Below are 115343 nucleotides of genomic sequence, written 5' to 3' on the forward strand. Positions count from 1 at the left end.
TACGGCGCTGAACAGGCGCTTGCGCTTTTGTTCATAGGTAAGGTCGTTTGAAAACCAAACGTCTGATTTTTTGGAACCTTTTGTAATTATAACCGTATTACTTTAGTAAGAACGTCGTGATTGGCGGGTGAAGGTTATAGTTCGTCTTGGAGTTATCTTATTTCGCTGTGGTGTTGTTCTTGTTGGGATTTCCATTTTAACATTTTTGTTATCTTATACCGTTGATTTTTTTGCGATTAACATTTGGTATAATACTATCTTTTTGATTAGCTCTATTGTGATTGGAATGACAGGTGTTCTGGTAGTGATCATCGGAGTTATAAGAGACAGAATTAAAGACAAGAAGGAGGAAGATCAACGTGATGTTAGTAAATACTGAAACTATTCCCGGGTATGAAATTACAGATGTGAAGGGAATGGTTAAGGGGAATGTTGTACGTGCGAAACATATTGGGAAGGATTTTGTTGCGGGTTTCAGAAATATAGTTGGCGGTGAAGTGAAAGAGTATACAGAAATGTTAACAGAATCCAGACAAAGGGCTACAGAGCGCATGGTCAAGGAAGCGGAGAATTCAGGTGCTGATGCGGTTGTAAATGTTCGCTTTGTAACATCCCAGATTGCCAATGGTGCTGCAGAACTTTTGGTGTATGGAACGGCCGTTAGTATTCAAAAAAAGTAAATGGATCTGGAAATTATGCCGCATCTTCAGTTGAAGAACGCGGCTTTTTCTAAGTGATTGAACTTGAAATAGAAAGCTATGAGTTGTTATATTGCTGTGATATTTCTTTTTCCGCAAAGTATTCATTGGCTACTTCAAGTTCCTTATGTTCATCAACAGAATCTCCTGCAAAATTGTCTTCTTCGGCAAAAGGATGCTTAGCATCTATTCCATCTTGAATACTTACATCACCGTCTGAATTTGCCTCCGTCGGAATGGGAAAATCCTTTTTGCGTTGTTTTTTCATTTTTTCACCTCAGTAATAAATTCTGTTTCGCAACTATTTTTATACAGAGTATTTCTAGTTTTTTGCAATTGATATAAACTGCGACATAATCTGGAATAAGACTTGCATTTCTTTGTGAAAAATCCATTTAATGAAATGTGATTTCTAAACAAAACTAGATATTTATCCTGGTATAAAGTTGTTCTGTTAAGCCTAATTTCACACTTTCTACGGCGAGAGATTAGGCTTTAATACAATTCCTTTGCTATGTTTTGTATTACATTTGACTGAGAGCGCAGATTGCTCCAGCCGGATATTCAATTACCGCAAAACTGCCGCATCCGGATCCTCCTGGTTCCCGCAAAACTTTTCCACCGAGCTTTCGGCATGTTTCCAAACTATCGTTCAGGTCGCTTACTTGGAAGTAGACCATCCATACGGGCGGCAACCCTTCATTGCTACCTACTTGGTGACAAACGCCGGCAACAGGTGTCCCATCCTTAGTGGTCATAATGTAATCGTTGTAACTTCCCATATTGACCTCGCTGTGCTCCCAACCTATCACGTTCTCATAAAAGTTGCGTACCTGTTCAGCCTCATGAACGGTCAAATCGGCGGAAATAATTTTTCCTTCCTGTTCCATGCTATCCATTCTCCTTTTTGTTTGACTTCATTTTGAGTATATCGTAAAGAGCCATCTTTAATTTCTTCAGGATTGCGGTTTTATTCGAATTCTGTTGAAGGTATTTTTTCATTAACAGTGGAAGCGAAACCAAGGTAGGAGGGTCTGTACTCTGTCTTGGTTGTATTGTAAGATCGATTCCTTCTCTGAAATGAAAGGTTTGTTCCTTACCATTAGATTGGATCGCAGTTTATAAGATTCATTGCTTAGTAATAGCAACAATCATCCATTATTAAATCAATATAAACCTTATTTATTGACACTAAGGTTTATCAGTATTATATTTATCTTGAATTAAAAATAAATATAACTGATTGAAGATGGAATTACAGCCACAAATATAGGAGGAATTTTAAATGAATGGTTTGAAAGGTATGCATCATGTCACTGCCATAACAAGCAGTGCAGAAAAGAACTATGAATTTTTCACATATGTGTTGGGAATGCGTTTGGTGAAAAAGACCGTTAACCAGGACGATATCAAAACATATCATTTATTTTTTGCGGATGATAAGGGAAGTGCAGGTACGGATATGACTTTCTTTGATTTCCCTGGCATTCCAAAAGGGTCACATGGAACAAATGAGATTTCTAAGACATCATTTCGTGTACCAAGTGATGCGGCACTGGATTATTGGGTGAAACGTTTTGACCGGCTGGAAGTAAAACACTCCGGAATTAAAGAGCAATTTGGTAAAAAGATACTTCCTTTTGTTGATTTTGATGATCAAAATTACCAACTGATTTCAGATGAAAATGATAATGATAATGGAGTTGCTGCAGGTACTCCTTGGCAAAAAGGTCCAATCCCATTAGATTATGCTATAACTGGGTTAGGGCCAATCTTTGTTCGTATTGCTAATTTTGATTACTTCAAAGAATTGATGGAAAAAGCCCTTCTATTTAAAGAAATAGATCATGAAGGTTCTTTTCATTTATTTGAAGTAGGCGAAGGAGGAAATGGTGCACAGGTTGTCGTAGAGTATAATACAGTTCTACCGCAGGCAAGACAAGGTTTTGGGACGGTTCATCATGCTGCATTCCGTGTTGAAGATCGTTCAGTGTTAGATGAATGGGATAAACGAATGAGAAGCATAGGATTCCAGACATCAGGCTTTGTTGATCGATTCTTCTTCGGGTCACTGTATATCAACGTGGCGCCACAGATTTTATTTGAATTTGCCACAGAGGGTCCAGGTTTCATGGGTGATGAGCCTTATGAAACGCTTGGAGAAAAACTATCGTTACCTCCAATGCTGGAACCAAAACGTGAAGAAATCGAAAAAATGGTTCGCCCAATTGATACGGTAAGAAGTACAAAAGAATTTACGAAAGAATAATTAAAAGCATTAAAAAGCCCTGTCATGGAATCAATCCATAACAGGGCTTCTTTACTCTTTAGGAAACTATAAAATTTAAGTGCTGTGTATAACTGGAATCCCGAATCAGCCACGTCCAGCTCCGACGTACTAGTGCCGGTGACGCCACAGGACGTGGCGTTCTCACCGGCCAGCGCCTAGCGCCTAGTGGACTTCCCTCCCCGTGTCTACGATTAAGAAATAAAGGATGTTCGACTAAAACCACCACATCCTGTGGCAACGTCGAACTACCCCACGTCCTGTGGGGCAGCTTACGCTCTTCGTGTATCCTTTATCTCAGGGAAAAGGAAGATCGACTAAGACCGCCGCTTTGCGCGGCAACGTCGACCTACCCGCGATACGCGGGCACAGTCCATACGGCGCTGAACAGGCGCTTGCGCTTTTGTGCCTCTCACTGCCAGTTGTTAATAAGCTCATCAGCAGCGTTATTCAAGTCTTCCTTTGCATCTATTGTAATAAATTTATTCATTGCTTTGTTATTCAAATGCTTTAAGAATCCTTCTGCTTTTTTAATCGCCTGTTTTTGATGATCTTTATCCAATTGGTGTTCCGCTTGTTTCAGTTTATTCGTTAGCTGAACGGCCAATGGATGGTCGATTTCACCTGCTTGTTTCAAGTCCGCAACGTTCTGCTGGATAGATGAAAGCGTTACGGGCTTAGATAAGTCAATGGTATATTTGGCAAAACCATTTGTTCCTTCACCGGAGTAGCTAATATTCCCGTCTGGCTTAGTGAATTGCTGTGCATCCGGTGATGACTGGAATGTCAGCTTCGGATTGCCATCAATTGGTGCAAATGACCAATTCCCGTCAGCTGAAGGATCAATTGTTCCGTTTTCCTGAATATACTGGATAACCGCCTGACGGTTTTGTACCTGTGGAGATAGGACAATTTGACTTCCATCTAAGTTAGGGAAGTTACCGCCTCCACCAGCACGATAGTTATTCGTTGCAACAAGAAACTCCTGCCCGTCATTTACTAGTTCACCATTAAATTGCAGATTTACAATCCGTTGTGCATCCGGGTTAATCAGCTCACCGTCATTGTTATAACGGGATGGTTCAGTCACATCGACTTCATAAGTGACGCCATCAATTATATCAAAATTATACGTTGAAAAATCAAGATCAACTAATGACTGCTGTTCTGAGGCAGCTGGATCAACCTGATTAAATTGCCCGGCAGACATTTCGAGCCATTGACGAATTTGCTCCCCGTTTAGTTTGACTACTTTCAAGGTGTTCGGATAAACGTAAAGGTCAGCCACGTTTTTAATAGCAATTGGACCTTCTGGTATATACGTGTAATAGTTAGCTCCACTTCTGCCACCTGCTTTAAATGGTGCAGCTGCTGACAGGACTGGTAACCCTTCATATTCCGTTCCTTCTACTGCGTTTTCCGTATACCATTTCTGTGCATTGGATACGATTTGTACGGATGGATCGTCCTTAACAAGCGCGAAATAGCTGTGAATCGGTGCAGTTGTTTCACCTACTTCAGAACGTACATAATCTAACGTTGCCTGATGTTCTTCTGAAACAGCATCAATGATTTCCTGATCTGGCTCGACAAGCGCTTCACCTGTTTCTTCGTCGTAAATGGACCGGACTTCCGCACTGGAATCAATCACATCCCAGTCTTCTCCATTTTTTTCGAGTTTCAGATCAATGAATCCCATGTGGTTCCCCCAAAAGCCTGCTTCTACAGATGGAACACCGTTAATTGTCCCCTTTTCCAGGTTCACACCGGGAATTCCTGCAAATGACTCGCTTGGAAAAGCTTCATGAGCATGGCCGAACAGAATCGCATCAATGCCCTCTACTTCCGTTAGATTGTAAGTAGCATTTTCTTCTCCTTTTTGCAGTTCAACTGAGCCAAGTCCAGAGTGAGGGATTGCTACAATGATATCGGCGCCTTGTTCCTTCATCTCCGGTATAAACTTTTGAGCTGTTTCATAAATTCCCTTGGTAATTACTTTTCCTTCCAGGTTAGTGCTATCCCATTGCATGATTTGTGGTGGAACAAAGCCAATTACCCCAACGTCAACGGTTTGGGTATTGCCATTTTCATCTTCCACTTGCTTGTCTATAACTTTGTATGGCTGGAAAAAGTTTTCGTCGTTAGTTGGGTCGCTGTCACCATCATCATAGTAGACGTTTGCATTTATATAGGGGAAGTTAGCATCGTCAATGGATTCCTTTAAGTAGTCGATACCATAGTTAAATTCATGGTTCCCAATATTTGCGGTGTCATAATCTAAGAGGTTCATTGCTTTGTAGACAGGATGGACTTCTCCCTCTTCAAGACCGTTTCTAGCAACGTAGTCTCCAAGTGGGTTGCCCTGAATTAGGTCGCCGTTGTCAAACAACATATGGTTCTTCGCTTCACTACGAGCCTGTTTAATAAGTGTTGCTGTCATAGCCAGACCAAATTCATTAGTTGGCTTGTCCTGATAATAGTTGTAGTTAACAAGATTAACATGGATGTCCGTTGTTTCCATAAGTCTCATGTTGACTATACTGTTATCAGTTGTTGCCGCATGAGAAGAATTATTTTCACCTAGCGGATTAAACAGAATTAACGCTGTTAAAAATATAAAAGAGAACTTTACTATTTTTTTATTACCCAAAATTGTAACCCCTTTCAATATATTGTTACTTATTAGATTAAAGGAATGTTACATTTTTTAAAATAGTCTGATTGTTGGGGGTCGAATGAATCAGCTGGCCATATTTGAAACTAATCATCTTTTAAGCTATTTTTAGTTATAAAGGCGTAAAAAAGGAGGGATTGATTTGAGTAAAACACTTACTTTTACTATTGTCACGAAAGCTAAACAGTCGTTTACCGAGTTGGATCGTTATTTGGACGAAGCGCTAACTGAAAGTGGTATTCAAGATGGAATAATGATTGTCTACTGCCCACATACGACTGCAGCGATTACGATTAATGAAAATGCGGACCCAGATGTGAAGACTGATTTAAAACTGGGGCTTGATGAAACATTTCCAAATAAATCTGCGTATGTGCATATGGAAGGGAATTCAGATGGACATATGAAGTCTTCTGTTGTTGGGGCGAATGAAACATTAATTATTTCAGAGGGTAGGCTAATTTTAGGGACCTGGCAAAGTGTCTATTTTTGCGAATTTGACGGTCCAAGGACAAGGACATTTCATGTTAAGATGATAGAAGGATAGCTGAATTCAATTACTAGTTAATACCCCATTCATCAAGTACAATGACACTAGTTGTAATTTATAACAATATGGAGGAATCACGATGATTGAATTAAAAGAACTGCAATCCAACGAAGAATTGGAACAAGTATGGGAGATTTCTCAGCAAAATCCCGTTCTCTTGTTTAAGCATAGCACGACATGCCCAATCAGTGCTGGCGCCTTTAAGCAATATCAATCGTTTTTGGAAGCATCCGATGAAAATCTTGATGGATATATCGTAAAGGTGATTGAAAGCAAAGATATCTCCAATCAGATTGCGGCCGAAACAAATGTAAAACATGAATCACCGCAGATTTTTTTGATAAAAAACAAAGAAGTATTATGGCATACCGCCCATTCAAAAATAACAGCTGACTCTATAAGCAGAGAGCTTAAGAATGCAGAATAGAATCGATGTTAACTGCTGCAGTATTGATAAAAAACTGTGGCAGTATGCATCGAGCTAACAATGATACAATAACCAATTTATCCACTCTATTATCATCATTCATCCTCGAGATTATTAAACTCGCTATCTTTTGAAATCATTTCTAGAATCCGTATCTGGGAATATAAGTATTATAGGAGTAATGTAGAACAGTATAATTTAATCTTGCTATGTGGTGTATCATCATAAACAAGGAAATAATGTGAATATCAGGGGGACACAACTTTGGATACTAAAGGAAGTATTAGTGAAGAACAAAAAGAAAAATGGAAAAAGCGTTTGAATTGGATTGGCTACATATTAGTTGGTATTATTTTGATTATCATTGTAGGTTTAATAGCTAATCAATGGATTATAGATTATATCTGGATGGGCTCGCTTGGATTTGAAAATGTGTTTACTACCATACTGGGAAGCAAAGTATTGCTTGGCATAGTAGGGTTTCTATTATTTGCGGCGGGCACCTTCTTCACGTTGTTTTGGATAAGGCGATCGTACATTAATCAATTTGATAGCAGTCAATTGTCACAGGTAATAGTTGATCGCAAAAAGAGCTTATTGATCATCGTTGGAATATCCATTCTGATAGGTCTGTTTGGCAGTAGTATTACACAAGGGTTTGGCTGGGAACGTACACTTAAATATTTAGAGCATGTTTCTTTCGGACAAACGGATCCCTATTTTAATCTAGATATTTCATTCTATATGTTTGTTTTACCATTTCTAAGATTCATTGTTTATCTCTTGTTGGGATTAGGTGTTTTTTTCTTAGTGGCAGAAGTTGGGGCTTATTCAGTTTACAACATGTATCGGTTAAACCGCTCTGCTCAATTGCAACTTGGATTGACCCTTGGTTTTATAGGACTGCTGTTAGCAGGTATTCACCTTTTGGCTCCGTATGGGACGCTTTTGACAAATCAAGTGAATTTATTTCAGGAAAGCGTTGTGTACGGTTTAAGCTACACGGACGATATTATCAACATTCCTAAGTCATACGTGTTGGCTGCCGCTGCAGTTATTGCAACAGTATGGATGATTGTAGCTCTTGTTCGGGGAAGGCTAAGTTCAATCGTAGTTCCAATCGTTGCATATATTGGATTAGTAATTGTAGGGCAGCTGACATCTATTGTTGTTCAGAACTTTATTGTGTCCCCGAGTGAGTTTTCAAAAGAAAGTCCTTACTTGGAGCATAATCTGTCCTTCACAAGAGCTGCCTATGACTTGGATGAAATGAATGAAAAGCAACACCCGGGAAATGAATCATTAAGTGAGGCGATGGTAGAACGAAATAAGAAAACGGTAGACAACATACGAATGAATGACTCAAGGCCACTGCTAGACGTTTATAACCAAAAGCAAACATTTCGTACTTACTATGAGTACAATGATGTCGATATTGACCGTTATATGATAGACGGAGAGTACCAGCAAGTATTCTTAGGAGCAAGGGAATTAAATACAGATGATCTTCCATCACAAGCAAAAACTTGGGTCAACCAAAACTTAAGGTATACACATGGTTATGGAATTGCGATGAGTCACGTTAATAAAGTGACACAACAAGGTCAGCCGGAGTTTATTGTAAATAATCTTCCGCCAAAAGGTGAGTTGGATGTAAGCCGTCCGCAAATCTATTTTGGAGAAGAGCCTTATCAGAATGTCATTGTTAATAGCGGAGTTGATGAATTTGATTACCCTTCAGGAAGTGAGAATGTCGATACTCGCTTTGATGCAGATTCGGGAATTCCTTTAGGTGGAATCAACCGATTTTTATTTGCATTAAACGAAGGCTCATTTCGCATGTTTGTATCCGACCAAGTAACAAAGGACAGTCAATTGCTGGATACACGAAATATTATGGAACGTGTCAATCGAATCGCGCCATTTTTTAATTATGACGAAGATCCTTACATTGTTGTCCGCGATGATGGAAGTCTTGTATGGATTATTGATGCATATTTAACGGCAGAGCGTTACCCTTACTCTGAGTCATATCAGGGAAATGTTAATTATATAAGAAATTCTGTCAAAGCAGTTGTTGATGCATATACAGGTGAAGTGAATTTTTATGTAACAGAACCAGATAACCCTTTATTACAAACGTATGTAAACATGTTTCCTGAGCTATTTACTAGTGAAGCTCCTGAAGATATTAAAGCTCATTTTCGATATCCTGAAAACTTGTTTTCTATTCAGGCTTCTATGTATGGCACATACCATATGACAAATTTAGAAGTATTTTATAATCGTGAGGATTTCTGGCAGTTTCCAACGGAGAAATATTTTAATGAAGACACTGAAATGGAACCTTACTATATTACTATGAAATTGCCTGATCAAAATGAGGAAGAATTTATTCTGATGTTACCGTACACGCCGAAAAACAGGCAAAACATGATTTCCTGGATAGGCGTTCGTAATGACGGAGAACATTACGGTGAGATGTTTGTATATCGTTTTCCAAAACAAAAAAACGTATATGGTCCTCAACAAATTGAAAACCGAATCAATCAGGATAGTGATATTTCGCAGCAATTGAACTTATGGTCACAAGGTGGGTCACAGGTAATACGAGGGAATTTGCTGGCTCTTCCAATTGAAGATACTATTCTTTATGTCGAACCAATTTACATTGAATCTTCCAATGCAACATCTCTTCCTGAAGTGAAGCGAATTGTAATGGCATATGGTGACAATATTGTAATGGAGCGAACTTTTGATGAAGCGCTCGACGAGATGTTGAATAAAATTAACCCGGAACGTCAAAATGAAGACCAAGCAGAAGAAGAGGACGAAGGAACAGAGGAAGTGGATGAAAATACAGATGACCCTTCACAGGAGATAAATGAAGCAGAAGAAAAACTGCGACAGTTTGGTGACTTATTTAATGCCTATCAAAAGGCAATGTCTGAAGGGAACTGGGAAGAAGCGGGAAGGATTATGACTGAAATTGAGAACCAGTTAGCGGAACAAGAATAGCTTGATAAAAAGGATCTCCAGCGCGGAGATCCTTTTTTAGCAGTTAAGAAAGTACTGTATAAGTGCAACTAAGGTCGATAAGCCATGTTTTATAATGTATTAACTTAGTTATTAATCGCTGGATTATTAGCTTCGTTCAAGATTTTTTCTGCCAGCTTCACCTGTTGTTGAACCTTGCTAAATCCTGTTTGATCTTCCTTGAGCCTTTTCCACAGCAAGTTTCGCATTATTTATATATCCCATAACTGTCCTCCTGACTTTATTAACTAATTTTCCATATAGGAAATTTTTATTCGTCAAGGAAATTCATCCTAAGATGTAAAAGGCAGAAAAAATTAGGTATCCTGCTACAACAATTAGTGAAGGTGCAATATATGTCATTGTATTCCGTGTATTATCACGCTTTAAAATGCTAATTACAATTAATGTCAGTATGAATCCTGCGGCCGCAGTAGAGATGTGCTGTCTGGATGCATCGGCCCACAAGCTGTCACTTCGATAGAAAATATCGGCAATTGGAATGACAAAAACATTGAAAATGTTTCCCCCAAGTATAGTGCCGATTGCCAGGTTAACATTTGCAACCCGAAGCGCGACTAAAACACTAACTGCGTCTGGTAATGAAGTTGTAGCCGCTATTAGTATACTACCTATCGCACTTGCGCTAACACCACTTGACTGTGCAATAAAATCGCCTGATATTGATAAGGAACTCCCTGCTGCAAAAACAATTAATGAAAATAATATGAATCGAATAATGGTCTTCTTTATAGAAACAGCAGTTTTTTCTGTCTCCTGAGGAGCTGTTTCCTCTTCATGGATCTCTTGTTGGTGTTTTAACGATATAAGCCAAAGTCCACCTAAATAAACAACTGCAATTGCGATGCTTGGCAGTCCAATACTGATAAATTCCTGGTTTAAGTTAAAATAAAGTGACAGGATAATAATCGTGCATAAAGTCAATCCTAAAAGTCCTGTGTAAAAGTGGTTATTTGACACCTTTAGAAATAAACGCTTCTTACGAAAATATATATCAAAAAGGAATAAGGCAAATATGTTAAATGTAATGCTTCCTAGACCGTTTCCTACTGCGATGTCGGCATTATCGATGACTGCTGCTGAAATTGTGGCGGTTAATTCAGGGAGTGATGTTGCGACAGCAAGCAATACTGTACCTACAACAAGCCCACCAGCCTTTGTTTCTCTACTAATTATATCGGCATAAGTTGCCAAGCGAATAGCTGCAAGTACAGATACCGCCGCTGCAATACTAAATATAATGGTTGATGTAAGTAGCAAAAAGTAGCTCCTTTCATATTGCTTAATCATATATACCCACTAAATAAAGCACATAATCATAACATGAAAAAGGATCTCCAGCACGGAGATCCTTTTTTAGCAGTTAAGAAAGCAATATGGCTGCCGAGTGCGCAGCCACCATCTATCATGAAAATTTGAGATTTTTGCGGACACCAAGGACCTTATTTGTTACAAATCCCCTCTATTAACCATGATATATGTGAAATAAGGGCTTCTGTGTCCGGATAACTTCGAAAAGGTGACTTTTTTATCGAAATAGCGTCTCCTATGTCCGCTAAAAAATAAAAGGTTTAGAAAAAATTTATTTCAGAAAACCTCCGTGGCTCCGCAATGCGCAGCAACCAACTTTTATGAAAATGAATTTGTAATAGAGCTAGAGGGGTGTATTTATACAAAAGTAGAAAAAATTTCTTACTGCATAAGTGCAACTAAGGCATTCCCAATTATGGTTTGCACTCCAAAGTATAAACGGTTTTTAAAAAGCAAAGTACGCTTTCATAAGAATCCCTTTCACGAATGCCAAGCTTTTTGATTTCATAAGGAAGTTATGGAAGTTCATTTCCTGCTGCACGATAAATTTCATACCATTCCTCTCTTGTTAGGTCGATATCAGATGCCTCGGCTATTCCTGTTAAACGTTCTGGGTTCATAGTACCGACAATTGGCTGGATATTTGCAGGATGCCTTAGAATCCATGCTATAGCAATAGCGGAGTCAGTCACCCCTTTTTCATATGCTAACTCTTGAAGTTTTGCATTTATTTCCGGGAATTCATCATTTCCAATAAATGCGCCTTCAATCATTCCATATTGGAAGGGTGACCAAGCCTGAATCGTCATATTGTTCAGGCGACTGTATTCCAGAATACTGCTGTCTCTTACTGTTGCTGAGTTATTTTTCATATTTACATTCAGCCCTGCATCAATCATGCCAGTATGCATGATACTGAATTGAAGCTGGTTTACAATTAAGTCTTGCTTTAGGTATTTCTTAAGCAGTTCAATTTGCATTGTATTCTGGTTGCTCACACCAAATCGGCGTACTTTACCACTTTCTTTTAATCGTGTGAATGCCTCGGCAACTTCTTCTGGTTCAACCAATGCGTCAGGTCGATGTAGCAGTAAAATATCGATAAAATCGGTGCCTAGTCGTTGCAGACTATCATCAGCAGATTTTAGTATATGTTCTTTGGAGAAATCAAAATAACCGCTGCGAATTCCGCATTTTGTTTGTAATACCATTTCCTCGCGATTAGCAGGCGATAATTTAAGTGCCTCAGCAAAGACTTCCTCAGATTTTCCATCACCATAGATATCTGCATGGTCAAAGAAGTTAATTCCTAAATCTAAAGCATTATTGATTACGTGTTTTGCTTTCATTGGGGTAAGATCATTCATGCGCATACAACCTAATCCTATTGTGGATACTTCTAAGTCACTGTTGCCTAATGTGATTTTTTTCAAAAAAGCACCTCTTTTCTTTTATTAAGTCTATTTTAACATTCTTAAATGATTGACAGGGAAGATAGTGCTTTATCTAATTCGAGTTTCATCCTAGAGGCGTAAATTCGCTACTTTGATAGCAGGGGTTATTTGTGTCTAATTATCATCCCATGTACCGATGACTGAAAGCTAGTTCTAAAGGTATGATTAATACAGAAAATAACACAAACAGGGAGGCATAAATAATGGATTTCAACGTAAATGTTCTCGAGTATGAGATTAATAATTATAAAGCACAGACAGAAAAAGTCGCAAATGCAAATTGCAGATTTGATAATTCACCAAGTACTTATCAAGTAAAACCAAAAAGAAGACGATCGCTCAATTCTTTTGTTCGGCAGTTAAGAAAATATAAATCCTTCCTTACTGCATAAGTGCATCTAAGGCTTATCTATATGATAAGCAAAGCTTTCTAATATCGCAGCCAAGTAAGCAATGCTGTTAACTTCATCTAGAAAAACCTCCAACGCTCATTACTTCGAAAAAAGAAAGGTTTATCCATCAATGATTACTTCTAATAAAGAATAAAAATACCTGCTCATCCAGTTAAGGAGGTCAGTTAAACACTAATATCAATGTAAATAACAAACCAATCAGCATATCTTTCGACAGCATATTAGCACTATAAGCAGCAAGAAAAAAAGCTCAGAATTTATTCTGAGCTTTGCATATTGACCTTACTTCAGCTAAGGATACCCGCTAGCATTCTGGTGCTTATTCGCTAGACAGGCTGGTGTTCACGGATTTGGCGGAGCCTCATTCCGTTATTTCCTTAAAAACGCCTATTTTGATCGTGTTATGTAATCCTCATTCCGCTATTCACCCTAATTAGCCACTTTTTTCATTGTTATTGGATAAATAACGGAACCAGGAACCGTTTCAACCTTCTAGAACAGCTTTCTTACCAATTTAGCGGAACCACGATTCACTTCATTGGTTTGTGGATTCATATTCTGCTCGCTTAAACCCCTCATTCCTGTATCATTCAAAATAACAATTATATATCAACAAAAAAATAAGTGCGATGGAGACTTAATAATCGCTGGGAAGACTGAATCCGAGCCTTCCCTAGCTAATACGGTCAGCGCACCTCACAGCACTCAATTAATACGGGTCAGCATCATGTGATTTTTTGACAGCTTCTTCAGGTGCTTTCTCACTATCTTTATTTCCAAGCGGGTTTTTACTTGTCCCCCCTGTCGTCATTTTGCTTGTCTCGGCTAATCCTTCTCGAAGACGGCGACCGTATTCTTCATCTGCATCTTCTGCAAGTGCTACCATTTTATCCTGGATTCGCTGGTCACATTCTGAAATATCACCGACAAGGTTAGCTATTAACTCATCTCTTTCCCAATCTTTGAACATACGATATGTTTCACCAGCTTGTTTTGTATTACTTTGGCGGTCAATTGGTTCTCGAACGAGGTTTCCTTCAACTTTTGGTGTATATTCCTTTCCAATCTGCTTTGCTTCTTTTAATCCGCCAAGCGTTGATGGTTCGTAATTAACGTGCGGATTTTTCCCTGATGAATTTTCTGGTTCATAGCGCATTTGTCCGCCTTCATGGTTTGTAGCCACTCTTTTTTTAGCAGCATTAATTGGTAATTGTAAATAGTTAGCTCCGACACGATATCGTTGCGTATCTGAATAAGAGAATGTCCGGCCTTGCAGCATTTTATCATCTGAGAAATCAAGACCATCTACAAGAACTCCTGTGCCAAATGCAGCCTGTTCTACCTCAGTAAAATAATTCTCCGGGTTTTTATTTAATACCATTTTTCCAACAGGTAACCATGGGAATTGGTCTTCGGGCCAGAGTTTTGTATCATCAAGCGGATCAAAGTCTAATTCAGGGTGCTCATCATCGCTCATAATTTGTACGTAAAGCTCCCATTCAGGGTAATCACCATTTTCAATTGCATCATATAAATCCTGGGTTGCATGGTTGAAGTTTGTGGCCTGGATCTCGTTTGCTTCTTTAACTGTCAGGTTTTTGATGCCCTGTGTCGGTTCCCAATGATACTTAACAAGAACAGCTTCTCCGTCGTTGTTCACCCATTTATACGTATTGACGCCAGACCCTTGCATTAACCGATAATTAGCTGGAATTCCCCATGGTGAATAAACAAACGTAACCATATGGAATGATTCAGGGGAGTTCGAGCAAAAATCGAAGAACCGTTCGCTATCTTGAATGTTTGTTACTGGGTCTGGTTTAAATGCATGAATCATATCTGGAAACTTGATTGCATCACGAATAAAAAAAATTTTTAAGTTATTACCAACAAGATCCCAGTTACCATCTTCCGTATAAAATTTAACAGCGAACCCTCGTGGATCACGTAATGTTTCCGGGGAATGTCCCCCGTGAACAACTGACGAAAAGCGTACAAAGACAGGTGTTTGCTTTCCTTTTTCCTGAAATAATTTAGCCCTCGTATATTTCGATACGGGGTCATCTCCAGCTGTTCCATATGTCTCAAAATAACCATGCGCACCTGCTCCCCGTGCGTGAACAATACGCTCTGGAACTTCTTCTCTATCGAAGTGGCTTATCTTTTCAATGTAATCGTAGTTCTCCAATGTAGAAGGACCGCGATTTCCTACTGTTCTTATGTCCTGATTGTTTGTAACAGGATGTCCTTGTCTGTTCGTTAATGTATCTTCGTTTTCAATATTTGTTTGATTCTTATGTTTATCATTCATTCGTTATCTTCCTCCATTCAAATTCACTACAGTTACGTTGTCCATAATTATCCTATTTATGAGTTTTTTAAGTACTAAAGAGTATAAAAGTTGGCAGTTATATATTTAGGTTACACAGCTCCTAGCGCCTAGTGGACTTCCCTCCCCGTGTTTACGATTAAGAAATAAAGGATGTTCGACTAAAACCACCACATCCTGTGGCAACGTCGAACTACCCCACGTCCTGTGGTGCAGCTTACGCTCTTCGTGTATCCTTTATCTCACACGGGAAAAGGAAGATCGACTAACACCGCCGCTTTGCGCGGTAACGTCGACCCACCCGCAGCGCTGAGCACAGTCCATACGGCGCTGAACAGGCGCTTACGCTTTTGTTCAAAAATTGATTTGCATCAAGGTAATCGATGGTATAACAGCTTATAATGAAGATATAAACAAGGAGGGAGTAATTAAAATGAAAACAATTAAATTTCAATTAGAACCATTAACATGTCCATCATGCATCAAAAAGATTGAAGGTAAAGCAGGAAAAATGGAGGGAGTTGAAGAAGCAAAAGTCATGTTCAACTCCAGTAAAGTTAAGGCAACATTTGATCAGGATAAGGTGACTTCAGAAGACTTGAAAACAACCATTGAGAAACTAGGCTACCCGGTTGTGTCTTAATAATTCAGGACTGCTCTTTATTTAACGTCCTCTGTTATAATGTAGTTAGAGAAATTATTTTGAATTGTTGCGGAGGCGGAAAAAATGAAGGGCGATAGTTTTGAACATAATGAGTCTGCCAAAAAACTTTGTGTTTCATTGGTGCCGATTTTTAACCATCTTGATCATTCAGAGCAGGTTGATGTGGCCAAAACAAGCAGAAGTAAAACATATGAAAAAAAGGAAATTATTTTTCAGGCTGGAGATCCGTCCGAATATTTATATATTGTGCATCGGGGAAAAGTTAAAATTTATAACCTATCCGAGTCGGGGAAAGAACAATTGATCCGAATATTAAATCCGGGAGATTTTATGGGAGAATTATCTGTCTTTACGGATGAATTGCTGACTAGTTACGCAGAAACCGTCGAACGGACAGAGATTTGTGCTATTCATAAAAATGATTTACAGGAATTTCTTGTCGAAAAGCCGACAATCTCCTTTAAAATTCTTGCAGAAAGCAGCAAGCGGCTGAAGGATGCTGAAAAGTCAATTGAACGGTTAAGCTCGCAGGATGTTGAGAAGCGGCTGGCATCTTATTTAATGGAACAGGTAGAGAAAAAGACGAATTCAGGGGCTGCATCTGAAATTATTTTGCCAATGAGTAAGAAGGACCTCGCTTCTTATATAGGAAGTACACAGGAAACGCTTAGTCGCCGATTAACCAGTTTTGAAGAAAAAGGCTGGATTAAGCAAACGGGTCAGCGAAAAATTAAACTCATTGATATGGAAGCGTTGCAGGACATTGTTGAATAATGGCATAGATTGCCCATCAGATTATATTACAAAATAAAAGTTAGCGGATATATAGGTGTCCGCTAACGATGTTATTTATTTAATTTCCCTTTACTGCTTGAGCGGAAGAACGTTCTATCCAACAATTAAAATAAGGAATATCGAGATTGTGATAATTGAAATCAGAGTGGTAGCGAGTATGTATAACGGTACTTGCTTAACCAAAGTATTATATTTTTCTGCAAAGACGTATACAATTGCCCCAGTTGGTAAAGCCGAAAGAATAATAATCGTAGTTGCCCATAAATTGTCGTCGATTGGAAAAACAATATAAACGAAAAAAATAGCCAGTAAAGGCAAAAATATTAATTTCAAGCTTAATAGCGTGATAAATTCAGATACATTGTACTCTTTATTTTTTAATATGCTTCGTTCACCTGACAGACCCAGACCCAGAGCAAATAAAGCAGTGGGACCTGCAGCAGGACCAAGTACCTCTGTGAATACATAGAAAGATTCAGGCAGTGGGATTTCTAAAAAGGCTACGATAATCCCAAATACTAATGAGGCGTTAATTGGATTTAACAGAATAGGCTTTACGATAGACCCAAACATAGGAACGATTTTCACCTTTCTACCATTCTTGGTATTTATCGCTTTTGCTGCTTCAAAGAAAACGATAATAAGTGTAATAACTGTTAGGTCGTATATAAATGTTGCGATTGCGGCTGGTATTGCAGCTTCTTGTCCAAACGCAGCAATTAATAAAGGGATACCGAGAAATCCTGTGTTTCCGTAAGTGGTAATCATGCCATACATCGTCACCTCAGGGAACTTCTTTTTAAAGATAAATTTAAATATAGCTACGGTCACGACAAAGCAAATTAAAGTAATAACTAAATTTATAATAATAAAATTTGTATTCGTGATTTGCTCAATGGGTGCAGTAGATAACGAGAAAAATAGTAACGCTGGGAGTGCAAAGTAATACACGAAATAGTTCAAAGATGATGTACCATGAGTTGGTAATAAGGAAAGCCTTCCAGCTAAGAATCCACATAAAATGATAGCAAAAATCGGTATGACTACCTGAAACATCGTCCCCATCAGTTCCCCCCTAATGCTAGAATACATAGCATTTTCCATCGTAACATAAATGATTAGTATGCCGTTATCTATAATCTTCAATTTTGTCAGAATTTTATTGACCAAGGTGGTCTAACGTGTTAATCTGAAGTCGACCGACATGGTCTATTTTGTATGAATTAGGAATAAACTAACGCAAAGGAGGGGGTTGGATATTACGAAAAAATTTGAAAACCTCGATAATGATAAACAACAACGAATTATCAATGCTGCACTAAAAGAATTTGCTGAGAATGGATATGAAAAGGCCTCAACAAACCGAATAGTAAATAGCGCCGGAATTGGTAAGGGAATGCTATTTTATTATTTTAAAAATAAAAAAGCACTATATCACTATTTGACAGATTACACATTAGACATTGTAAAAAATGAATATCTAACCCTCATTGATACAACTGAACCTGATTTTATTGAACGAATGAAGCAGGCAGCCCGAGTTAAAACAAAAGCTCGATCTGATAATCCCGATACCTTTAATTTTCTGGGGACTCTGCTGTTAACCAGTGAAGGAGAAGTATCAGCTGACCAGTTAAAGAAGATTCAGGAGTTACAAAAACTGGGAAACTCAAAGATCTATGACAACATTGATAATACGTTATTCCGGGATGATATTGATGTTGATAAAGCGTTCAAGCTAGTTCGCTGGTCAATTGAGGGCTACCAGAACGAAATATCAGCCCAACTTGCTGGACGAAAAATGTCTTCAATTAATTTAGATCCATACTGGGATGAGTTTTATGAATATCTGGATATTTTAAAAACAAGTTTTTATAAATAGAGGGGGATTTTATATGAGCTTATTGAAAGTAACTAATCTAACAAAAAAGTTTGGCAAATTCACAGCATTGGATGGCATTAACATTGACGTAAATGAAGGAGAAGTTTACGGCTTTATTGGTCCAAACGGTTCGGGGAAGTCAACCACCATTCGCGTATTGCTAGGTATTTTAAAGGCAACGGAAGGCGAGGCTAAGGTCTTTGGCAAGGATGCATGGGCAGACGCTGTTGAAATTCATAAACGTATTGCGTATGTTCCGGGCGATGTGAACTTGTGGCCGAACTTAACAGGCGGAGAAGTTATCGATCTTTTTGTGAAATTGCGTGGCGGTAATAATAAGAGTAAACGCGAAGAACTGATCAAAAAGTTCGACTTAGATCCATCAAAGAAATGCAGAACATACTCAAAAGGAAACCGTCAAAAGGTTGCATTAGTTGCTGCATTTTCGTCAGAAGCGGATCTTTATATTCTGGATGAGCCGACATCAGGACTTGATCCATTGATGGAACAGGTTTTTCAGGAATGTGTAATGGATATTAAAAAAGAAGGCAAGAGTGTCCTGCTTTCGAGTCATATTTTATCTGAAGTGGAAAAGTTATGTGACAGGGTTGGCATCATTCGTCAGGGTAAGATTATTGAAACGGGCTCACTAAGTGAGTTACGTCATTTAACACGCACGAATTTACTTGTCGAAACGAAGCAACCAATAACATTGTTAAACGATTTAAAAGGTGTTCATGATATTGAAGAAAAAGATGAAGCTTTTTCATTCCAGGTAGATTCGGAAGAGTTAGATGCTGTAATTAAGCATGTCAGTCAATTTGGCGTTGTGAGACTGGAAAGTGCACCACCAACATTAGAAGATTTGTTTATGCGTCATTATGAGGGAGAGGGGCAAACAGAGACGGGAGCAGGTGGTGTATCCTAATGGCTGGTAATCTGTATAATAAAACCGGGCGACTTTCGCAGTTAATTGTAAGGCTGGATCGCTTCCGTATACCTTTATGGCTAATCGGAATATCTTTTTTTACACTAATCGTACCGCCGGCTTTCGCTAGTTTATACCCTTCTCAAGAGGATAGAGATGTTATGGCCGAAACAATGATGAATCCTGCGATGACAGCGATGGTAGGTCCTGGTAACTTAGTGAACTATACACTTGGGGCCATGAATACACACCAGATGCTGCTTATGACGGCATTAGTTGTTGGGCTTATGAGTATCCTGCTTGTAACCCGCCATACCCGAGCCAATGAAGAAGATGGACGTATTGAAATGATTCGTTCCCTGCCAGTTGGACGTCTTTCTAATTTAAATGCAACGTTGCTTGTTTTAAGTGTAACGAATGTTGTGTTGGCTTTAATAACTGGATTGGGACTGTACGCGCTAGGTATAGAAAGTATGGGGTTAGAGGGATCTTTACTATATGGTGCTGCATTAGGTGCAACCGGTATTTTCTTTGCAGGAGTTACGGGTTTGTTCGCACAGCTTTCGGAAAGTTCTCGTGGGACAATTGGATTTTCAATAACAGTGCTGATAATTGCCTATCTTGTGCGTGCTATTGGTGATGTGAGCAACGAAACGTTGTCAGGCTTCTCACCTTTAGGATGGGTCACTTCGACTGAGGCATACTCCTCGAATAATTGGTGGCCGATTCTGTTGTTGATTGGAACATCTATCATTCTATTTATTCTAGCAAACTATTTAAATGCTATCCGTGATTTAGAAGCTGGCTTTTTGCCATCGAGGCCTGGCAGAAAATATGCTGTGACGCTTCTGCAAAGTCCTATAGGTCATGCCTTTAGACTGCAGCGAACTGGAACAATTTCCTGGGCGATTGGCATGCTCTTAATGGGCCTTTCTTATGGATCTATTTTCGGCGATTTGGAATCATTTTTTGAAGGAAATGAGATGCTGGAAAAAATGTTAGCCACTAAGGAGGGCTTTTCTGTAACGGAACAGTTTATACCCAAGCTAATGATTATTATGGCACTGCTGTCAACGGTTCCTCCTGTGATGGCAATGAATAAGCTTTATGGTGAAGAAAAGAAAGGCCGTATTGAGCACTTACTTGGCAGGGCCGTTTCACGAACACGACTTATGGCTAGTTATTTGGTCATTTCAGTTGTGAATGCATTTGTTATGATTTCTCTTTCTGCACTAGGTCTCTGGGGTGCTGGAAAAGCTGTTATGGAGGAAGGGCTTAGCTTAGGGATGGTTTACGGAGCAGCTATCGTATATTTCCCGGCGATGTTAGTAGTAATAGGTATTGCGATGTTACTTATTGGCTTTGCACCAAAGTGGATTAGTTTCATTTGGTTATACGTATTTTATTCATTTATCGTTCTTTATTTAGGAGGGATATTCCAATTCCCGGAGTGGGTCGGAAATCTTTCTCCATTTGGTCATATTCCGCAACTTCCGATAGAAGATATGAGCATTATGCCGGTTATCATCCTGACTATAATCGCCATCAGTCTGTTAATTGTTGGGTTTATTGGATACAATAAGCGAGATATTGAGAGTTGATTTATATAATTTAATAGTGACTAGTATCGGTAATAATGATACACTTGAATTTGCGATGAGCTGATTTGTGTAAGACGAAGGACAACGCAATTCATGTGGATGTGAACACATGGTCTTTCGCCACAAATTTCGTAAAAGCGCCTGTACAGTAAATGTATAGGCGCTTTCTTATTTATCTTTTGTTTTATAAAAAGGTCATGAGAGTAATGAGAACCCGAAATCTGTTCAAACAGCGAGAAAAGGTCACTCATGAGGGTTATGAGGACTCGAAATTAGTTCAAATGCCATGAAAAGGGCACTCATCAGGGTTATGAGGACTCAAATTTAGTTCCAATGCCATGAAAAGGTCACTCATCAATCGAGTATTTCTCCGCAGCATGGATTAGCATTCATCTAATCAAATATCAAAGAAAATCACGATAATGTCGCATCGGTGCTTGTATCAATAGGAACAAACTTTTTAGAAAACAGCCTTTTTCAGAACTTCAAAGGAAATGGTAATAATAAGGGGATACCACGTTTATTTGTGGGAATGAGCTTCATATCCGCAATTAGATGACTGATATAACCTAAAACACAAACAATAAATATATTTTCAACAGGTACACTTAACGAAAATAAATGAGCGATATAGCTGAAAAAGGAAAGACCTATTAAAGAATGTGTATATGAACGATGAGGTAATAAAGAAGCTGCAGCGACATAGGTACCGCTAAGCGTTATCCACAATGTGCTGAGCATAATTCCCAATGAAACTGCACCTAGACCAGTTAATAAAAGCATCATTTTTTGCGAAACCATTTTGGAAATCATAATTACGGTAAAGCCAATCCCAACACCAATTAGCTTCTCAACTCCTATACCATTAACCCAAGAATAGATCATCATTATAATGCCAGTTAAGATCATTACGTTCTGTAATAGTTTATGCGAAAATGAGATCTTTTTGGCTAAATTCCCCCCTGTATCCAGGTCTGGCACAAGTGCAGCTACAACGCCAGCTAATGTTAAGGATCCTATTGTTACATAGTCAGCGCTTGAGAAAATCCCTACTGCAAGGCCGATTCCACTTCCAATTGTAGCGTGACTAATTCCATTCATTATTTCTCTCTCCTTTGATTAATTGGGAAGCAACCTTAATATCATAACGTAAATTAATTTCGTATTAAAAGTAAATTAGAAAAATGTAGACCTTTTTCCTATAGGGGATCACATATACTGAATCCTTTTCATCAAAAAAACGTATACTTTACTATAGGTTGAATAAGGAAGGTTTTGAAAATGACAGACTATGAATTGAAGGTTTATGAAGATCTGCAAACGTGGCGGAAAAAAGTCTTGAAACAGTCAGGTCTGATAAATCAACTATCAAAAAAAGCACAAACAAAAGTTAATGGGTTGATCCCAGAGCGGGCCCATAAAATCATAACAGATAGTATTAAAAATATGGTTAAGGCAACCTTAGTCGGTTCAAATATTACAACAAAGAAAAAACAGCCAGCTGGAATGAGTCTTTATAAGAGGGATGAGATCCTTCAGGAAAAGCTCACCTCTTATCGAAAAACAGCGGTTATTGAGGGGGCAGGAACAGGTGCAGGTGGCATTTTTCTGGGACTTGCTGATTTCCCATTACTTTTATCGATTAAAATGAAGTTCTTGTTTGAAGCTGCTGCTGTTTATGGTTACGATACAGATGAATACGAGGAGCGTTTGTTCATACTTCATGTTTTCCAGCTTGCCTTTTCAAGTGATGATAAACGAAAAGAAACTTTACATATTATCGAGAATTGGGAAGCAGAAAAGGGAAAGCTAGCTGATATGGACTGGCGGGTTTTCCAGCAGGAATATCGGGATTATATTGATTTAGTCAAAATGCTTCAACTGGTCCCGGGGTTTGGTGCAATAGTTGGGGCTTACGCCAATCACAACCTGCTTGATACCCTAGGGGAGACTTCAATGAATGCATATCGGCTGCGATATTTAACACACCAACCACAAGATTACTAGTGGTTGGTTATTTAATACTTCGATGAATGGAAAGCTGCTATGTTATTATAGGAATGGTAAAGGAGGCGGGGTTTTGTTATGACATGGTCTTGGGAACTGTTTTTTTCATATGAAGTAGTAGAAGATATTGCAATCTCAATTGGTATTATTTTATTGTTTTTAATCTTTAGGAAGATTTTCGCAAAGTATGTATTCAAGCTTCTTTTAAAGTTGAGTAAGAAAGCACCGAATGATTTCTTTTCATACATATTTATAGCGTTTGAAAAGCCGGTTCGATGGTTGTTTATTATTATAGGGATATATGTAGCCGTTGATTACTTTCCTTATTTGGAACAGGCGAATCCATTATTCCAGAACATCATAAGGTCTTTTGTTATCTTCATGGTAAGTTGGGGGTTGTATAATCTCTCCGCTTCATCATCGCTGCTTTTTTTCAAGATTGAAGAGAGATTTGATATTGATATTGACGATATACTGATTCCGTTTCTATCGAAGGCGCTGCGGTTTATTATTGTAGCAATCAGCATTAGTGTGATTGCTCAGGAGTTTGGGTATAATGTAAGTGGTTTCGTTGCTGGACTTGGTTTAGGAGGACTAGCCTTTGCCCTGGCAGCAAAGGATGCTATCAGCAATTTATTTGGCGGAATTGTTATTATTACAGAAAAGCCCTTTACAATCGGACATTGGATTAAGACAGATAGTGTTGAAGGTGTCGTTGAAGATATTACATTCCGCAGCACATTAGTAAGGACCTTTGCTGATGCACTTGTCACAGTTCCTAACGCAACATTAGCAAATGAATCAATTACGAACTGGAGTCAAATGAATAAACGGCAAATAATGTTTTATTTAAGGGTGACTTACGATAATCCTCGCGAAAAAATTGAGACAGTTGTCAATCAAATTGAGGATTTACTTAAAAAACACTCCGAAATTCATCAGGAAACTATTTTTGTTTCCCTTGATCAATATAAAGAATATGGATTAGATATTTTGTTATATTTCTTTACAAAAACTACTGACTGGGGAAACTATTTAAACGTACGAGAAGAATTAAACTTTAAAATACTGGAGATTCTTGAGAACGAAGGAGTTACCATTGCTATACCAAGCAGAAGATTGTATATGGACTCGGAAAGTGATGGTCAGAGTCCGGCTAGACAGGAATCTGAGTGATTATAAAGGAGCTGTTCTGGCAGCTCCTTTACTAATTCGTATCACGTACTAACTTAACATTAACCTGTTGGGTGGGTGCCTCGTGATAACTTTCAATTAATCCTTTTTTTGAGATGGAGTTCTTGTTGACGACTTCTTGCTGTAACGTAATCGTTAATGGCCTGTCAAAAAGAAGTTTATCCGTTAAAATGGTATTCTCATCCACCCAGCGAAAGTTTAATTTTTCGCGGTTAAACACGTCAATAGAGGAGGAAACAGGAATTCCTTTCTGAAAAAAAGGATGTTCTTTTTCTTTTGGAGTACCAGGTTCATTCAAGCAAATATATAAAGACAAATTATCACAAAGCTGAAGCAAGCCATAATGGAAGTTAAATGCATCCTGATCAAAATCTGTTAAGGATTGGATAATCCGCTTCTGGCGTTCTTCTTCTTGTTGTACAAAAACTTGAGCTTCTTTGGAAGTATCATCAAGGAGAAAACGGGAATAATGTTTACTGCATAAAAGTCCTGCATAGCTATCAACCTTTTCAACTTCCTCAATACCATGCTTATAAAATACAGTCTTAGGCAGAACAGGAAAATCGACAAATGTAAACGGTGCTTGTTTTTGGTCATTCCAAAAAGGCTGTTTGTCTAACAACTTCCAGCCATCATCATGTTTATAAATAGCATATTCAACAGACTCCCTGAATTCTTTTTCAGGAATCAGTGATTCTTTAAGGTTTGCAGCAATTTCACCTGATAGGTAGGCATGATGCTCCTGTTCAATCATGACAAATTCATTTCTATGTTCTCTTACAATCATAGACCCTCACCCTTTTCAGTTCAGTTGGGATTTGCTTATTAAAAGTATACGAAAAATGAATAGAGGGATAAAGTGTTATGCGTTTAACGTCAATAGTTAAAGGCGAGGTTGACATAAACGGATTTATTATATATAATCACTTACATAAAGTAACTTAGTGTTTAATAGTAATTATAAAACGTAATGGAAAGGAACAAATAATATGGAAAAGAAATTCTTCGAGGAGCCAACCATATATGTTGGTGAGGTTAATATAAATGTTACAAATCTGGAAAAAGCACTTACTTTTTATCAAAATATTATCGGATTCAATGTACTAGATCAAACAGAAAGTAAAGCGGTGTTAACAGCAGATGGAAAAACGCCTTTGTTAACATTAGAACAGCCAGCTGACGTTGTGCCAAAAGAGGATAGGAAAACTGGATTATTTCACTTTGCGATTCTTTTACCAAGTCGCGCGGATCTTTCTTCGTTCTTAAATCATATCGTTCAGACAGGAACACGCCTGGGGGCCTCTGATCATTATGTTAGTGAAGCACTTTATCTTAATGATCCAGACGGAAATGGTATTGAAGTATATCGTGATCGGCCTTCATCTGAATGGAGTTGGTCAGATGGGAAGGTTGCGATGGCTACCGAACCTTTAGATGGGGAAAGTCTGCTTGCAGAAAGTAAGAAAGAGTGGAATGGTTTGCCTAATGAAACCGTAATGGGGCATATTCACTTGCATGTAGCTAATTTGGCTGAAACAGAGAAATTTTACAAGAATGGCCTTGGATTCGATATTGTTACAACTTATCCTGGTGCACTTTTTACATCGACCGGTGATTACCATCACCATATTGGATTAAATGTATGGAACGGGGAAGGTGCTAAAGCTCCATCCAGGAACAGTGCAGGAATGAATTGGTTTACACTTGTTTATCCAAATGAAAAAGTCAGGGAAGAAACAATTAGCCAATTAAAGCAGGTTGGAGCTGATGTGAAGCAAGAATCAGATCATTATATAACACAAGATCCATCTGGGAATACAATACAATTGATCCTAAATTAATAAGGCTGTTTTCTTAAATTAACGGATTCAGTTTTGAAGTAGTAGATGCTAATAACAATAGAAGTATCATACGAATTAGCATATATTTCAGCAAGATAATAACAGTTTAATTAGCAAACAAAAGAGGCTGGGACAAAACTAAAATTCTCTACATTAAAGACGAATAATAACAGGGTAGGTTGTTTAGAACGTTCATTATCAATAGGTGAATCTAACACGTAATTGATATAAACTGCGAACTAACTGCTGGAATAACCTCTATAAACTCTCGTCTCGCCATCCGGATTCGCTACGGGCGGAAAGCGAAATGTATAAACCTAAGAATAGAGCCATTAAAAAACCGTTCTGCCATATACGTGCAGAACGGTTTCTTTTTTATATATTTTGATACCATTTACTTGCTGCTTCTACTTCACTGTATGCTAACTGGTGACCATTTTTTTCCCAATGGAGTTCAACACTTGCACCGGCATTTTCAAATAATGACTTAAGGTCCTCTGACTCCTGTGCCGGACAGATTGGATCATTTGTCCCTGCGCCGATAAATACATTTTTTCCAGAAAGATCTGGCAAGTCAATTCCTCGTCTTGGAACCATTGGATGATGAAGAATAGCGCTTTTTAACGAATCCTGATAATGGAATAATAAGCTTGCTGCAATATTTGCGCCATTTGAATATCCAATCGCGATTATATTGTTTCGGTCAAAATCATTTTCTTCTGCTGCTTCATCGAGAAATTCATTTAATTCTTTTGTACGAGCGATTAAGTCCTCTTCATCAAATACACCTTCAGCCAATCTTTTAAAGAAGCGTGGCATACCATTTTCAGAAACATTTCCGCGTACACTTAACACATTGGCATCCTTGTCAACCTCTCCTGCTAGCGGAAGCAGGTCCTGTTCAGTCCCTCCAGTGCCATGCAGTAGTAGTAGTGTTGGTTTCGATTGGTCATTTCCTTTTTGGAATATATGTTTCATTATATTTCTCCTTTCGATTTCAGCTTATTTTTTCTTCACACTTTCTAAGCCTATTCTTTTTAGAATATCGATAACTGATTCCAGTTCTTCAGGACTTACATCTTCAAAAACCTTCTCTATTACCTTCTCATGTTGTGGGAAGATATCATCCATCAGTTTTTTTCCCTGATTCGTTATTCGAACATGAATAACTCTTCTGTCTTCTTCACTGGTAATCCGTTCCAACAGACCTCGCTGCTGTAGCTTGTCAATTACGTAAGTCATGGAACCACTATTTATCAGTACTGCATCACAAATCTGATTTACAGTTAGGTCACCTTTATGATACAAAGCTTCCAAAATTGTAAATTCAGTGATGCTGACACCATAACTTTTTATATCTTTCTTAATACGCTCCTCAACTGATTTTGAAGCCCGCATCAATACTACAAAAGCGTTTAATGATAAATTCCTATTCATAATACCATCTCTCTCCGGTAGTTTATTCTGAATTAAAGATAATTATAAAGTATATAACATAAAGAAGTCAAGAATCGGAGCCTGTCACTACCCAGTATTTGTCGAATTATCCTCAAGTTGATTTATCCTAGCTAATTAGATACCTTGGAAGGAGAGTCAATATAATTCGAACGGAGGGTGATTTAAGTGGGAGTATGTAATATCGATCATTCACAGGAATCTGTTGTAAAGAAGCTGAAGAATCAAGAAGAATTCCTGCCAGAGGATTTAACCGAAAAATTGTATCACTTTTTGGATGAGGACCGTTCGCAGGAAACACTAAACGAATTATTCCATCTTTTTAAAAAGTATGATTTGGCTTCAAAAAGTGAACAGGAAGAGAGAGATGGCCAATTAACCGCACTTATAAGCTAAAATTTAGATTAAGAACTGCCATCCATATTTTTGAATTGGATGGTAGTTTTTTAGGCGATAGAATCTGATCCCGGCTTGGTATAATCAGCAAGTTTCCCTTGATATACTAACTGAAAGGCAGGTTCCTTCTGCAAATCATGGGGGGTTATTAAGGATAGTGGTTTCTCGAAATTAAAGTTGTCAGATTCCATTAACACGGAAGCGACAAACTCCGAGCAAAAGAAGGCATTTTCTCTGTTAAACTTCTTATTTAGCATAATGGCAACTAACCCTAACAGGTTGTAACGATAGATTTCTTTTTGAGATTCTATTTTTTGTATATAGGCATTCATTTTATTGATCTGATAGTCATTGACTGTACAGCAATAAATGGCACACTTGGCATTCGTGAACAACTCCTCCGAAATATTTTCTTTAACAAACCCACCGAAAAAAGGGTTTCTTCGACTTGTTCTTCCAAAACTATAGACTCCCATCAGATTCTCATCTAAAGCTATTGATGCATGATTAAATGGTTTCTTTGTGTATAGCTTTATCATTCTTGTAAATAGTGTGCCAGTGTCTGTTAATAGCATATAGATCTTTTTATTATTTATCATGAAATACTCCTCATCGTTTTATATAAGGTAATTTTAAAGATTAGGTTCAACCATGATAAGCGTCCTGAGTAATATTTTATAATAAGCCCTAAGGCGTATTTGAAAAAAATAACCTGTTCGCCTTTACAAATAAAGATTAATTTTATATAGTATAGATACCTAATAATTCTAGGTAGGTGAAAAGACATGTTTAATCGTGAGCTTGTGAAAGGGAGTACGTCCCTGCTTGTTCTGCAATTGTTGAATGAACGAGACATGTATGGTTATGAGCTGGTTAAAGAGATGGCCATGCGAAGTGACCATCATTTCCAAATAAAAGAGGGAACGTTATATCCTGCGCTTCATAAGTTGGAGAAGCAGGAATACATTGATTATTACTGGGAAAATCGGGAAAAGGGCCCGGCCCGTAAATATTATTGTATTACGTCCCAAGGCAAGGAAATTCTTGATGAACGAACGAATGAATGGCACCGTTACGTTCAGGTAATGAACAACCTGATTCGGAGAAATGAATCGTGACGTTAAAAGATCAAAGGTTCTTCCTGGAGTTATCTGAGGAAATCGGGAATCACCCCGATAAGCAGGAGATCCTGGCAGATTATGAAATGCATGTATTTGAAATGCTGCAGGAAGAGTCCATTGATGATCAAAATCTATATAGTGAATTGGTTAAAAGGTTGGGGACACCTCAGGAAATAGCTCAAATATGGAAGCAAGAGACAATAATTACGCCCAAAAGAACACAATGGTTATTTGTCATCATTAATGCTGGGATATTTATTGGCGGGGCTCTGCTCACTCTCAGCTACAATATTTTTCATTGGAACTGGGCGGAATTAATTTGGGAAAACCTGATAAATATACCTTTTATTATTATGCTGTTATACATAATGTTCTGGGGACTTATAGGCTATGAAATAGGAAAAGAATTTGGTCATGGTGGATACAGATTAATGCAAAAAACGTTTCTTTTTTCAATTGTGCCAAACATATTACTGATGTACTTAATCATTTTTAAAATTATTCCGTACACATGGTTTCAGCCGCTTTTAAGTTTTCGGTTTATTGTAGTGTGTATTGTTTTTACTGCATTTCTTTATCCCGTCAGTATGGTTGGTTATCGGTGGGGAAAGAAAGTATCTGTATAAATGGGCTGATGGTCTTTTGTGGAGTCAGTCCTGATAAGATATATATTTTTTTACCTATGTACATAGAATTTCGATGTATATAGAATAACATTGTATTGGTGGGGTATTATGGATATTAAAGTTCAACAAAAAGATTGGTTGTTTTTGCTTGTTTGCTTAGGGTTGGGGATTCTGGCGGAGCTTAGTTTTTTTCATGGAAGTATAGGGGTTTCCTATCTGGTGTTTATCGCTGGATTATATGCTGTTGTGTTTCTTCGCTTTCGTCTTACATTTACCCATCGAAGGATTGGCCTGCTTGTCATGGTGGCTATCTGGCTGTTGGCTGCAAGTTATCTGTTGTACGATAATTTCCTTTTCTATAGCCTTAATAGTTTTATTATACCGGTGTTAGTCTTTTTCCATATTGTCTTAATAACAAGCCCAAATAAATTGAGGTGGAGTACACCAGTATTCGTGACTTTACTGACAAATAAACTTGGTGAGGGGATCAAATACAGCTCATCTTTTTGCAATAAAGGGTTTAGAAGAGTGTTTAAGAATATGGATGAACAAACAGCACAAACGGTGAAGCGGATTTTAATCGGGGTAATAATTGGGCTTCCGCTGCTTTTGCTTATAACGGGGCTGTTAATGTCGGCTGATGCTGTGTTTCAGGATATCGTGTTACGCTTCCCGCGCTATATCGTACAGCTTAATTTTCTGGAAGGAGCCTTTCGTTTTGTAATTGTAATCGTTTTGACCTTTGTATTCTTTGGTGTCTTTCAGGTTCTGCAGGGACGGCCGAATCCAAAAGCATCTGATTATGATACAGAAGAATGGAATGTACGATGGAACAGTGTTACAGCAATAACTATTCTGGTTCTACTTAATTCTGTGTACGTTCTATTTGCAGCGATTCAATTTAAGTACTTTTTCAGTAATGGGTTACAGGAGGGCTTAACATTTGCCGAATATGCAAGGCGAGGGTTTTTTGAGCTGATGATTGTTACTTTAATTAACTGGACGATATTAATAAGTTGTTTAAAACTAATAGATGAAAAACGTAAATCATTGAAGATAACCATTAAAATTATGTATTCACTGCTAATCGGAGTAAGCTGTGTTATGCTTGCCTCCGCGTACCAACGTTTAAGTATGTATGAAGCGGCATATGGATTTACATTGGACCGGATTCTTGCACATGCATTTATGGTATTTTTGATCGTAATTTTTGCTTACACGCTAATTAAAGTGTGGGTCGAACGCTTATCATTACTTCATTTTTACTTAATTGTAGGGTTATTGTTTTATACAGGGTTAAATGTTATCCATATTGAAAAAATCATTGTCGATAACAACCTGGAACGCTATGAACGTACTGAAAAAATAGATATACACTATTTGAATTCGTTATCCTACACTGGTGTGAATGGGTTAATTGAATTATATGAAAAAAATCCAGAATATCCGCAATTGGAAAATGTTCTGGCTAACCGAATAGAGTGGGCAGAGAGACGGTCTGAAGGCTCATGGCAATCCTTCAACTTCATGAAGCAAGAGGTAACACAAAAGCTGCAGGAACTTGAACTTAAGGAGGAGAGCAGATGAATTCATATGTACCAAAACATGTCGCCATTATGATGGATGGTAATGGCCGGTGGGGTAAAGCAAGAGGGCTCAGCCGGAGTGAAGGTCATTTTGCAGGTGCAAAGACAATGGAAAAAATTATTGATGCCAGCATAGAATTAAATATTAAAATACTTACATTGTATGCATTCTCTTCTGAAAACTGGTCACGGCCAAAGCATGAAGTTAGCTACTTAATGCACTTACCGGTAAAATTTTTTAATCAAAAGTTGCCTGAATTTATGAAAAGAAATATAAAGATACTAATTTCCGGAAACATGGCAGATCTACCAGAACTAACGAGGAAGGCACTTGTAAAGGCAGTCGAAGAAACAAAAAATAATGATGGGCTTATCGTGAACTTCGCGTTTAATTATGGAGGTAGAGCGGATATCCTCCAGGCGGTCAGAAAAGTAATTCAAGAGGTCCAAAACGAGCATACAGCATGGGATAATGTGAGTGAAGAAATGATTCAGCAATATTTATACACAAAGGATCTGCCAGACCCGGAACTTGTAATTCGCACTGGAGGAGAGAAAAGAGTAAGTAATTTTCTGTTATGGCAATCCTCCATGTCAGAACTGTACTTTTCAGATGCTTATTTTCCTGATTTTAATAAGGAGCTACTTTGTGAAGCAATTAATGAATTACAGAGGAAGAATTCAGTTCCGAACTATAGTTAATAAAGCTAAAGCTGCCATCAGATGTGGAATCTGGTGGCAGTTTTATTGGTTCTTAGGAAACCTAATATTGAGCGCTGTGGATAACTGGACTACAGAATCAGCTACAGCTAATGACAACCAATGAAATATACCATCCGTGACATAGTATTTGGAATCAAAAATGTTATACTTGTGGTACAAATTTGATTGATTTTCAATAAGATTAGTCTTCAGCAATAGGGCCATTTAATTGAATAAGATTACATAAAAAGTCGATTTCCCTACGTAAAGGAAAGCGACTTTTTTAGATTAAATTTTTGCCTATTTTAAAGGTTTTACTTTAAGTTCCTTCGATGAACTTAAAAAATGCTGTTGACTATTCAGTTGAACTGTATTACATTATTATTAAGTTAAACTATATAGTTAAACTGAGTAAAGGATGAGATTATGAAACATAAATTATTGCCGTTGTCTGAAACCATGCATTATATTTTATTAGCTCTACGTGAGCCACTCCACGGCTATGCCGTAATGCAGAAGGTAGAAAAAATAAGTAATGGTACCGTTATTTTAGCGGCTGGTACATTATACGGTGCGATTGAAAACTTGAATAAACATGGTTGGATTGAACCTGTTGGAAATTCAGGTCGGAGAAAAATTTATATGATAACTACAGAAGGAAGCGCCATTTTGAAAATGGAACAGGAAAGGCTATTGCATATTTTATCCTTGTATGAAGGAAGTGAATCAAATGAAGATATTTAAGGTATTTTTTGATATTGAAAAAGAAGAGCAATGGCTAAACGAGCAACTGCAAAAGGGCTATCGCTGTACAAATATTAGTGGATTGGGGGTATACACTTTCAAAAAAACGGACAATAGATATGTTATGCGACTTGATTATCAAGATTATTTACCAAAGAAAAAGTTCAAGGAATACCAAGCGATATATGAAGATTTTGGTTGGACCCATATAGTGGGGTACCGGCTGGGTGGAAAACAGTATTGGCAAAAAGAAGAAGATGATCAAATTGAAATCTTCTCGGACCGCCAATCAAAGGGTAATTATTATAAAAGATTAATGGGGTATTCATTTTGGTTGGGTATGCTGTGTTTGTTTTTTTCTTATTCGATTTACAAGGATTCGGGATTATATTTAACTGAAGGTCTTTGGAGTATGAAAGGTTCATTGTTTTGGAAGGCACTGTTATTTGAAACTCCATTTGTCCTTTTGAGGTCTCTTCCCGTACTTATGGTTGTTTTCTTTGGCAGCAGTTTCTATCGGGCTTATCGAAAGTATTCAATGTTAAATGAAAAATAATATGCTTGGTGTATGAACTTTTTTAATGCTATTGTTGAATAGCGAAAGGCTAATTTATCAGTTAAACAATGATAATTTAGCATGCCTTTATCTTCCAAAGCGTTATGCCATTGGTAAATGCGGTAGCAACAAGTGGTAAATTCTGTGGTAGTCGATGGTAAAAAACATGACAGTAGTAGTACATTCTTCTGGCCGTGATCAACAGCCAGCTCCGATGTATAGGACATACTAGTGCCGGTGACAACACAGGACGTGGGTTCTCACCGGCCAGGCCTTTGTTTAATTAGATTATTTCTGTTTCGTTGCCTGAGTCATCTGGTGCCAAATGGACCCTTTGGCTTCTTCCCCGTCTTCAATCCGGGCTAGAGCCATCTTAACTTGCATACGCACTTCAAATTCCGGGTCCTCCAGAGCTTGCTTTAATGCAGGTATGGCAGTTTCGTCACCAACTTCATATAAATACATAGCTGCACGCCAACGGACAATGCGGCTTTTATCAGTTAGTGATTTGATCATTTCAGGGATTGCATCTTTGAATCCTAAGTCTGACAAACAATCACCTGCAGTGCGTCGTACGTTTACTGCTTTATCTTGGAGTGCTTTATACAAATATGGAAGTACTTCACGTTCTTCAATCATACCCAAATATGCTGTTGCAAGACGACGAACAGATGCCTTCTCATCATCAAGTGCTTTATCTAATACAGGAAGATCATCAACAATGGGATCCATCCTGTCCAGTGCGGCATAACGATCCTTCCAGTTTGGCTTATCAAGCATGTTAAGCGTAACCTTCTTGCGTGGAGCTGACTTCTGATCACTGGCTGTTTCATCTGCTTTTGCGAGTTTAACTAGCTCTGCTACACGCTCAGGGTCATAGCTTGCTTCTATTTCATCAACAACCTCTTGACCAATTTCCTCCACATCGCCATAACGCGGGCTTTGTTCTACCCATTTTCTTTCCATTAACATATTTTCAGATGCAACAGATGCTTCCATTGTGGCGTTCATAAACCGTTCAGGAAGTCCGAAGCGGTGCTCATTATCCCCTTCTTCCAGTTTCACTTGCATAGGGATATACCGGAATTTTTGGATAAAAACTTTTACTTCCCCAAAATTTTCATCACTTGAAGCAGCTTCGTTTGTTAAACTATCTGAATTCTCTTCAGATGATCCTAATACGGTACGAACTTCCGGCAAAATTTCCTCCCATGGAACGCGTGGATTGCGTTCAAGTGCGATAAAATCGATGACACGGTAAAGGCCTTTGACCCCGTTTACAGTAAACAGTTCCTGTACATAATCAGGAGCATGGGTAACGTCGTCATTTAGTTTATAATTTTCTGTTTGTCCATCAGTTAACTGTTCGTCCACGTTTATTTTCATAGAATAAGGGCTTGGTGTTGGTTCAATTGATACAATCTTCATTATGATTCCCCCTCGACAGATTATCCTATGCTGATTCTAACAAAGATCAATTGGATTATCCATTTAATTGAAAAGGCTGTGGGGTAAATTAAAATCAAAATTAGTCGATGTGGATCCTCATTCCGCCGATTCAGTAAACCGGATCCTCATTCCGTTAAATCATGCAAATCCCACATGATAGGTGTTCATTTTACTAATTTGAGCTATCTTTAACGGGTTCAGCTGATTTATCTTTTTCAAACAAAACAAGTAATCCTGGCATTAATACACCTCGTATCAAGAAAGTATCGAGTAGAATTCCTACGGCCACGATAAACCCGAACACAAATAATAATTGGATCGGCTGTGTCATCAGCACGGCAAAAGTGGCTGCTAAGATTAGCCCGGCAGATGAAATAACGCCACCTGTATTGGCAACAGCAATTTCTACCGCTTTTTTGACAGGATGATGTTTTCTTTCCTCCATGAATCGCGAAACAAGAATAATATTATAATCAATTCCCAATGCGACTAGGAACACAAAGGAATAGAGTGGAACCCTGTTGCTGATTGTACCTATATCAAAGAATAAACTGCTTAGAAAGACACCTAAACCTAACGCTGCAACAAACGATACTAAGATAGTTCCCATCATGTAAATAGGCATCTTAATTGATCTCGTTAAGAAGATTAACATGATAAAGATCAGAAGTGTTTCTAACAGAACAATTACGAGCAGGTCTCGGTTGTTGATGGAACGATCATCTACAGACGAAGCAGTTTCACCTGCAAAATACAGCTCGCCGCTAAGATTGCTTTCATCCAGAATTTGCTCTGAATCATTTCGGATTTCTTCTAATGCATCCATTGTTTCTACTGAATATGGATTTTTTGCAAACGTCATGCTGTAGGAAATAACTGACTCATTGTCAGCGGAACCGTTGACTCGAACATTATTCACGAGTGGCTGATCTGTCAGGTCTTCTGCTAATTCTCTCCTGCTGTCCTCGGAAATAGTGTTCTCTGTTTCAAATAGAACAGTCGTTGGTGCCAAGTCACCTGGCTGAAACTTTTCTTCGAGAATCTCATAACCTTCTCTGGAAGGCATATCTTCAGGGAAAGACTTTAATGTATTAAACTCATATTCTATATTAAAAATATTACCTGCTGAAACAAGCAGAATGATACTAATAGCTGTGACTGAAATAATTGGCTTTCTTGTAACAAACCGACCAACCTTGCTCCAAAGGGAACTTGATTTTACTTGTGAATCTCCAACTCGTGGAATTACTGGCCAGAAAGACTTTCTTCCAAAAATAGCAAACAATGCTGGAACAAGTGTGACAGAAGCAAGCATGACAATAAAGATTGTTGTACCAAAGGTTGGTGCAAAGTTTTTATAATCACCAAACTCAGCGAAGAAAAGGATTAGCATGGCGGCTAAAACGGTAGCCCCAGAGTAAAACACAGGTATACCTGTACCTCGCATTGCCAGTTTCATTGCTTCTTGTTTATTCTCATAACTCTTCAGTTCCTCTCGGTATCGTGAGAAAACAAATAACGAATAATCGATAACCGCTGCAAATAAGAGAATTGTCATTATCGAAAGGGACTGAGAAGTCATGATTAATCCAGATTTCCCCATTAGACCTAATGTTTGCATGACGACTTCATAGACAAATGCTGTTGCTAATAATGGAATTAATGCAAGCAATGGTGAACGATAAATTACAACCAATAATACTAAAATAATTCCAACAGTTGATAAAATAAGAACAATATCCGCTCTGGAAAATAAGTCATTTGTATCTGTGGCAATTCCTGCCGGCCCTGTTACATATAAACTCATATCCGTATTCTGCTCTGTTAACGTATAGATCGTATCTAATGATGATTTAATTTCCGTAGTTTCCAAGGAGCCATCAAAAGTCAGCGGTATTAATGCAGTAGTTCCATCATCAGAAAAGAAACTTTCAGCTGCCTGAGGCGGTAATTTAGTTAGTGGAACGATTTCCTTTACGCCTTTAATGTCTTCTTCCTTGATAGTTGATAAAAACTCTCCAAGCTCAGATTGTTTCACTTCACCTTCACTTGCCTGAAAGACCAGTAAGGCAGGCGTGCCGTCACTGTCTTCAAAGTATTTATCAACCTTTTCTTTGGCAATAATAGATTGCGCGTCGTCAGGTAGCGTTTGAATACTTGATACCTCATAATCCTTTGCGCTGGGTGCAAACACCGCTAATAACATGGATAAAATGAGCCAAACTCCAACAGTAATCCACATTCCTTTTTTGGTGCTAACACGATCTGTAATATAGTGTATAAATGTTTTCATGCTTTATTTCTCCTTTTTTAAAAAAAGAATAAAGTAACGCTTGTGTCACTTTTGGTAATAAAAAAAACGATAGCGAAGTACTCTTATTATTAATCAATAAGACATGAACGTCAATTACTTATCTGTGAACATTCCATGACTTATTAATTCTTTAACAGATCTAACCCACTCCGTTTGAGGAATTTCGGAATGATTAGGGATATCAACCGATTGAAAAATAAAACCTAAAAGTAATTCATCTTTTATGGATGGATTTAACAATTGTTCTTTTCGACCTTGCTGGATAAAGCTCTGAAGAACGGAATACATTTCCAGATGAAGTTTTTCTAAATGTACTTTCTTTACTTTTATATTTTTACTGATGGTTGCAGTGATCTGGTATGAAAACCCAAGTACCTGATGTATTTTATTGTGTTTAAACATAAGTCTAATCAAAAAATCAAATTGTGAATCGAACCGATCATAATTGTCGATCTCTTTCAATTCAGCTAAAAATCGATTCATTTCAAAAATCATGTAATCCATAATTAGCTCTTCTTTATTCTCATAATACTTATATAATGCACCTCTGGACACCTTCAACTTATCTGCTAACAGACTAAAGGTGAACCCTTCATAGCCATTATTCAAAAGTATATGCTTTGCAGCATTATATAATGTCTTGTCGGAAAATTTACGTTCGCGCGCCATATGATCACCTCAAATTTAATTATACCTTAAAAATTACAAAGTGAATAAATTTTATAATTTAAAGAAAAATAGCATCTATAGGTACGACTAAGTTAAGGGAGGAGAAAGGCTGATGGCAATTCCACGTGAAAAAGGCTTGGATAATAGCTTGGACCTATTATTAGAAGGGTATAGATATATTATAAATAGACGGATCAGATTCCAATCAGATATTTTTGAGACACGTTTGATGGGGGGCAAAAAAGTAATTTGTATAGGTGGAAAAGAGGGGGCAGAGGTATTCTATGATAATGAAAAATTCCGGCGACAAGGGGCAGCGCCAAAGCGAATCCAAAAAACATTGCTTGGAGAAAACGGTGTGCAAACACTAGATGGAGTGGGACATAAACATCGGAAAAAGTTATTTATGTCATTAATGACACCAGAGCGCATAGATGATTTTATCGAAATAACTAGTAAACAGTGGCAAATCGCTATTGAAAACTGGGAGCAAAAAAAAGAAGTGGTGCTGTTCGATGCTACCAGGGAAATTATGTGTCGCATCGCTTGTGAATGGGCTGGCGTACCATTGTGGGCAAAAGAATTACAACAGCGGACTACTGACCTTTCAGCAATGATAGATGCTTTTGGAGCCTTTGGACCCAGACATTGGCGAGGGAGACAAGCACGTAACAGGTCTGAGAAATGGATTCGAGGGGTTATTCAACAGGTTCGTCAAGGTCAGTTAATGCCCCATGAGGATACAGCTTTATATGCAATGGCATGGCACAGTAATTTAGATGGAAAACTGATGGACATACAAATGGCAGCGGTAGAATTACTCAACATTATAAGGCCAATAGTAGCGATAGCTCGTTATGTAACATTTAGTGCATTAGCATTGTATAATCACCCCGAGTCAAAAGCCAAATTGCAGACAGATAGTGAGGAATACAGCCACATGTTTGTACAGGAGGTCCGCCGCTTTTATCCATTTGGTCCATTTTTAGGCGCGAAAGTACGAAGTGATTTTAATTGGAATGGGTATAATTTTACGAATGGAACCCTTGTGTTACTTGATATTTATGGAACGAATTATGACCAGGACTTATGGGAACTGCCTGAAAAATTCAGACCAGAGCGATTCAGGGGTTGGCAAGGCAGTCCGTTTAATTTTATTCCACAAGGTGGAGGGGAATACGATATTGGACATCGCTGTGCCGGTGAGTGGATAACGATTGAAGGTATGAAAGTAAGCTTGGATTTTTTAGCGAACCGAATTGATTATCAGGTTCCGAAGCAAAATTTAAACTTTAGTTTGGTGAGAATGCCGCCAATGCCTAAGAGCAGGTTTGTAATTCGAAAGGTTAAACAAAAGTAATCACTATGTTAATCATGAAAATGCTTAGTTTTCGCTCCAGTTTGTTACTAGGACAATCATCTGATGAATACGATGATATGTAGTAATGCAAACAAATTGGGGGAGAGCAAATGCAAATTCATGTGGTTGAACGTGGTGATTCACTTTGGCAGATAGCCCGTAGCTATGGTTCGGAAATAAATCAAATTGAATTACTTAATCAATTGGATAATCCTAATACACTTGTAGTAGGGCAGTCACTTATTATCCCTGATCCGAACCGTGAATACGTTATTAATGCTGGTGACAATTTATGGGCGATTGCAAATATGTTTGATGTGTCCGTTCAGGAACTGGCGAAGGTTAATTATATCACGAATCCTTCACTAATTTATGTTGGCCAAATGCTGGAGCTTCCTTATTTTCCTCACATCGTAAAAGCTGGTGAATACATCTGGTCGATTGCCGAACGCTATGATGTAACTGCTGAGGAAATCATTCAAACAAATAATTTGGGAGATCCGGGGTTAATTTTTCCTGGTCAAACGTTACGTATTCCGACCGCTGATAAGCCGGTAGCTGAAGTGAACGCTTATACTACTCAGTTAAATGAACAGGGCGGACAGGAAGCTCTAGCCTTAGGAAGATACTTTACCTATCTTTCACCATTCACCTACAGTATTACAGCTGATGGAACACTCACAGAATTACAGGATCAAATAGTTTTGGAGGCGGCAAGAGCGACTAATGTGGCCCAGCTTTTAGTACTGACAAACATTACAGGTGATGGATTTGATTCAGATGTGGTAGCCAATGTCCTTCGTAATCCAGGTTTGCAAGATACATTGATTACTAATCTGTTAGATTTAATGGAATTAAAGGGCTATAGAGGAGTAAATTTTGATTTCGAATATGTTTATCCAGAAGACCGGGAGAATTATAATAACTTTTTACGACGTGTAGTGTTACGGTTACATCCAGCAGGGTATCTGGTCTCCACAGCATTGGCACCAAAGGATACAGCTGATCAAGAGGGATTGCTTTATGAAGCTCACGATTATGCTGCCCATGGGGAAATTGTCGATTTTGTCATTGTAATGACCTATGAATGGGGATGGGCCGGTGGCAGACCATGGGCGATTGCCCCAATTAATGAAGTGCGTGAGGTGCTGGATTATGCGGTAACGGTAATTCCTCGTGAAAAAATTCTAATGGGAGTTCCCTTATATGGACGTGATTGGGAGATTCCGTGGGTGGAAGGAACGATTGCCACAACAGTAAGTCCAAAAGAAGCAGTTCAGTTGGCAGAAGAATATGGTGTGGCCATTCAATATGATGAAACATATCAATCTCCTTTTTTTACCTATGTTGACGAGACTGGACAAAAACACGAAGTATGGTTTGAGGATGCACGTAGTGTTCAGGCTAAATACGATACGATTAAGGAATATGGACTTAGGGGACCCAGTTATTGGGTGCTTGGAAGCGAATTCCCACAAAATTGGGCAGTTTTGCAGGATAACTTTGCTGTTAGGAAGTTGTAGATATATAGTTTAAGAAAAACCTTTGAATGGGAGGATCACTTTTCAAGGGTTTTTTGGCAAAAATCTCTTTAACGATAAATTTTCTAAATAACTTATAGAAGGAATTTGCTAAAATTTGTTGAATAGATAATAGGGATATTAACTTATTTATCAGGAGGAATGTAAATGAACGGGAGTCTAATGAGAGTCGGGACATCATATATTCCAGTACAGGATATTGAATTGGCAGCCGAATGGTATGTAAACATTGGTGCAGTACTTAATTATCAAGATAAGAAAAAGGCGATACTAGATTTAGCTAATCAAAGCATCTTCCTAGTTAAGTCTAGCGAAAAACAAAGTGCTAACTTTTACGATATTGGTGGCAAGGAACATTTCTCACTTACATTTGAAGTAAATGGAATGAATACACTAACATCATTACATAGGGAATTTAAGGAAAAAGGAATAACAGTAGGTGAAATAGAAGACAGAGGTCATGCTGGTAAAAACTTTGTTTTTCAAGACTTGGACGGAAATATGTTTGATGTATGGAGTGAATTAAGTCCCGTATTTAAAGAAAAATATAGGATTAATTAGAAAACTTGGCATTCGTTAAAGGGATTCTTATGAAAGCGTACTTGTTTTCTTAGAACCCCTTGTACTTTGGAGTGCAAGCCTTTAGGCGAATTGCCTTAGTTGCACCTATGCAGTAAGAAGGAATTTATACTTTTGTATGAAAATACCTCTCTAACTTGATTTTAGCGGACACGGGAGACGCTATTTCTATATAAAAGTAACCTTCTCGAAGTTATCCGGACACAAAAGCCCTTATTTCATATATCATGGTTATTTGACTGTATTTGTGTGAAATAAGGTCCCTGGTGTCCGCAAAACCTCAAATTTGCTATATGGAAAAATAAAATTCATGGTAGATGGTGGCTGCGCATTCGGCAGCCATGTTGGTTTCTTAACTGCCTAAAAGGGAGGGACTTTAATGAAAAGTCCAATAAAAAACAAGATTAATCTAGTATTTATACCAGTAAGGGATATTGAAAAAGCGAAGGACTGGTATTCAAAAATGTTAGGAATTGAAGATGGTGAAGTGATGTTTGAGCATCTATTTGTAGCCAAAATGGATGGAGCTGGGATGATCTTGGATACGATGCCAATGTGGCGGGATGAAAATGGGGAAATTGCTGCATTAAATGTCCCTGTTATTCAGTTTGGTACAGATGATATTCATGCATCGTATCAGTTTATGAAGGATAATGATGTCGAGCTAGTCACAGAAATTGAGCATGATCACTTCTTTGTGTTTAAGGATCCCGATGGTAATAAATTAATGGTATGTCAGGATTGAGTAATAGTATCGGTCAGAATTAAATCGATTCTGGTCGAATATGTTTCCTCTCCTTTAAACCCTTCGTGTATCTGTGAATTCACCAGTGGAATTCGACAAATTCAGATACGAACTATGGGAACTGATAGAAACCTTATGCTAAACTAGAAAACAAGAAAATAAATCAGACAATCATCGAGAAAGGACAGGCATTATATGGATACTATGAAAAAAGAGGATTGGGAACATGTTCGGGATATTTTTATAGAGGGTATTAACACGGGCAATGCGACGTTTGAAACGAAGGCACCAACGTGGGAAGAATGGGATAGAGGCCATTTTTCAGTGTCCAGACTTGTTGCCAGGGACGGAAAAGATGTAATCGGGTGGGCTGCATTAAGTCCAATTTCTACAAGAGAAGCGCATTCAGGTGTTGGTGAAGTTAGTATTTATATAAGTGAGCGCAGCATCGGTAAAGGGATTGGAACTAAGCTCATGGAAGAATTAATTGTCTTAAGTGAAACGAACGGTTTTTGGACATTACAAACAAATATTTTTCCTGAAAATGAAACAAGTATTAAGTTACATAAAAAATTTGGGTTTACCGAGGTGGGAGTTCGAAAACGTCTTGGAAAATTAAATGGTGTATGGCGGGATGTGGTGCTCCTTGAACGACGCAGCAATGTGGTCGGGAACGACTGACATACTAATTAAGTAGCAAAATGAATTCGACAAATATTGATAAAAAAAGACAAAAAACGGGAAGTGACAGGCACCCTCCCCATCCTATTCAAGCTTCTTCCGGAGCAGCTGGCTGAATTTTTTTTCGTCTTCGGTGGTGTATGCTTTGGGGCCTTTTGTTCGTTTGCCGCTTTTGCGGGCCATGGCGCTTGCATAACGTGTTTGCAATAACTGATCGATATTGTCATCTGAGTATTCAAATCCCTTGTGGTGAAGGACAGTACATCCTTTTGCAAGACCAAGCGATGCTAGTCCATAATCTTGTGTAATGATCATATCATTCTTTTGTGCTAGCCTCATAATTCGGTAATCCGCAGCTTCTGCGCCAGTATCAACATATATTGTTTTAACGCCTGGCTGTTCATCATTATGTGAAAAGTGAGCAAAGCTTTTCACAAGAATCACTTCTATATTATGATCTGAAGCAATTGATATAATGGTTTCTTTGACCGGACAAGCATCCGCATCAACGTATATTTTCATCGAATTCTCTCCTAAACGTTTTATGTTCGCAGTTACGAATAAGTACAATTATAAAACTTGGACTAAAGAGCATAAGGGGTTCTAAGAAACAAAATACTTATTCACAAGAATCCTTTAACGATTGCCAAGTTTTTTAAGAATTGATAGTGATGATAATAACAGCATAGCAGTTTGTCAAATTATTAACCACTTTGCGCGAGGTGGTTTTATATTAGTAGAAGGAAATTAGCCCAAAGTTACCGTGGAGTTAATAATTATTTAATTGGACATAAGTTTTATGGTTTATATATATTTGGGTTTATTGAAGATGTTATCATTTTCAATTGTGGTGGGCTATGAGGGTTATTTTTACTATACAATTTATTTTCGATCCCACTGATTCCTCGATTATGTTGGCGATTTTATCATCTCATTGGTCACAGTAATTCCTCAAGGATTTGCTTGAGATACGATTGTATTTATTTGTATTGTATTCGACGTCATCGATTTAACTGATCGCATGAATGTTCCACGTATAACTTTCTCATCAGACAATATGACAGTAACTGAACCGAAGTCTGTTGAGATAAAATACACAGAATAGGGGATAGGCCGCTAGGATTGAATCAGCAATTATTATACATGCAAATTCCTGATGATTTTGATTTGCACTATGGTCCGGGTGTTTTTGTTAAGTTTGTTGGTGAAGGAGAAGATTAACAGCTCTCAGTTTATATAATAGTCCTGTATTACCTAAATCGAATTTTTCATTAAAGAGATATCGAATTTGGTATATTATAGGGTTTAGAAGGGTTGCAAGATAAACTTTCATAGTTAGATAGTACTTCCTGCTATTTTCCAGTATAATAGGGTAAAGATAACTATTGGGACATAGAATATTTGTAAAATGAAAAATTCACTAAGGTGGTTTTTGTTATGGCAGAGAATAGTATCCAGCAAGAAGTAAGGTTCATCGGAATGAAAATAGATGAGTTAAAGTATGATATTGCTAAAAAGATGGCTAGGGATGGAAATGTAGATGAACAAGCGATGAATGTACGGTTGGAATTTCTGCAAATGGTTGTTGATGCATTTAAGTCGCAGGAAGATGTAATGGATCAAGTTACAACCTATGGGAGAAAAACAGGAGAGCTGGCGATTAAATATGGTGCCAAGATGGAGGAGTCATTAAAGGCTACTTCTCATATGAGGGCAACCATATGGAATTCCATTAAAGGTATCCTATTAGATAAGGACTTCTCTCTAGAAACGGCATTTGAAGTAGCGGATATCGTCAATCCGTTACTCGATCAGGCTGTTTATGCGTTTAGCACAGCCTATATTGAGTCATATAGGGAACGCATTGAAAAAGCACATGAAGACTTTATGAAACTTTCTGCACCAGTTGTGCCACTGATTGATAGTGTGGCGGTACTTCCGATCATAGGCGGAGTTAGCACGGAGCGAGCGGAACAATTGATGAATAAAGCATTAAGTGAATCAAATAAAATGGATCTTTCACATTTATTTATCGATCTTTCGGGAGTTCCCCTTGTTGATACAACGGTTGCTTATAATATTTACAAAATTTTTCAGTCACTCGAAATGGTTGGCGTTGAAACAGTTATAGCTGGAATTCGCCCCGAGGTAGCACACACAATGGTTAGCTTAGGTATTGATTTTCGGAAGATTGAAACGTACAGTTCTTTACAGCAAGCCTTATCAAGGCATAAAGTTTTCTCAGCAGTTAAGAAAGCATAAACACTTTCTTTTGAAAGTTTAACTAAGGCATATCTATATTAATGTTATGTATAAGGATTCTTAGAAAGCAAAATACGCTTACATAAGAATCCTTTTAACGATGTCGGTTATCTAACCTTAATGGTTCGTTTTTTCTGAATAATAATCATAGGTATCCATAGCTAAGGTTACACCTTGAGAAAAAGCGGCTCCCCCGCCTAATGCAGCGCTAATTGCTATGGTCTCCATTATTTCATCTTCGGAACATCCGTGTTGAACTGCACCTTTTGTATGATACATAATACAGTATTCATCCTGTGCATAGATACTAATTCCGAGTGCCATCAATTGTTTTTCTTTTTTTTCAATTGCCCCTTCTTCAAAACATGATTCTGTGAAATCAAAGTATCCTTGTGTCATTTTTGGTAATTTTTTTTGAAGGCGGCTACTTCCTTGTTTGTAATCCAAAATAGATTGATCAAAATAATTAGCAAAGTCATCTTCTGAATGTATATCCATGATATTTCACTCCATTACTGTATTTAGGTCCATTAAGTATTTTTTATTAAGACTGGGGAAACATACATGGTATTAGTTGGTACTAATCATTCATTATTTGTTCAATAAATAGTTGACGAATTATCCAGGCAAAACTATAATACAAAACTATGTAAGATAAAATTTTGAGCAAGCTGATGGTTGTAAGGTAGTATAAATGATTTTGCAACAGGTGATCACTTTCCATCCATCGGTCTGTAATGACTAGGTTATGTTTTTGCAGTTAAAAAAGTATCAATACTTTCTTACTGCATAACTGCAGGCTTTCGACACTAAGGCTTGGCGATAAACCAAGATTTCTAATGATGTTATAGACACTTGCTCCTAAAAAATTAGGAGGAGAAGCGTGCAAGAAAACAAGAAAGTTAAAACAGATTGGACAGTATTTGCAGTAAGTGGCGGATTCTTAATTTTATTTATTATTTTATCCTTCATTGATAGTGAGATGGTTGGAAACTGGATAAATAAATTATTTGGTTACTCCGCAGACTTTTTTGGTGCTTATTGGCAGCTATTATTATTTGGTAATTTTATAATTGGGATATTTTTAGCTTTCTCAAGATATGGAAAGGTTCGATTGGGTAATCTTGATAAGCCGAAATATAGTTATTACCGCTGGGTTGCCATGATTTTAGTTACATTGCTGGCAAGTGGTGGTATTTTCTGGGCTGCAGCCGAACCAATGTATCATTATATGGCAGAACCTCCATTATTTGGAGGTGGTGAATTTTCTAATATTCCGGGCGCTTTTGCACAAGCATTTTTCCATTGGGGATTTGCTGCCTGGGCAATTCTTGGGACACTGGCTACTATTGTAATGATGTATGTTCATTACACTAGAGGTTTTCCAATGCGTCCAAGGTCACTGCTGTTTCCCATTTTTGGAGAAAAAATATTCCACAAAAGTATTCTTGGGTCAACAGCTGATATTGTTTCAATTATAGCGACCGCAGCAGGAACATTAGGCCCGCTTGGGTTCCTTGGTTTACAAATTTCATATGGGCTTAATCATTTGTTTGATGTTCCAAATACAGTAACAACGAGTATTATGGTTGTAGTTGTTCTGGTTATAATTGCAGCAATTTCTGCGGCTACCGGGGTAGATAGAGGAATTCTTTTACTAAGCCGCTTAAATGTTGGAATGACAATTGTGCTAGGAACTATTGTACTTGTTATTGGACCAACATTGTTTATAATTGATGCGTTCGTTGGCGGAATGGGCTTTCAATTGCAAAACTTCTTTACGATGAGTTTCTATCGCGGTGACGATGCATGGCTTGGGTTATGGACTATATTTTTCTGGGGCTGGTTTATCGGCTATGGTCCAATGCTTATTATATTTATTAGTCGCATTTCTCGTGGAAGGACAATACGGGACTTAATTATTGCAGTGTCCATTGTTGCCCCGCTTGTTACGAATTTCTGGTTCTCGGTTGTTGGTGGAACAGGAGTATTTTTCGAAATAGAGAATCCCGGATCGGTCTCCGGCGCTTTAAATGAAGCGGGTATGCCTGCTGCAGTAATGGCGATAATGGACCAACTGCCGATGGGGACCGTCATGGCAGTCATGTTTTTAATAATATCGGTCATATTTGTTGCAACTACAACAGATACGATGTCATATACAATAGCTGTAACCTTAACAGGAAATGACCATCCTCAACGTTGGCTGCGGGTTTTCTGGGCTTTAATTTTTGGTGGTACGACAATGATGATTTTGACAATAGGAGAAGGAAGTATAACGGCTATTCAAAATTCAATTGTTATAACTGCCGTGCCAGTGTCGATTTTATTACTACCGCCACTGTGGACAGCTCCGAGAATAGCCAGGAAAATGGCGCTTAAACAGGGGCTTATTTGGGAAAGACCCAGAAGGAAGTCAAACTAAATAAATAATTGGAAATGGAGTACTTAATCGGTACTCCATTTTTTGGTTATAAAAGTAAATTTATATAAATAACATCTGTTTTTTGTTATACTTGGATTATCAAGGGAGGCGTCACGGGTGAGTGAATCGAGGAAGTTACAAAAAGAAGCAATGCACATGCTAAAGCTAACGAGTAGAACTTTTTACATACCAATTAGTTTGCTCAAACCGAACCTGAAGAAAACTGTTGCTTCCGCATATTTATGTATGCGTGCGATTGACGAAATAGAGGATCATGAAGAATTGGATTCGGAAACAAAGCAACGGTTACTTCGGTCTACCAGTGAACTTTTGAAGAGTGATTTTGATCAAAAAGCATACCGTGAGTTGTTAAAAGCCTATGAATCGCTTCTGCCTGAAGTGACGTTGCGTTTAGGTGATTGGATATCTATTTGTCCACCTGATATTGTGGAAGAAGTAAAAAAATCTACAGGTATTATGGCAGATGGAATGGCAAAATGGGCAGAAAAGGATTGGCATATAAAGACTAAAGAGGATCTGGATGATTATACGTATTACGTGGCTGGATTAGTTGGTGTCATGCTTTCTGATATATGGAGATGGTATGATGGTACCGAAACAGATTATGAATTGGCTATAGGGTATGGTCGTGGCTTGCAAGCAGTGAATATTTTGCGAAACCAGGGTGAGGACAGTGAACGTGGTGTTAATTTTGTTCCGGATGGCTGGAATAGAGATGACATGTTTCAATATACCGAAAACAATCTCGCCAAGGCTGATGAATATATGAAAGATATTCATACACGGAATATCCAGCTGTTTTGTCAAATCCCATTAGCATTAGCCAAAAGAACTGTTAAAGCTTTAAAAGAAGGACGGGAGAAAATATCCCGAAATGAAGTGGAAACTATTGTAGAAGATATTAGAAATGATTAAATGGAGGTCACTATTCTAAGGAATGGTGACTTTTTTCTTGGTTTACCAGTGATCTATCTGAAAAGCAGATGAAAGTAAGGGACCGTTTGAATAACGGGTTCTATTTGGGAGAGAAAAATGCTAATAACATTAGAAGGTAAGCATACATTTCCCCCTAATGTTGAAGAACCCAATTTTTAACGGAATGAGGATCCGGTTTACTGTTTTGGCGGATCCTCATTCCGTTATTTCCTTGAGAAACCTTGTTTTAGGCTTGGGTTCGGATCCTCATTCCGCTATTTTTCATTTCTGCCTCAAATTTGGCTGAATTTCTGCTTTTAACGGAACGAGGATCCGTCTCACCCTTCCGAGAGCATCTTTTCTGCCATTTAGCGGAATGAGGATCCACTTCGACTGTTTGGCGGATCCTCATCGTTACTGTTCAAACGGCCTCTTTTTTACTTATCGAGCAAGGTCTTGACTCCCAGATATAGGATGGCAAGAGAAAAAACAATTACCGCAATTCCTCCTATTATTTGAAAGAAAGTGGCTATACCTGCAGTAATTACTGAAGATGTCGGTACGTTCGCAAGTGCAAAGCCAGCTAAAATACATGCCAAATATAGCAATACTGTTTGATGCATTAAAAATCCTCCCTTCGCTTACTGTATTTGAGCAAGGAAAGGCTCATTCGGTAATAAATGACAAAAAACGAGGTGCGACAGGTACTAATAACACTGGAATGATTGAATTCTATCTAAGTCTACGCCGTAGTAAACCCATCTGTTTCTATACCATCTGAATCCAGCGATTGAGTTTCTTCCTACAAAGACTGGGAAAAACCAAAAGGCATCTCGTCTTAGCCAGATATACGTGAACTGGAAAAGACAACGTCGAATTGCTCCTGGATCGATTGCATAAACGCCGAACTGCTGGGATTGCAAGGTTTGCGGTTGTGAAGGTGTGAATGATGGTGGTGGGCTACTAGGTGGACCGGCAGATGGTTGCCCACCCTGAAACCCGGGCGGCCCACCGCCAGTCTGTCCCGGAGGTCCGCCGAATGGTGGTCCTCCACCTGGGGGGCCAAATTGTTGTCCGCCACCAGGAAACCCGGAAAATAAACCGTCCAGCATACCTTGAAAATTAAATTGCCTTTCATCTTCATATGGTGGTTGATTATGATTCATGATTTAATGTCCTCCTCTAAAAAGTCCTTCCTTTTACTATATGGGGATACGTCCAATTTTGTATGGGCAGCTGACAATGTTTAATAGTATTAAATAGTTGTGGATATTCAGTAAAATGTGCCCTTGTTAATAAGGTATAGTAGTGGTAAAATTATCCTGTTATTTTCGAATAAGTAGGTTGGAGAGTGGTTTTCTTCCTCTTTTCAATTTGGTAAATATCTCTGTACTTCTTACGCAAGCTAATAACCAATGCTTGTGTTTTATTTTTTCAAAGGAGATTTTTTGTATGGATAAGGATAATCAATCAACCAAATATGAGTATTTAGCTGAAGATCCCAATGTGAAAGTCATGCCTATTATGCTTTCTTTAATCATTGGGGCATTCTTTGCGATTTTAAATGAGACATTACTTAATATTGCTCTGTCAACATTAATGGATGAGTTCGGTATTTCTGTAACTACTGTCCAATGGATGGCAACAGGGTTTTTGTTAGTAATGGGAGTTGTCACACCAGCATCGGCAGTATTATTGCAATGGTTTTCGACAAGGCAGTTATTTTTGGGAACGATGGTGATATTTTCGATTGGAACGGCGATTTGTGCTGCCGCTCCTACGTTTCCTGTTCTATTGGCGGGCAGGTTAATTCAAGCGATTGGAACTGGGCTGCTTATACCCATCATTTTTAATGTCTTTTTATTAATATTCCCGCCAGCACGTCGTGGGAAAGTAATGGGTTTTGTCGGCCTTGTCATAATGTTCGCTCCTGCAATTGGACCAACACTGTCAGGAGTAATTGTTGATCATTTGGGGTGGCGTTTTTTATTTATCACAGTAATTCCATTTGCATTATTTTCTATAGCGTTTGCCTATAAATATTTGATTAATGTATCAGAAGTTACCAAGCCAAAAATAGATGTTTTATCCCTAATTTTTTCTACTGTTGGATTTGGTGGTATCGTGTTCGGTTTCAGTTCAGCAGGTGAAGGTGAGTCAGGATTTCTAAACCCTGTTGTGTTTGTTCCAATTGTCTCGGGAGTCGTGGCGCTGATATTCTTTTCAATAAGACAATTTAAACTAGAAGATCCGTTACTGAATCTACGGGTGTTTAGGTTCCCTATGTATTCACATGCAATTATCCTATTTCTAATTATAATTATGGCGATGTTTTCTTCTGAGATTATCCTGCCAATGTATATGCAAGGACCGTTGGGAGTCACTCCAGCCACGGCTGGTTTAATCCTGCTGCCTGGAGCAATTCTGAATGGATTGATGTCACCTGTTATGGGGCATTTATTTGATAAGTTTGGCCCCAGATTATTGCTAATACCCGCTTCAGCAGTGTTATGCGGAACGATGTTTATGATGAGCAGGCTGGATATGAATACACCGATATGGATGATTATTGTTGGGTATATCTTACTAATGCTTTCTGTCTCGGCTATGATGATGCCGGCTGAAACAAATGGCTTAAATCAGCTCCCTAAACATTTGTATCCGCATGGTACTGCGGTAATGACGACATTACAGCCTGTTGCAGGCGCGGTCGGAGTATCTGTATTCATCAGTATTATGAGTGCAAGACAAAACAGTTATCTAACACATGCTGCTGATCCAGGAAATCCTGTTACAATAAGTGAGTCTATGGTTGCGGGTGTTGAACTTGTATACTTTATAGCATTTGTGTTAGCTATCGTCGCCTTTATTATGGCGTTGTTTGTATATCGCGCGCAGCCGACGGAATTGGAAGATCTACCATCAAAAAGTAAATAATCAAAATCCGCTGTTCATTCGAATGGCGGCTTTGTATGTTTTTAAAAGGTTCTTTTAGTATAGTTTGGCAGCTATTGATATAAACTGTGACACCTACCAAGGATCACCAATTCGTAGTATTTAGTGTGTCTCTTCGACCTCGCAGATGGAATATACTAGCTTTCCGTAGGCTCACCACGAGCTCGCATATTCCAACTGTTGATTTAAATGGCTATAAATCCTTTTAGGACAAAGTGAGGAAAAATTAGCGAAGTGTATTTCCGCAGCGGTGTCATAGCACTCAAGTATTCTTCTACATTATGCGCAGTCCTATATCAACTACTTGTTAAGATTCATTGCTTGGAAAAAGCACAATTTTAGAAAGACATTAAACAACCATAAAAAACTAAAAGCTTTTAAAAATTAATGTTGACTCTAACGTTGCGTGATACTTTATAGTGATGATTGAAGGGAGGTTACACTGATGAAAGTTAAGGAAGTTGCTGATTTGGTTGGAATTAGTGTGCGCACACTACACTATTATGATGCTATAGGATTATTATCCCCAGAGGAAACAACCCAATCTGGCTATCGTATTTATTCAAACAGTGATCTTGAAGTTCTACAGCAAATTCTATTTTTTAAAGAACTAGGCTTCCCTTTGAAAAAAATAAAAGAAATTATCAACAGTCCGTCGTTTGATCGAGAAGAAGCGCTTGAATTGCACCGTAAAATGCTTCTTGAGAAACGCAGCAGAATCGATAAAATGATTACGACGATTGATAAAACCACGCAACACTCGAAAGGAGAAATTAATATGAGTAATAAAGAAAAGTTTGCAGGCTTCGATTTCAGTCATAACCCATACGAACAAGAGGCACGTGATCGTTGGGGTGAAAAGACTGTCGATGAATCCAATGCGAAAATAGATAGGATGTCAAAAGATGAACAAAAATTAATGGGTGAAGAATTTGATAGAATCTATCAAAAGCTTGCAGCGCTCCGTCATAAATCGCTTGAATCGGATGAAGCACAAGCAGGTATTAAGGTATGGTATGACTATTTGAACAAAATCGGAAACTATTCACTTGATGCATTCAAAGGACTTGGGCAAATGTATGTCGATGATGAACGCTTTACCAAGAACATCGATAAGTATGGTCAAGGTTTGTCAGTCTTCATGTGTGATGCCATGGCGGTATACGCTGACAGAAATAAAAAGTAGGTCGGTTCTATTACTATAATCGAACCTCATCATCAAAAGGTGGCATGAAATATTTATTTATTTTATGCCACCCTTTGTATGTGGGAAACGATAGTATATATGAAGGTAAGGTTTTACAACCTTTGAACAGCTGTTGTTATATCATTTGCTTGGGTCACAGCTGAAATAACCGCTACACCGTCAGCCCCGGCATTTATTACAGAAGCTGCATTTTGGGTGGTTATTCCACCAATTCCTACAATAGGAATGCTTGGAAATTGGTTTCTTAATGTTGTAATCCATTCCACACCGACTGCTGACTTTGCGTCGGGTTTTGTAGATGTATTAAAAATTGGACCAGCACCAAGGTAATTGGCCATTTGAATCGGACTATTAGATACTTCGGTTGGATTCGATACAGAAAGGCCAATGATTTTTTTAGGAAATCGTGCGCGTAGTTTTTCAACTGAAACATCATCCTGTCCAACATGGATTCCATCGGCTCCTAGAGGTTCAGCAAGGTCGATATCATCATTGACGAAAAATGCTATTTTATGATGCGCGCAAATGTTTCTTAATTTATATCCTAACTCTAATTTATCATTTCCTTTTAATGACCCAGCTCCTTTTTCGCGAAATTGGAATGCTGTAATACCAGCTTTTATCGCTAGTTCTAAAATAAAAGCTGGATCACGATCACAATTTTGACTGCCCATTATCAAATATTTTCTTAGATTCATTAATTAAGCTTCTCCAGTTTATCGACTTCAAATGATAATGCATCAATAAAATGAGGGAGAAAAGTCCCGGGTCCACTTACTTCTGAGTAGTCGGCAGCATATTCCGCAACCAGTCCATAAAACTCAACTGCAGTTAACACCTGCTGCTCGATTGGTTCATTTGTGGTTAAACATGCAGTTAGGATGGAACCGAGCAGACAGCCAGCACCAGTTATTTTCTCAAGAATCGGATGCCCGGAATTGTTCGAAAGATATTCATTTTCTGAGCAGATAACATCCGTTTCTCCTGTGACAACGGCAGTAGTTTGATAAGTCTCAGCAGCTTTCAAAGCTATCTCCACAGAATTTCCATCGCCTATTGATTCTACGCCTTTTGTTTCCCAGGGAATTTCTACGAGGTGTGCAATTTCGCCAGCATTTCCCTTGATGACGGTTGGCTGCACTGTATTCAGTATTTCTTTTACAACCGATGTCCGAAATGGTGTTGCCGCGACACCAACAGGATCAAGAACCACTGGTATTCCTTTTTCATTAGCTGTTTTCCCTGCTGTGATCATTGCGGGGAGCTCCTGTGCTGTTATGGTTCCGATGTTTAAAAGTATGCCATCCGCAATGGACGCCATGTCCTTCGCTTCCTCTTCAGCTTTAGCCATGATTGGGGTTCCGCCAAAGGATAGCAAGCCATTTGCTGTAAAGTTCATCACAACTTGATTTGTCAGATGGTGAATCAACGGACTTTGATCTCTTACTTTTTGAATAATATCTTTGTTCATTTACCTCACCCTTTCCATGTGTTGTGCCCAATGATTTGTCGGCCCACTTCCATGACCGAGTGAAAATGAATGACGGATTGCAGCAGTGACGTAATCTTTTGCTTTTTTAACGGCCACTGGTAAAGAATCTCCTTGGCTTAAGTAGGCAGTAATGGCTGCTGAATAAGTACAGCCAGTTCCGTGCGTATTTTTTGTATCAATTCGTTTGGTTGAAAAAGTGTGTATCGAACTTCCGTCATATAAAAAATCGATTGCTTCACCTTGCAAATGGCCACCTTTAACCAAAGATGCACCTGCTCCAAATTCGTGAACTATTTGGTTCGCAGCCTTTTTCATGTCGTCCAGTGTTTCAATTTTTTCACCCGTAATATCTTCTGCTTCAGGGATATTTGGCGTTACTAACGATGTCATTGGTAATAGTTTCTTACGTAAATAATCCCTGGCATCTCTGGCGATTAATGGATCTCCACTTGTTGCGACCATCACCGGGTCCATAACATAAGTGATGTTTAAACCGTTAATCTTTTGAGCAATAGCCTGCATCATGTCAACGTTGGCGATCATTCCAGTCTTAAATGCCTGAAAGGGGATATCGGTCATAACAGAATCCAATTGTTGTTCAATCATTTCAACAGGGAGATGGTGCACATTCTGGACACCTGTTGTATTTTGGGCAACAACGGATGTAATGACAGACATACCGTAAGTCTTCAGTTCCTGGAAGGTTTTTAAGTCTGCTTGTATTCCGGCTCCACCACTGGGGTCAGTGCCAGCGATTGTAAGTGCGCATGGAATGCTTTTCATCGGCCAATCACCAACTCTTTCATTGGCCAATCTTCACAAGTATAGGCCATTTCCCAAAAAGCCAGCTCTAATTGGCAGCTTTTACGGAATGCTTCTTTTATCTTTTTTTGTTCATCCCGTGAAGTATTTTCAGCAAATTCATCCAAGCGGTTTCGCATTTCCATCACTATTTTGCCAAATCGTTCATCAGCATAAAAGCTGATCCATGGATAAAATGGATGATCCTTTTCTGGTTTATATTTGTTCATTAACGCATAGCCTATTTCCAAATATGTCCACGGGCAAGGGAGCAGTGCACCAATGGTTTCAGCTAAACTGCCAATTTGCGCGTGATACATCATATGCTTAATGTAATGATCAGCAGTTGGTGGAAGCGGGTGACCTTGGAGCTCCTCGTAGCCAACCCCTATATAGTCGCAAAAGTTATGATGTGGGTGGCTTTCACTATTTAAAACAAATTGGATTTGTTCCCCAAAGAAGCGGATGTCCTCGCGCTTATTGGATTTGGAGAGAGCAATTCCATAAATTCGCATAAATGCATTCAAATACTCAAAATCTGCTTTAATATAATGCGCAATTGATTCGTTGGGAACATCTTTTTTTCCAATACCATCGACAAATGGGTGATTAAATATTGCTTGAAAAATATCTTGGTTCTCATCTCTTAATTGTTGTGTGAATGACATAACAAAGCCTCCAATGATTTAGGAAGCTACTAGGGGATAAAAGTAGATTACTAGAGGTACAGAATGCGGCCCTCAACCACTTCCCTGCGCAGGCATTATCCAGATCAGGTTCCAAGGGACAAGGAATATTTCCGTTTCTCAGCCAGTACAGCGCCCCTAGTAGTTTTTCCTATATTTTATTTTGAACTAGTCTTTCCTGATTAACACGTGAAATAACAAACCAGCCTATCAATGCTCCAGTAACACTGCTAATAAGAAACGACGGTATAAAGAACAAAGCACCAGCTGAACTACCCATCAATAGCTTTGCAAATGGAACAGCAAAAAGTGCTCCGATGATTCCGGTACCAATTGCCTCTCCCACAGCAGCTATGGCTTTTTTATGAGTCTTCTGAAACAAGTATCCAGCTAGAAATGCTCCAATCATGCCGCCGGGAAACGCCAGTAATGTACCAAGTCCAAGCATGTTACGGAGCAGTCCAATCATAAATGCAATACCGACTGCTGGACCAGGCCCAAGTGTTACTGCGGCCATGACATTGACGGCATGCTGGACAGGATAGGCTTTTGCCACGCCTACTGGAAACCAAAGTAACTGTGCACCCAATGTACCTATTGCCACAAAAACTGCCATTGTCGTAAGTAATCGAGTTCGGTTCAATCAAATCCTCCTTTCCGTGAAAGGGGCGGGTACGAAAAAAGCCAGATCCATTAATGGACCTGGCTTGAAATAGCTGATATAAATAAGTATATCGTCAGTCTACTTCCCTCCGCTGGTATTAACCAGATCAGGTCCGTAAGAGTCAGAAAGCTTATACGTGCTTTCCTCTCAGCCCTCGATTTTGGGCACCCCTAGTAGTAATTATTAAAATATTAAGTTTTCAATTTAAGGATAACAAAAGAAATCACTTTTGTCATGGTTTATTTCAGGTTCATGAAGATAGTAAAGAAAAGTCATGTTTCCATTTCAATGGCTTCCTGAATTAAAGCAGAAAATTTTCTGGGTTGTATATCATCGAGTTGCTTAACTCTGATATGACGCATTTTTTTGCCAGTTCCTTCAAGCAGGTTATCCTTATCCTTAAGTGAGGCACCGAAGTAGAAACCGAGATTAACATGATTCTGTGCAGTCTGAAGATAGCATACAAGACCATTCTCTAGATAACATGGCTTTCCCCATTTCATTTCTTCAGTTATATTGGGAGACGTTTGAAAAATAACCTCCCGCAGTCTTACGGTAATTTCCTTTGTATGCTCATTTAAATTTTCAATGAATTGATCTACTTCTTTAGTTTGGATTGGTTCCATGCTTTTTGACTCTCCTTTTATATTATTGTTCTTCATAACTGTAGTAAGCGGACACAGGGTAAGCTATTTCTGCAAAAAAGTGCTTTTTCTGTAATATGCGATCACCGGATACCTTATATCACACATATCTAAGGAAAAAGTGCTGTTTTTGTCAAATAAGGGCTCTGGTGTCCGCTGTGTAATTTTAGACAGTATAACCTGGTATCATGATGATCCTCGTCCTTTATATATTTTTCACCAAAATGATATCAAATCCCTTTAATTTCAGAGTAATTATATTAAAATTATATCTATATTAAGAATCGAGGTGGATTTTTTTGGAACAAAATAACGAATATTTGTCGAATCGGATTGTTGAATGGGTAAAAGATAATGTCGATTCGAATGCAAAGGTTGAATCGGTTAGTCGGCTGAAAGGAAGTACCTCATCCACGTTACATAGCATCACACTGCTAGTGGATCAGTCAGTAAAGCAATATGTCATCAGGCAGTTTGATAATAAGGAATGGCTTGATGAAGAACCGGATTTGGTTTTGCATGAAGTTGAAAGTTTACGTATGGCTACAAACACAGGTATTACTACTCCAGAAGTTGTTGCCTGCGATGAAACTGGGGAAAAATGTGGAATTCCAGCGATTCTCATGACAAAGCTTAAAGGTGCTGTAGAATTGAAACCTGCCAATATGGATGAGTGGCTAACTGGCTTGGCGAGGGGACTTGTGAAAATTCATGAAGTTGAAGCGAGGGGCTTTCCATATCAGCATTATAGCTACAATGACATATCAACGTTTGAGATGCCAAGCTGGTCAAAGGAGCCGAAAACATGGGGAAGTGCTATTAATATCTTAACAGGACCTCGACCAAAAACGACAGATTGCTTCATACACCGAGACTATCATCCAGCCAATGTTTTATGGGATGAAGGCTTAGTTAGCGGAGTGGTAGATTGGGTAAATGGCTGCAGAGGCCCCCGCGGAGTTGATGTCGGGCATTGCAGAGTGAACCTGGCCATGCTATATGGTGTTGAAACAGCAGATGGTTTTCTGAAGGCATATCAGCAACAGGCAGGTTCTTGTTTTACCTATAATCGGTATTGGGATTTGCTATCTTTGACTGATATGCTTGTTGGACCTCCTGAGGTATATCCTGGGTGGGAAGCATTCGGTGTATCAGGATTAACAAATGAAATGATGAAGGAACGATTGGATAAATACGTTTTGAGTCTATTAAATCAAGATAGTTGAGGCATCCGAACATTTTTCGCCAAAGTTTGTATAAAAGAAACTTTTGTCCATTTCATTCTAGCTATTTTTCATATTATATAAATGTAGTACCAAAATTAATAATCAATGGTTACGAACATGTTGAAGTGGAGATGAGCCGTACTAGTGATACCTTTAAAAGTTTAGCCCAGCGGACAAATGATGCTAATGCTTAGGGTGTCGACTATTATTTATCTATTCACTGTAATGCATTTAATGGTACTGCTCAGGGGTATGAGGACTATATTCACAGTAGCTTATCCGACTCATCCACAACAGCAGGTTACCAGGATATTATCCATGCAGAAGTTATTAAAGTTAATCAACTGCGAGACCGTGGGCAGAAAAAAGCAAACTTCCACGTATTGCGTGAAACGACTATGTCAGCACTCTTAACGGAAAATGGGTTTATCGATAACGCACAGGATGGAGCCTTGATAAAAGAATCATCATGGCGTGAAAAGGTTGCCCAAGACATGTGAATGGATTGGCAAGAGCGTTTAATCCTCAGCCAAAATAAGATGATTCTGGAACAATTTACAAGGTAATTGCTGGTTCGTTTAAATCAAAAGAAAATGTGGAAGGAAGATCGGAATATCTTCAATCAAACGGCATTGAAGCTTTTGTTTACTCCACCACTATTTCCAATGAACTCTGGTATCGTGTTCAGGCGGGTGCTTTTTCAAGTAGAGAAAATGCAGAAAAGCGTTTAGAGGAAGTCAAAAATGCAGGAATTGACGATGCCTATATTATTTCGGAAAGCACCGATTCCAATCAGGATGATACTACTGGATATTCCATATTAGGTCAGACATTTCAATCACCACAACACATGAATATGTATGTTAATGAAATAAATCCTGACGCAATCGAGTTAGGTAATTATTATTTAACCTTTGGAGAGTATTATGGAGTCAGAGGAGACGTTGCTTTTGCCCAAGCTATGCATGAAACAGATTTTCTCCGATTTATTGGGGTCGTACAACCTGATCAGAACAACTTTTGTGGACTAGGGGCAACAGGGCCAGATAATCCTGGTGCAAGTTTTGATACGCCTATGCATCGACCAACACTTTTCCGGGTGAGTATCCACTAGTTGATCCTCGTTTTGATTTAGTAGATAGGGGATCTGCTTCAACATGGGTTGCTTTAAATGGGAAGTGGGCTGTGCCAGGTGACAATTATGGGCAATCTATTTTAGATCTATATGAAAGGATGCTAGATAGTACGATGCAAAGTTTGGAAGAAATCCAGCGAAATGTAGAAGGTTAACTTCACAATTCGCTGGTTATTTGCCTTTTTCACCATTTTCTGTACCTATTCATTATTAGCTCTCTTACTATTTACGTATTATATCGTGTCACGTAAATAGTAAGAGAGGATGAATCTATTATGCTAGGTTTTTCTATAGTTCAAATGGTTCGGCGAATGGGACATAAATTTGATAAAGATTTACGGCGACAACTAATTCAATTTTATCACCCTTTTCGTTCAGTTCCATGTTTCTTACACCGACCCTTAGAATATATTAGAAAAAAGGCAAAAAGGTTGCCTGTAATTATTGAGTTTGAGACAAATACGTTTGAGGCTGGCATTCACGATGTAAAAAGTGCTAAGTGTCCCCATCTTCAACAATTTCCTTCCATATCATGTTGCTCCACCAAGATATCAATTGAAAAAATAGAGTATTTAACCGAAAACTGTAATCACATTAAAAAGTTTTATCATGATAAAAAAGTTACCACGTTGCTAGATAAAGCCACACCGGCTATTAATTCTGATCAGTTGAAGCAGTCTGGCTTAACGGGAAAAGGTGTCAACATTGCTGTTATCGATACGGGAATATACCCACACAATGATTTAGAAGGAAGAATTATTGCCTTTAAGGACTTTGTTAAAAACAATACAGACCCATATGATGATAATGGACATGGTACCCATTGTGCAGGAGATGCGGCTGGTAACGGGTTATTATCTGATGGAACATATCAAGGACCAGCACCAGATTCTAACTTAATTGGCGTAAAAGTATTAAATAAAATGGGGTCTGGTTCACTTTCTACAGTCATAGCAGGAATTGATTGGTGTATTCAAAATAAATCGCAATTTAATATTGATGTACTTTCGTTATCTCTTGGCTCACCTGCAGAACAATCCGCTGAAGAGGATCCTGTTGTAAAAGCAGTTGAAGTGGCGTGGGATAATGGTATGGTTGTTTGTGTAGCCGCTGGAAACTCAGGACCTTCTGCGGAATCAATCGGGAGCCCGGGAATTAGCCCTAAAGTAATTACAGTAGGTGCTGCCAACGATAATAATACAGTTAATCGATCTGATGATGTGGTAGCAGATTTCTCAAGACGAGGACCCACAATTGATGGTTTGATGAAGCCGGATTTATTAACGCCCGGCGTAACTATTATCTCGCTGCGATCACCCAGATCTTTTCTCGATAAAATAAATTCAGAATCACGTGTCGGTACTAACTACTTTTCTTTATCAGGAACCTCAATGGCTACTCCTATATGTGCAGGTATAGTTGCACAATTACTCCAAAGAGAACCGAATCTATCCCCGGATCTAGTTAAGGAGCGGCTTATAAATGCCTGCGATGATTTAGGACAATCTCCCAATGTTCAAGGTCATGGCTATCTGAACGCTGCTAATTTAATAGAATAGTCACTGAAGCATACAAGCCAACTTTCGATTGTTGGCTTATTTTTGGCAGATAAGAAAGTATAAATTCTTTCTTACTGCATAAGTGCAACTAAAGATTTCGCCATTAAGGCTTGGCGATAATCCAAGTTTTCTAAATTTGCTTTAGAGTTTGTCGAATACTAGCAGATAAATGTTATGATAAAAGTTAGAATGTATAATGTTATATGGTAAGGTAGTACATGAAACAGGTAATTAGAATATTTCATTCAAATTACCGCATAGAATAAGTAAAGTTAAAAATGGGGAGGGTTTGTAATGAATCGGACAGGAGAAATTGTATTAACGATTGTAGGAGCATTAATCTATATGCTGTTTGCTGGATTAGGTATATTTGCAGCATGGCTATTTAACAATGAGCAAGTCTTAAATGAGGCTTCGGATGAAATGATGCAACAACCTGGAATGGGAACGGGTGATATGCAGGCTATGCTGGAAGTCCTTCAAGGTGGAGGATTAGTACTAGCGATTGTTTCAATCATTGCGTTGGTATTAGGTATTATTTCAATCATATTGGTAAAAGGCGATAAGAAACCGAAAGCAGCGGGGATTATTTTGATTGTAACGTCTGTACTTGCAGCAATTATCACAGTGGGCGCCGGAATCTTTAGCGGAATATTTTACTTAATCGCTGGAATTATGTGTCTGGCACGTAAAGAACAACAAACAATTACAATGGAATAGAAAGTAGTAAAGAGTAGCCATTAAGGTTACTCTTTTTCAACCCAGAAGATTAATTTTTCAGCCTTACTTGTTCATCCAATTCAACTTGTCATTTCCTTTATCGTGTATAATTATTTTATAAGGTTCTTCCTTAAGCAGTGATAATTCTTCTCTTTTTATATCGATTATTCCATGTACGTACATTTTGATTTGCTTTGCCTTTATATTCGACGTCCATCCTTTTGATAAAGAGGTTTTAATTGTTATCTGTAAGGGAGTGGTGTTGAAAGAATGAGCAAAACCGGTAACTTTATCAAAATTTTTGTTTGTTTCTTCCCGTATTGATCCCAGAATAGGATACCATTTCTCTTCTGTTAACTGTGCTTCGGTTCTTTTATCGACTTTTACCTTATAATCCACTTTTTTCTTTGAATAGATAGTATTATGGATAAGTTTTTCGATAGCTTTTTTGTTTTTGCTAAAGTTTTCCTCTGATTCATCAATTGTTATTTCAATGGTCGGATTGGGCGTAGTCATAATGCTCACCCCGTTGTGATTGTAACCTTTTTCTTGTAATATTTCGCTGGTAATTTCAAATATATCATGCGAGAGTTGTCTCTTTTCTTTGGCTTCTTCACTTATCTCTTCTTCTTTTATTCTCTGTACTTTTACTGTAACTTCCACCTTGCCCAGTTTGTTGGATTTAGCAATATCTTTAATAATCTGTTTCATTTCTTTGCTAGAATCACTTTTGTTCTTTACATGAAGCGTTAGTTGTTTTGGTTTAGAAGAAAAGAGGGAAACCCTTGGAATTGAAACATTACCATCATATCCCTCTTCTCTAAACTTTTCATGAACCTGCATATGGAATTTCTGAATCGTTTCCTTTTGTTTTTCTGTTTCCTTCATACTTTTTTTAATGCTATCTCGCAAGCTTTCAGCAATCACCTTTTCATTATTGGCATTATAATTGACTGTAAAGGTAAAAATGATGAGTATTAATATTACTCCTGCTCCTATAATTCCCTTTCTTTTCATTTGTCGTCCTCCATTTAGTTTTTAACTAATCACTGCTAAAATAGTAAGAGTTTACTATAAATTTACAAATACTTAATTGTTTCCTTCCTTTAATAATGCCATATTAAAAGTGTACCAGAGTCATAATTTTGTCACAATATCTTACTAATGGAGGGTACCAATGAAAAATTCTGCTAATATGCCGAATTCGTAAATACCTTTTCCATACTTTGAATGAACATATAAATAAATGATTCAGGTATATTCTGTAAACAATGATAGGAAGGGCTGTGTGCGGTAAGCACGGATCTGTGAGGAGATGAGGAGCACGCCCACAAAATTTGGGGTGCGCTCCCGCGTACTCGACTGGGAACCGGATAAAGCCGGTGACGTCCTGTTCGTCATAGCACTCATTTTATAATAGATGGATGCAAAGCTACGTTGCAGTTTAACTCAACTACGCATTAGTTCCAGCCATTGAAAATGAATCCCTTTTAAACATCCTAGCCTGTTATTATTCGTCTATATAGTGGGAAGTTTTAATTATGTCCCTGCATCTTGTTTAATGCTTATGACGTCCACTCACCATGAACGATCGCGACTAGTTTTCTGCTGCCATCCACTTCTTCAAATACGAGTGTTAAGCTTTCCCAAGCTAATTCTTCTTTTCCATTTTGGTAAAATTCGACCATTTGTGCATTCGGAAAAACTTCACGAATGTTATTTAACATAGTTCCGCGATTTTTCAGATTGTCTACATTAACTTCATCTGCATTAGAAAAGAAAGATGCGTTAACATATTCATCAAAGTATTCGCCCGGTGTCAGTTCAATTGGTTTTCCGCTACCATCCTGGCTGCCCCATTCATAAACGCTGTTATCTTCAAGTAATTTAGAAATCTCATCCTGTGAAAATGTTACAGCATTTGATTTAATGTATACATAAGGAGAGAACAGTAATCCTTTTTCAGGATGGACCTGATTTGCTAGTGCCTCCATATTCTCATTCGTCAATAGAGTGAGAACCTTATTTGCCTGTTCTTTTAGACTTGGTTTCTTTTCGGTATTTGTTTTAAATTTTTCGGTAAAGAATTGACTAGTAAATTGGTTCAATTGATTTTCATTGATTTTATATTGTTTACCGTCTATGGAAACAATATTTTTACCTGTAAAAGTCATGGTAGTTACTTTTTCATTATTATCATTATAAAGCGTGATGGTTTTTTCAAAAACTGAGCTTTCTTGGGTTGTTTTCTTATAATTCATGGCCCCTATAGTCTCGTGGAAACTTTCGATTATTTTTTGATCCGATGATGAATACAAATTATCTTCAGTTGCACCGTTAATGGCTGAAATCTCACCTTTGACGATATCGTTATACGTATGCATTGCCGCTTGCTGGTTATTAGTATTCATGGATGAGAAAATCAGCAGGAAGAATAAGAAACCAGCAGCAACTGCCCCAAATATAGCTGCAAATTTTTTGATTGGGAATGACTTATTTGAATTCATAATGGCATGGTGGATTTCATTCCGTTTTTGTTTGCTCACATCAGGTTTTGGCATGTCCTTAAGAAGATCTTTTAATTCATTATGATCTTGTTTCTTCATTGTCGTTACACCTCCTTAAAGCTTCATGAAGAGCTATTCTTGCACGATGTTGTGTAGAACGGACTTTGCTTTTGCTCCATTTAAGTACATCGGCTGTTTCTGCTATGGATAGTTCTTTGATTCCTCTGAGAATAATCACATCCTGGTAGTTTGACTTTAAGAGTTTAATGGCCCGGTAAATGGTCTGGTGCTCCTCTTCATGGTCAAGAATAGATTGTGGTGAAATAGTTGTTTCTGGTTCATTTGTTTTCTCTAAAGGAATGTGGCTCATCCACTTTCTGACCTTACGTTTCCTAACCTCATCGACAGCTACATTTCTGGCTATACTGAAGAGCCATGTTTTTGGGTTTGATTTTTCCTGATAACTGTTAAATCCTCTCAATGCTTTTATGAAGACCTCCTGAAGTAAGTCTTCAGCATCAGTTGGACCTATACGATAAATTAAAAAATGATAGATATCATTGCCATATTGCTCAAACCAATCCGAGATTTTCTTATTGTTGTCCAAGACTCCTCACCTCCGCGACTCTATTTATTAGACGAATTATAATTTATTCCATCGCATTTTTTACAAGAAAAATTTTTAAATCGAGTAATTTGCATGCTATTAGACATGTTTTTCGAGTGGGTATTTTTAACTGTTTTTAGCTAATCACTGCTTAAATAGTAAGAATTTACTATAAATTTACAAAAATTTAATTGTATCCTCTTATTTAATATGCCATATTAAAAGTGTGCCACAGTCACAATTGTGTCACAATATCATATTAATGGAGGGTACCAATGAAAAATTCGACTGTGAAGAAGATGCTGAATTTGCTTCTTGTTTTCACGCTAGTGTTCATGAATTATTCTTCGATTCTAGTGAAGGCAGAGAGTAATGAAGTAGTAGCAGAGGACTTATTCATCTCAGAGTATATTGAAGGAAGTTCGTATAACAAGGCAATCGAGATTTATAATGGTACAGGTGATCCAGTAGATTTATCAAATTACGAATTGGAATTGTATAGTAATGGTGCTGCCGAAGCAAGTCAGTCGGTACAGCTATCAGGTACTTTGGAACATAATGATGTATTTGTTGTTGCCCATTCAAGTGCTGATGCAGAAGTTTTGTCCCAGACGGACTTAGAAAGCTCTGCGGTAGCTAATTTTAATGGTGACGATGCATTTGTGTTAAAAAAGAATGATAGTGCAATGGATGTATTAGGTAACATTGGAACTGATAGTGATTATGCAAAAGACATCACATTAGTAAGAGATGCATCTGTTACACAGGCAAGTTCATCATACAATGAAGCAGATTGGTCAGATTATGCGAAAGATACATTTGCATATCTGGGGAGTCACACAATGGACGGTGCCGGTGGGGAAGACCCGCCTACAGATCCAAGTGATCCTGGTGAGGAATATTCTATTGCTGATGCTCGTGAGCTAAGTGATGGAACAGCAGTAACAGTAGAAGGAATAGTAACGGTTAATAATAATGCAATCAGTAATGGCGCACAATTTTCAACATACATACAAGACGAGACAGGCGGCATTAATCTTTTTGCATTCGAACAAGGTGAAATTCCTGATCTTGCTAAAGGGGATCGAGTCCGGGTTTCTGGTGAACTAGATTCATATAATGGCTTAAAAGAAGTTATCCCGACTTCAATTGAAGTAGTAGAGAGCGGACAGGAATTACCGCAAGCACAATCTGTTACATTAGCTGATCTTCAGGATTCTGCTGTTGCCGAGTCCTATGAAGGGGAATTAGTTCAGCTTACAGGATTTATTAATGATATCCCTGATAGTCCTGCAGGTGGCGGATATAATGTTTCGTTGATTGATTCGGACTTCAATGGAACAACGCTCAGGGTGATGGAGAATGCCCTGGATATTTCATTAGTAGAGGATGATAGGTGGTATAACGTTACGGCGATTGTCAGCCAGTATAATTCGTATCAGTTAATTCCAACTGAACAAGCGGACATTCAATTGGCAGATGAACAACCGGAACCACCATCAGCAGCAGGAGTTTATGAATCTACTGTTGAAAGTGTTGTAGATGGCGATACGATTCATTTGCAAACACCAGTCCTTGGTGGGACAAAGGTGCGTTTTCTGAATATGGACACAGCTGAAACATATACAGCTCATAATGATGACCCTGCCAGAGATGAGATAAACGCAAATCAGAAAGCTTTTGGTGAAGAAGCGAAAGCATATATGAATGAACTTATTCAGCCAGGTGATAAGGTTCTTGTGAAAATAGGTGAGGAACCAACTGATGATTATGGCAGATTGCTGGCAGAAGTTATTCGTCAGGAAGATGGTATGAATATCAACCTGGAGATGGTACGAGAAGGGTTAGCATCAACCTATTTTATCGCGCCATTTAATGAAGAAGTATATCCGACATATCAGGATGCGGTGAAAGAAGCGAAAGATGCTGGTCTTGGCATTTGGAATCCGGAAGATCCATTACTGGAATTACCATTTGAATTCCGGGCAAATGATGATCAAAAAGGATTTTTAAGATATGTTGGTAATTCCGATACAAAGGAGTACGTTATGCCTGATAATTGGGCCGATGTTCCAGTGGAAAAAAGAGTATTCTTTGCAAGTGAAGAAGAGGCAGAATCGTATGGCTATACATTTGTCGGTAACGATGATGGCTCAACTGAACATTTATCCGTTCAGTTATTAAGCATGAATGACCTACATGGAAAAATTGATCAGGAATATGAGCTTGACCCAGACGGGGATGGAACATTTAGTACTTACGGTAAAATGGATTATACCGCTGCAGCTATTGGAGCGCGAGAGCAAACAAATCCAAATACGCTGATTGTTCATGCGGGTGATATGATTGGTGGTAGTTCACCAGTATCAGGTTTGCTTCAGGATGAACCAACCGTCGAGATTATGGAAGAAATCGGATTTGATGTTGGTACAGTAGGAAATCATGAATTTGATGAAGGTACAGACGAACTACTACGCATGGTAAATGGAGGAGAACATCCAGAAGGCTTAGGTACCGATGGCTATGACGGAATGAACTTCCCGTTACTATGTGCAAATTGTGTTTACAAAGGTTCTGGGGACACTGTCTTGCCTCCGCACTATGTAGAGGAAGTTGACGGTGAAAAAATTGGATTCGTTGGTGTTATCACACAGGAAGCTGCTGGAATGGTCATGCCTGCCGGGATACAGGATATCGAGTTCACAAATGCAACTGAAGCTGTGAACGATTCTGTCGCAGAACTTAAAGCACAAGGTGTAAAATCAATTGTGCTGCTGTCACACATTCCAGGTGAACAGAATGGTGATACGGTGACAGGTCAGGTTGCAGACTTAGCGAATGCAGTTGATGATGAGGTTGATGTTATTTATTCTGCACATAACCATTTAGTTAATAATGGTGTCGTGGATAACAAACTAATCGTTCAAGCATCCGAATATGGAAAAGCATTTTCAGACGTTGACCTGGAGATTGACCGCACGACAGGTGACATTGTAAAAAAAGAAGCAGAAGTGGTTTTTGTAGATCAAAGCAAGGTAACTCCTGATCCAGCAGTGACTGGGATTCTGGACAAATATGCAAATCAGATCGCACCAATTATGAATGAAGTAATAGGCTACAATGCAACAGACTTAACGGGTGATTATTCCAATGATGGCGATCAGGGTCTAGGGAATCTAATTGCTGATGGAATGAACGCTCAAATGGATAGTGATTTTGCGATGATGAATGGTGGCGGAATTCGAGATGACCTGCTAGCCGGTGAAGTTACCTGGGGGGATCTATATAATATCCAGCCATTCGGCAATACACTGATGATGTTTGAGATAAAGGGAGCAGATCTTTACCCGATTATAGAAGCACAGCTTTCATCAGTTTATGGTCCTGATTACAGTATAAGCGGTTTTCATTATACGTGGGATCCTGAAACAAGTTCGGTTGTTGACGTAACTTTACCTGATGGATCCCCAATCGATATGGATAAAACATATACCCTGACGGTAAATAATTATATGGGTACGTCAACAGGATCTAAATACGCACCAATCAGTGAATTGGGTGAGAATCCGGTGATGGGTCCGGCCGACCTTGATGCTACAGTAGATTTTGTCGAGAGCCTGAACAGCTCTGAAGCAGATCCGTTTGAATATGGCCCTGAAGGACGTATAACGGAAGGAACAGCTGCAGATGATCCACCTGAAGTTGTTTTTGCACCAAAAGATAACAATGGCACAGCAACAGTGTATACGGAGGATTTGGAAGCTCTTGATTCCGGTGTTCGAGTTGTTATTGACATTCAAAATGACAACAAGCCCAGGAAGTTGTTACTGAACAAAAAACAAGTGGATATTTTGAAAGAAAAAGAAGTAACATTAATCGTTACCAATGGTGAAAAGTCTGCTGAGTTTATTATGCAGGAGTTCTCAGGAAAAGTGCTGAAGGTGAGCTTACATGACAGTAACGGAAAGGGATTTAAAAAACACTAGCGATAGCACTTAATATAGGAAGCAGAAACGCATTGATGTGATAGTCGATGCGTTTTTGTTTGTCTAATAAGTTGCTTATTGGTGGAGTGAGTACCCGGTTTCTTTTCGGATAGCGTGAAACGTGCACTCATTAGGGTTATGAGAAACCAGGAAGTCACAGAAACCTCGCCACGATACTTATCCATGTGTCTGTAGCATTTGATGAAAACATCCTGAGAGAAATCTTCTGCCATTCCACGATCTTTTACAAAAGAGTAGGCAAGCAGATATAATTTCTCGGAATGGGCTGCCATCAGTTCATTTAATATTTCTTCTTTATTTAATTGAATTGGGTCATCGCGATAACCACTCATGTTACATCCCCCTTACCAATCACTTTTAAGACATATGTAAATCGTTTTATGTTTCAATAATTTATAAATTATTTCTAGCAGTTAAGAAAGGAACATTTTCTTACTGCATAAATGTAGCTAAAGCACTCGGATTAAGGCATGTCGAATGCTAAGTCTTCTAAAAAGGTGTTTCTCCAATGAAAATGATAGAATATAGGCGGACGATATTATGACGGAGGTAGTTATGCAGAAGTTCACGGCTGATGTTATAGACATTATATCAAACATACCAAGTGGAAAAGTAATGACATATGGACAGATTGCTAGACTGGCTGGTAGTCCTAGAGGAGCAAGGCAGGTATCCCGAATTCTTCATTCCATGAGCAGAAAATATAATCTTCCTTGGCACCGGGTTATAAATGCCCGCGGGGAGATTAGTATTAAAGACGAGGAGTTATACAATGTTCAGAAACTATCACTTGAAAGTGAAGGTATTTTATTCAATGGAAATGCCATTGATTTAGGGAAGTACCAGTATAAAGTATAAAATATGTAATTTTCAAATATTTACAACAGCAGGTACTTTCCGTTATATTATAAACAGTTAGCTCTGGATAAAAAGGGAGCGTGGAAAATGAGAGATTATCAGATGCAAGACAATGATTATCGATATAAGATTGCAAATCGCGAGGCATTAATAGGGGTTGGACTGGTTATTTTTAATTTTGTCTGGTGGTTTGCGTTTGCTTATGGATTGGGCGGAAAAGACCCGTCTGAGTATTCATATGTAATGGGGTTTCCTGCATGGTTCTTTTACAGTTGTGTGCTTGGATTTGTAGTAATGGCAGTACTGGTGACGGTGATTGTCAAAAAATGGTTTGTGGATATACCCTTTGATGAAGAGGAGCATGACGAATGAACTGGCAGGCGTTAATACCGTTAATTGGTCTGTTATTGATAATTTTTGGTGTGGGTATATGGGCAGGAAAGTTTATAAAGTCATCAAATACATTTCTCCAGGAGTACTTCCTTGGTGGACGGAACATGGGAGGCTTCGTTTTAGCAATGACGATGACTGCCACATATGGAAGTGCAAGCAGCTTTATTGGTGGACCTGGTGTTGCATATAATGAAGGTCTCGGCTGGGTATTATTGGCAATGTCTCAGGTCGTGACTGGATATTTTGTTTTAATGATACTAGGCAAAAAATTTGCGATAGTTACCCGGAAGTATAATGCGGTAACGATGGTGGACTTTTTGAAAGAACGATATAAATCTAAATGGGTTGTCCTACTTTCTGCATTCAGCATTATTATATTTCTATTTTCAGCGATGGCAGCCCAATGGATTGGCGGTGCTCGATTAATCGAGTCGCTAGTTGGCATTTCGTATACGAGTGCATTGTTTATTTTCGCGTTGTCAGTATTGATTTATGTGACCATCGGTGGATTCAGAGCAGTTGCATTAACGGATGCGATTCAAGGAACAATCATGTTTGTTGGAACGCTTATATTACTTATTGCGGTTGTGATTGCCGGGGGCGGGATCTCCGCCATTATGACAGATCTCAGTACAGAGAATCCAAATTTGATTACCCCATTTGGAGCAGATGGCAGTCTCACGCCTACATATGTTTCATCTTTTTGGATTCTTGTCGGTGTCGGTGTTGTGGCCTTACCGCAAATCGCTGTCCGGGCAATGTCCTATAAGAATGCCCGTTCCATGCATCGTGCGCTGATTATCGGGACAATTGTTGTCGGCTTTATTATGCTGAATATGCATTTAATCGGCGTATTTGCCCGCCCGGTTTTACCAGGGATTGAAGTGGGTGATAAGGTAATGCCGCTGATTGCGCTAGAGGTTTTACCGAACTGGCTTGCGGGCGTCGTTTTGGCAGCACCAATGGCAGCAATTATGTCTACTGTAGATTCACTATTGCTGCTTGTTAGTTCATCAATTGTGAAGGATTTATACTTAAATTATGTCAGGCCTGACGCATCACATGTTAAGGTTAAACGGTTGAGTATTGGTATTACTGCTGTATTAGGAATTATTATTTTTATAATGGCATTAAACCCGCCAGATTTAATAATATGGTTAAATTTATTCGCATTTGGTGGATTGGAAGCGGCATTTATCTGGCCGATTGTGATGGGTCTTTACTGGAGGAAAGGAAATAAATACGGTGCGTTGGCTTCAATGGTTGTTGGGGTAGGCTTATATATCTTATCAGAATCATTCTTCCCTCAACCACTGGGACTTCATTCGGTTGTGTTGCCGATTGTATTGTCGTTCATTGCGTATGTTGTGGCTAGCCTGAGTACTCAAAATAGACATATTTAATTGCTTTGCGCTTTCGATGAATTCGGGAGCGCCTTTGTTCTTTAAGCCTTAAGATGGAGTACAAATCAATCTAAGGCGGGTTTCTTGAGAATAATATCTTAGCTAAACTAGAGCTACTAATAGAAAAAATAGAGGTGGAAATGATGAAAGAAGGGAAGACAGTTGGTAAAGTAATTGAGAACGTATTGCATGGAGGCAGAAAAGCGGTAAACAAAGAAGTTATCACGCAAAAAGATACGATTGATAATGTTGCTAAGTTAAAGGAGCTTAACATTTCAACATCTGAAGCCTCTGTTAACGTTAGTACCCATGAAGACAAGAAAGTTGATCTGTTCCTGGAAACATATGAGGGTGGGCCGGAATTAAAAATAGATTACTCGGGGGACAGTTTGAGCGTATCGGCAAAAGGATCAGAAGCTTATAAATCTCTAAAAACACCCTCATGCATTCTTCATATTACAGTTCCCAGTGAAATTTCTGAAAATTGGACTGTCATAACAAGTTCGGGAGATGTTTCTACAGCAAAACTAAAATCCGATTCATTCGATACTAGAACAAGTTCTGGCGAATTAAACCTTGTAAATTTAGAAGCGCTAAAACTACATTTAAAGACATCATCCGGCAAAATAACGGCCAGCGATATCAATGTAAGTGAGGCCTATTTTGAAACTTCATCCGGAGAGGCAGCATTCTATGGAATAAAGGGTGATTTTACAGGTTCAACGAGTTCAGGAGATGTTACTGTGATGAACTTTCAAGGAGAAAAGTTTCATGTTGTTACTTCTTCCGGAAAGATTCAGCAAAGTAATAGCATTGTTAATGATATGAGTCTAAAAACATCGTCTGGCAATATACAAGCGGATAGTGTTAAAGGTGAAAAGGTAATGCTTCATGCTAATTCTGGGGACATTAAATGTACTCGTTTTACAGGAGATGCCAAAGGCTACACTATATCGGGGGATGTATTGTTGTCACTTCTAGACGAAAGCTCGCTGGATATTGAGTCATCTAGTGGAGATATAACATTGCTTGCTGGAAAAGTAAATTTGAATGCAACTATCCAAGTTAGTACAGGTACAGGAGATATCTTCAATAAGCTATCATTGATTAGTGTGAAAAAGCATTCACATAATAAATTAGAGGGAGTTATTGGAGAAGGCAAAAGTCCTATCTCGCTCAAGGCGGGATCAGGTGATGTGAGAATTTCCTAGATATAAATAGAAAACCGAGCTTGGACGATCAAGCTCGGTTTGTTGTGTTTAGGAAATTATAAAGCTTAAGTGCTGTAGATAATTGGAATTCCAAATCAGCCACGTCCAGCTCCAGCGCCTAGCGCCTAATGGACTTCCCTCCCCGAGTCTACGATAAGTCAACATCGAATCGCTTTCGCTCTTCGTGTATCCTTTATCTTAGGGAAAAGGAAGATCGACTAAGACCGCCGCTTTGCGCGGCAACGTCGACCCACCCGCGATGCACGGGCGCAGTCCATACGGCACTGAACAGGCGCTTGCGCTTTTAATGTCTACTGTCTTTCTTTTGCAAAGGATATAAAATAATCCAAGGAGCCCTCATTGCTTAATGAACCTTTATTTACTACTTTATCCACTGGTTTACCCATTAATATTTTTTTGACTGGAATCTCCAGTTTTTTACCGTTTAATGTTGTCGGTAATTCAGGAACTTCGTATATTCCAGTCGGAACATGACGCGGTGAACAGTGCTTTTTGATTTCGTTTTTGATGGTCTTTTTAATAGACTCTGTTAACTCCTCCCCTTCTTTCATGGTGACGAATAATGGTGTGCTGGAGTCACCATCGTTGGCAGGAACATCTACTATTAAACTATCAGCTACTTGTTTCACATGATCAACAGCACGATAAATTTCACTCGTACCGATTCGAATACCTCCGCGGTTTATTGTTGCGTCCGATCGTCCATAAATAACACAAGTGTGTCGATTGGTAATTTTCAAGTAATCCCCATGACGCCAGATTCCTGGGAATACATCAAAATAGCTGTCATGTAAGCGACTGCCATCCTCATCATTCCAAAAATAGATAGGCATTGATGGGAAAGGTTCCGTTAAAACTAGTTCGCCAACCGCTTCTATTTGTGGTTCTCCTTCATCGCTAAAGCTTTCAATTTTGGCACCAAGACCTCGACATTGCAATTCACCGGCATACACCGGCTCAGTCGGAATCCCAAGGATAAATGCTGTACAAACATCTGTACCGCCGCTAGCAGATGCAATCCACAGGTCCTCTTTGACATTGTCATAGCACCATTGGAATCCTTCAGGTGGCAAAGGTGAACCTGTTGAGCTAATATTCTTCAAATGGTTCAGATCAAATTCTTCACCAGGTGTAAGCCCATCATCCTTCATGCATGCAGTAATGTAGCTTGCGCTGGTACCAAAGACAGTCATTCCTGTATCTTCAGCAAATTTCCACAGCATTTTTTTATCCGGGTAGCCTGGATTCCCATCATACAGAATAATCGTACTGCCTGTAAGAAGACCGCCGACAAGGTAGTTCCACATCATCCAGCCTGTTGTAGTAAACCAGAAGAACCGGTCTTCTTTTCCAAGGTCGGCATGGAATGTAAGTGCTTTTAAATGTTCGAGTAAAATACCACCTTGACTTTGAACGATTGGTTTTGGCTTACCTGTTGTTCCTGATGAAAATAACACCCATAATGGGTCATTGAATGGCACATGCTCGTATGTGAGCGTATGCTGCTTACTGGTTTGAACTGCGTCATTCCAGAGCGTTACATTTTTAAGATGACTAAAACTGGAGTTTTCATTTAAATAAGGTATTCCAATTGTCGCTTCTAACGTTGGAATCTCTGCTTGTATATTTTCTACAACCTCTGTCCGATCGAACTCTTTCCCGCTATAGCTGTATCCGTCAACGGTAATCATTACTTTTGGTTCGATTTGCTTAAAGCGATCGATGACACTTTGTGTACCAAAGTCAGGTGATGCACTCGACCAAACTGCCCCAAGACTTGCAGTTGCCAGGAATGCAACGACTGATTCATAGATATTGGCTACATAGGCAACAACACGATTCCCTTTAGTTACGCCAAGGTTCTTGAGGGTTTGCTGTAGTGCAGCAGTTTCCTGGTAAAGCTGCTTCCAGGTTATTTCTGCATTTTTTCTTGTTTCTGAGGAGTGGATGATTGCTGGTTTATTTTCATCCCGATTCCTGAAAATATGTTCGGTATAATTGATTGTCGCCTCTGGAAACCATTTAGCACCGGGCATATCGTGTGAGGTTAATATCGTTTGGTAAGGTTGTTCTGCTTGAAGATCAAAATATTCCCAGATAGATTCCCAAAACAATTCCAGCTCATGAACAGACCATTTCCAAAGTGAATGATAGTCGTTGAAATGTAGGTTTTTATGTTGTTTTAACCATTTCATATAATCATAGATATTTGATTGCTGTTTACGTTTTTCATCTGGTTCCCACAACAGGGTTCCCTCTTTAATTTCACTCATCATACCCCTCCTTGATTGAACAGTCACTAATCTTATTATATGAAACCGTTTACCAGGTGTAAAGGAAACAAAAGTAAGAACACGCAACCTAAATAGTCACAAAAAAGCCATAATCTCGTCAAAAATGTGATTAATATCACATATTAATATGAAAAATTTAATTATGATTGTTTTGTGGAACAGAAAAAAACTTTACATATACGAGGTGAAAGGGATGTTAATTTCTAATCTTGGCAGGACTCGAACGAAACTATTAACTAGTTTTCAAGACTTAAGTGATGAGCAGTTAAATCGAAAGCCATCTGATAAAAGCTGGAGTATTGCCCAGGTGCTTCATCATTTATATACATCAGAAAAAGCTATGGCAGGGCTTGTCTTGGATGCTTTGCAGGCTAAAACAGAAAAGGTGGAGGAGAAAGACCTATCTTTTGTAACTGACAGAACCAAAAAATCCAAAGCAATGAGTGAACCACCGAATGAAATGATGACAAAGGAAAATTTACTTCAGTTATTAGAGGAATCCAGGTTTCAGCACTTACAGTTTGTCTTTAATGAAACACACGAACGAATTTTGGCTAAAAAATCTATGAAACATCAGGATTTTGGAGAAATAAGTTTAAAAAATGCAGTCAATCTTATCTGGCTGCATGAAAAACGCCATATCAATCAAATACAGGAAATCAGACAGCAATTGAACTTTTAACTCAAATTTAGGGAGGAATACAACATGGAGGAACAATTTACGAACCATTTGGCAGTTAAATATACATCACAATGGGATGAGCTTTCAGTCGGTCAAAAGAAAGAAGCTGTAAAGGATGCTGTAGCAATCTTTCATAAATATGAGGATACAGTTGGTCTAAGGGGGGCATACGTAACACAGGGATTTCAGGCGCATACCGATATACTATTTTGGATGTATGCGGATCGATTCCAGGATATCCAGGACCTCCAGTTGGATTTACGTCGCTCAACATGGGGGAAATATATTGATATTCCACATGCGTTTACAGGAATGACTAAGCCATTTGAGTTTTCCGAGCACCCGACTTCTTTTCAAATGGGAGTTCCAGCAAGAGAATACTTGTGCTTCTATCCGTTTATCCGGACCCCTGAATACTATTTGTTACCAAAGTGGGAACGAAAGGCACTAATTGGTGATCATGGAAATATCGGACATGAATTTATTCCTGGAATTTTAACAAACGGAGTGTATGGATTTGGACTAGGTGACTACGAATGGCTATTATCATTTGAAACAAATGACCTGGGATTGCTGGTTGATTGTGTCCGCAAACTGCGGGAGTCAAAATCAAGGCTGTATATGCAGCATGAATGGCCATTTATCGTAGGACGGCACTTTGAGCTAGAAGATGCTTTATCACAATATATTTGATATGTTTGCGACGGAATTTGGGAAATACTTGAGTGCTATGACAACCGCTAAGGAAGTACACTGCGCGCACCTTAGGGGCTGTCGAGTCTCCTTTTCGTGAGAGGAAAATAACGGTAACAATAGAAAATATTAGCATTATTCCGCTCCTGTTGTTGAAGAACCCATTTATTAACGGAATGAGGATCCGCTTCGACTGACTTGGCGGATCCTCATTCCGTTATTTGCCTGAAAACCCTCGTTTTAAGCTTGGGTTCGAATCCTCGTTCCGCTATTTGTCATTTCGGCCTCAACTTTGGCTGGTTTTTGGCTTTTAACGGAACGAGGATCCGTCTCACCCTTCCGAGAGCACCTTTTCTGCTATTTAGCGGAATGAGGATTCATTCGACTGATTGTTGGATACTTATTCCGAGCGTCAATACTTCAGCCTCTTATTGTATAATCCTTCCAGCAGTTTAAGGTGTACTGAATAGTGTTTTTTTATTGTTTTCTCCCCTAGAACTGAATTCGCTAGATTAAAGCTGCGCTCCTAAGCATAAGGAGTTCTAAGAAAGTAAAATACGCCTTCATAATAATTCCGATATACCAGTATTCTAATCTATTGCTCAGCTAGTTTGTCGGCAAATGCCTTTGCATAGGCTGGCAGGTCTGGTGGACGTCGACTAGAAACGATATGTCCATCGACAATAACCGCTTCATCAATCCAAGTTGCGCCTGCATTTGACATATCATCCTTAATGCCTGGTGTGCTGGTAACTGTTCTCCCTTGTAAAATATTAGCAGAAATCAGCACCCAGCCTGCATGACAGATTTGCCCGATTGGTTTTTTGGCATCGTTCATTACTCGAACATATTCGAGTACTTCCGGATAGCGCCTCAATTTGTCTGGTGCCCATCCTCCTGGAACAAGAATTGCATCATAATCTTCAGCATTAACATCGGAAAAGGCATAATCTGATGTTGCGGGAACACCATATTTACCCACATATTTTTTGTGTGACTCTTTTCCGACCAGGTGAACATCAGTTCCCTCTTCCTGAAGTCTAAGGACTGGATACCATAGTTCAAGATCTTCAAAGCCATCTTCTACAAGCGCAATTACTCTCTTATCCGTTAATCGCATAAATAACCCTCCGTATTATTGTTGGTCCAAGTGTACCAAAGGGATGGCACGATTTCGAATGTAGTGTTACTGACCACTGTACTTGGCAAATTTCACAAACGTGTTTTCATCTTCAATAAGCCCGCAGGCGCCACATTGAATTCTGTATTCCGGTCCTTTGTAGGCAATGTGAAAGACATCCATATTATCATTGGTGTATTCATTCGTTATTTCACCTGTCTGTGCATCCAGCTTCACTGGTTTTACTACTTGTTCGATAATGTTGAAGCGTGAACGATTTGTTTTGCAATTCGGGCAAAGGTATTGTTGTGTCATTTAAACACCTCCAACCCTTATTATTCCTGAATTGCATTATATTATGAATTGGAGTCTATTATGTAAACCACCGTTTTACTTTAGAAAAAAATGATGCAGGTTCTTCGGGTTCATCCTTTTCTTCTGTATTTTGTACAAAAATATCTTCTTTGTCGATAGCGTAATCATATGTTAATACAGCGCCTATGTCTGTATCGGCATCATTGTTGGTGATGACGGTGTATGCGATATTGTATTTTTTGGCCAGAGCCTTTTCTTCCTTTAAAAATTTGGAAGATACGTGTCCGTTGATTAGTAGTTTGGCATCATTATTGCTCTTCATTGCTTCATCCAGCTTTTTTAGCCCTTTGTCGGTCATCACCTGACCCTTGGTAAGTGCGATAACTATTCTTTCTCTAATTGTTCCTAGAAATTGCTTGCGTTCAGCTCTCTTTGTTTGCTTGGAACCGTAAATCCCTTCCGTGAGATAATCCTCAACGTTCTTTTTTCCCATATCTGCACCTCATTTATTCGCTTATATACCAATTGTATAATATGACAAACATATCAGCCAATTTTAAATATTATTCGACAAAAACCGGGAAGTGACAGGCACGTACCAAAACACCGCAATACCAACAAAAAGTGCCCCGATCTGCTGGGGCACTTTGAATGTTACTTTCGTTTGGCACGTTTATCTGCTTGTTGACTTCTTGCTTGTGCTTCTTTATCCTCGTGGTCAGCAAATTCCTTAGAAAACTCAACATCACGGCCATCTGTTTTTTGGTTCTTTGGTGTTTGTGCCAGAAAGTTTTTTCCTCTTGGTTTGTTGTGTTCATCTCTACCCAAGTTATCCACCTCTTTTTAATAGTTTCCTGGGTAGTATGTGCAAAATCAAGTGACTTTATAAAGTCTATTTTCTGTCTCCGCCCAATAAATCGAACAAACCTCCAGCTACACTTCCTTCACCCTTTGATCCGCCTTTCTCTGGTGCTGCCGCAAATATTCTGCTTGCCAGACGGCTGAATGGAAGTGATTGAATCCAAACCTCTCCAGGACCTCTCAGTGTTGCGAAGAATAGTCCTTCGCCACCAAACATCGCCGTTTTGATACCGCCTACAAATTCAACGTTGTAATCAACATCACCTGTCATTGCTACAAGACAACCGGTATCGACTTTTAATGACTCGCCCGGTTCAAGTACTTTCTTGTGAATTGTTCCACCTGCGTGAACAAAAGCCATGCCATCGCCTTCAAGCTTTTGCATAATAAATCCTTCACCACCGAAGAAACCTGCGCCAACTTTCTTCTGGAATTCAACACCAACAGAGACACCCTTTGCGGCGGCCAGGAAGGCGTCTTTTTGACAGATTAATTTCCCATTTATTTCACTTAAATCCATCGGAATAATCTTCCCAGGATATGGTGAAGCAAAGGATAGGTGTTTTTTTCCTGATCCTTCATTTGTGAAAGTAGTCATGAATAGACTTTCGCCAGTAATGACACGTTTACCTGCACCAAGAAGCTTTCCCATTATTCCACTTCCTTGATTAGAAGAACCGTCACCAAATATAGTTTCCATGCTTATTTGCTCATCCATCATCATTAAGCTTCCTGCTTCGGCAATAACAGTTTCCTCTGGATCAAGCTCCACCTCTACAAATTGCATATCATCCCCATGTAGTTCGTAATCGATTTCATGATTATTCAATTTTTACAGCTCCTTTACCTTGTTTTTAGATAATACGTGATAACTCATCAAGAGATTCGTATATCTTACAAATAATTATAGGCTTTTTTTCATATACTAAAAAAGTATACTAGAGTATAAATATTTATATGAAAAGTAAATAGGAGGAATTCTATGCCGTTGAACATCACACAAAAGCTTATAAAAGACCATCTAGTGGCTGGAAAAATGGAAGCTGGGGAAGAGATAGGGCTTAAAATTGATCAAACGTTAACACAGGATGCTACCGGAACACTAGTGATGCTTGAACTAGAAGCAATGGAACTGGAACGTGCAAAGACGGAAGCTTCAGCTCAATATGTGGATCATAACTTGATTCAGGTGGATAGTAAGAATCCTGATGATCATTTATTTTTACAAAGTGCAACTAGACGGTTTGGCTTGTACTATAGTCGTCCTGGCAATGGTGTTAGTCACCCGGTTCATATGCAGCGACTAGCGAAACCGGGGAAAACGTTACTTGGATCAGACAGTCATACTTGTGCTAATGGATGCATGGGCATGCTGGCAATGGGTGCTGGGGGGATTGATGTAGCACTTGCTATTGCAGGTGAACCTTTTTATGTCAAAATGCCTAAAGTGTGGGGGATAAAGTTAACAGGGAAGTTGCCTGACTGGGTCAGTGCTAAGGATGTTATTTTTGAATTGCTCCGTCGACACGATGTAAAAGGTGGTGTCGGGAAGGTCATTGAATACTTCGGTCCTGGACTAAAGGAACTAAGTGCAATGGATCGTCATGTTATTGCCAACATGGGTGCTGAACTTGGCGCTACAGGTACCGTATTCCCTTCTGATAAAGAGATTAAGCGATTCTTAAAGGAACAGGACCGCGAAGATGATTGGATTGAATTGTCTGCTGATAAGGACGCAACATATGATATATATGAAGAAATTGATCTATCTGAAATCGAGCCCCTGATTGCTAAACCATCAAGTCCAGGAAATGTGGTATCAATCTCGGAATTAGTCGGCACCCCGATTTATCAATCATACATCGGATCATCAGCAAATCCAGGGTTTCGTGATTTTGCTATAGCTGCACAAATTGTACATGATAAGCAAATTGCAGATGGAGTCTCGCTGGACATTAATCCAACGTCAAGGCAGATGCTGACCGATTTAGTTAAGGAGAGTCACATTGCAAGTTTGCTTCAGTCTGGCGCGCGGATGCATCAGGCCGGCTGTAATGGATGTATTGGAATGGGGCAAGCTCCAGCTACAGGCAGGAACAGTTTGCGTACTACCCCAAGAAACTTTCCTGGCAGATCTGGTACGAAAGAAGATAGTGTTTACTTATGCAGTCCAGAAACAGCAGCAGCTTCAGCTCTAACTGGGCAAATTACCGATCCTAGAACACTTGGAATGGATTATCCGAAGCTAAAAGACCCCAAGAATCCTACGAATGATATTAGCTTATTGGATACACCACTCCCGCTTGAGGAAGCTAAGAAAGTCGAATTATACAAAGGTCCGAATATCGCTTCCATTCCAAAGATGGACGAAATGGCTGATCATTTAGAACTCCCTATACTGTTAAAAATGGGGGATAACATTTCTACTGATGAAATATTAGCTGGCGGGGCACGTGTACTGCCATTTCGAAGTAATTTGCCTGAAATTAGCAAGTTTACGTTTGAGATTATTGATGATACTTACTATAAACGAGGGAAAGCAACGGTAGATAAGGGTGGGCATGCTGTAGTTGGTGGATATAACTATGGTCAAGGTTCAAGTCGCGAACATGCTGCACTGGCACCTAGGTATCTTGGTTTACGTGTTGCTTTGGTAAAAGATTTTGCTCGGATTCATTGGCAGAACCTAGTTAACTTTGGTGTATTACCACTAACATTCGTGAATGAAGAAGACTATGATTTACTCATTCCTGGTGACGTTTTGGAATTAACAGATTTACGGAATAAAATTCAACAGGGAAATCAATTTTCGATAAAAGTAAAAGATAAGGACCAGGAAATAAATGTTCAACATGCCCTATCAGAACGCCAACTTGAAATTATGCTAAAAGGTGGAATTATTAACTGGGTGAAAAATAAACAATAATGGAGGCTAAATTATGAATAGAGAAGACACCTGTAAAGCATGTGAGGGAACAGGAATGCTATCAGATGATGAAGGCTGGCAATACCAATGCAGTGTGTGTCACGGAGACGGAAAATACGATCTAGCTGATATTACAAGATCAGCCAGAATAATGGAAGTAGACGAAAATAACCGACTGCTGGATTAGTAGGTGCCTGTCACTCCCCGAATTTTGTCAAATTTTGACGAATAAAAACTACCTGATCGCATCAAGCGAAACAGGTAGTTTTTTATAATTAGTGCGGCATTGTCCCCTGAGCAGGTGCATAGCTGTTCTGGAAGGCTTGCATGTGCTGTTGCTGCAACTGTGGAACTTGATAATATTGATTCTTATTCTGATATAAAAATACCTCATAAGCCATCTCAACCATGTTTGGAACACTATCTGCCATAATACGCCGCATAATTGGATTTGTCATTTCCAGTGACGTCATTGTAAATGCAGATGCGGCTGATTTCATTGAACCCAACATGAAACCGGAAATACTTTGATCATTTAGCTCTGTGACAGATTGGGCAGGTGTCTTTGGCTGTGAAGGCTGCATGCCATACATGACATCGTTATTTTGGTCCATTTTATAGGATTGTGTCGGTACAGCAGGGTCTTGTCCAGTTTTTAGCGTATCAACAATTGTATTGTAAAGTTGGGTACAGAATGCGCGATGCTTTTGGCACATTGCTTTCAATTCCTGGTCTTGAATATGCTGTTCGTATAATACACCTTGCTCCATTGCGCCTACTAATGTTGACATGGCTTCATGAGCATCGAACATGTCATGCCCACCATAGTGTTGTTGAGGCGGCATTTGAGAAGTTCCCTGTAAATTCTGTTGTTCTTCATTATGCATCAATAGATGACCTCCTTTAAATAGTCAATGTTATTTTGAACTAAAAAGGGTTTATTATGTATGTATGGAGGTGAATTTTTTCATTTCCGTCCTTGCTTGTTTTATGTCTCTTACAGCTGTCTTTGTATTGTTGGTGCTTGTAAAGAATTCGTTTATTTAAGGCAATTCATGTATAATTTTCAGTAATAACATGGATTGGAAATGAAATTAATTAGGAGGTAAGAAAATGGAGGAGAAAGAACCGATTGAGCTGGATAAGCGAATTCATTTAATTGATGGCTTTGATTTGGCCATACCAGAACGTACCGGTACATATGTGATTGACGATGATGAATTAACGATAGTTGAAACAGGGCCCAGCCCGTCAGTAAAGTATATAAAAAAAGGACTGGAGTCTCTCGGGTTTTCATTAGAAGAATTAAAATATATTATAGTTACACATGTTCATCTTGATCATGCTGGTGGTACTGGTTTATTCCTTAAGGAGTGTCCGAATGCAACGGTAGTTGTTCATCCAAAGGGTGCAAGACATTTGGAAAATCCTAAAAAGTTAGCAGCAGGTGCAAGGGCTGTGTACGGAGACAGCTTTAGTGAACTATTTGATCCGATTGTCCCTATCCCAGAAGAGCGCTTGCTTGTTAAAGGAGAAGGCGATACATTAAAAATTGGAACTAATTGTACATTGGAATTCCTGGACACACCGGGACATGCTAAACATCATTTCAGCATCTATGATCCGGTTAGTAATGGTGTGTTTACCGGCGATACTGTTGGAATTCGCTATCAGCAGCTAGCACGTGATGGTATTGATTTTTTTCTGCCATCAACATCACCAAATCAATTTGACCCCAACGCCATGCAAACAGCAATTGAGCGTATGCAGAAAATGAATTTGAGCAGAATATATTATGGGCATTTTGGAATGACTGAGCAAGTAGACGTTGCACTCGATCAGGTTTCGGAATGGCTGAGGATTTTTATGGAAATCAGTGAAGAGGCGATAACAGAGGGGAAGGGATATGATGTTATTGCTGGTAAACTTCTTCATCGTGTAAAAGATCACTTGAGCAGTCTTAATGTTCCTGAAGATCATGACGTCTATGTACTGATCAATTTGGATATGCAAGTTAGTGCACTTGGAATTATAGATTATTTTAATAAAGTGAAACAATAAGAAAAGTGCCTATCAGCGGTGATAGGCACTTTATATATGTCTCCATTTATTGCTTTGAATAATTTAGCTACCAGGAAATGCGGTTTCTGTCTTTTATAATGGCGTGTTTAGCACCCCAAAATGTATCAATCTTTCCTTCTTTTGCAAGCTTATTATAAATTGCTATGGACGGACAGGTTCTGATTTAATTTATTTCTCATCTTCGGTTTTCATAAACGTTAGTACTGCGAAGAATAAAAAGCTTAACAGCAATATGGAGCCACCAACGATGAAGAAGACGGTTACTAATCCATCAGCCAAATCAAATGGTCTTAAGTAATAAAGCCACATGCCAACTGTTAAGCCAACTGACCCAATAATGGCTGTCCAGACATGAAATGCTGCCAGTACCTTATTGGCTGGTGTGAAAATTTTGTAATATACTGCCCATGCGAACAGGGTTAGCCATCCGACAACTAATATGTGTGCGTGAACGGTTTTAAACGCAAGACTGCCTGCCCCGGCCATGTGGGATCCCAGGAATGCACCTACTAAAGCGAATAAAGCCGAAAACCGCAGTAATGTTTTACTGTACGTATTCAAGTTTCTCTCTCCTTTGCTAAATCAGCATTAAAACCAGAGTAGCTTATTCATATGAACGGAATATGAATAATACATTACATCTGAAAACGGTTAGATTTCAATCATTTTAATTGCAGAAGTTATTTCTTCCTCGGCTGATTCGTGTGTCCATTCATATGGGTAGTATCCTAATGGATTACAGATAATTTCCATACCATTGTGCTGTTCATGGTATCGTTTATGCACATGTCCGAATATATACTTTTTAACATTGTACTTATCAGCTAATTGACCAAATTTTTTACTACCCATCATGGAATTGAAGAAGTCCCAACCGGGTTCGTCTTTATATTCCACATATTTTGCATAGGGAACGAAATGAGTAACCATAACAATATTTCGATCGCGATACTTTTCCAGCCAGTACGATAATTTGAGTGTGTAGCGACCAACGACATCTGAATCCGACTCAGCCCAATTGGCATACAATTTATCAGGCCATGTAAAGTTGTTAAAGGTTCCTTTTTTAAAATCACTTTTCGAATAATCAGGAACCCCGAAACTATAATCATACCAGCCACCATCACCTATAACGACCCAATCATCATTTAGTTCGATGACACCATTTCCAAGGTTCCCTGGAAATTGAAGTAATGTTTCATACGCATTTACGGAGTTCTCTTCATAAATATCATGATTACCGTGGACAAAAAGAATTGTTGTGTCAGGACATTCCTTTTGTAGCTGTTCTAATAATGCGAGTGTCTTTTTTGAACTATCAGTTATGTCACCGCTTATAATAAATACATTAGGACGCTTAGTTGTTATCCATTTACTTAAAATCGACATTATATTTGATTGGGTTTCTTTACGGTTAAAATCTTCATGAATGTCGGAAAGTACACCAAGTTTCATGCTAATCCCTCACTTTTATTTTTATTTTGTTACTACCTCAGTTAATTCGTCTTCAATCTGTTGGAGGGCGTCATCGATATTTGTAGCTTGAAGGTGAATTTTCCTTCCATTTGGGAACTGTTTTGCCGAATGCTCATACTTCGGATCGTAGTAATATTCCAACAGCAGTTTTACCGCATTATGATAATTACCATTTTGCAGATCATGGTCAATCTCCGCAGCAATCGGTGTGTGTATTCGTTTTTTAATAAGTCGAAATGCCTCAAGAAATTTATCTGGTGAATTCCAAGGCTGGTAGTCATCCAAGATATTTCGTACCCGCTCATCTACTGGCAGGTCGATGAATAACTGCAGCCCTTGTTCCTTTCTGTTATATAGAAAGTCTGGAATAGTTACTTTCCCGATTCGTTTGCTTTCACCTTCTAATAAGACAAAAGGTGCATCCTTGTAACGCAACAATTTCTCAACAAGCAGCGATTCAAATTTCTTCTGATTGCTTGGCACAAGTCCAATTTGCCCAAAGATGGACCCACGGTGGCCAGCCATCCCTTCCAAATCAAGTACAGGGTAACCTTTTTGCGAAAGCTGTTTTAACAGAGCTGTTTTGCCTGATCCTGTATTCCCGTTCAGCACAAGAACATCTGGCTTAAATTCCGGATTATCCAGCATACCGACTATCCATTGACGGTAGATTCTGTAGCCACCTGTTAATCGTTGCACTTCTATTCCCATCAAATCAAGTACGGTTGCTGCCGTTTTACTGCGCATTCCACCACGCCAGCAAAACACTGTTTTAGTTGTTTCAATTTGATTAAATGCTGCTATGAATTCAGGAAGTTTAGCAGAAAAAATGGCAAGCCCTCGCTCTTTCGCTGCGTCCTGACCCACTTGCTTGTAGAGTGTCCCAACCTCAGCACGCTCATCATTCGTAAAAATAGGGATGTTTATGCTGCCTGGAATTGTGGCATCATGATATTCCTTTGGAGAGCGTACATCAATCACAGTATGGGGTTCATTATTCTGTTTATTAAATAAATCCTGTAGCGTTATATCCTGAAACATAAATTTCGTCACTTCCTAGTAAAAATTAATTCTATTTTACGGTGATTTTTCCGTTTTCGCCGTTTACTACATCTCCGATTATCTCTGCTTCTACTCCATTTTTCTGTAAATCATAAACAAGTGAGTTTGCATCCTCATTTGCTATGGAAATGAAAAGACCTCCAGATGTTATAGCATCACACAGAATCCACTTATCAATCTGATCCATCTCTTCCGGATAGGTTACAATATCTTGTACATGACTAAAGTTACTTTTTGTTCCACTAGGTACAGACCCTGATTCAGCAAGCTCTTTAACTCTTGGTAAAAGAGGGACATCCTTATAATTAATCCTGATTTCAACGTCACTGCCGCCTGCCATTTCAGAAGCATGGCCCAGTAAACCAAACCCGGTTACATCTGTACAGGCATGGACATCATATCCTTCCATTGTCTCAGCAGCTGTTTTATTTAACGTTGTCATGACTTCCGTAACACGATTTATTTCCTCATCATTTAATAAGTTATTTTTAATGGAAGTTGTTGAGATGCCGACTCCAATTGGTTTGGTTAAAATAAGCTTATCCCCGGTTTTTGCTCCTGTATTTGTTCGGATTTTTTCCGGATTTACGGTCCCTGTTACAGCAAGTCCGAATTTTGGTTCCTTGTCATCAATGGAATGGCCGCCAACCAGAGCAACCCCTGCCTCGGCCAGTTTTTCCTGGGCACCATGCAGTATTTCAGCAAGGATTCCTTTATCTAAAGTAGATATTGGGAATGCAACGATGTTAAGAGCAGTTATTGGCTTTCCTCCCATTGCATATACATCACTGATCGCATTTGCAGCAGCAACTTGACCAAAAGCAAAAGGATTATCAACAATTGGAGTGAAAAAATCAACTGTTTGTACGATAGCCAGTTCATCATTTAGTTTATATACTCCGGCATCATCACTAGTATCAAGCCCTACAAGTAAATTTGGATTAGAAGCGGTGAGAGGAAGGGAGCGTAGGACCTCGGATAAATCAGCGGGTCCAATTTTACAGCCACAGCCTCCTTTAGAAGATAAAGATGTGAGTTTTATTGAATCAGTCATATGTAATCAATCCTTCCATAAATTACGATATTCTATAATTTAATTCTAACATACAAGAAGTTATGACTAGTGTTTTTAGTGTCTGGTTTGAAATAATTCTAACAAAACATGTTGACAACCTAACTGTATTAACCGTATAATACATTCATGGTCGTATTAACTGCTTAATACAGGGATTTTTTGACTTTGGTGTATTAATCAGTTAATACACGAAATTAAAAGAGAAGCTACACATCTGAGGTAAATAGGAGCTGTGTTTATGCAAATAGACTTAAACAATCGTGATCCGGTCTATATTCAAGTAATCCGTTATTTTAAGGAACAAATTGCTACTGGAATGTTTGAGCCGGGGCAGGAGATTCCTTCAAGGAGAGAATTAGCCAACAAGATAAAAATAAATCCGAATACGGCGCAGCGAGCGTATAAGGAAATGGAGGAGCAGGGATTGATTTATACAGAACGAAATTTGCCTAGCCGCATAACGAAGGATGAACAGATTCTTGGTGCGGTTAGAGAAGAACTTATTGTCGAAGCGGTGGAATCCTTCGTTACCTCTATCCGTTCAATTAATGTTCCGGTTGATGAAGTATTGGATTTGGTGAAAGAACAGTATACCAAAGAAAGCAAAGAGTAGGAGGGTTATAAAATGATTGAAGTAAAGGATATTAAGAAAAAATTTGGTCGTAAAAAAGTTTTGGACGGCGTATCTTTCACTGCTAATAAAGGTGAAATCACATGTCTTATTGGTATCAATGGAGTTGGTAAAACGACCATACTAAACGCGATTATGGCCTTAACACCACTAAACAAAGGTGAGATTTTAATTAATGGAGAAAAATTAAATAAACATAGCTTTGAAAAAGTCACCTTCATCCCAGATGCCATTACAATGTTGCCGCAAATGACGATTGCAGACGCAATGCAATTTATGCAGGATTTTTATAAGACTTGGAATCAGGAGCGTGCAACGGAATTACTTGGTTTTTTTAGGTTAGAGGAAACGGAGAAAATCGCAAGCTTGTCCAAAGGGAACACAGCAAAAATAAACCTGCTGCTTGGGTTGGCACTTGATGTTGATTTTCTTTTAATGGATGAACCATTCTCTGGGATTGATATTTTCAGCCGTGAACAGATTGCCGAAGTCTTTACAAGTCATTTAGTGGAAGGCAGAGGCGTTATTATCACAACCCATGAAGTACATGATATAGAACATTTAATCGACAAAGTTGTGTTACTTGATAATGGCGTTGTACTAAAGGAATTTAACAGTGAAGAAGTTCGGGAAAATGAAGGAAAGTCGGTAGTTGATGTAATGAGAGAGGTGTATCACAAATGAATCGTTATTTAAAATTAGTTAACTTTGAATTAGGACGCTTTATAAAAGTATATCTTGTGTTGATTGTCATAACAATTATTGTACAAGTTACGGGCATAATCGTTAAGGCGAATGAGTATTTAGCACAAGCAGATAAAGCTATATATGAAGATTTAATGCCTCAATCACAATTTATTGAACAATATGGTCAAATGTCATTTTTGAACTTCGCCCGTAGCTTATGGTTTATGGGACCGATTGCGTTATGTGCTGCGGCACTAGCCTTTTATATCTTTCTTATTTGGTATCGTGACTGGTTTGGTAAAAATACATTTATATATCGCTTGCTAATGCTGCCAACTGCGCGAATCAATGTATTCTTTGCAAAGGCTACTTCTATTTTTTTAATGGTACTCGGACTTGTTTCGGTTCAACTTATACTCCTGCCGTTGGAAAGTACTATTTTGAAGTGGGTTGTTCCAACAGACTTTAGGGTTGATTTGGCGTTAAGTGAAATAATTAAATTTGATTACCTGGCAATACTTGTTCCGCAAAGTTTTATTGAGTTTATTTTATATTATGGTGCTGGATTCATGGTGGTTTCTGTATTATTCACTGCTATTTTGTTCGAGCGAAGCTACAAGTGGAAAGGAATCCTTATGGGAATCGGATATACTCTGCTTTCTATCGTGATATTTGCAATGCCTGTACTGTTGATGATCGTGTTTAATCAGGATTACTTGTATCCACTTGAAATGCTTGCCGTGGAAACATTTTTGGGGATAGTTGTACTTGCTGCTTCTATCTGGATGAGCGACTTCTTATTGAAGAAAAAAGTAACAGTTTGAGAGGAGTAATAGGATGAAACGCTATTGGAAATTAATTGCTATCACATCAATTGTTGTGTTCACCGTTGGCACATTTTATATAAATTCTGCTTTATCGGCTAACAGCTATCCGGAGATTGTGTTTGAAAAAGTTAGCGGAAATGAAGAAGAATTAGATTCTGTAATCATTAATGGCAACTACCGTATAGGTCGTTATGGAACAGGTGAAAGTGTTCAGGCTACTGCAGAGGGGTCAACTTATCGGGGAGAACTATCATTTTTTGAGCGGATGCAGGGTATGTATAGTCCTGAAATGAGCCAATTACAAGATAAGTACCGTAATTTCATGCGCGGGAAAAATGGAGTTGTATCTTCATACTATAATACGAAGGATACACTTGCATATGTGGATATTATTAATCAGAGATTAGGCAACTCACCAAGCGAAATGGAGTTTGATATTGAGGTGCTGAATAAAGAAAGTAATGAAACAATATCATTTAATGTACCGGTGCCAAACCGTGCTATGTATATGAACGTTCACGTTGAAGATGTACAAATGATTGGTGGAGAATTGAAGGTAGTTACACAAAACAATCTTAAACAAACAGGTGGAGGTTTTGGTAATAATGAATTGCATTTGTATAGTTTCAATCTCTCCAAGAAAAATATTAATGGAGAAGAGAAGTTTGCAGCAGTTGAACAGAATAATAACAACAATATGCGTAAACATATAGGCTCGATTCGGGACTCCGATGCATTAAGTGCCCACAAGAACATTGTCTTTTCTATAAACAAGGAAAATATAGGGCAGAAACCTGAAGGAAATATGGCTGGTGAAGTTAAAGAGGCTGATAATGGCAACCAGCAATACTTCGCATATAACCTGGAAACTGGGGAAAAGAAAGCACTGGATTTTCCGAAAAAACATCAAGATAAAGAAGTTATGGTATATGATGGCTCTATATTGTATCTAATGGGCGAGAGTGAGGATGGACGTGAGTTTGCTCTATATAATACCGAATCCAAAAGTATGGAAGATGTATTTGTAATTCCTTCGCAAAGTACAGAAAGTATTAAATTTGGAGTGCAGTCGAACGTAGAAATTTCAGACGGAAAAATGTATGTATTAAATACAACACATAACGATGAGAATGATGCACCCTCTACTATCATGGTAATCGACGCAAAATCAGGTGATATATTATATGAGGGAAAAATTACAACAAAGGAACCCACCGATAAAGAATATAGGTTGGCAGTTTATGGGATGGAAATTAAGTAACTTGCTTAAGAGAGTCTGCTTCTGTACACAGTGGCAGGCTTATTCTTTTACTATATCATAAGGAAGGTGATACAGATGGACGCAAATATAATGTGGAACAACTATCTACAGACATTAGATGAACGAAATCGAGAAAATAAGTCATATACCGCATGGCCATTTGGCAGTGGCCCCGAAATGGCAAAAGAGTTAGCGGGTTTGGTGAAGTCCGGTGAGAAAACAGCGACATGCTCATTGCATCTATTTTATGAAATAGATGATGAGCCACTCCCAAAGGTTGGCGACTTCAATGTGATAACTGACTGGGAAGGTAATGCCGAGGCTCTGACGGAAACGATAGATGTAAAGGTACTGCCGTTTAATGAAGTAGATGCAACATTTGCTTTTAAGGAAGGGGAAGGAGACAAAAGCCTTTCCTATTGGAGAAATGCGCATATTGACTTTTTCATGAATGAACTTGCTGAACTCGATAAAAAATTTAACGAAGATATGTTAGTTGTATGTGAAGAATTCAGGGTCGTATACAAATAACTAACGTGGCCGGATATGTTCATTCTTATCCAATTAAATTTTTGTATATCTTATTAATTTTTTGATTAAAAAGGTCCATATGTACGATTCGTGCTTCGCGAACATATTCCTGACCTTCTACAAATACTAATATAACCGGTACTGTAAAAATGGTAAAAGATCCTGCAATTTCCTGTACTTCGTCTGCATTAACATGACCAAGTTTAACGGCTGGGTAATCTTCCATCTCTGATCCTTAATAATTTGGTTGTCAATTGAAATGTAGTTCTTAAAAAGTTTGCACTGTAAATTCTCCTGAAAAGAAAAAGCATGAAATCGTTGATTCATCCTCTAGTGAACAAAAAGCATGCAGGCGAAATGGAGTAAATAATATGCCCCTAGCCATACCGAGCTTGGGGCATAAAAGGATAAAAATAGCCTAAAATCATAGTATGATTTTAGTTTCAATAGAAATTAAGGGGCAGGTACAGGTGTTATGGGGTCCAAACATGTGATGGCACAGAAGCAGTCAAGATCTACTGTTATACAGACTCCAGAAGCACGCAGGTTACGAGCAGCGCCAACACCTTCCCCCCGGAAGAATTCACATACGGTATCTCCGCCACTAACTGGGTTGCTACCAGGGTTAACAACCTCTAATAATTCTAGCTTCACACAGCATTCTTCATCGTCCACAAATTTCTTAGCGCGTAAGATAGGTGATTCTACACAATCAAAGTCAAAGCCGCTATCCCTTGGTTCTTGGGTTACGCCAGTTCCAATGAAAGGTTTACAGTCCCCTTTACAGTAAAGAATAAATGGAACCGTAGTAAAGCCATTTCCATTTCCGGTAGTTGGTGATAGCAATCGATCAATTGAACGTTCACAGCTGGTACTGCAACAACCGTCACCGTTATTAGCTACCTCATCTTGCGCAGCAATGATGTCACTTATCACGTCACAAACACAATTTTCAAAACCATCACCATTACTTACCCCTCCGACACTTCCTCTGTTACAACTCATAAAAAAATCTCTCCCTGTTATTAGATTTGTTTGGTGCACTATTAAGCTATGTGAGGGATTCCATATTGGCTGTTTACTAGTCTATTTCTATTAAAAATGAGCAACTTGTCTAGGGTATTAGCAGTAATATGCGGTTGTATTAGGGTATATGCCGATACAACTTTAACTGTAGAAAATATAATTTAGTATAAATCGATACAAGTCTTGTAATAGATTTTAACCCATGAATTATTATAGAAAACCGCACATTCTAATGGAATGTGCGGTTTTTGTGCCTTTCCGGTTTTTTTAATAATCTTTAACTATATCCACTAAAGAATCGTTTCATTCACAGCATATCCCGATTTCCAATTCGGATACAAAGGTTATTTTGTGAGATAGCTGTATATTAGGCCTTAATGTGATATGATAACGAATAATATTTTATGAGAGGTGGCTGAATCATGATTGAGTATCCATTGCTAAAAAAGAATGCGACCATTGGTGTAACTGCACCTTCCTCAGGTGTTGAGCCTGAACTGCATGATATGTTTAAGCAGGCTTGTACCCGAATGAAAGAAAAAGGCTATCAGGTTGAATGTGGGAAAACTGTCTGGACGCAAATAAAGGGGAAGTCTGCATCTGCTGAAAAACGTGCTGCTGAGTTTAATAAAATGATTCAGGATGAAAATATCGATATGATTATCCCGCCTTGGGGTGGAGAATTACTAATGGAGATCCTTAGCAAGTTAGATTTTACCTCCATTCCTGCCAAGTGGATTTTAGGGTACTCTGATACGAGTGTTCTTCTCCTATCTATTACATTGAAAACAGGAATTGCTACAGCGCATGGTACTAATCTGGTAGATTTGCGCGGTGATTACTCGGACAAGACCACTGCCATGTGGGAGAACGTTCTGTCAGCGGAAGATGGTGATTCCATAATTCAGTATTCTTCAGAAAAATTTCAAAAAGAGTGGGATCATGAGAATCCTTCTCCACATGTCTTTCACTTAACGGAAGAAACGGTATGGAAAACGGTTAGTGATGAAGATGTTTCGGTTAAAGGACGATTGCTTGGTGGATGTATTGATGTAATAAGGCATCTTATTGGCACACCATATGGTAATGTTCGAGATTTTCAAAAGAATACAATCAGTGGTGAACCAATCTTATGGTATTTTGAGAATTGTGATATGCCGACAACTGATTTAAAGCGAACGCTGATTCAAATGAAGCTTGCTGGATGGTTTGATAACTGCACAGGTATCATGTTTGGACGAAGCAGTGCAAACCATCCAGTTGAGGGTTATCAGGTACAAGATGTTTATCGGGAGCTTGAGTCAGAATTGGACGTTCCAATTATTTACGATATTGATTGTGGCCATGTCCCGCCACAAATGACATTTGTTAATGGTGCGTATGCAAAAGTAAAGGTTGACAATGGAAATGGTCGTGTAGAGCAGTGGTTACTGTCCTAAAATAGCATAGAATAACAGGATATGAGAACACGAGAATGCTAAGGTTGAATTAGGAAAGGAGGGGCGCACGTGGAAGGACTTCAACGTATGGTCGCAAGTATTAATTATATTGAAAATAACCTGGAAGCGGAATTGCATATTGAACATGTTGCTGCAGTTGCTTGTATGTCGAAGTTTCATTTTCAGCGAATGTTCCATATGTTAACGGGAGTAAATGTTGCAGAATATATTCGTAAACGCAGGCTAACGATGGCTGCACAAGAACTAATACATTCGGAGAGAAGAGTTATTGACGTTGCATTTAAATACGGATATGAAACGCCAGAGTCATTTTCAAAGGCATTTCGTAAAATACACGGAATAAGTCCATCTGCCGTTCGTAATCAAAATAAACAATTGAAGGCTTTCCCGCGTCTCTCATTTCAAATTCAATTAAAAGGTGATGAGGAAATGGATTACAGGATCGTGGAAAAGGAAGATTTTAGTATTGTTGGCAAGGGTATTCGTACGACAACAATTAATGGGGAAAACCTTCGCAGAATTCCAGCTTTTTGGGATGAGATTAATGGTAATGGTGTGTCAGATAAGCTGGAGAATAGTTATGGTGCAAAGGTCATCTACGGTGCATGCATGGAATTTGACAAAGTACAGGAAAAATTAACCTATTTTATTGGGGTTGAGTCTGGTTGGAAGTCATCCTTCGATTTGGAAGAAAAAGTAATACCTGCGTCAACCTGGGCAGTTTTTCCGGTTATCGGTCCGATTCCTGATGCAATTCAAAAAGTCTGGGAGCGTATTTTTGCTGAATGGTTTCCAGCAACTGGGTATGAACATGCGGGTGGTCCAGAACTGGAGGTCTACCCTACTGACGGAGATGTAACTGCTGAGGATCATCATTGTGAAATCTGGATTCCGATTGTGAAAAAATAATACGTTAAGTCTAGCGGGTTCAGCTTTAGGGTAGAAAAAAATCATACTATCTAGGAGTAAAAACTCATAAGTTTGTGACTTAACTGGTAGGATTTTTCAATAAGAAGATGAAGTATTGCCACTCGGATCGGCCAAACAATCGAAGTGAATCCTCGTTCCGCTAAATAGCAGAAAAGGTGCTCTCGGAAGGGTGAGACGGATCCTCGTTCCGTTAAAAGCAGAAAATCAGCCTATTTTGAGGAAGGAAATGACAAATAGCGGAACGAGGATCCGACCCCAAGCTTAAAACAGGGGTTTTCAAGGAAATAACGGAATGAGGATCCGCCAAATCAGTAAATCGGATCCTCATTCCGTTAAAAAATGGGTTATTCAATAATGAGGGAGAAATGTATGTTAATTATTATGTGATTTCAAATGTTATTAGCATTTGTCTCTCCCGAAACTGAACCCGTTACGGTAAGTCATGTATTTTGGCAGTTAAGAAAGTATACTGCATAAGTGCAACTAAGTCTTATCTATATCGATAAGCCAAGTTTTCTAATCATGCTTAAAACCTACAAATCAGGAAATAGTAACAGTGAGGTGATATCATGCTGTTATCTATACTAACAGAGGGTTACATCAGATTTGGTTTATCCATCATTGTTGCGATTATTCTTATTGTTATTTTAATTCGCTTCAGGGCTAAAAAGAACCCTGCTAAAAGTTCTCTTGATATCCTTAAAGAACGTCACAGCAAGGGTGAAATAACAAAAGAAGAATATGATGAGGCACGAAAACAGCAGAAAAATGAATAAAATTTGGTTCCTGCCACGCTTCGGTTTAAAATCTTTGGGCCGAGGCGTGACAGGTTTATTTATCTGCTTTCCAGCAGCAGTTCTCTAATTTCATCCGATTTTCCTTGATTAAACAGGTCGACAATTTTACTTCCAATGACAACACCGTCACAAGCAGCAGCCAATTCGTGTGCTTTTTCAGAGCTGGAGACACCAAATCCAGCTAGCACCGGACTTTCTGTTGATTTCTTCAGCTTCTGTAAATAGGTTTTTACTTTGCTGTCATGTGTTGTTCTTGCTCCTGTAGTTCCAGTAACAGAAACAGCATAGAGAAATCCTTCCGTACGTTGCGTGATTTTTTCAATTCTTTCCTGAGGACTTGTCATAGCAACCAGGCGAATACATGAAATAGAATGTTTCTTTAAATAATCTATTATGATTGCTTCTTCTTCTAACGGCAGATCTGGAATAATAACACCGTTAACACCAGCACTTGCACAATCTTTAGCGAAATTTTCAACACCATAGGCATAGATAGGGTTCAAATAAGTCATGAGAATAACAGGAATTGATCGTCTTTCACGAAAGCGTTGCAGGGTTTCCAGGACGCTAGTAAGCGTTGTTCCATTTTCAAGTGCTCGATTTCCGGCATCCTGAATAGTAGGCCCATCTGCTACCGGGTCTGAGAAGGGAATCCCAAGTTCAACAGCTGCTGCACCACATTCCTGCAGAAAATCCAATCGATCTTCCAATATATCCAGACCACCATCGCCAGCCATTATATATGGAATTAATATATTTTCGCCTGCTTCCTGTTTTTCTTTTAGAGCTAAGTCTAAGTTTTGGTTACTCATTTGGATTACCTCCTAGTACATCTTTTGCTGATTCAACATCCTTGTCGCCACGACCGGATAAACAAATAACAATCGACTCTGATGCTTCCATCTCTTTTGCAAGTTTCATGGCAAATGCAACAGCGTGGGCGCTTTCCAAAGCAGGGATGATCCCTTCTGTTTGGGAAAGGAACTTAAATGCGTCAATAGCTTCCTGGTCCGTAATGGATGTATAGGTCACTCGGTCTGATGAGTGGAGGTGGCTGTGTTCTGGACCAACTCCAGGGTAATCAAGTCCGGCAGATATCGAATGTGCTTCTTCTATTTGACCATGTTCGTCCTGTAGCAAGTGGGACATAGTTCCGTGTAATATACCAATACTGCCTGCAGTCAGTGTTGCAGCATGTTTGTTTGTTTCAATCCCGCTTCCACCTGCTTCAACCCCATACATCTTGACACTTTCATCCTGGATAAATGGATAGAACATGCCCATTGCATTGCTGCCACCACCGACACAGGCAATAACTGCATCAGGTAGAGTGCCTGTTTCCGCATGGTACTGTTGCTTTGTTTCCTCGCCGATAACAGCCTGGAAATCACGGACGATTTTTGGAAAAGGATGCGGCCCTACGACGGAACCGATAATATAGTGCGTATCTTCAACATGACTTACCCAATAGCGTAATGCTTCATTAACAGCATCTTTTAGTGTTCCGCTTCCCTGTGATACACTTTCGACTTTAGCTCCGAGCAATTCCATCCGGAAGACATTCAGTTTTTGCCGCTTAATGTCTTCTGCACCCATGAATACAACACATTCAAGGCCGAGGAGTGCGCAAACTGTAGCGGTAGCAACACCATGCTGGCCGGCACCGGTTTCGGCGACAACTTTCTTTTTTCCCATTCGAAGGGTCAATAACGCTTGACCGACGGTGTTATTAATTTTATGTGCGCCTGTATGGTTGAGGTCTTCGCGTTTCAGATAAATAGAAGGTCCGCCTAATTTATTGGATAAATTTTTGGCATGATAAAGCGGCGTTTCACGTCCTACGTAATTTTTTGAATAGTAATCTAGTTCTTTTAAAAAAGCAGGGTCCTTTATTGCTTCTTCATAGGACTCTTCCAATTCGAGAAGTGCTGGCATTAATAACTCGGGAACAAATCTCCCGCCGTAATTGCCGTATCTTCCTTTTTCATCTGGCATTGTATATGTTGTCATTGTTTTCATCCTTTCGCATTCCTGATAAATTGGTTTATTTTGGCTAAATCCTTCTGTCCATCAGTTTCAACTCCGCTTGATACGTCTACTCCTGCAGGGTTTGCAGTTGTAATTGCTGGCTGCACATTTTCAGGAGTAAGTCCACCTGCTAAAATAATTTTCGATAGGTTCAGGTCTTTTAATAGATTCCAGTCAAATGTTTTTCCGTTACCGCCACGGTTTGGCCCTTTTGGACTGTCAACCAGATAATAATCACTTGGATATAATTGCATTGCATTTTTTTGTTCCGTGATCATCGGGAACGCTTTAATTACTGTATATGGGAGCTTTGCAGCAAACTCAGCTGACTCATCACCATGAAGCTGTATAACATCTAACCCTACGTGCTCGGCAGTCTTTAAAATATTTCTTTCCGACTCGTTTACAAATACACCAACTTTTTTAACAGAAGAAGGGATAGCAGCACTAATCTGTGCAGCCTTTTCTGGTGTGATTTGCCGTTTACTTGATGCGAAAACAAATCCGATAAAATCAGCACCAGAGTTAACAGCCTCTTTGGCAGCTTCTGCAGTTTTTATACCACAAATTTTAACGAGCATTTGGTATACCTCCTTTTGTTATGGGGATTTTCAATTCGTTGAAAAGCGCTGCTATGTTATTGGAACGCATTAATGTTTCACCGACGAGTATGCCGTTTATATCCTCTTTGCCGACTTGAATGACATCATCGCGGGATTTAATACCACTTTCACTAATCAGAATTGTATCTGGATTTTTGACCATGGATGCCAGTTGCTCTGTAGCGGACAAATCAACCTCAAAGGTTTTTAAATTTCGATTATTAATCCCAATAATCGTTGCCCCAAGTTCGATTGCTTTCGTCATTTCGTTCTCATCATGAACTTCACAAAGCACCTCAAGCCCTTGATGTGTTGCATATTTAAATAGTTCATGAAGCTTATTATCTGAGAGTGCAGCGACGATTAAGAGAATTATAGAAGCACCTGCAGCTTTTGCATGGTCAATTTGAATCGGATCAATCATAAAGTCTTTACAAAGAATAGGAATATCGACAGCCTCGCGAACGTTTCGTAAATCTTCCATCGAACCGTTGAAAAATGTTTTATCGGTCAGGACAGAAATCGCGCCAGCACCACATGATTCATATAATTTTGCTTGTTTAACTGGATCAACCGCCATATCAATTTCACCTTTTGATGGGGAAGAGCGTTTAATTTCAGCGATAACATTCATTTTCTGTGTGTTATGAAAGGTATGTTCAATTTTCTTAATCGATTTGGCAGCATCTGAAAAATTAGGTAATGGCTGTTTTTTCAGCAACTCAACTTCTACTTCCTTTTGGCGAACAATTTTATCTAAAATAGTCATATTACATCGCCTCATTTGAAACTTTATTACTGTATTCCACTAGTCGTTGCAGTTTTTCTAATGCTGCTCCACTATCGATACTTTCCTTAGCTTTCGTAATACCTTCTTGAATGGATGATGCAGCACCATTTGCGAATATTCCAAGCCCTGCATTCAAAAGTATCGTATCGTAATAGGGACCTTCCTTTCCTTGTAAAACCTGCAGTAAAATCTTTGCGTTATCCTTTGCGTCTCCGCCAAGGATTTGCTGGTTATCATAGACAGGCAAGTTGACTTCAGATGGGTGCAGTGTAAATGAAGTGATTTTTCCCTGATCCAGTAATGTGATATGGTTCTCACCAGCAAGTGAAGCTTCATCCATATGTCCAGCACCGTTTATCACAAGTGCGCGCTTTCTGCCTAATTTGTGTAGCGTTTCAGCAAGCATAGGCAGCATATCGCGACGATAAACGCCTAAAAGCTGTGAGTCTAAATCGACAGGATTTGTTAGTGGCCCAATTAGATTAAAAATTGTTGGTATTCGTAAATCCTTGCGTACTTTCATGAATCGCTTCATTCCCTGATGAACGTGTGGAGCGAATAAAAAAGCGATGTTGTTATCGTGCAGCATTTCCTCTACATGTTGTTTTGAAAAGGATAACGAAACACCCAAATGTTCCAGTACGTCTGCGCTTCCTGTTTTACTTGTAATACTGCGGTTACCATGCTTGGCGATTGTCACACCAGCACCGGCAATCACAAACGCTGCGGTCGTACTAATGTTGAAGCTGTATGAGCGATCACCACCTGTACCGCAATTATCCATTACATTTGGAAGGATATTTGTGGTTTGGTTTGACTCGGAACGAACAACTTCAACAAGACCAGCGATTTCCTCTGGTGTTTCCCCTTTAGCTCTTAATGCTGTTAAGAACGAAGCGAGTTCACTTTCACTAACTTCATTTGAGAAACAGTATGCTGTGGCATCTTTCATTTCCTCCAGATTAAGGTTTTCTTTATTCAATAATTTTTCAAGATAGTTTTTCATGACGAAACTCCTTTCCGATTATTTCTAAAAAGTTTTGAATCATCTTCATACCAGTTAATGTGCCGATTGATTCAGGGTGAAACTGTATGCCATAGACTGGGTACTGTCTGTGTTTAATTGCCATGATTTCGTTGTCCTCTAAAGACTTGGCAACGACCTCCAATTCGTCTGGTAATGTTTGTTGGTTGATTACCAGCGAATGGTAACGCATTACTTCAAGCGGCTGTGTCAAATAATTAAACAATCCGTCGCCATTATGTGTAATTAAGGATGTTTTGCCATGTTTGATTGTGTTTGCCTGTTTAATTGCAGCACCTAAAGCATGTGCGATTACTTGATGCCCTAAGCAAATACCCAGAATCGGTGTGTTTTTATGAAATTCTTTTACAACCTCTGTACAGATTCCAGCATGTTCTGGTACTCCGGGGCCAGGGGATATAATGATAACTTCCGGATTCATTTCAGAAATTTCTTCAATGGTAATCTGATCATTCCGACAAACTTTTACTTCGGCACCTTGGCTGGCAAAGTAATGAAAAATGTTATAGGTAAATGAATCATAGTTATCAATTAGTAAAATCATAATTCGTCACCTCCATTAATGATCTTGCTTTATGCAATGTTTCGTTGTACTCGGTCTCAGGATCTGAGTCATAAACAATACCAGCACCGGCCTGCAGGTAGGCGTAATTATTTTTTACAACAAGTGATCGGATGGTTAGGGCAATGTTCATGTCATAATTAAAGCTGATGTAACCAACACCGCCTGCATATACACCACGCTTTAAAGCTTCTAAGTCATTAATAATCTGCATCGCCCGGATTTTTGGTGCTCCGGAAACTGTTCCAGCAGGCAAGCAGGATATCAAAGCATCAATACTCGAAAAACGGGAAGTTAATTTACCGTGTACTTCAGATACCATGTGCATAACGTGCTGATACTTTTCTACCGTCATGTAAGTTGGAACAGAAATACTATTAATTTCACAAACTCGGCCAAGATCATTGCGGCTTAAATCAACTAGCATCCGATGTTCGGAAATTTCTTTTTCGTCAGCAAGAAGTTCCTTGGTCAGTTCCTTGTCTTGATCCTTCGTTTTGCCGCGAGGACGCGTTCCCGCGATTGGGTTTGTAATAATATCCTGACCAGTTGTTTCAATAAGACTTTCCGGCGATGCTCCCAAAACGACATAATCGTCAAAGTCGATGTAGAACATGTAAGGGGATGGGTTAGTCTTTCTTAACTTTCGGTAAAACGAAAACGGATCACCATGTATGGTAGCTTTCATTCGTTGTGATAAGACAACTTGAAAGATATCACCCTGGTTTATATGTTCTTTAGCAATTTCAACGTTACGCATAAATGTTTCCTTATCCATTTCAGGTTCGAATGTAATCTCTCCCTCAGTCGTTGGATCTGTTGTTTGATTTGATAATAATGCTTTTTTTAGTTCCTCTAGACGTTTATCTAATACAGATTCAGACTGCTGTTCAAGATTAGTGGCGACTAAGTAAACTGATTCATCGTTGTGATCAAAAATAATAACATTCTTATAAAGCATTAAATGAATATCTGGCATTTCAATAGCATCAGGTAAATCATCGCCAATGTTTTCATAGGACCGGATTGAATCATATCCGATGTAACCTACAGCACCTCCGAAAAATGGAAACGGCAGATCTACATCCATTTTGGGCAACTGTTGTTTTAAAACAGATAAAGGATTTTCTGTTTGTTGTTCCTTTTTTTCATGCCCATGATTGAAAATAGATGTTTCGTTTCCTTCTCCAATGATTTCCTTGTAAGGATCTGTACCAATAAAGGAATACTTACCTTTCTCCTCATGTTGGAATGAACTCTCTAATAGAAATTTCTTGGTGCCATGAAGGTTTTTGTATATTCCAATTGGGGTTAATGTGTCGGCGTTTTGTTTAATAAACTTATAATCGAGTGTTTGTGTTTTTGTTTCCATTCGTAAAACTCCTTTCCAGTTTCTATGAAATAAAAAAATCCCCTGCAAAACACATATGGAATGTGCTTGCAGAGGACGATTGTGACCGCGGTGCCACCTCTATTGGAGAGTCTGAAAAGTCTCTCCATCTTTTTCGGATACGGGAAAAACTTAATATCCTATCCGTGTAACGGCGGAGCTCCGTGTTTCCCTACTGCCATTCAGGAAACCTCTCGTAAGTCCATTCGGCTATTATTCACGTACCGGTATCTCACCACCACCGGTTCTCTTGAACGCTGCAAAAAGCTTACTCCTCTTACTCGACGATTTATTATATGTAGTTTTTTTGAATACAAAAAGGTCCCCCATCCGAAAAGGACGAGGAACCGTGGTACCACCTTTATTAGCTAAAAAATCAGCTCTCTTTGGCAATATCAAGTAATGAATTACTTAATATTTGTCTCGTATAACGATGAGACATGGTCGCCAAAGCCTACTGAATTACAAGTTTCGGTTTGGAAGCTCAGAAGTCCATTCATCTATACGCGCACACTGACTTACACCACCCGTCAGCTCTCTAAAGTGTTCATACAGATTACTAATCTTCGTCATTGCTAAATCGATTTAAATTGTTGTTAATAATCATAGGGTAGTTTATTAATAATGTCAAGGTATTTTTAAAAATTTGGCTATTTATTTAGTAGAATTAATTGAGACTGATTTCCGACTTCAGTAGAACCGCTTGGAATTAGGCTTTTGTCCTTCAACTTATGGTAGTCGGTTGGTTCTTTTTCTATTCCCAATCCAATTCTTCTCCTGAAAGACGAGCAAATTTTTCTACTATATCTTTAAGGTGTTGATAGTCCAATGACGGAAGATTCTCTATATCTACAGCTTCCAAAATGTATTTATTGAAATGCAATACTTCTTTTTGTATAGACGCCTCACTAACAAGAGCAATCTTATATAACGCATCTATAATGCTATATACAACCGAAATGTCATCTTTTCCGTAATGCTTAATTTGGTAAAAACTTTTATATAAATAGTCTCGGAATTTCTTTTGCTGCATGATCATTCGTAAATCTCCATCTGAATCGGAATAAAAGGTGACAGGACGGTAGTTTCCGGCTAATTCCGTAAGCAATCCACTAATGCGGTGAATACAGTTAATTGCCGTGTTCGGGTCATTCATACTGGTCGAAAGTGCTTTTACAGCAATCTCCACTAACTTTTCTATCGAAAATCCAATATCCTGAAGATCCGTACGTTCGTTGCCGATTACCAAAAAACGGTCGTGTTCGGCTAATTTATCGTTTCTGTTCCCTAAAGACCAAAAATAAAAAACCGACATTCCTTTAGGTACATAATCACCGACTTGAAAAGTTGCCTCTAACACCATGTCATTGTTAGTAGCCCAGTTAATAAGATAATTATAATTTACTTGTTGAATGTAGCCCGAACGCCTGGCATTAATCGTTTGTCTATCTTTTTCTCTTATGTCTTCAATCTGGGAATGGTCCCAATGCTGATGTTCTCCATACGTTCTCTCTGAAAAGGTTTCTTTAATTAATTCCGATGTTTTGTTACGTATGACGCCAATAAGGAAGTTCACTTGCGCCCAACGTGCCGAAAAATGGATAAATAAAATAAAAAAGCCAAGCGAAATAATCATAATAATAACGGTGAAAAAGGGGCTAAACAAATCTTTTTGGTTTGTCTCTGTTAATAACCATAAATTAATAAGTACAAAAATAAATCCAAACGTGTAAACACCTAACACGTGTTGTGTGATTTTGCTTTGCATAAAGTCCTGAAGTGCTCGAGGCGAAAACTGGGATGAATACGTCGTTAACATCACCATAATCGTCGAAAAACTTATCGTTGTCATAGTCAGTATAGCTGTGATTAAAGCAGAATAAAGCTGCTTGGCTATACTTTGACCCGTAAGTAAAATGTTCGGAATGCTGCTGGATACTTTAGGGACTAACCAAACATCCAAGGCTGTTATTACAGCTGCTGCAATTATTGAACATAACCCATATACAATGGGAAGAAACCAGAAACTATCGCGAGAGATCGTCCACAATTTGGTTTGGTTCATTCCAACCCTCTTTTCTAAACAATAATCACCACATACCCTGATTAAGCATTAACAAAACTTAAGACAAATCTAAAACAAATAATGATCTTATTGAAATATACCCCTTTTCACATGAGGTGTTCCATGTTTTAACAAAATGGCCCGTTCGTATTGAGAAACACCTTTATTGTCACTGATTGCCTTGCTTCTTTTCAACGAGAAAATGCTTCCTGTCCGATGTTTCAAACACATATTGACAGGGAGTGCACAAAGTATGACGTCATATGAAAGCTTATAGTGTAGCATCAAACCTGGAAGTAACAGCTTGGATTGTGAAGCTGGAGGATGATTCCCCCCGCAGGTGAATTTGAGGCAAAAGATGATGCCATTGCGAATGCCAGAGAATTATCCAAAGAAAATACTTCAAGTGAACTTTCAATTTTTGACAACGAGCATAATGTTATCAAGAAGGACGATTTTAAGATCAATCTGACTAGTGTCGGCTGTTACAACACAAAGGCTGATTAATTAGCTAGCAGAATTCGGGATGATAACCGAATTCTGTATTGAGTGAAAAGGATGAATTAAGCACTAAGCCGTTGAGAATGGGGTTGTATGTCTGGATCTTGAACGTGATTATTCTCTGATGAAGTTAGAAGCTTAGAGTAATCGTATAACCCCCAAAAAATAGTCTGTTCTAAGTATTTGAGTGAAAACGTAAACTTATTCAAACAACTACCTGATTGGAAAAAGCAACAATCTTGTGGAGGACTTCGAAATCAACCTTGATAACGATGGTTAATAAGTCTTGGGGCGGATACATGAAATTCAGAAATAAACTATACTATTAGTTAGTGAGAGTCTAGGGGAGGAATTTTAATGGAGAAAGTAATTGGCGAGAATTGGAGTCTTGATTCCCTGTATGCAGGTGGAAAAGAATCAAGTGAATTAAATGGATTAATTTCGCAGCTAAAGCATGATATGAAAGGGTTTCAGGAAATTGTTCAAACGTTTGATCAATTTTATTCTGAGAAAGACTTAATTGATCTTTTACAACAAATCCAAGAATTCAAGCAAGCGTCTTTTGAACTGGATGAATTTATGGTTTGTCTCTATGCAGTAAATGTCGATGATCCATATGTATCTAAATTAGTTGATGAAAGCGCAAAGCTTCAAGCTGATTATGAATCTCTAAAAATTGATTTAGACGAAATCTTGGCTGGAATTTCAGAAGCCAAGTGGAAACATTTAATGAATCACGACGAAGTGAAAGAATATCAATTTTACTTAGAAGAGCGCAAACAAAAAATGGACGATAAGTTACCAATAGAAATGGAAAAAGTGATAAATAAGCTTTCCGTCAATGGGTTTATTGGCTGGGAGGATTATTATGAACAAATGATGGGTGCTCTGCGGTTCCCTGTTGAAAAAGATGGTAAGAAAGAGGAAATCTCATTTGGGCAAGCGGGAAGGTACCTCTTTTCAAGTGATCGATCTGTACGGCAAAATATAGCGCGAAATATTGTTGAGGTATGTGAGAAACAAGCAGAATCCTTTGCAACAGTTTTAAACAGGATCAATGGGTTTCGGCTTGATGTCTATAAACAACGTGGCTGGGACAATGTGCTAAAGGAAGCTATGGAAGAGAACCGAATTAATGAACAAACAGTTCAAACAATGGTATCAGCAATAAATGAAAATAGAGAAGTCGCTCATATTTTTTTTAAGCGGAAGGCTCAAGTAATGGAGCTTGAAAAACTAGCCTGGTATGACATGGAGACACCGAGCTTTACATCGGATAAGAAAATTTCTTATCAGGAAGCTGCAGATATTATTATTACCCAGTTTTATAAGTTCAGCGACAAGCTTGGTAAGTTTGCTGAGAACGCGTTTCAAGAAGGCTGGATTGAAGCTGAAGATCGCAAAGGTAAAACGCATGGAGGGTTTTGTGCCTTTATGCCACTAAAAAAAGAAAGTCGGATATTCCTAACATTTACAGGTAGCTATCAGGACGTTGTGACAATTGCCCACGAGCTTGGACATGCTTACCATAACTATATTTTGCAAGATGAGCCTGCTTTTACACAGGAAATAAGCACAAGTGTAGCGGAAACCGCATCGACCTTTGCGGAAAACCTAGTACTGGATGCTGCTATTGAGCATGCATCAAGTGAAGAAGATAAATTGTCCCTACTGGAAATGAAAATTTTAAATGGATTAAAGTATCAGGTTACCGTCCCAGCTATGTTTGAATTTGAACAAAAGTTATATGGACAACGAATGCAAGGACCGCTGACAGCAAATGAGATATCAAGTTTAATGGAAGGCATGATAAAGAAAATTTATGGCGATGCTTTGGATGAAAATAATAAATATTTGTGGATGACCATACCTCACTTTTTTCATACAGATCTAGCTTTCTACAACATCCCATATACGATTGGTTATCTATTCAGTAATGGTATCTACGCCATGGCAAAAGAACAAGGAAAACAATTTCCGGAACAATATGATGCCTTGCTGCAAAGTTCTGGAAAAATGACAGTAGAAGATTTAGCAAGTCGTTTCCTCAACAAGGATATTGGAGAGAAGGAATTTTGGGAGGCATCTCTGGAACCAACTATTGAAGCGATAAATGAATATATGAAGCTGACAGAGAAGATGGTATAAATTTTTAAAAAACGGACAGTAAAGTAGGGCGCTGTTCGTTTTTTTATTTTTCTTCTGTTTCAAACAACCCTTTTTGTGCTATTTTAGATATATATGATTTTTTTCAAGGGAGTTCTGATGATGACGAAGAAAAAAGTTGGTATTATATTTGGCGGAAAGTCGGCTGAACACGAAGTATCATTACAATCAGCTAAAAATATTGTTGATGCAATTGATAAAAATAAATATGATGTTGTTCTTATCGGGATCGATAAACAAGGTAAATGGCATATAAATGATCAATCTTCCTACTTAATTAATGCTGAAAACCCAAAATTAATTCAATTAAACAAATCAAACGATACGATAGCAATAGTGCCTGGAGAGACCGATAATCAAATGATACATGCAGCAAATGCAGGTGCGCTGGACCAGCTTGATGTTGTGTTCCCGATTGTGCATGGTACATTAGGAGAAGACGGCAGTTTACAAGGAATGATGCGAATTGCAAATCTCCCATATGTCGGTTCAAACGTCTTGGGGTCATCTGTTTGCATGGATAAAGATGTCGCGAAACGTTTGCTAAAAGAAGCGGGTGTTAATGTTGCGAATGGCTTAGCTTTTTCAAGTGCAAAAAAAGATAAGATTAATTACGACGAAATAAAAGAGCAAATTGGAACACCAATGTTCATAAAGCCAGCAAATCAAGGCTCTTCAGTTGGGGTTAGTAAAGTTTCATCGAAGGAAGAATTTTATAAAGCGGTTGGCGAGGCATTTCAATATGACCATAAGCTTATTGTAGAAGAAAGTCTTGTTGGCCGTGAAATAGAATGTGCTGTATTAGGAAATGAACATCCTAAAGCATCAGTGCCAGGTGAAATTTTGCCACAAACGGAATTTTACTCCTATGAGTCAAAGTATATTGATGAAAGCGGAGCAAAGCTGGAAATACCAGCAGATCTATCAGACGAAATGGTTGCAAAAGTGCAGAAGGCAGCTGTTGAAGTGTTTGAAACACTTGAGTGTGAAGGCTTAGCCCGTGTTGATTTCTTTTTAACTGAGGACGGAGAAGTGTATGTAAACGAGGTTAACACACTACCTGGATTCACTCGAATTAGCATGTATCCGAAGCTATGGGAAATCAGTGGGGTTTCCTATCCGGAATTGATTACTCAATTGATCGAGCTAGCTATTGATCGTCATCAGAAAAACAGTATGCTGAAAAGCGCTGTATGGGATGAGGAATAAGGAAAAGAGTTGGCCGCTGGGGTTACAGTTGTAACTCTAGCGGTCTTTATTATTAGATTATGTGTGAAAATATCGACCGGAAAACGGGGATATCAACCTTGGAATGAGTTTATCGACCGGAAAACGAATATATCAACTTGGGAATGAGTTTATCGACCTCAAAACCTCAACAGACATCGCAAACATCACAAAATAAGGGTGTCATATTAAGCATTGCTTACATGACACCCTTTTCTATTATCCTTTAAACGTTGAGAATTTCTCGCTAACTGGTACTCTGCCTTTTTTAATAGGCTTTTCATCAAAGTACCCAAGATGGATGAACCCTACTATTTTCTCATCCTCACCAACATCGAGGATTTCTTTTACTTTTGGATCATAAATGTGTGGATTGGTTTTCCATACGACACCAAGCTGTTGTTCCCAGGCAAGCAACCAAAAGTTTTGAATCATGGATGCTGTTGCTCCAAAATTTTCATCCCATTGCTTTTGATTATCGGGTACATCCATCACAACTATTAGGAATGCATTCGGTTCATTCAGATACTCTCTGCGATTTTCCTGCTTTTCTTCTGGGTATGTGGCAGCAACTTTTTCGGCAAATGCCTCTTTTTGCTCTGGCCCAACAAAAATAAAGCGCCACGGCTGTCGGTTGCCGTGAGTTGGTGCCCATGTTGCATCATCCAGTAAGTTCATCACCGTTTCCTCTGTTACAGGTTTATCATTATAGCCTTTTTTAACAGCACGGCGTTCACGGATAATGGTTGCAAGCGCTGTTGAATTTTTTGTTTGTTCCATTTGATGTCCTCCTCGTTGTTCCCTCTATAAATTTATATGCGCCTAAATGATAATTATTTTCAACTAAATTGTAGCCGATGAGACAGTAAAAATCAATGGACTATAAAAATATGGTGATGTGTGATGTTTATCACATTAATTGATTGTGGTATTGGTTACACTGTAGGCAAGACTTAAGATAATTAATGAAAGGTTGTGTCAAATGCAACTTATAAGAGTAGACCATGAGATAACGAAGCCTGTTGAGGGGAAAAAGGTTTTTGATGAGGATAACCGTGAGATTATGCACATCAAATTAAAAGCTGGCGAAGAAATTGAAGAACATGACTCTCCGAAACACGTGTTTATATTTGTTAAAAAAGGTGAGGTTGAATTCACGCTTAACAATGAGGGTTCTACGATTAATCAGGAAACGATATTGCGTATGGAACCATATGAGCGCCATGCATTAAAAGCTCTAAGTGACGTAGCTATCCTTGTTATGAAATGCTAGTTTAATTAGGATTATGGCCTTTGGCAGGTTGGGGTGAAAAGATGCTGAATGTACAGTTGGAAGGGAAAAGAGCTATCATTGGTCTACGTGAGCGGATTTTAAACGGAGAACATCCGCGTAACGAGGTGTTCAATTATGTAAAACCAGCCCCTCTAGGCATGATAATTGAGGTACACGTACCACATGAAGCGCAGCCTCTAGCCGGGGACTGGAGAGTTTTGGTCTAAATGTGATTACTGATCAGCTTGAGATTGGACATTATCGATTAATGACAGTAAAGTTAGGTTAAATAATGTAGAGGCAGTTATCTTATGAAGGAGATAGCTGCTTTCATAGTATACGAGGAGGGTATAACATGGACAAATTTATGGAACGAGCAGTAGAATTAGCTTCAGATAATGTTCGTAATGGTGGTGAACCTTTTGGTGCAGTCCTGGTGAAAAACAATAACCTGGTTGATGAAGGGGTCAATGAGTTACATAAACGCTTTGATATTACTGCACATGCAGAGATTCAAGCAATGCGGAGGGCACAGAAGAAAATGCATACGCATGTTTTACAGGGCTATACCATGTACGCGAGCGGAGAGCCGTGTCCGATGTGCATGACAGCAATGTATTATGCTGGGATTGAAACAATATATTATTGTGCCACAGCTGAGGATGCTGTTGAAGCAGGGTTAGGAAAGTCGGAGTTTGTTTATGGAGAGTTAAAAAAACCAAAGGCTGAACGTCAAATTCGTATGGTACATATGCCATTAGAAGAAGCGCAGGAAAATCCGATGAAATTGTATAAAGAAGAAAAAGCGTAATTTGACACAGCAGGACCACATCCGTATGATAAAAGAAAGATTAACCGAAGGAGGACCTACCTGACAATGAAGTAAACCCACGTTTTTTCCAATCAAGTTTGAATAACTTCAAACGAGCGTTTCTGTCTGAATGAAACGAATGGGATACGTGTGTACTTTTAACGGGTAGCAATCATAATTAAAAAATTTTCCGTGATCCCGTATATCCATATATCCATTGTAATCATTCACAGGCAGATTCCTGTGTTTTTTTATTGCTAAAAATGGGGGTATGGATATGTTTATTTTTAAGGCGAAAGGTCTTTGCAAGGAATGGAACGGCAATATGATTTTTCAAAACATCGATATTGAGCTGCAACAGGGTGAACATGTGGTACTATTTGGTCGGAATGGATCAGGTAAAACATCGCTTCTGAATGGATTGCTCGAAAAAACAGCATTTGACTCGGGGTCTATTCAACGATTTATTCCGTCTGATGATTGGGGTGTGCTTGAACAGGATCCATCTGTTGATTCAAACCTAACGACCCTGGAATTTGTCCTAAGTGCTGCTGGAAAAGTTTATCACTTGAAAAAAGAACTCGAGCATGTACAAACGCAACCCGAGATCAATATGGAAAAATATACAGCAATCTATAATGAATTTATAGGTCTCGATGGATATAGTCTGGACGCTAAGGCAGAATCTGCACTGCATCAAGTTAAACTAACTTCAGAAGTGTGGGGAAGTTCGTATGATCAGTTAAGTGGTGGTCAAAAAACGAGGGCTCAGCTTGCTCGCCTTATTTTACAAAATCCGGAATGTATTATTATGGATGAACCGACAAATCACTTGGATAAAGAAACGATTGAATGGCTGGAAGAATGGCTTGTGAATTATAAAGGTGCTGTGTTGTTCGTTTCCCACGATCGTTTATTTCTGGACCGTACAGCTCATGCAATTTATGAACTGAATTCGGATGAATGCAAGCGATATGAGGGAGGTTATTCTGCTTACCGTGAACAAAAAGAAGTTGAGCGACGTACACAGGAATTGACTTATCGTAAGCAAGAACAGAAAAAAGAAGGTCTACTAAAGACAATTCGAAACTACCAACAATGGTTTCAGCAGGCTCATAAAGAAGCTGGACAAAATGACTTCGCGCGTTCAAAAGCAAAGAAAAACGTATCACGGTTCAAGGCGAAAGAAAAGGAACTGGAACGACTGGAAAATAATAAAGTGCAGAAACCCCAAGCTGGTAAAAAATTAAATGTAAAGCTGGAGGACAGTACTTTTTCTGCAAGAAGATTGCTGCAAATAGAGAATCTATCTTTTTCCTACGATAAGGAAAAGGTGCTCTTTACCAACTTAAACACCTCTATATACAGGGGTGATCGTATTGGAGTGGTTGGTCCGAATGGTTCGGGAAAGTCGACTTTATTAAAGCTTATTACAGGTGATCTTACTGCCGAGAAGAGTGGTATAAGGCAAAACCCTCAAACGAAGATCGGCTATTTCGCACAGGAACTGGAAAACCTGGATGAACAAAAGACGATTCTGGATAGTATGCTTGAATTACCAGGTATGACGCAATCTGATGCAAGAACGATTCTGGGTTGTTTCTTGTTTTCAAGGGAATCTGTTTTTCAGCAAATTTCAACCTTGAGCATGGGAGAGAAATGCCGCATAGCCTTCCTCAATCTTTATTTCAGCAACGCCAACCTGCTAGTGTTGGATGAGCCAACAAACTTCCTGGATGTCGATACGAAGGAAGTTATCGAGGATGTTTTACAAGCATACCCAGGAGCACTTGTCATTGTTTCCCACGACCGTTATCTAATTAAAAAGACCTCAAATCGTATTATCGAACTGAGAGGTCAGGGAATGATCGACTATGTTGGAACCTATGACGAATTTCTGGAACACAAAAATAGTGCTACTGAAAGTGATCCGAGCAACGATAATGAAATTCGGGAACTTAAACTTAAACTGACCCAGCTAATGAGTATGGAAGCAGAAGACGAACAGGAAAAAGAGAAAATTCTCTATGAAATTAAAAAAGTTCAGAAAATGCTCCATAATAAAGAGTGATTTCATGATAATATAGTGCTAAAGATAGTTTCAGGGGGATATTAATGTTAAAGAAACTTTATTACACATCGGAAATAATGGCCGCAACTATTATTGGCTCTGCAATCATGTTATTATTTTTTATCGTTGAAAACATTATGGGAAATAATGTTGAGGCAAACGGACTAATAACAAAGTCTATTATTGTGATAGTACTCTATTTTATCGTTTACTTTATTGCGTTTTTCTTTTTAATAAATCCGTTTTATGATTTTCTGAAAGGAAAGCTAAATAGACAGCTTACGGCAATTATTATTCTCATCATCGCGAATCTAATATTATTCGCTGGTTTATATGTGGATACATCTCAGACACTACTGGAAGTAATTATAGATAATTATAGTTTATTTTTAGCAACGAATCTATCGATAGTTTTCTTTTCCTTCAAAAAATTGTCATAGAAAGTGAGGCATAATAATGAACAAATTCATCGAACAAGCATTACATGCGGCAGGTGACTTTTCAACACTAAAGCAGGTTAAGCAAACATTCGGTGGATCAATTAATGAAAGTTTTTTTGTTGAAACTAATGAACAAAAATATTTTATTAAATATCATACGGATGCGCCTGATCGTTTTTTTGAGCTGGAAGCGAAAGGTCTTCGTTTAATCAGGGAAACAAATTCGGTTTCTGTTCCTGAAGTGCTGGCATATTCTGATGAAAAAAATAATGCGTTTCTTGTAATGGATTGGGTTGAAGGACGAAAATCGCAGGATACAGAAACAAAGCTAGGTGATCGAATAGCAAAGATGCATCAGACCTTTGGCAATCAGCATGGCTTTCCGGATGATACATTCATTGGCGTGCTGCCACAGCCGAATGGACTATTTTCAAGCTGGCTGGAATATTACCGTGATAGCAGGCTTTCCGCCCAAATGACACAAGGGATTGAGCAAAACAGTATTACGGGAAATCGACGACTCCGACTGGAAAAATTACTGATGAATTTGGAAAAGTGGATCCCGGATGATGTTGAGCCATCTTATTTACATGGTGACTTATGGGGTGGAAATTGGCTTGTAGGCGCAGGGGGCAACCCATATGTGATTGATCCGTCATTCTTGTATGGAGACCGACATTTTGAACTTGCTTTTACGGAACTGTTTGGTGGCTATTCCAGGGATTTTTATCAAGCCTATGAAGAACGTTTTGCCTTGAGGGATGATTATGAGGATATTAAAGCCTTATATCAGCTCTATTATCTGCTTGTTCATTTGAATATTTTTGGGGAGTCTTATGGTCCCAGGGTCGATTCAATTCTGAAACGATATGTAGGGGTGTACTAATTTTGGACACAAATTCGTTACAAAGTCACTTATAAATGTGTGGAATGTCACAGCCCCTATGTAGGTAAATTTATATGATTGCAGTAAACCAAGTTTTACTTGAGCTTATGAAACTATAAAATTTAAGTGTTGTTGGATAATTGGACTACCTGATCAGCCATATCCAGCTTCAGCGCCTAGCGCTTGCGCTTTTGTTCCAGGAGGCAATTAAAATGACATTTTATGAGTTGCTTGTTTTTATCCATGTTTTCTCAGCGATTTTGGGTATGGGCCCAGGGTTTGTGATGATTTATATTGTGACTAAAGCAACAACAATGACTGAATTGAAGCATGCTTACATAATACGTAACCGACTGCATATCTTTGTAATGGTCGGTGGGACGCTGCTATTGATAACCGGCTTGTTGATGGGGTATCTACATCCATATTTATTTGAACAAGGCTGGTATGTAACCAGTTTGCTATTGTATTTAATAGCGTTAGGATTTGGCCCTACTGTACTATCACCAAGATCCAAGCCAATTAAGGCGATGTTAAAGGAACACAATGGTGATGAAATTCCAGCTGACTATTTCATACTTTCCAAAAAACTGTTTTTCTTCGAGCGCATTGAAAATGTTATTTTTTTAATAGTAATTGCCTTAATGGTATTGAAGCCTTTTTAATGGGGATAAAACGCTTTGCCAAAACAATTGGCAGAGCTATTTTATTATTTAAAAGATAAAAAAGTGGGACCTATTCCACTTTTTAATCGTCTAAAGAAATATTAACTAAAAAGCAGGTATTAAATTTTGGAGCAAAGGGATAGGGATACCGAGATTTTAGAGAAATCCAAGTTAGAAATTAAGTGTTTATTTTTTACATACATATGATAAGGTAACATTAGATAATGGAATTGTGGCAAAAATTACAGGGGAAAATGCTTTGAAATGGAAAAATGACAAGGGACATCTTCGTAAGTTATCTGTAATGGAACCTCCTGACGCTTCGGAATCCCATTTTTCTATAGATGATGTAGCAAATATCGCAAACTCAATCCAATAAAATTCAAGCGAATAGTTATGTCTTAAAAATGGAAGAGGTGACTTAAAACATGTATATTGTGATCGGCATTTCTCTCATAGTCCTTATAATACTTTTAATAGTGATTGATAAGTTTGCCACTTTTTCGGAGTTCATGAGCAGCTTTAAAAAGGGAACCTTTCCAAAGCTTATTATCGGGCTTTCCATTGCTGCTGTATTATTTATTTCATATGGTATTTATCATGAAATTACGTATCAGCCACCTTACCTTGATATTCATGTAAATGGCAGTAATTATACGGTGTTTGGAGATATCGGAGAAATTGGCTATTATGCTGATAGTCTGGTAACTCAAGACCAGGAATCTAAAATCCATTTAGTGTCTTGGGATAACTTAAATCTAAATAACGATAGCAAAATTACTGTAGAATATCCATCGGGTAAAGAGGAAATTTGGAATCCGTCTGTAACTTTAGTTGAAGGTACATCCCAAAGTTTGAAAGATGAATATGAAATCGAAGAAATTTATGAACTTGAACCTTACTCCTTTAGTGAATCCGGTGAGGTTAGTTTAACTATTGAAGGTGACAAGGAATTTTCTATCGACGTGAAGTAAATATTAAAAAGCCAAAGCGCATCCAAGACTAAAATGATGCGCTTTGGCTTTTGTTTATGCTGTTTTACCTACGTTCTTTTTCAGTAAGCCGGCAAGTAATGCTGTTACTACTGATCCTATAATAATGGCTACTAGATATAATAGAATTTTACTAGCTCCACCATCGACAAGACCGATTACAAATATCCCGCCGTGTGGTGCGCGTAAGGCGATATCAAACATCATTGTCAGGGCGCCAGTTACTGCGGAACCTGCCATGATTGATGGAATAACACGTGCAGGGTCAGCTGCAGCAAATGGAATAACACCTTCCGTTATAAAGGATGCGCCTAGAGCGTATGCTGTTTTGCCTGCTTCACGTTCTGTTTTTGTGAATCTATTTTTAAATAATGTTGTTGCAAGTGCCATTCCTAGAGGTGGTACCATACCGGCAGCCATAACAGTGGCAATAAACGTATAGTTTTGTGCATCTAGCATGGCAATACCGAATGTGTAAGCAGCTTTGTTAACTGGTCCACCCATATCGAATGCCATCATAGCACCTAAAATAAGTCCGAGCAGGATTTGGTTAGACCCACCCATACCTTCTAAAAATGATGAAAGTCCTGTATATATTTTTGTTAATGGCGGGTTAATCATCATCATAATCAACCCGGTGATTGCGATACTGAATAATGGATAGAATAAGACTGGTTTTAGACCTTCTAGTGATTCTGGTAAACCTGCAAATGCCTTTTTAATTAGTAATGTTACATA

Annotated in this window: 119 protein-coding genes, 2 riboswitches and 2 other annotated features (1 of these 123 only partly in view); of the genes, 66 read left to right on the forward strand and 53 right to left on the reverse strand. The window is 38.7% G+C overall.

What is annotated here, in order from left to right; genetic code table 11:
* Positions 1-127 precede the first annotated feature (127 nt).
* Together BMY13_RS14205 and BMY13_RS14210 are read left to right on the forward strand one after the other, a co-directional pair.
* Complete coding sequence (locus tag BMY13_RS14205) at positions 128-379, forward strand: hypothetical protein (RefSeq protein WP_092494009.1); 252 nt, start codon at positions 128-130, stop codon at positions 377-379.
* On the forward strand, positions 363-680 hold the full coding sequence (locus BMY13_RS14210) for a YbjQ family protein (RefSeq protein ID WP_425445163.1): 318 nt from the start codon (positions 363-365) through the stop codon (positions 678-680). Before BMY13_RS14205 ends, BMY13_RS14210 begins: the two co-directional genes overlap by 17 nt.
* A 76-nt stretch (positions 681-756) precedes the next feature.
* Here BMY13_RS14210 and BMY13_RS14215 read toward each other — a convergent pair whose 3' ends face one another.
* Positions 757-966, reverse strand: coding sequence for a hypothetical protein (locus BMY13_RS14215; RefSeq protein WP_092494011.1), 210 nt, complete (start codon positions 964-966; stop codon positions 757-759).
* A 256-nt stretch (positions 967-1222) separates the two neighbouring features.
* Positions 1223-1588: a VOC family protein gene (locus BMY13_RS14220; RefSeq protein ID WP_092505357.1), complete on the reverse strand. Its 366-nt coding sequence runs from the start codon at positions 1586-1588 to the stop codon at positions 1223-1225.
* A gap of 395 nt (positions 1589-1983) precedes the next feature.
* On the opposite strand from BMY13_RS14220, the gene BMY13_RS14225 reads away from it, so the two are divergent.
* Positions 1984-2967: a ring-cleaving dioxygenase gene (locus BMY13_RS14225; RefSeq protein ID WP_092505359.1), complete on the forward strand. Its 984-nt coding sequence runs from the start codon at positions 1984-1986 to the stop codon at positions 2965-2967.
* Between the two features lie 430 nt (positions 2968-3397).
* Here the strand turns inward: BMY13_RS14225 and BMY13_RS14230 are convergent, their stop codons facing one another.
* A complete protein-coding gene (locus BMY13_RS14230; protein ID WP_483887703.1) occupies positions 3398-5602 on the reverse strand; it encodes a bifunctional 2',3'-cyclic-nucleotide 2'-phosphodiesterase/3'-nucleotidase in 2205 nt (734 codons plus the stop codon).
* Positions 5603-5801: 199 nt separating this feature from the next.
* Between BMY13_RS14230 and BMY13_RS14235 the strand changes: the two genes are divergently transcribed.
* From BMY13_RS14235 to BMY13_RS14245, 3 genes are all read left to right on the forward strand, one after another.
* Entirely contained in the window at positions 5802-6206 is a 405-nt protein-coding gene (locus BMY13_RS14235; protein ID WP_092494013.1) for a secondary thiamine-phosphate synthase enzyme YjbQ, read from the forward strand.
* 82 nt (positions 6207-6288) lie between these two features.
* Entirely contained in the window at positions 6289-6636 is a 348-nt protein-coding gene (gene ytxJ / locus BMY13_RS14240; RefSeq protein WP_092505361.1) for a bacillithiol system redox-active protein YtxJ, read from the forward strand.
* 264 nt (positions 6637-6900) lie between these two features.
* Positions 6901-9654 (forward strand): UPF0182 family membrane protein, encoded by a 2754-nt coding sequence (locus BMY13_RS14245; RefSeq protein WP_092505363.1) that lies wholly within the window; start codon positions 6901-6903, stop codon positions 9652-9654.
* A 104-nt stretch (positions 9655-9758) separates the two neighbouring features.
* On the opposite strand, the gene BMY13_RS19960 is transcribed toward BMY13_RS14245, so the two are convergent.
* The 3 genes from BMY13_RS19960 to BMY13_RS14255 form a co-directional block, all read right to left on the reverse strand.
* Positions 9759-9881: a hypothetical protein gene (locus tag BMY13_RS19960; protein WP_281243716.1), complete on the reverse strand. Its 123-nt coding sequence runs from the start codon at positions 9879-9881 to the stop codon at positions 9759-9761.
* A 79-nt stretch (positions 9882-9960) separates the two neighbouring features.
* Positions 9961-10953 carry a sodium:calcium antiporter gene (locus BMY13_RS14250; protein WP_175476819.1) on the reverse strand — a complete coding sequence of 331 codons (993 nt, stop codon included), beginning with the start codon at positions 10951-10953 and terminating at the stop codon, positions 9961-9963.
* A gap of 566 nt (positions 10954-11519) precedes the next feature.
* Positions 11520-12437: an aldo/keto reductase gene (locus tag BMY13_RS14255; RefSeq protein WP_092505367.1), complete on the reverse strand. Its 918-nt coding sequence runs from the start codon at positions 12435-12437 to the stop codon at positions 11520-11522.
* 224 nt (positions 12438-12661) lie between these two features.
* Here BMY13_RS14255 and BMY13_RS14260 point away from each other — a divergent pair, with 224 nt between their 5' ends.
* Positions 12662-12850 carry a hypothetical protein gene (locus BMY13_RS14260; RefSeq protein WP_092505369.1) on the forward strand — a complete coding sequence of 63 codons (189 nt, stop codon included), beginning with the start codon at positions 12662-12664 and terminating at the stop codon, positions 12848-12850.
* A 730-nt stretch (positions 12851-13580) separates the two neighbouring features.
* Here BMY13_RS14260 and BMY13_RS14265 read toward each other — a convergent pair.
* On the reverse strand, positions 13581-15182 hold the full coding sequence (locus tag BMY13_RS14265; protein WP_092494019.1) for a catalase: 1602 nt from the start codon (positions 15180-15182) through the stop codon (positions 13581-13583).
* Positions 15183-15633: 451 nt separating this feature from the next.
* On the opposite strand from BMY13_RS14265, the gene BMY13_RS14270 reads away from it, so the two are divergent.
* Together BMY13_RS14270 and BMY13_RS14275 are read left to right on the forward strand one after the other, a co-directional pair.
* Positions 15634-15843 carry a heavy-metal-associated domain-containing protein gene (locus BMY13_RS14270; RefSeq protein WP_092505371.1) on the forward strand — a complete coding sequence of 70 codons (210 nt, stop codon included), beginning with the start codon at positions 15634-15636 and terminating at the stop codon, positions 15841-15843.
* A gap of 84 nt (positions 15844-15927) precedes the next feature.
* On the forward strand, positions 15928-16638 hold the full coding sequence (locus BMY13_RS14275) for a Crp/Fnr family transcriptional regulator (RefSeq protein WP_092505373.1): 711 nt from the start codon (positions 15928-15930) through the stop codon (positions 16636-16638).
* A 114-nt stretch (positions 16639-16752) separates the two neighbouring features.
* Here BMY13_RS14275 and BMY13_RS14280 read toward each other — a convergent pair whose 3' ends face one another.
* Entirely contained in the window at positions 16753-17724 is a 972-nt protein-coding gene (locus BMY13_RS14280) for an AEC family transporter (protein ID WP_175476820.1), read from the reverse strand.
* 187 nt (positions 17725-17911) lie between these two features.
* Here BMY13_RS14280 and BMY13_RS14285 point away from each other — a divergent pair, with 187 nt between their 5' ends.
* From BMY13_RS14285 to BMY13_RS14295, 3 genes are read left to right on the forward strand one after another with little or no spacing between them, the layout of a single operon-like run.
* Positions 17912-18541, forward strand: coding sequence for a TetR/AcrR family transcriptional regulator (locus BMY13_RS14285; RefSeq protein WP_342729177.1), 630 nt, complete (start codon positions 17912-17914; stop codon positions 18539-18541).
* A 13-nt stretch (positions 18542-18554) separates the two neighbouring features.
* A complete protein-coding gene (locus tag BMY13_RS14290) occupies positions 18555-19469 on the forward strand; it encodes an ABC transporter ATP-binding protein (RefSeq protein WP_092505377.1) in 915 nt (304 codons plus the stop codon).
* Entirely contained in the window at positions 19469-21070 is a 1602-nt protein-coding gene (locus tag BMY13_RS14295; RefSeq protein WP_092505379.1) for an ABC transporter permease, read from the forward strand. The genes BMY13_RS14290 and BMY13_RS14295 overlap by 1 nt, the downstream gene beginning before the upstream one ends.
* A gap of 477 nt (positions 21071-21547) precedes the next feature.
* Here the strand turns inward: BMY13_RS14295 and BMY13_RS14300 are convergent, their stop codons facing one another.
* Positions 21548-22171: a metal-dependent hydrolase gene (locus BMY13_RS14300; RefSeq protein ID WP_092505381.1), complete on the reverse strand. Its 624-nt coding sequence runs from the start codon at positions 22169-22171 to the stop codon at positions 21548-21550.
* A 180-nt stretch (positions 22172-22351) separates the two neighbouring features.
* Here BMY13_RS14300 and BMY13_RS14305 point away from each other — a divergent pair, with 180 nt between their 5' ends.
* Positions 22352-23077: an EcsC family protein gene (locus BMY13_RS14305; RefSeq protein ID WP_092505383.1), complete on the forward strand. Its 726-nt coding sequence runs from the start codon at positions 22352-22354 to the stop codon at positions 23075-23077.
* A gap of 78 nt (positions 23078-23155) precedes the next feature.
* Complete coding sequence (locus BMY13_RS14310; RefSeq protein ID WP_092505385.1) at positions 23156-24253, forward strand: mechanosensitive ion channel family protein; 1098 nt, start codon at positions 23156-23158, stop codon at positions 24251-24253.
* 31 nt (positions 24254-24284) lie between these two features.
* On the opposite strand, the gene BMY13_RS14315 is transcribed toward BMY13_RS14310, so the two are convergent.
* Positions 24285-25058: a DUF3891 family protein gene (locus BMY13_RS14315; protein WP_092505387.1), complete on the reverse strand. Its 774-nt coding sequence runs from the start codon at positions 25056-25058 to the stop codon at positions 24285-24287.
* 202 nt (positions 25059-25260) lie between these two features.
* On the opposite strand from BMY13_RS14315, the gene BMY13_RS14320 reads away from it, so the two are divergent.
* Positions 25261-26112: a VOC family protein gene (locus BMY13_RS14320; protein WP_092505389.1), complete on the forward strand. Its 852-nt coding sequence runs from the start codon at positions 25261-25263 to the stop codon at positions 26110-26112.
* A gap of 375 nt (positions 26113-26487) precedes the next feature.
* Here the strand turns inward: BMY13_RS14320 and BMY13_RS14325 are convergent, their stop codons facing one another.
* Positions 26488-27090 carry an alpha/beta hydrolase gene (locus BMY13_RS14325; protein WP_092494030.1) on the reverse strand — a complete coding sequence of 201 codons (603 nt, stop codon included), beginning with the start codon at positions 27088-27090 and terminating at the stop codon, positions 26488-26490.
* 24 nt (positions 27091-27114) lie between these two features.
* On the reverse strand, positions 27115-27549 hold the full coding sequence (locus BMY13_RS14330; RefSeq protein WP_092494031.1) for a MarR family winged helix-turn-helix transcriptional regulator: 435 nt from the start codon (positions 27547-27549) through the stop codon (positions 27115-27117).
* 186 nt (positions 27550-27735) lie between these two features.
* On the opposite strand from BMY13_RS14330, the gene BMY13_RS14335 reads away from it, so the two are divergent.
* Positions 27736-27963, forward strand: coding sequence for a group-specific protein (locus BMY13_RS14335; protein ID WP_092505391.1), 228 nt, complete (start codon positions 27736-27738; stop codon positions 27961-27963).
* 50 nt (positions 27964-28013) lie between these two features.
* Here the strand turns inward: BMY13_RS14335 and BMY13_RS14340 are convergent, their stop codons facing one another.
* A complete protein-coding gene (locus tag BMY13_RS14340; RefSeq protein ID WP_245736115.1) occupies positions 28014-28562 on the reverse strand; it encodes a hypothetical protein in 549 nt (182 codons plus the stop codon).
* Between the two features lie 186 nt (positions 28563-28748).
* Here BMY13_RS14340 and BMY13_RS14345 point away from each other — a divergent pair, with 186 nt between their 5' ends.
* From BMY13_RS14345 to BMY13_RS14370, 6 genes are all read left to right on the forward strand, one after another.
* Positions 28749-29081 (forward strand): PadR family transcriptional regulator, encoded by a 333-nt coding sequence (locus BMY13_RS14345; RefSeq protein WP_092494034.1) that lies wholly within the window; start codon positions 28749-28751, stop codon positions 29079-29081.
* Positions 29078-29710, forward strand: coding sequence for an HAAS signaling domain-containing protein (locus BMY13_RS14350; protein WP_092505393.1), 633 nt, complete (start codon positions 29078-29080; stop codon positions 29708-29710). The genes BMY13_RS14345 and BMY13_RS14350 overlap by 4 nt, the downstream gene beginning before the upstream one ends.
* 108 nt (positions 29711-29818) lie before the next feature.
* Positions 29819-31297 carry a DUF4153 domain-containing protein gene (locus tag BMY13_RS14355; protein WP_092494036.1) on the forward strand — a complete coding sequence of 493 codons (1479 nt, stop codon included), beginning with the start codon at positions 29819-29821 and terminating at the stop codon, positions 31295-31297.
* Positions 31294-31998, forward strand: coding sequence for an undecaprenyl pyrophosphate synthase (locus BMY13_RS14360; RefSeq protein WP_092505395.1), 705 nt, complete (start codon positions 31294-31296; stop codon positions 31996-31998). The genes BMY13_RS14355 and BMY13_RS14360 overlap by 4 nt, the downstream gene beginning before the upstream one ends.
* A 426-nt stretch (positions 31999-32424) precedes the next feature.
* On the forward strand, positions 32425-32742 hold the full coding sequence (locus BMY13_RS14365) for a PadR family transcriptional regulator (protein WP_092494038.1): 318 nt from the start codon (positions 32425-32427) through the stop codon (positions 32740-32742).
* A complete protein-coding gene (locus BMY13_RS14370) occupies positions 32729-33298 on the forward strand; it encodes a DUF2812 domain-containing protein (protein ID WP_092505398.1) in 570 nt (189 codons plus the stop codon). Before BMY13_RS14365 ends, BMY13_RS14370 begins: the two co-directional genes overlap by 14 nt.
* 288 nt (positions 33299-33586) lie before the next feature.
* Here BMY13_RS14370 and BMY13_RS14375 read toward each other — a convergent pair whose 3' ends face one another.
* The 3 genes from BMY13_RS14375 to BMY13_RS14385 form a co-directional block, all read right to left on the reverse strand.
* Positions 33587-34726 (reverse strand): conserved virulence factor C family protein, encoded by a 1140-nt coding sequence (locus tag BMY13_RS14375; protein ID WP_092494040.1) that lies wholly within the window; start codon positions 34724-34726, stop codon positions 33587-33589.
* Positions 34727-34919: 193 nt separating this feature from the next.
* Positions 34920-37040 (reverse strand): MMPL family transporter, encoded by a 2121-nt coding sequence (locus BMY13_RS14380; RefSeq protein ID WP_092505400.1) that lies wholly within the window; start codon positions 37038-37040, stop codon positions 34920-34922.
* Positions 37041-37154: 114 nt separating this feature from the next.
* Positions 37155-37730 carry a TetR/AcrR family transcriptional regulator gene (locus tag BMY13_RS14385; protein WP_092494042.1) on the reverse strand — a complete coding sequence of 192 codons (576 nt, stop codon included), beginning with the start codon at positions 37728-37730 and terminating at the stop codon, positions 37155-37157.
* Positions 37731-37842: 112 nt separating this feature from the next.
* Here BMY13_RS14385 and cypC point away from each other — a divergent pair, with 112 nt between their 5' ends.
* From cypC to BMY13_RS14410, 5 genes are all read left to right on the forward strand, one after another.
* A complete protein-coding gene (gene cypC, locus BMY13_RS14390) occupies positions 37843-39090 on the forward strand; it encodes a CYP152 family fatty-acid peroxygenase CypC (protein ID WP_092505402.1) in 1248 nt (415 codons plus the stop codon).
* 110 nt (positions 39091-39200) lie between these two features.
* Positions 39201-40613, forward strand: coding sequence for a LysM peptidoglycan-binding domain-containing protein (locus BMY13_RS14395; protein ID WP_092505404.1), 1413 nt, complete (start codon positions 39201-39203; stop codon positions 40611-40613).
* Positions 40614-40778: 165 nt separating this feature from the next.
* Positions 40779-41192: a VOC family protein gene (locus tag BMY13_RS14400; protein WP_092505406.1), complete on the forward strand. Its 414-nt coding sequence runs from the start codon at positions 40779-40781 to the stop codon at positions 41190-41192.
* A gap of 397 nt (positions 41193-41589) precedes the next feature.
* The gene (locus BMY13_RS14405; protein WP_092494046.1) at positions 41590-41955 is read left to right on the forward strand and encodes a VOC family protein; all 366 of its coding nucleotides are present in this window, start codon (positions 41590-41592) and stop codon (positions 41953-41955) included.
* Between the two features lie 195 nt (positions 41956-42150).
* Positions 42151-42636: a GNAT family N-acetyltransferase gene (locus BMY13_RS14410; RefSeq protein ID WP_092505408.1), complete on the forward strand. Its 486-nt coding sequence runs from the start codon at positions 42151-42153 to the stop codon at positions 42634-42636.
* Between the two features lie 84 nt (positions 42637-42720).
* On the opposite strand, the gene BMY13_RS14415 is transcribed toward BMY13_RS14410, so the two are convergent.
* Positions 42721-43158: a YaiI/YqxD family protein gene (locus BMY13_RS14415; RefSeq protein ID WP_092505410.1), complete on the reverse strand. Its 438-nt coding sequence runs from the start codon at positions 43156-43158 to the stop codon at positions 42721-42723.
* A 915-nt stretch (positions 43159-44073) separates the two neighbouring features.
* On the opposite strand from BMY13_RS14415, the gene BMY13_RS14420 reads away from it, so the two are divergent.
* Entirely contained in the window at positions 44074-44898 is an 825-nt protein-coding gene (locus tag BMY13_RS14420) for an STAS domain-containing protein (protein WP_092505412.1), read from the forward strand.
* A 117-nt stretch (positions 44899-45015) separates the two neighbouring features.
* Here BMY13_RS14420 and BMY13_RS14425 read toward each other — a convergent pair whose 3' ends face one another.
* Positions 45016-45396 (reverse strand): carboxymuconolactone decarboxylase family protein, encoded by a 381-nt coding sequence (locus BMY13_RS14425; protein ID WP_092505414.1) that lies wholly within the window; start codon positions 45394-45396, stop codon positions 45016-45018.
* Positions 45397-45781: 385 nt separating this feature from the next.
* Here BMY13_RS14425 and BMY13_RS14430 point away from each other — a divergent pair, with 385 nt between their 5' ends.
* Positions 45782-47323, forward strand: a complete 1542-nt coding sequence (locus BMY13_RS14430; protein ID WP_092494052.1) for a BCCT family transporter — start codon at positions 45782-45784, stop codon at positions 47321-47323.
* A gap of 117 nt (positions 47324-47440) precedes the next feature.
* Positions 47441-48259: a squalene/phytoene synthase family protein gene (locus tag BMY13_RS14435; RefSeq protein ID WP_092494053.1), complete on the forward strand. Its 819-nt coding sequence runs from the start codon at positions 47441-47443 to the stop codon at positions 48257-48259.
* Between the two features lie 437 nt (positions 48260-48696).
* On the opposite strand, the gene BMY13_RS14440 is transcribed toward BMY13_RS14435, so the two are convergent.
* On the reverse strand, positions 48697-48882 hold the full coding sequence (locus tag BMY13_RS14440) for a hypothetical protein (RefSeq protein ID WP_092494054.1): 186 nt from the start codon (positions 48880-48882) through the stop codon (positions 48697-48699).
* Positions 48883-48966: 84 nt separating this feature from the next.
* Positions 48967-49425, reverse strand: a complete 459-nt coding sequence (locus tag BMY13_RS14445) for a hypothetical protein (protein WP_092494055.1) — start codon at positions 49423-49425, stop codon at positions 48967-48969.
* 286 nt (positions 49426-49711) lie between these two features.
* Here BMY13_RS14445 and BMY13_RS14450 point away from each other — a divergent pair, with 286 nt between their 5' ends.
* The gene (locus BMY13_RS14450; protein WP_092505416.1) at positions 49712-51196 is read left to right on the forward strand and encodes an MDR family MFS transporter; all 1485 of its coding nucleotides are present in this window, start codon (positions 49712-49714) and stop codon (positions 51194-51196) included.
* A 463-nt stretch (positions 51197-51659) separates the two neighbouring features.
* Positions 51660-52400 (forward strand): MerR family transcriptional regulator, encoded by a 741-nt coding sequence (locus tag BMY13_RS14455; protein WP_092505418.1) that lies wholly within the window; start codon positions 51660-51662, stop codon positions 52398-52400.
* A gap of 113 nt (positions 52401-52513) precedes the next feature.
* Here the strand turns inward: BMY13_RS14455 and thiE are convergent, their stop codons facing one another.
* The 6 genes from thiE to BMY13_RS14485 form a co-directional block, all read right to left on the reverse strand.
* Complete coding sequence (gene thiE / locus BMY13_RS14460; protein ID WP_092505420.1) at positions 52514-53119, reverse strand: thiamine phosphate synthase; 606 nt, start codon at positions 53117-53119, stop codon at positions 52514-52516.
* A complete protein-coding gene (gene thiM, locus BMY13_RS14465) occupies positions 53119-53892 on the reverse strand; it encodes a hydroxyethylthiazole kinase (RefSeq protein ID WP_092505422.1) in 774 nt (257 codons plus the stop codon). Before thiM ends, thiE begins: the two co-directional genes overlap by 1 nt.
* Positions 53893-54696, reverse strand: a complete 804-nt coding sequence (thiD, locus tag BMY13_RS14470; RefSeq protein WP_092505424.1) for a bifunctional hydroxymethylpyrimidine kinase/phosphomethylpyrimidine kinase — start codon at positions 54694-54696, stop codon at positions 53893-53895. It lies immediately after the preceding gene.
* On the reverse strand, positions 54693-55382 hold the full coding sequence (gene tenA, locus BMY13_RS14475; RefSeq protein ID WP_092505427.1) for a thiaminase II: 690 nt from the start codon (positions 55380-55382) through the stop codon (positions 54693-54695). The genes thiD and tenA overlap by 4 nt, the downstream gene beginning before the upstream one ends.
* Before the next feature lie 64 nt (positions 55383-55446).
* Positions 55447-55550, reverse strand: a riboswitch (TPP riboswitch).
* A gap of 1 nt (position 55551) precedes the next feature.
* On the reverse strand, positions 55552-56043 hold the full coding sequence (gene thiW / locus BMY13_RS14480) for an energy coupling factor transporter S component ThiW (protein WP_092505429.1): 492 nt from the start codon (positions 56041-56043) through the stop codon (positions 55552-55554).
* Between the two features lie 87 nt (positions 56044-56130).
* A riboswitch (TPP riboswitch) is annotated at positions 56131-56246 on the reverse strand.
* Between the two features lie 90 nt (positions 56247-56336).
* The gene (locus BMY13_RS14485; protein WP_092505431.1) at positions 56337-56690 is read right to left on the reverse strand and encodes a DUF1801 domain-containing protein; all 354 of its coding nucleotides are present in this window, start codon (positions 56688-56690) and stop codon (positions 56337-56339) included.
* Between the two features lie 317 nt (positions 56691-57007).
* On the opposite strand from BMY13_RS14485, the gene BMY13_RS14490 reads away from it, so the two are divergent.
* From BMY13_RS14490 to BMY13_RS14510, 5 genes are all read left to right on the forward strand, one after another.
* Positions 57008-57934, forward strand: a complete 927-nt coding sequence (locus BMY13_RS14490; RefSeq protein WP_092505433.1) for an aminoglycoside phosphotransferase family protein — start codon at positions 57008-57010, stop codon at positions 57932-57934.
* A gap of 215 nt (positions 57935-58149) precedes the next feature.
* A complete protein-coding gene (locus BMY13_RS14495) occupies positions 58150-58434 on the forward strand; it encodes an N-acetylmuramoyl-L-alanine amidase (RefSeq protein ID WP_245736124.1) in 285 nt (94 codons plus the stop codon).
* A 95-nt stretch (positions 58435-58529) separates the two neighbouring features.
* Entirely contained in the window at positions 58530-59048 is a 519-nt protein-coding gene (locus tag BMY13_RS14500) for an SPOR domain-containing protein (protein ID WP_245736116.1), read from the forward strand.
* Positions 59049-59344: 296 nt separating this feature from the next.
* On the forward strand, positions 59345-60628 hold the full coding sequence (locus BMY13_RS14505) for a S8 family peptidase (protein WP_092505437.1): 1284 nt from the start codon (positions 59345-59347) through the stop codon (positions 60626-60628).
* A 294-nt stretch (positions 60629-60922) separates the two neighbouring features.
* Entirely contained in the window at positions 60923-61348 is a 426-nt protein-coding gene (locus BMY13_RS14510) for a DUF4064 domain-containing protein (protein ID WP_092505439.1), read from the forward strand.
* A gap of 63 nt (positions 61349-61411) precedes the next feature.
* Here BMY13_RS14510 and BMY13_RS14515 read toward each other — a convergent pair whose 3' ends face one another.
* The 3 genes from BMY13_RS14515 to BMY13_RS14525 form a co-directional block, all read right to left on the reverse strand.
* On the reverse strand, positions 61412-62365 hold the full coding sequence (locus BMY13_RS14515; RefSeq protein ID WP_092505442.1) for a hypothetical protein: 954 nt from the start codon (positions 62363-62365) through the stop codon (positions 61412-61414).
* A 548-nt stretch (positions 62366-62913) separates the two neighbouring features.
* Positions 62914-63954, reverse strand: a complete 1041-nt coding sequence (locus tag BMY13_RS14520) for a hypothetical protein (RefSeq protein ID WP_092505444.1) — start codon at positions 63952-63954, stop codon at positions 62914-62916.
* On the reverse strand, positions 63935-64462 hold the full coding sequence (locus BMY13_RS14525) for an RNA polymerase sigma factor (protein ID WP_092505446.1): 528 nt from the start codon (positions 64460-64462) through the stop codon (positions 63935-63937). The genes BMY13_RS14520 and BMY13_RS14525 overlap by 20 nt, the downstream gene beginning before the upstream one ends.
* A gap of 275 nt (positions 64463-64737) precedes the next feature.
* On the opposite strand from BMY13_RS14525, the gene BMY13_RS14530 reads away from it, so the two are divergent.
* Positions 64738-68448 carry a 5'-nucleotidase C-terminal domain-containing protein gene (locus BMY13_RS14530; protein WP_092505448.1) on the forward strand — a complete coding sequence of 1237 codons (3711 nt, stop codon included), beginning with the start codon at positions 64738-64740 and terminating at the stop codon, positions 68446-68448.
* On the opposite strand, the gene BMY13_RS14535 is transcribed toward BMY13_RS14530, so the two are convergent.
* Positions 68445-68801, reverse strand: coding sequence for a sigma factor (locus BMY13_RS14535; RefSeq protein WP_092505450.1), 357 nt, complete (start codon positions 68799-68801; stop codon positions 68445-68447). The genes BMY13_RS14530 and BMY13_RS14535 overlap by 4 nt on opposite strands.
* A 223-nt stretch (positions 68802-69024) precedes the next feature.
* On the opposite strand from BMY13_RS14535, the gene BMY13_RS14540 reads away from it, so the two are divergent.
* The 4 genes from BMY13_RS14540 to BMY13_RS14555 all read left to right on the forward strand — a co-directional run bounded on the left by BMY13_RS14540 (position 69025) and on the right by BMY13_RS14555 (position 72334).
* The gene (locus tag BMY13_RS14540; RefSeq protein ID WP_092505675.1) at positions 69025-69327 is read left to right on the forward strand and encodes an MGMT family protein; all 303 of its coding nucleotides are present in this window, start codon (positions 69025-69027) and stop codon (positions 69325-69327) included.
* 87 nt (positions 69328-69414) lie between these two features.
* The gene (locus BMY13_RS14545) at positions 69415-69699 is read left to right on the forward strand and encodes a YhdT family protein (RefSeq protein ID WP_425445161.1); all 285 of its coding nucleotides are present in this window, start codon (positions 69415-69417) and stop codon (positions 69697-69699) included.
* The gene (gene panF, locus BMY13_RS14550) at positions 69696-71123 is read left to right on the forward strand and encodes a sodium/pantothenate symporter (protein WP_092505452.1); all 1428 of its coding nucleotides are present in this window, start codon (positions 69696-69698) and stop codon (positions 71121-71123) included. The genes BMY13_RS14545 and panF overlap by 4 nt, the downstream gene beginning before the upstream one ends.
* Before the next feature lie 143 nt (positions 71124-71266).
* Entirely contained in the window at positions 71267-72334 is a 1068-nt protein-coding gene (locus BMY13_RS14555) for a DUF4097 family beta strand repeat-containing protein (RefSeq protein ID WP_175476821.1), read from the forward strand.
* Positions 72335-72645: 311 nt separating this feature from the next.
* Here BMY13_RS14555 and BMY13_RS14560 read toward each other — a convergent pair whose 3' ends face one another.
* Positions 72646-74628, reverse strand: coding sequence for an acetoacetate--CoA ligase (locus tag BMY13_RS14560; protein ID WP_092505456.1), 1983 nt, complete (start codon positions 74626-74628; stop codon positions 72646-72648).
* Between the two features lie 214 nt (positions 74629-74842).
* On the opposite strand from BMY13_RS14560, the gene BMY13_RS14565 reads away from it, so the two are divergent.
* Positions 74843-75331 (forward strand): DinB family protein, encoded by a 489-nt coding sequence (locus tag BMY13_RS14565; protein WP_092505459.1) that lies wholly within the window; start codon positions 74843-74845, stop codon positions 75329-75331.
* A gap of 24 nt (positions 75332-75355) precedes the next feature.
* Complete coding sequence (locus tag BMY13_RS14570) at positions 75356-76024, forward strand: chlorite dismutase family protein (RefSeq protein ID WP_092494084.1); 669 nt, start codon at positions 75356-75358, stop codon at positions 76022-76024.
* Between the two features lie 595 nt (positions 76025-76619).
* Here the strand turns inward: BMY13_RS14570 and BMY13_RS14575 are convergent.
* From BMY13_RS14575 to BMY13_RS14595, 5 genes are all read right to left on the reverse strand, one after another.
* Positions 76620-77144 (reverse strand): type 1 glutamine amidotransferase domain-containing protein, encoded by a 525-nt coding sequence (locus tag BMY13_RS14575; protein WP_092505461.1) that lies wholly within the window; start codon positions 77142-77144, stop codon positions 76620-76622.
* Positions 77145-77210: 66 nt separating this feature from the next.
* Positions 77211-77459 (reverse strand): DNA alkylation repair protein, encoded by a 249-nt coding sequence (locus BMY13_RS14580; protein WP_092494086.1) that lies wholly within the window; start codon positions 77457-77459, stop codon positions 77211-77213.
* A 58-nt stretch (positions 77460-77517) separates the two neighbouring features.
* Positions 77518-77952: a YueI family protein gene (locus BMY13_RS14585; RefSeq protein ID WP_092494087.1), complete on the reverse strand. Its 435-nt coding sequence runs from the start codon at positions 77950-77952 to the stop codon at positions 77518-77520.
* A gap of 161 nt (positions 77953-78113) precedes the next feature.
* Positions 78114-78287: a YfhD family protein gene (locus tag BMY13_RS14590; RefSeq protein WP_092494088.1), complete on the reverse strand. Its 174-nt coding sequence runs from the start codon at positions 78285-78287 to the stop codon at positions 78114-78116.
* Between the two features lie 64 nt (positions 78288-78351).
* Positions 78352-79149, reverse strand: a complete 798-nt coding sequence (locus BMY13_RS14595) for a TIGR00266 family protein (protein ID WP_092494089.1) — start codon at positions 79147-79149, stop codon at positions 78352-78354.
* A gap of 153 nt (positions 79150-79302) precedes the next feature.
* Between BMY13_RS14595 and BMY13_RS14600 the strand changes: the two genes are divergently transcribed.
* Positions 79303-81246: an aconitate hydratase gene (locus tag BMY13_RS14600; protein ID WP_092494090.1), complete on the forward strand. Its 1944-nt coding sequence runs from the start codon at positions 79303-79305 to the stop codon at positions 81244-81246.
* 13 nt (positions 81247-81259) lie between these two features.
* Positions 81260-81433 carry a hypothetical protein gene (locus BMY13_RS19550; RefSeq protein WP_175476822.1) on the forward strand — a complete coding sequence of 58 codons (174 nt, stop codon included), beginning with the start codon at positions 81260-81262 and terminating at the stop codon, positions 81431-81433.
* Positions 81434-81521: 88 nt separating this feature from the next.
* Here the strand turns inward: BMY13_RS19550 and BMY13_RS14605 are convergent, their stop codons facing one another.
* Entirely contained in the window at positions 81522-82133 is a 612-nt protein-coding gene (locus tag BMY13_RS14605; RefSeq protein WP_092494091.1) for a spore coat protein, read from the reverse strand.
* A 226-nt stretch (positions 82134-82359) separates the two neighbouring features.
* On the opposite strand from BMY13_RS14605, the gene BMY13_RS14610 reads away from it, so the two are divergent.
* The gene (locus BMY13_RS14610) at positions 82360-83307 is read left to right on the forward strand and encodes an MBL fold metallo-hydrolase (RefSeq protein WP_092505463.1); all 948 of its coding nucleotides are present in this window, start codon (positions 82360-82362) and stop codon (positions 83305-83307) included.
* Between the two features lie 189 nt (positions 83308-83496).
* Here the strand turns inward: BMY13_RS14610 and BMY13_RS14620 are convergent, their stop codons facing one another.
* The 4 genes from BMY13_RS14620 to selD all read right to left on the reverse strand — a co-directional run bounded on the left by BMY13_RS14620 (position 83497) and on the right by selD (position 86920).
* Positions 83497-83889, reverse strand: a complete 393-nt coding sequence (locus BMY13_RS14620; protein WP_092494093.1) for a hypothetical protein — start codon at positions 83887-83889, stop codon at positions 83497-83499.
* 90 nt (positions 83890-83979) lie between these two features.
* Positions 83980-84783, reverse strand: coding sequence for a metallophosphoesterase (locus BMY13_RS14625; protein WP_092494094.1), 804 nt, complete (start codon positions 84781-84783; stop codon positions 83980-83982).
* Positions 84784-84804: 21 nt separating this feature from the next.
* A complete protein-coding gene (gene mnmH / locus BMY13_RS14630) occupies positions 84805-85845 on the reverse strand; it encodes a tRNA 2-selenouridine(34) synthase MnmH (protein ID WP_092505465.1) in 1041 nt (346 codons plus the stop codon).
* Positions 85846-85876: 31 nt separating this feature from the next.
* Entirely contained in the window at positions 85877-86920 is a 1044-nt protein-coding gene (gene selD / locus BMY13_RS14635) for a selenide, water dikinase SelD (protein ID WP_092505467.1), read from the reverse strand.
* A 259-nt stretch (positions 86921-87179) separates the two neighbouring features.
* Here selD and BMY13_RS14640 point away from each other — a divergent pair, with 259 nt between their 5' ends.
* The 5 genes from BMY13_RS14640 to BMY13_RS14660 all read left to right on the forward strand — a co-directional run bounded on the left by BMY13_RS14640 (position 87180) and on the right by BMY13_RS14660 (position 90878).
* The gene (locus BMY13_RS14640; protein WP_092494097.1) at positions 87180-87554 is read left to right on the forward strand and encodes a GntR family transcriptional regulator; all 375 of its coding nucleotides are present in this window, start codon (positions 87180-87182) and stop codon (positions 87552-87554) included.
* Between the two features lie 12 nt (positions 87555-87566).
* Complete coding sequence (locus tag BMY13_RS14645) at positions 87567-88256, forward strand: ABC transporter ATP-binding protein (protein WP_092505469.1); 690 nt, start codon at positions 87567-87569, stop codon at positions 88254-88256.
* Positions 88253-89083, forward strand: coding sequence for a hypothetical protein (locus BMY13_RS14650; protein WP_092505471.1), 831 nt, complete (start codon positions 88253-88255; stop codon positions 89081-89083). The genes BMY13_RS14645 and BMY13_RS14650 overlap by 4 nt, the downstream gene beginning before the upstream one ends.
* Before the next feature lie 13 nt (positions 89084-89096).
* Positions 89097-90347 carry a hypothetical protein gene (locus BMY13_RS14655; protein WP_092505473.1) on the forward strand — a complete coding sequence of 417 codons (1251 nt, stop codon included), beginning with the start codon at positions 89097-89099 and terminating at the stop codon, positions 90345-90347.
* Between the two features lie 75 nt (positions 90348-90422).
* Positions 90423-90878, forward strand: a complete 456-nt coding sequence (locus BMY13_RS14660) for an ASCH domain-containing protein (protein ID WP_092505475.1) — start codon at positions 90423-90425, stop codon at positions 90876-90878.
* 25 nt (positions 90879-90903) lie between these two features.
* Here the strand turns inward: BMY13_RS14660 and BMY13_RS14665 are convergent, their stop codons facing one another.
* Together BMY13_RS14665 and BMY13_RS14670 are read right to left on the reverse strand one after the other, a co-directional pair.
* Complete coding sequence (locus tag BMY13_RS14665) at positions 90904-91104, reverse strand: YbbN family protein (RefSeq protein WP_092494102.1); 201 nt, start codon at positions 91102-91104, stop codon at positions 90904-90906.
* Positions 91105-91331: 227 nt separating this feature from the next.
* The gene (locus BMY13_RS14670; protein ID WP_092505477.1) at positions 91332-91883 is read right to left on the reverse strand and encodes a CotY/CotZ family spore coat protein; all 552 of its coding nucleotides are present in this window, start codon (positions 91881-91883) and stop codon (positions 91332-91334) included.
* Between the two features lie 443 nt (positions 91884-92326).
* Between BMY13_RS14670 and BMY13_RS14675 the strand changes: the two genes are divergently transcribed.
* The 3 genes from BMY13_RS14675 to BMY13_RS14685 all read left to right on the forward strand — a co-directional run bounded on the left by BMY13_RS14675 (position 92327) and on the right by BMY13_RS14685 (position 95070).
* Complete coding sequence (locus tag BMY13_RS14675; protein WP_092505479.1) at positions 92327-93343, forward strand: S66 family peptidase; 1017 nt, start codon at positions 92327-92329, stop codon at positions 93341-93343.
* A 69-nt stretch (positions 93344-93412) separates the two neighbouring features.
* Positions 93413-94273: an AraC family transcriptional regulator gene (locus BMY13_RS14680; RefSeq protein ID WP_245736117.1), complete on the forward strand. Its 861-nt coding sequence runs from the start codon at positions 93413-93415 to the stop codon at positions 94271-94273.
* A 590-nt stretch (positions 94274-94863) separates the two neighbouring features.
* A complete protein-coding gene (locus tag BMY13_RS14685) occupies positions 94864-95070 on the forward strand; it encodes an SHOCT domain-containing protein (protein WP_092505481.1) in 207 nt (68 codons plus the stop codon).
* A gap of 59 nt (positions 95071-95129) precedes the next feature.
* Here BMY13_RS14685 and trpA read toward each other — a convergent pair whose 3' ends face one another.
* The 8 genes from trpA to BMY13_RS14720 form a co-directional block, all read right to left on the reverse strand.
* Entirely contained in the window at positions 95130-95903 is a 774-nt protein-coding gene (trpA, locus tag BMY13_RS14690; protein WP_092494106.1) for a tryptophan synthase subunit alpha, read from the reverse strand.
* On the reverse strand, positions 95896-97101 hold the full coding sequence (gene trpB / locus BMY13_RS14695; protein WP_092494247.1) for a tryptophan synthase subunit beta: 1206 nt from the start codon (positions 97099-97101) through the stop codon (positions 95896-95898). The genes trpA and trpB overlap by 8 nt, the downstream gene beginning before the upstream one ends.
* A 5-nt stretch (positions 97102-97106) precedes the next feature.
* Positions 97107-97700, reverse strand: a complete 594-nt coding sequence (locus BMY13_RS19555) for a phosphoribosylanthranilate isomerase (RefSeq protein WP_175476823.1) — start codon at positions 97698-97700, stop codon at positions 97107-97109.
* Positions 97690-98490 carry an indole-3-glycerol phosphate synthase TrpC gene (gene trpC, locus BMY13_RS19560; protein ID WP_175476824.1) on the reverse strand — a complete coding sequence of 267 codons (801 nt, stop codon included), beginning with the start codon at positions 98488-98490 and terminating at the stop codon, positions 97690-97692. The genes BMY13_RS19555 and trpC overlap by 11 nt, the downstream gene beginning before the upstream one ends.
* Before the next feature lies 1 nt (position 98491).
* The gene (gene trpD / locus BMY13_RS14705) at positions 98492-99517 is read right to left on the reverse strand and encodes an anthranilate phosphoribosyltransferase (RefSeq protein ID WP_092505483.1); all 1026 of its coding nucleotides are present in this window, start codon (positions 99515-99517) and stop codon (positions 98492-98494) included.
* Positions 99501-100100, reverse strand: coding sequence for an anthranilate synthase component II (locus tag BMY13_RS14710; protein WP_092494108.1), 600 nt, complete (start codon positions 100098-100100; stop codon positions 99501-99503). Before BMY13_RS14710 ends, trpD begins: the two co-directional genes overlap by 17 nt.
* Positions 100084-101490, reverse strand: a complete 1407-nt coding sequence (trpE, locus tag BMY13_RS14715; RefSeq protein ID WP_092505485.1) for an anthranilate synthase component I — start codon at positions 101488-101490, stop codon at positions 100084-100086. The genes BMY13_RS14710 and trpE overlap by 17 nt, the downstream gene beginning before the upstream one ends.
* Positions 101491-101558: 68 nt before the next feature.
* Positions 101559-101802: a binding site (T-box leader), on the reverse strand.
* A 38-nt stretch (positions 101803-101840) separates the two neighbouring features.
* Positions 101841-102090, reverse strand: a binding site (T-box leader).
* A gap of 172 nt (positions 102091-102262) precedes the next feature.
* Positions 102263-103573, reverse strand: a complete 1311-nt coding sequence (locus BMY13_RS14720; RefSeq protein ID WP_092505487.1) for a DUF2254 domain-containing protein — start codon at positions 103571-103573, stop codon at positions 102263-102265.
* 324 nt (positions 103574-103897) lie between these two features.
* Between BMY13_RS14720 and BMY13_RS14725 the strand changes: the two genes are divergently transcribed.
* The 3 genes from BMY13_RS14725 (at position 103898) to ddlA (ending at position 107449) form a co-directional block, all read left to right on the forward strand.
* On the forward strand, positions 103898-104080 hold the full coding sequence (locus tag BMY13_RS14725) for a DUF2188 domain-containing protein (RefSeq protein ID WP_245736118.1): 183 nt from the start codon (positions 103898-103900) through the stop codon (positions 104078-104080).
* 351 nt (positions 104081-104431) lie between these two features.
* Complete coding sequence (locus tag BMY13_RS14730; RefSeq protein WP_092505489.1) at positions 104432-106222, forward strand: M3 family oligoendopeptidase; 1791 nt, start codon at positions 104432-104434, stop codon at positions 106220-106222.
* A gap of 120 nt (positions 106223-106342) precedes the next feature.
* Entirely contained in the window at positions 106343-107449 is a 1107-nt protein-coding gene (gene ddlA, locus BMY13_RS14735) for a D-alanine--D-alanine ligase (RefSeq protein ID WP_092505491.1), read from the forward strand.
* A 237-nt stretch (positions 107450-107686) separates the two neighbouring features.
* On the opposite strand, the gene BMY13_RS14740 is transcribed toward ddlA, so the two are convergent.
* Positions 107687-108247, reverse strand: a complete 561-nt coding sequence (locus BMY13_RS14740) for a nitroreductase family protein (RefSeq protein ID WP_092505493.1) — start codon at positions 108245-108247, stop codon at positions 107687-107689.
* Between the two features lie 202 nt (positions 108248-108449).
* Here BMY13_RS14740 and BMY13_RS14745 point away from each other — a divergent pair, with 202 nt between their 5' ends.
* From BMY13_RS14745 to BMY13_RS14780, 8 genes are all read left to right on the forward strand, one after another.
* Entirely contained in the window at positions 108450-108740 is a 291-nt protein-coding gene (locus tag BMY13_RS14745; protein ID WP_092505495.1) for a cupin domain-containing protein, read from the forward strand.
* 20 nt (positions 108741-108760) lie between these two features.
* A complete protein-coding gene (locus BMY13_RS14750) occupies positions 108761-108967 on the forward strand; it encodes a hypothetical protein (protein WP_092505497.1) in 207 nt (68 codons plus the stop codon).
* A gap of 128 nt (positions 108968-109095) precedes the next feature.
* Entirely contained in the window at positions 109096-109551 is a 456-nt protein-coding gene (locus BMY13_RS14755) for a nucleoside deaminase (protein WP_092494115.1), read from the forward strand.
* A 277-nt stretch (positions 109552-109828) separates the two neighbouring features.
* Entirely contained in the window at positions 109829-111622 is a 1794-nt protein-coding gene (abc-f, locus tag BMY13_RS14760) for a ribosomal protection-like ABC-F family protein (RefSeq protein ID WP_092505499.1), read from the forward strand.
* 44 nt (positions 111623-111666) lie between these two features.
* Entirely contained in the window at positions 111667-112062 is a 396-nt protein-coding gene (locus tag BMY13_RS14765; protein ID WP_092494117.1) for a hypothetical protein, read from the forward strand.
* Between the two features lie 16 nt (positions 112063-112078).
* Complete coding sequence (locus BMY13_RS14770; protein ID WP_092505501.1) at positions 112079-112948, forward strand: fructosamine kinase family protein; 870 nt, start codon at positions 112079-112081, stop codon at positions 112946-112948.
* A 212-nt stretch (positions 112949-113160) separates the two neighbouring features.
* Positions 113161-113613, forward strand: a complete 453-nt coding sequence (locus BMY13_RS14775) for a DUF2269 family protein (RefSeq protein WP_092505503.1) — start codon at positions 113161-113163, stop codon at positions 113611-113613.
* Positions 113614-114041: 428 nt separating this feature from the next.
* Positions 114042-114587 carry a hypothetical protein gene (locus BMY13_RS14780; RefSeq protein WP_092505505.1) on the forward strand — a complete coding sequence of 182 codons (546 nt, stop codon included), beginning with the start codon at positions 114042-114044 and terminating at the stop codon, positions 114585-114587.
* 54 nt (positions 114588-114641) lie between these two features.
* Here BMY13_RS14780 and BMY13_RS14785 read toward each other — a convergent pair whose 3' ends face one another.
* Positions 114642-115343: the end of a PTS fructose transporter subunit IIABC gene (locus tag BMY13_RS14785; protein WP_092505507.1), read on the reverse strand. The gene runs 1182 nt beyond the window's last position; only the last 702 of its 1884 coding nucleotides appear in the window; its start codon lies off the right edge, out of view; the stop codon is at positions 114642-114644.

The organism is Virgibacillus subterraneus (assembly GCF_900110695.1).
Taxonomy (GTDB): domain Bacteria; phylum Bacillota; class Bacilli; order Bacillales; family Amphibacillaceae; genus Lentibacillus; species Lentibacillus subterraneus.

What these genes read in the sequence shown, in the direction of transcription:
- BMY13_RS14210 (WP_425445163.1), top strand. Translation starts at nt 363, where the DNA reads ATGTTAGTAAATACTGAAACTATTCCCGGGTATGAAATTACAGATGTG.
- BMY13_RS14215 (WP_092494011.1), bottom strand. Translation starts at nt 966, where the DNA reads ATGAAAAAACAACGCAAAAAGGATTTTCCCATTCCGACGGAGGCAAAT.
- BMY13_RS14220 (WP_092505357.1), bottom strand. Translation starts at nt 1,588, where the DNA reads ATGGAACAGGAAGGAAAAATTATTTCCGCCGATTTGACCGTTCATGAG.
- BMY13_RS14225 (WP_092505359.1), top strand. Translation starts at nt 1,984, where the DNA reads ATGAATGGTTTGAAAGGTATGCATCATGTCACTGCCATAACAAGCAGT.
- ytxJ (WP_092505361.1), top strand. Translation starts at nt 6,289, where the DNA reads ATGATTGAATTAAAAGAACTGCAATCCAACGAAGAATTGGAACAAGTA.
- BMY13_RS19960 (WP_281243716.1), bottom strand. Translation starts at nt 9,881, where the DNA reads ATGCGAAACTTGCTGTGGAAAAGGCTCAAGGAAGATCAAACAGGATTT.
- BMY13_RS14260 (WP_092505369.1), top strand. Translation starts at nt 12,662, where the DNA reads ATGGATTTCAACGTAAATGTTCTCGAGTATGAGATTAATAATTATAAA.
- BMY13_RS14265 (WP_092494019.1), bottom strand. Translation starts at nt 15,182, where the DNA reads ATGAATGATAAACATAAGAATCAAACAAATATTGAAAACGAAGATACA.
- BMY13_RS14270 (WP_092505371.1), top strand. Translation starts at nt 15,634, where the DNA reads ATGAAAACAATTAAATTTCAATTAGAACCATTAACATGTCCATCATGC.
- BMY13_RS14275 (WP_092505373.1), top strand. Translation starts at nt 15,928, where the DNA reads ATGAAGGGCGATAGTTTTGAACATAATGAGTCTGCCAAAAAACTTTGT.
- BMY13_RS14280 (WP_175476820.1), bottom strand. Translation starts at nt 17,724, where the DNA reads ATGGGGACGATGTTTCAGGTAGTCATACCGATTTTTGCTATCATTTTA.
- BMY13_RS14290 (WP_092505377.1), top strand. Translation starts at nt 18,555, where the DNA reads ATGAGCTTATTGAAAGTAACTAATCTAACAAAAAAGTTTGGCAAATTC.
- BMY13_RS14295 (WP_092505379.1), top strand. Translation starts at nt 19,469, where the DNA reads ATGGCTGGTAATCTGTATAATAAAACCGGGCGACTTTCGCAGTTAATT.
- BMY13_RS14300 (WP_092505381.1), bottom strand. Translation starts at nt 22,171, where the DNA reads ATGAATGGAATTAGTCACGCTACAATTGGAAGTGGAATCGGCCTTGCA.
- BMY13_RS14305 (WP_092505383.1), top strand. Translation starts at nt 22,352, where the DNA reads ATGACAGACTATGAATTGAAGGTTTATGAAGATCTGCAAACGTGGCGG.
- BMY13_RS14310 (WP_092505385.1), top strand. Translation starts at nt 23,156, where the DNA reads ATGACATGGTCTTGGGAACTGTTTTTTTCATATGAAGTAGTAGAAGAT.
- BMY13_RS14315 (WP_092505387.1), bottom strand. Translation starts at nt 25,058, where the DNA reads ATGATTGTAAGAGAACATAGAAATGAATTTGTCATGATTGAACAGGAG.
- BMY13_RS14320 (WP_092505389.1), top strand. Translation starts at nt 25,261, where the DNA reads ATGGAAAAGAAATTCTTCGAGGAGCCAACCATATATGTTGGTGAGGTT.
- BMY13_RS14325 (WP_092494030.1), bottom strand. Translation starts at nt 27,090, where the DNA reads ATGAAACATATATTCCAAAAAGGAAATGACCAATCGAAACCAACACTA.
- BMY13_RS14330 (WP_092494031.1), bottom strand. Translation starts at nt 27,549, where the DNA reads ATGAATAGGAATTTATCATTAAACGCTTTTGTAGTATTGATGCGGGCT.
- BMY13_RS14340 (WP_245736115.1), bottom strand. Translation starts at nt 28,562, where the DNA reads ATGATAAATAATAAAAAGATCTATATGCTATTAACAGACACTGGCACA.
- BMY13_RS14345 (WP_092494034.1), top strand. Translation starts at nt 28,749, where the DNA reads ATGTTTAATCGTGAGCTTGTGAAAGGGAGTACGTCCCTGCTTGTTCTG.
- BMY13_RS14355 (WP_092494036.1), top strand. Translation starts at nt 29,819, where the DNA reads ATGGATATTAAAGTTCAACAAAAAGATTGGTTGTTTTTGCTTGTTTGC.
- BMY13_RS14360 (WP_092505395.1), top strand. Translation starts at nt 31,294, where the DNA reads ATGAATTCATATGTACCAAAACATGTCGCCATTATGATGGATGGTAAT.
- BMY13_RS14365 (WP_092494038.1), top strand. Translation starts at nt 32,425, where the DNA reads ATGAAACATAAATTATTGCCGTTGTCTGAAACCATGCATTATATTTTA.
- BMY13_RS14370 (WP_092505398.1), top strand. Translation starts at nt 32,729, where the DNA reads ATGAAGATATTTAAGGTATTTTTTGATATTGAAAAAGAAGAGCAATGG.
- BMY13_RS14375 (WP_092494040.1), bottom strand. Translation starts at nt 34,726, where the DNA reads ATGAAGATTGTATCAATTGAACCAACACCAAGCCCTTATTCTATGAAA.
- BMY13_RS14380 (WP_092505400.1), bottom strand. Translation starts at nt 37,040, where the DNA reads ATGAAAACATTTATACACTATATTACAGATCGTGTTAGCACCAAAAAA.
- BMY13_RS14385 (WP_092494042.1), bottom strand. Translation starts at nt 37,730, where the DNA reads ATGGCGCGCGAACGTAAATTTTCCGACAAGACATTATATAATGCTGCA.
- cypC (WP_092505402.1), top strand. Translation starts at nt 37,843, where the DNA reads ATGGCAATTCCACGTGAAAAAGGCTTGGATAATAGCTTGGACCTATTA.
- BMY13_RS14395 (WP_092505404.1), top strand. Translation starts at nt 39,201, where the DNA reads ATGCAAATTCATGTGGTTGAACGTGGTGATTCACTTTGGCAGATAGCC.
- BMY13_RS14400 (WP_092505406.1), top strand. Translation starts at nt 40,779, where the DNA reads ATGAACGGGAGTCTAATGAGAGTCGGGACATCATATATTCCAGTACAG.
- BMY13_RS14405 (WP_092494046.1), top strand. Translation starts at nt 41,590, where the DNA reads ATGAAAAGTCCAATAAAAAACAAGATTAATCTAGTATTTATACCAGTA.
- BMY13_RS14410 (WP_092505408.1), top strand. Translation starts at nt 42,151, where the DNA reads ATGGATACTATGAAAAAAGAGGATTGGGAACATGTTCGGGATATTTTT.
- BMY13_RS14415 (WP_092505410.1), bottom strand. Translation starts at nt 43,158, where the DNA reads ATGAAAATATACGTTGATGCGGATGCTTGTCCGGTCAAAGAAACCATT.
- BMY13_RS14420 (WP_092505412.1), top strand. Translation starts at nt 44,074, where the DNA reads ATGGCAGAGAATAGTATCCAGCAAGAAGTAAGGTTCATCGGAATGAAA.
- BMY13_RS14425 (WP_092505414.1), bottom strand. Translation starts at nt 45,396, where the DNA reads ATGGATATACATTCAGAAGATGACTTTGCTAATTATTTTGATCAATCT.
- BMY13_RS14440 (WP_092494054.1), bottom strand. Translation starts at nt 48,882, where the DNA reads ATGCATCAAACAGTATTGCTATATTTGGCATGTATTTTAGCTGGCTTT.
- BMY13_RS14445 (WP_092494055.1), bottom strand. Translation starts at nt 49,425, where the DNA reads ATGAATCATAATCAACCACCATATGAAGATGAAAGGCAATTTAATTTT.
- BMY13_RS14450 (WP_092505416.1), top strand. Translation starts at nt 49,712, where the DNA reads ATGGATAAGGATAATCAATCAACCAAATATGAGTATTTAGCTGAAGAT.
- BMY13_RS14455 (WP_092505418.1), top strand. Translation starts at nt 51,660, where the DNA reads ATGAAAGTTAAGGAAGTTGCTGATTTGGTTGGAATTAGTGTGCGCACA.
- thiE (WP_092505420.1), bottom strand. Translation starts at nt 53,119, where the DNA reads ATGAATCTAAGAAAATATTTGATAATGGGCAGTCAAAATTGTGATCGT.
- thiM (WP_092505422.1), bottom strand. Translation starts at nt 53,892, where the DNA reads ATGAACAAAGATATTATTCAAAAAGTAAGAGATCAAAGTCCGTTGATT.
- thiD (WP_092505424.1), bottom strand. Translation starts at nt 54,696, where the DNA reads ATGAAAAGCATTCCATGCGCACTTACAATCGCTGGCACTGACCCCAGT.
- tenA (WP_092505427.1), bottom strand. Translation starts at nt 55,382, where the DNA reads ATGTCATTCACACAACAATTAAGAGATGAGAACCAAGATATTTTTCAA.
- BMY13_RS14485 (WP_092505431.1), bottom strand. Translation starts at nt 56,690, where the DNA reads ATGGAACCAATCCAAACTAAAGAAGTAGATCAATTCATTGAAAATTTA.
- BMY13_RS14505 (WP_092505437.1), top strand. Translation starts at nt 59,345, where the DNA reads ATGCTAGGTTTTTCTATAGTTCAAATGGTTCGGCGAATGGGACATAAA.
- BMY13_RS14510 (WP_092505439.1), top strand. Translation starts at nt 60,923, where the DNA reads ATGAATCGGACAGGAGAAATTGTATTAACGATTGTAGGAGCATTAATC.
- BMY13_RS14515 (WP_092505442.1), bottom strand. Translation starts at nt 62,365, where the DNA reads ATGAAAAGAAAGGGAATTATAGGAGCAGGAGTAATATTAATACTCATC.
- BMY13_RS14520 (WP_092505444.1), bottom strand. Translation starts at nt 63,954, where the DNA reads ATGAAGAAACAAGATCATAATGAATTAAAAGATCTTCTTAAGGACATG.
- BMY13_RS14530 (WP_092505448.1), top strand. Translation starts at nt 64,738, where the DNA reads ATGAAAAATTCGACTGTGAAGAAGATGCTGAATTTGCTTCTTGTTTTC.
- BMY13_RS14535 (WP_092505450.1), bottom strand. Translation starts at nt 68,801, where the DNA reads ATGAGTGGTTATCGCGATGACCCAATTCAATTAAATAAAGAAGAAATA.
- BMY13_RS14540 (WP_092505675.1), top strand. Translation starts at nt 69,025, where the DNA reads ATGCAGAAGTTCACGGCTGATGTTATAGACATTATATCAAACATACCA.
- BMY13_RS14545 (WP_425445161.1), top strand. Translation starts at nt 69,415, where the DNA reads ATGAGAGATTATCAGATGCAAGACAATGATTATCGATATAAGATTGCA.
- panF (WP_092505452.1), top strand. Translation starts at nt 69,696, where the DNA reads ATGAACTGGCAGGCGTTAATACCGTTAATTGGTCTGTTATTGATAATT.
- BMY13_RS14555 (WP_175476821.1), top strand. Translation starts at nt 71,267, where the DNA reads ATGAAAGAAGGGAAGACAGTTGGTAAAGTAATTGAGAACGTATTGCAT.
- BMY13_RS14560 (WP_092505456.1), bottom strand. Translation starts at nt 74,628, where the DNA reads ATGAGTGAAATTAAAGAGGGAACCCTGTTGTGGGAACCAGATGAAAAA.
- BMY13_RS14565 (WP_092505459.1), top strand. Translation starts at nt 74,843, where the DNA reads ATGTTAATTTCTAATCTTGGCAGGACTCGAACGAAACTATTAACTAGT.
- BMY13_RS14570 (WP_092494084.1), top strand. Translation starts at nt 75,356, where the DNA reads ATGGAGGAACAATTTACGAACCATTTGGCAGTTAAATATACATCACAA.
- BMY13_RS14575 (WP_092505461.1), bottom strand. Translation starts at nt 77,144, where the DNA reads ATGCGATTAACGGATAAGAGAGTAATTGCGCTTGTAGAAGATGGCTTT.
- BMY13_RS14580 (WP_092494086.1), bottom strand. Translation starts at nt 77,459, where the DNA reads ATGACACAACAATACCTTTGCCCGAATTGCAAAACAAATCGTTCACGC.
- BMY13_RS14585 (WP_092494087.1), bottom strand. Translation starts at nt 77,952, where the DNA reads ATGGGAAAAAAGAACGTTGAGGATTATCTCACGGAAGGGATTTACGGT.
- BMY13_RS14600 (WP_092494090.1), top strand. Translation starts at nt 79,303, where the DNA reads ATGCCGTTGAACATCACACAAAAGCTTATAAAAGACCATCTAGTGGCT.
- BMY13_RS19550 (WP_175476822.1), top strand. Translation starts at nt 81,260, where the DNA reads ATGAATAGAGAAGACACCTGTAAAGCATGTGAGGGAACAGGAATGCTA.
- BMY13_RS14605 (WP_092494091.1), bottom strand. Translation starts at nt 82,133, where the DNA reads ATGCATAATGAAGAACAACAGAATTTACAGGGAACTTCTCAAATGCCG.
- BMY13_RS14610 (WP_092505463.1), top strand. Translation starts at nt 82,360, where the DNA reads ATGGAGGAGAAAGAACCGATTGAGCTGGATAAGCGAATTCATTTAATT.
- BMY13_RS14625 (WP_092494094.1), bottom strand. Translation starts at nt 84,783, where the DNA reads ATGAAACTTGGTGTACTTTCCGACATTCATGAAGATTTTAACCGTAAA.
- mnmH (WP_092505465.1), bottom strand. Translation starts at nt 85,845, where the DNA reads ATGTTTCAGGATATAACGCTACAGGATTTATTTAATAAACAGAATAAT.
- selD (WP_092505467.1), bottom strand. Translation starts at nt 86,920, where the DNA reads ATGACTGATTCAATAAAACTCACATCTTTATCTTCTAAAGGAGGCTGT.
- BMY13_RS14640 (WP_092494097.1), top strand. Translation starts at nt 87,180, where the DNA reads ATGCAAATAGACTTAAACAATCGTGATCCGGTCTATATTCAAGTAATC.
- BMY13_RS14645 (WP_092505469.1), top strand. Translation starts at nt 87,567, where the DNA reads ATGATTGAAGTAAAGGATATTAAGAAAAAATTTGGTCGTAAAAAAGTT.
- BMY13_RS14650 (WP_092505471.1), top strand. Translation starts at nt 88,253, where the DNA reads ATGAATCGTTATTTAAAATTAGTTAACTTTGAATTAGGACGCTTTATA.
- BMY13_RS14655 (WP_092505473.1), top strand. Translation starts at nt 89,097, where the DNA reads ATGAAACGCTATTGGAAATTAATTGCTATCACATCAATTGTTGTGTTC.
- BMY13_RS14660 (WP_092505475.1), top strand. Translation starts at nt 90,423, where the DNA reads ATGGACGCAAATATAATGTGGAACAACTATCTACAGACATTAGATGAA.
- BMY13_RS14665 (WP_092494102.1), bottom strand. Translation starts at nt 91,104, where the DNA reads ATGGAAGATTACCCAGCCGTTAAACTTGGTCATGTTAATGCAGACGAA.
- BMY13_RS14670 (WP_092505477.1), bottom strand. Translation starts at nt 91,883, where the DNA reads ATGAGTTGTAACAGAGGAAGTGTCGGAGGGGTAAGTAATGGTGATGGT.
- BMY13_RS14675 (WP_092505479.1), top strand. Translation starts at nt 92,327, where the DNA reads ATGATTGAGTATCCATTGCTAAAAAAGAATGCGACCATTGGTGTAACT.
- BMY13_RS14685 (WP_092505481.1), top strand. Translation starts at nt 94,864, where the DNA reads ATGCTGTTATCTATACTAACAGAGGGTTACATCAGATTTGGTTTATCC.
- trpA (WP_092494106.1), bottom strand. Translation starts at nt 95,903, where the DNA reads ATGAGTAACCAAAACTTAGACTTAGCTCTAAAAGAAAAACAGGAAGCA.
- trpB (WP_092494247.1), bottom strand. Translation starts at nt 97,101, where the DNA reads ATGACAACATATACAATGCCAGATGAAAAAGGAAGATACGGCAATTAC.
- BMY13_RS19555 (WP_175476823.1), bottom strand. Translation starts at nt 97,700, where the DNA reads ATGCTCGTTAAAATTTGTGGTATAAAAACTGCAGAAGCTGCCAAAGAG.
- trpC (WP_175476824.1), bottom strand. Translation starts at nt 98,490, where the DNA reads ATGACTATTTTAGATAAAATTGTTCGCCAAAAGGAAGTAGAAGTTGAG.
- trpD (WP_092505483.1), bottom strand. Translation starts at nt 99,517, where the DNA reads ATGAAAAACTATCTTGAAAAATTATTGAATAAAGAAAACCTTAATCTG.
- BMY13_RS14710 (WP_092494108.1), bottom strand. Translation starts at nt 100,100, where the DNA reads ATGATTTTACTAATTGATAACTATGATTCATTTACCTATAACATTTTT.
- trpE (WP_092505485.1), bottom strand. Translation starts at nt 101,490, where the DNA reads ATGGAAACAAAAACACAAACACTCGATTATAAGTTTATTAAACAAAAC.
- BMY13_RS14720 (WP_092505487.1), bottom strand. Translation starts at nt 103,573, where the DNA reads ATGAACCAAACCAAATTGTGGACGATCTCTCGCGATAGTTTCTGGTTT.
- BMY13_RS14725 (WP_245736118.1), top strand. Translation starts at nt 103,898, where the DNA reads ATGATTCCCCCCGCAGGTGAATTTGAGGCAAAAGATGATGCCATTGCG.
- BMY13_RS14730 (WP_092505489.1), top strand. Translation starts at nt 104,432, where the DNA reads ATGGAGAAAGTAATTGGCGAGAATTGGAGTCTTGATTCCCTGTATGCA.
- ddlA (WP_092505491.1), top strand. Translation starts at nt 106,343, where the DNA reads ATGACGAAGAAAAAAGTTGGTATTATATTTGGCGGAAAGTCGGCTGAA.
- BMY13_RS14740 (WP_092505493.1), bottom strand. Translation starts at nt 108,247, where the DNA reads ATGGAACAAACAAAAAATTCAACAGCGCTTGCAACCATTATCCGTGAA.
- BMY13_RS14745 (WP_092505495.1), top strand. Translation starts at nt 108,450, where the DNA reads ATGCAACTTATAAGAGTAGACCATGAGATAACGAAGCCTGTTGAGGGG.
- BMY13_RS14755 (WP_092494115.1), top strand. Translation starts at nt 109,096, where the DNA reads ATGGACAAATTTATGGAACGAGCAGTAGAATTAGCTTCAGATAATGTT.
- abc-f (WP_092505499.1), top strand. Translation starts at nt 109,829, where the DNA reads ATGTTTATTTTTAAGGCGAAAGGTCTTTGCAAGGAATGGAACGGCAAT.
- BMY13_RS14765 (WP_092494117.1), top strand. Translation starts at nt 111,667, where the DNA reads ATGTTAAAGAAACTTTATTACACATCGGAAATAATGGCCGCAACTATT.
- BMY13_RS14770 (WP_092505501.1), top strand. Translation starts at nt 112,079, where the DNA reads ATGAACAAATTCATCGAACAAGCATTACATGCGGCAGGTGACTTTTCA.
- BMY13_RS14775 (WP_092505503.1), top strand. Translation starts at nt 113,161, where the DNA reads ATGACATTTTATGAGTTGCTTGTTTTTATCCATGTTTTCTCAGCGATT.
- BMY13_RS14780 (WP_092505505.1), top strand. Translation starts at nt 114,042, where the DNA reads ATGTATATTGTGATCGGCATTTCTCTCATAGTCCTTATAATACTTTTA.